The sequence below is a fragment of the Mycolicibacterium sp. SMGY-1XX genome (assembly GCF_059132455.1).
This window is the reverse complement of the sequence record NZ_CP101139.1, coordinates 6,817,330-6,932,672: the sequence shown is the minus strand read 5'-3', so window position 1 is coordinate 6,932,672 and position 115,343 is coordinate 6,817,330. Positions and strand designations below refer to the sequence as shown.

Genomic DNA, 115,343 nt, shown 5'->3' with positions numbered 1-115,343 from the left:
ACGCAGGCGTACGGGATGGGGGTGGAGCCGACGGATGCCTAGCGTCGAGAGCATGAGCAACGTCGCCGCGCTGACCGCGCAACCGCAGCGAGTCGGCATACTCCGCCAGCTCGGGATCGACACCGGTTACGTTCTGCTCGGATTTCCGCTGGCCACAATCAGTTTCAGTGTCCTGGTGACCGGGTTGGCGGCGGGTTTGGGCATGCTGGTGGTGGTCATCGGGCTGCCGGTGCTGGTCGCCACGTTGTTCGTCGCCCGGCTCTTCGCCGACATCGAACGGTTGCGCTTCCCGGCCGTCCTGCGCCGGCCGAGGACCCGTCCCGTCTACCAGCCGGCCCCACGAGGTGCCGGTTTCTGGAAACGGCTCGTCACCCCGCTGACCCAGGGCCAGTTCTGGCTGGACCTGACACACGGCATCCTGCACTTCCCGCTCGCGGTCGCCACCTTCTGCGTGGTCATCAGCTGGTGGGCGGTGGCGGTCGCGGGCACGCTGACCGTCGCGTGGGACTGGAGCATCCCGCGCGGCCCGGACAACACCTCGCTTGCGCAGCTGATCGGACTGGGGGACAGTGCGATCGCCCGGATCGGCTTCCAGACTGCCGTCGGCCTGCTCTGCCTGCTCACCCTGCCGCTCGTGGTGCGCGGTTGCGCCGTGCTGTCGGCGGCCTTCAGCCGTGTCCTGCTCACCGGAGTGGCCGAGATGCGCCAGACCATCACCGTGCTGGCCGAGCAGAAGGCGGCGGCGGCCTCCGCCGAAGCGACGGCGCTGCGCAGGCTGGAACGCGACATCCACGACGGACCCCAGCAGCGGCTGGTCCGATTGGCAATGGATCTGGGCCGGGCCCGTCAGCACCTGGACGGTACCCCCGGTGCACTGCGCGACACCCTGGACGAGGCGATCACCCAGACCCGGGAGACGTTGGACGAGCTGCGGGCACTGTCGCGCGGTATCGCCCCGCCGGTGCTCACCGATCGTGGCCTGCCGAGTGCGCTTGCGGCACTGGCTGTTCGATCCACCGTGCCGGTGGAGCTGGTGGTCGATCCCGAACTCGGCACGCCTTCCGGCCGGCTCGACGCCTCGGTGGAGGCCACCGTGTACTTCGCTGTCGCCGAGGCGCTGACCAACGTGGCCAAGCACAGCGGGGCGGCGAACTGCTGGGTCACCGTGGCGCACGGGCCCGGCCGCGTGGGCGTCGAGATCGTCGACGACGGCAACGGTGGCGCACATGTGGCCAAGGGTCACGGCCTGTCGGGCCTGACCGACCGCGTGTGGGCGGGCGGTGGCACGCTGACCGTGACGAGTCCGACCGGCGGACCGACGACCATCGGGGTGGAGCTGCCGTGCTGAAAGTGGTGGTCGCCGACGACGCCGTGCTGCTGAGGGAGGGCCTGATCCGGCTGTTGACCGAGAATGGCCACGACGTGGTGGCCGCCGTCGGTGACGGCCCGGCACTGGTGCAGGCCATCGAGGCGCACCGGCCCGACGTCTCGGTGGTGGACGTCCGGATGCCGCCGTCGCACACCGATGAGGGGCTGCGTGCCGCGGTCGAAGCGCGCCGCCGCGTTCCTCGTTCGCCGGTGCTGGTGCTTTCGCAGTACGTCGAAGTGTCCTACGCCGACGACTTACTGGCCGACGGTGCCGGTGCCGTGGGTTATCTGCTCAAGGATCGGGTGGCGGCGATCGCGGATTTTCTCGACGCCGTGCAGCGAGTGGCCTCGGGCGGCACGGTGCTCGACCCCGACGTGGTGGCCCAGCTGCTGGTGCGGCGGCGCCGCGACGACCCGCTGCGCCAGATGACCGCGCGCGAGCAGGAGGTACTCGCGCTGATGGCCGAGGGCCGGTCGAACACGAACATCGCCCGCACGCTGGTGGTGAGCGACGGTGCCGTGGAGAAACACATCAGCAGCATCTTCGCCAAACTCGGGCTGCCGCCCGACGGGGCACAACACCGCCGGGTACTGGCGGTACTGACGTATCTGCGGGCCTGAAGCTGCGGGGGCTCAGGGTCTCCTCGTGCGGCCGGTGCCGGATTCTGAGTTCTCGATGGTGAAGGCCAGGGCCACCGTCGCGAGATCGGTGGTCTCCGCCAGGTCGAAGCCTGTCAGCGAGGTGAACACGTGCAGCCGCTTGCGCACGGTGTTGCGGTGACGATATGTGCGCGCCGCGATGTCGGCGATGGTGCCCCCGTGGGCCACCAGGTCTCCGACGGTTTCCAGGATGCCGGTGCGTTCATGGTGGGTGAGCCGGTCGAGAGGACGAAAAGCGGCTTCGCGCAGTGCATCCGAGAGCTCCCGATTGGCGGCGGTGACAGCGTGCAGCCAATTGTCGCGAACCCGCCGCACTCCCGGATCGGTGCGACCTTCGACCGTCATCCTTGCCAGGCGAACGGCTCTGGGTACCGCGGCGAGGCCGTCGGCATCGATCACGGCACAGACGTGTTCGTCCAGTGGACCCAGGTCGGAACTGACGTCGGGGTGCCGATCAGTGACATGGATGATGCCGCGTAGCTCCTGGGCGAACCAGTTGAAGTAGAACTCGGTGCCGCCGGCTTCGAGTCGCTCGGAGCATTCGGCGACGAGTTCGGGGCGTGGTATCGAGAACGCCCCGACAAGGCAAACGTAGCGCCCTGCGGCGGGAACTCCGAGCAGGCGGGCGGCATCTTCGACCGCCGACTGGTGGAGGTCGCCGTCGAGAAGCAGTTGCTCGAATGCTGCCGAGCGGATCTCCTCGCGATTGCCCTGTGCCACTTGGTAGCCGCGCACGACCTCTTCGGTGTTGGCTTCGATGGCTTCCCAGACCATCAGTGATGAACGTTCCAGGAAGTCGGCCCGGGTATCCACGCCGAGGTCGCGTCCCTCGGCAATGAGGGCTTCCCACAGCATCTTCAGGTCGATGCGAAACGCGTGTAGGACGCTGGAAAGTGGCACATTCTGGTGCGCCCGGATGCGTCCCACCTCCAGAGCCGCCGACTGCAGCGGACCAGGTATGTCGTCACCGACCAGTCGGGTCAGCGCCAAACGCATGGTGCGGTCCATGTGGTATCCGAGATCGTCTCGGCTGACGGGTCCACCGGAATAGGTGGGCTCGTCGTGGATGGTCTGTTCCACTGCGCGTTCGACGATCGACGACAGCCGGATGTTCAACAGCCGTCGTGCAGTGGACCGAATCAACAGGGTGGTCTGATCCTCCGCGGTCACGCAGCTTCCTCTCCGAGATGTCGTCCTCACGCGCCTGTAACGAGCGAGAAACACGAAGCGGCTCGAATGCGCCAGATTGTGCAATATGCACTCAATCTTGCACTATCCAGCGCCGATCCGCGTATTGACGCCAGCATAGTGACACTTTTGAATTGTGGGACAGGACACGTTGCAGTGCCGCCCACCGTGAGTTCCGTAGGCGCAGCCACAAAGGAGATCGATGCCCAAGCCCAGCGTTCAGCCCGCCGACATCGACGTCGCGGCAGCGGAGATCGTCACAGCTGCGCTGTCCGATTCGTACGGCCTGCCGAACACGGACTTGGCCTTCCTCGGCGGTGAACTGGACCGGAATTACCGTGTGTCGAGCGCCGACGGCCGCGAGTTCCTGGCGAAGCTGCGCACCAAAGCCGACCGCGACGGTCAGCTGCAGTGGCAGAAGGACATCCTGCTCCATATCGCGGACCGCCAGATCGGAATCGCGGTACCGACATTGGTGCGAACCGTCGATGGCCATCTCGACGTCGGCATCGACGTCGGCACCGATCGGTGGTTGCTCACGGTGCTGAACTGGGTGGCGGGTACCGATATGGTGCGCGTGCAAGAGCACTCCGAGGAACTGCTGCGCGACATCGGCGCCACCGCGGCCCGAATCACGAAGGCACTGGACGGTTTCGAATCCCCGTCGATGCACGTCACCCACCATTGGGATGTCACGCGCTCCGCCGAGGTGATCGAGGAGTGCCTGAGCGTGGACCCCACGCTGGCCGGGGCACGCGATGCGCGGATCGCACTGAGCTGGTTCACGCGCGTGCAGCCACTGCTGCGCAGTCTGCCCGCGGCCACGGTCCACAACGATCTGAACGACAACAACGTACTGGTGGATCACGCCGACGGCGCGCAGCGCGTGGTGGGCATTCTCGACTTCAACGACGCGCTCTACACCGTGCGGGTGGCCGAACCCGCCATCGCCGGCGCGTACGCGATGCTCCGCAAGGACGATCCGTTGTGGGCGATGGGACTGGTGATCGCCGGTTACCACAGCGTGACACCGCTGACCGACGACGAGCTGACGGTCGCGTACCCGCTGGCCGCAGCCCGCCTTGCCGTGCAAGCCCTCACCTGGGGATTGCGCGGCCAGACAGATCCGACCGCCTACGGGGCGATGCGGATGCAACACACCCTGCCGGCCCTGCATCGTGTGGTCCAGATCGATCCGCACACCGCGTCGGAACATCTGCACGCGGTGTGCGGCCGACGTGACGATTCGCGACAAGAGACGAGAAACTGACATGGCGCATGTCGAAATTGAGGGCATCAGCAAGCGATTCGGCGCCACGGCCGCCCTGTCGGACGTCTCGCTGTCAGTGCAGGCGGGTGAGGTGCACGGGTTGCTGGGTGAGAACGGTGCCGGAAAGTCGACGCTGATGAAGGTCCTGTCGGGCATCGTCGAACCCGACCGGGGCCGGGTGATGGTCGCGGGCCGTCCGCTGCAGTTGGGCTCGCCGGCAGCATCGCGTGAGATCGGCCTGGCGATGGCCTACCAGGAACTGAGCGCACCGCCGAACATCACCGTTGCCACCAAATTGTGCCTGCCCAATCTGCCGACGCGGTTCGGGATGGTGTCCCAACGCGCGTTGATCGACACGGCAACCGAACGCCTCGAAGAGTGGGAGGCCTCGCACATCTCACCGCTGGCACTCATCAGTGAGTTGAGCCTCGCTGCCCGCCAGGAGGTGGAAATCATTGCTGCACTGTCGACTTCGCCGGCGCTGCTGGTGCTCGACGAACCCACCGCAGCCCTACCCGATCCGGCCTGGCTGTTCCGTCAGATCAGTCGAATCACCGGCCGGGGTGCGGCTGTCATCTACATCAGCCACAAACTCACCGAGATCACCGAGATCTGTGACACCGGGACCGTACTGCGCAACGGCCGAACCGTCGCCGTGTTCACCAAAGGTGAACTGTCCGAGGATCAACTCGTCGAGCAGATGATCGGCCGATCGTTCAACCATGCGTTCCCCGACAAGCCGTGCGAGCGCACCGGTGACGTCGTGCTGGACGTGTCCGATCTCAGTGCCGGAACCAGACTCGATGGTGTCTCGCTACAAGTGCGCGCCGGTGAGATCGTGGGCGTCGCAGGACTGGAAGGCCAGGGCCAGCGAGAGTTGTTCTACGCACTGGCCGGCGAGATGCAGGCGCGACGCGGATCTGTCTCCGTGACATCAGGTTCCGGGAATGTGGACTTCGCCCTGGTACCCGAGGAACGCAAGAGCGAGGCCTTGTTCTTGCAGATGCGGTCGGACTTCAATCTCACGTTACCGCTGACCTCGAAGTTCTCCCGGGCCGCGGTGTTGTCCCGACGACGCGAGCAGCAACTGGCCGGTCAGGTGGCGCGCGAGGTCAATTTGCCGCAGCCCATGCTGGCTCGGCGCATCGCCGACCTGTCCGGAGGCAACCAGCAGAAGGTGGTGTTCGGGCGAGCGATCGCGCAGGCACCGAAGTGCCTGCTGCTGTTCGATCCCACCCGCGGTGTCGACGCCGCGACGAAACTGGAGATCTACAAGATGACACGAGACTTCGCGGCCAAAGGACATGCCGTACTGGTTTATTCGACAGAGATCCCGGAGTTGGTCGGGCTGTGTGACCGGGTATGCGCGGTGTACGGCGGCCGGATCGTGGCCGAACACGCGGGTGACGACCTCACCGAGAGTTCCGTGATGCGCAGCATCCTCGGACGTGGTGCCGAGGTGGCACGATGAGCATCGTCGAGACCCTGACGCGGCGCAGTGTGGCCACCAACCGCGAAACGCTGATCGCGGCAATGGTTTTCGCGGTCTGCTACGGGGCGGTCCTGTTCGTCACACCCTTCGAACGAAACAGCTACGCCTTCAACAATTTTGTGGTGCTGATGGCACCACTGGCGATCGCCGCGGTGGGCACCACACTGGTCCTGATCACCGGTGGTTTCGATCTGTCGGTCGCGGGCACCATCAGCTTGGCCAATGTCATCGCTGCCACCACCATGGCCGACCATCCAGACGCCATCTGGCTGATCATCCTCGGCGTCATCGCGGTGGGCCTGCTCGTGGGGCTGATCAACGGACTGCTGGTGGTGCGGGCAGGGTTGCAATCGCTGGCCGTGACCCTGGGCACCTTCATCGTGCTGACCGGTATCGCTCTGGTGGTGTTACCGGCCCCCGGGGGTGAGGTGCCCGAGTCCTTCGCGCTCGCGCTCACCGATCCTCTCGGACCCGTGCCGGTGGCGTCGATTGTCCTGCTCGCACTCGCCGCGGCCTGGTGGGTCTTCAGCACATCGCCGGTCGGTGTCGCGGCGTTCGCCCTCGGAGCAGATCGTCAGGCCGCCCGGATGTCGGGCGTACCGACGGGGCGGGTGGAGATCGTGTGTTACACCCTGGCCGGCGGACTCTACGCGGGCGCCGGTCTCTACCTGACCGCGATCACCGCGTCCGGAGACCCCAACTCAGGGCGCCCGTTCCTGCTCACGTGCTTTGCGGCCATGGCCGTCGGCCTGGTCGGATTCCGAGGTGGATCGGGCAGCGCAGTGGCCGCGATGCTCGGGGCCGGCAGCCTGATCGCCTTGCCCAAGCTGCTCTTCGCCGCCGGGGTCGAAGACTTCTGGTCGGGGGCGTTGCAGGGCACCGTGATCCTGCTCGCACTGGCCATCCCCCTGGTCACCGTGCGGGTGGCCACCAAGCGCGCTTCCGCCGGCGTCCTGGAAGGACTGACACGATGACGTCTGGAATCACTGAATCCGCGGCGTCGTCCGCCGAACTCGGCACCGGCACGACGGCCCGTGCGCCGCGCCGGCAGTGGTGGCGCAGCCAGGTGGTGGTGGTGTGGGCCCTGCTTCTGCTGTGCCTGCCACTGTCGCGCCTGGCCAACGAGAATTTTCCATCGATGTCCTTGGTGGTCAACGTCGTCATCCTCGGTGTGTTTCTCGCCGTCGTTGCGTTCGGCCAGGGACTGGTGGTGCTCACCGGCGGTATCGACCTCTCAGTGGCCTCCGCGGTGGCCCTGGGCGCCTTTCTCACGGGTTCGTTGTGGGGGGCCGGCCTGCCGGTGCCGGCCGCGGTGCTGATCGCCGTCGTTGCGTGTGCAGCTGTGGGTGCCGTCAACGGGCTGATCATCAGCACATTCGGATTCCCGGCCTTCATCGTCACACTCGCGGTGGGCACCATTCTGGGGTCGGTGTTGCTCGGTGTGGCCCAGGGCGCCCCGGCGCAGCGTTCGCCAGAGATGCTGTCGGCGTTGTTCCGTCAGGACACGACGGTCATCGGAGTACCTGTCGCGGTGTGGCTGTTCATCGTGGTGGCCCTGGCCGGTCTGTTCATCCAGCACAAGACCACCCTGGGGTTGCGCGCCTACGCCCTGGGCAACAGCGTCGCGGCGGCCCGGAACGCCCGGGTCGACGTGGGGCGTACCACCGTGGCGGTGTACGCGGTCGCCGGTGGGGCGTACGGGCTGGCAGGCGTGATGTTGCTCGGCTACGCCTCGGGGGCCGACCTCAATGTGGGCGAACCGTGGCTGCTGCCCAGCATCGCGGCCGTCGTCGTGGGCGGTGCGTCCATCCGCGGTGGCTCGGGAAGTTACGGCGGCACTCTGGCCGGTGTGCTGCTGCTGACACTGCTCGGCATCGACATCAGTGCGACGGGTCTGGCCGAGGGATACAAGCAGATCGTGTACGGCGCCGTCATCGTTGTGGCTCTGTTGGGCTCCCGCCTGGCGGGTAGGCGGGACTGACGTGGCCACGCGAGTTCGAGATGATGGGGAAGGAACCAGCATGATCAAGCGCACATTCGTCAGATGCGCGGCCGCGACGATGGCGGCGGTGACGGCGCTGACGTTGGCCTCCTGCGCCGACCCCGACGCCGGCCGGGACAAGATCTTCCTCGATCTGTCCTACAGCGGTAACAATTGGCAGGACGAAGCCGCCAATCTGGCGCTGGCAGTGGTTGATTCGCCGGAGTACGCCGGCAAGTACGTGGTCAAGAAGCAGATTTCAGGCACTGATATCGCCAAGCAGATCTCCGACCTGCAGTCGATGATCGCCGCCCAGGCCAAACTGGTGGTGCTGTATCCGCTGTCGCCGACGGCATTGAATCCGACGATCAGGCAGGGTTGTGAGCGTGGCGTGACCTTCATCGCCTACGACGCGACCGTGCGTGAACCCTGCGCCTACAACGTCGCATTCATCACCGGAGCCAAGGCCGACGATCCGCGTGCGGCCTTCTTCGGAGCCCAGACGGCCGAAGCGCTGGTCGAGATGCTTGGCGGTGAGGGCAAGATCTTCATGAACCGGGGAGTTGCGGGGACGTCGACGGATCAGGTGCACTACGACACCGCCAAGGCGGTCTTCGATCGACACCCGGGTATCACCGTGGTCTCCGAGTATTACGGCAAGTGGGACTCGGCGGTGAGCCAGCAGGAGACCGCCAAGGCACTGGCCGCCCATCCCGACGTCGACGGGGTCTGGTCGCAGGATGGGGAAGTGGGTGTCATCAAGGCGTTGCAGGCCGTCGGCAAACAGGTGCCGGTGACCGGTGAGAACGGCAACTACTTCCGCAAGATGCTCAGCCAGGGCTGGCCGGGAGTGTCCTCGGGGTCACCGCCGGCCCAGGCCGGCGTGGCGATGCGCATCGGCTTGCGAATCCTGGAGGAGGGCCCGGACTCGGTGCCGCACAACATCGAGATGCCGCTGCCGTGGGTGACCACCGAGACCGCGAAGCCCTGTCCCGGAGTCGAATTCGTCGACGGCTGTAATTTCTTCCCGAACGAGTCCGACACGTTCGTCACCGAGATCTTCCAGAAGGATCTGCTTCCGCAGAGTTCACTCGAAGCGGCCAAGACCGGGCAACCGATGACGGGACTGACACCGTTGGGTGATGTCTCGGCCTTTGCCCAGCCCGAATGGAGGCGCAGCTACACCCGCGGCGATTGTGACAGCGGCTGGCGTGAAGGCGATGTCACTGAAGTGCAAGAGCCGTCCGGGCTGCCCGGGTGCGTTCAGGAACAGCAATGACGGCAGGAGAGGACACCACCGTGACCACCATCGACATCAACGCCGACATCGCCGAGAGCTTCGGCCGGTGGAGCCTCGGTGAGGATCGTGAACTGGTCCGGCTCGTCACCACCGTCAACGTCGCGTGCGGGTGGCATGCCGGTGATCCATCGACCATGAACCGTGCGGTGGAAATGGCGGTCGAGGCCGGAGTGAACATCGGCGCGCATCCCGGCTTCCCCGACTTGCTGGGCTTCGGGCGCAGGCCGATCGTCATCGACGACACCGACGCCGTCGACTATGTGCTCTACCAGGTCGGTGCGCTGATGGGGATCGCCAGTCGCTTCGGGGTGACGCTGAGCCACGTCAAACCGCACGGCGCGTTCTACGGTTCGATCGTCACCAGCGCAGAGCGGGCAGTGGCCATCGGCGAGGCGTTGCAGGGCTTGCAGAAGGGCATTCCGCTGTTGCTGGCGCCCGGCCCCGGCACCGACGCATTGCGTATCGCAGGGTTGCCGGTGATCGCCGACAACGCTGCCGACCTGGATTTCAGCGAGGAAGGCCGCAACATCATCGAGCCTCGACCGGGGCCAAGGGATCCGGAAGTCGTTGCGCAGCAAGCGCTTCGCATGGCACGCGGAACGGTGCTCACCGTGTCCGGACGCGAGATTCCGATGCCGGTTCAAACGGTGTGTGTACACGGCGACCGGCCGAACGTGGTGGCCGTTGCCACCGCGATCCGTCGGGTGTTGGCCGAGAACGACATTGACGTGCGCTCCGCATTCGAGGACCGGCAATGAGCGATCTGCCTGACGGATCACGGTTGAGCTTCGGTGGTGAAGAGTTCGTCTTCGTCGAACTCACCGAACACATGTCATTGTCGGGCGCGTTGCGGATTCAGGCGATCACCGATGCCCTGGCTGACCTCGCGATCGACGGTATCGTCGACATCTGCCCGTCGAATGCCAGTTACATGGTGCGGGTGGACCCCGACCTGTGCGACCCGCGATCGTTGCGCGAACCGATTCTCGAGCTACACCGCAGTCTGGGTGACACGACGGATGTCGTGCTCAACACCGAGATCCTCGAGGTTCCGATCTTCTACAACGATCCGTGGAGTACCGAGACGCTGATGCGTTTCCGTGACCGGCACCAATCCGCCACCGAAACGGATCTCGAATACATCAGTCGGATCAATGGTTTCGGCTCGACGGACGATTTCATCGCCGCGCACTCGGGAAATCCGTTCATCGTCACCTTCATGTGCTTCGTGCCGGGCAACGCGGAGTCCATGCAGTTGGTGCCGGATGACATGCAATTGCAGGCCCCCAAGTACGTCCGCCCACGTACCGACACCCCGGAACGCGCCCTCGGACATGGCGGTGCATTCGCCACCATCTACCCGGCCCGCGGTGCGGGCGGCTACCAGTTGCTGGGGCGCGCGGCTACACCGGTGTTCGACTTGTCGCAGAAGCTACCCGATTTCGTCGACGATCCGGTGCTCGCCAAAGCGGGAATGATCGTCAAGTATCGGCCCATCGGGCCGGAAGAGTACGACGCGATCCGCGCGGACGTGGAGGAAGGCACCTATCGCTACCGGCGGACACCGGTGGAATTCGCCCTCGCCCAGTTCTTCGACGATCCGCTGTCCTACAACGGCTCCCTGCTCGATGAGCTGGCACATGCTTGAGGTTGTCGCCCCCGGCCTGCAGACGCTGGTCCAAGACCAGGGCCGTAAGGGCTATTTCGCCATCGGCCTGCCTCCGTCAGGACCCATGGACTACTTCTCTCATCACGTGGCCAACGCTCTGGTGGGCAATGATCCGGGAGCGGCCACCCTGGAATCGGTGTTCACCGGTCCGGCACTGCATTTCCGCCGGGACACCGTTGTTGCGGTGACCGGTGCTGAAGTGGACCTGCGGGTCGATGACGCACCGATGCCCACGTGGACGACGCTTCCAGTGCGGGCGGGCCAGACACTCACCGTCGGTCCGACACTGAACGGCACCCGCAGTTACATCGCCGTGCGCGGTGGCATCGGCACGCCGAAGGTGATGGGGAGCAGGTCCACCTACCTGCCGTCCGGTATCGGTGGAGTGGACGGACGCGAGCTGCGCGCTGGTGACGTGCTCAGGTGTGCCGACGAGTACGGCCCTCACCCGCGCCTCGGGTATTCGGTGGACCCGGCCGCCCGCCCGGCACTGGCCGATCACCAGGAGATCCGTGTTGTCCTGGGGTTGTGCAGGTACCGGTTCACCGACATCAGTGTCGAGAAGATGTTGTCAACGGATTTCACCATCGGTACCGAGGCGAACCGCGTCGGATACCGGCTCAGCGGAACGCCTTTGGAGTTCGTCGAGCGCGAGGCGCCATTCGGGGCAGGCGATGATCCCAGCAATGTCGTCGATCTCGGTTATCCGGTGGGGTCGATCCAGGTCCCCAGCGGGCAGGAACTGATCTGCCTCTTACGAGACGGAGTCACCGGCGGTGGGTACGCCACCATAGGAACGGTCATCGGTGTCGATATCGACGTCCTGGCGCAGATGCAGGCACCCAACACCGTGCGCCTGGTCGAGGTCGACATCGACGCCGCAGTCGCTGCCCGCCGGCTCCGCGACTCCACCATCGCCTCTGTGTATCAGTCCGCACAGCTCACCTGACCCAGCGACACAACACCTAGGAGAAACGTGACCGCGAAGACCCAACACATGGCGAACGCCTTCGACGGGTCCGATTTCGACCACCTGGACCGCGCTGCCCAGCAGCTCATCCGCCGACGGGAGGCGGTACTGGCGCCCAGCTACCGGTTGTTCTACCGGCATCCGGTGGTGGCGGCCCGTGGCGCAGGGGTGTTCCTCTACGACGAAGACGGCAACGAATATCTGGACGCGTACAACAACGTGCCGGCTGTCGGACACAGCCACCCGCACGTGCGGCGCTTGGTCGATGCGCAACTCGGGGTCCTCAACACGCACACCCGCTACCTGACCGAACCCGTGATCGCCTACTCCGAACGGCTTCTCGCGCTCTTTCCCGACCCGCTGTCGAAAGTGGTCTACACCTGCACCGGCAGTGAGGCGGTGGATCTGGCCCTGCGGATCGCCCGTTACGAGACCGGGGCGCAGGGCATCATCTGCACATCACACGCATACCACGGCACCACGAGCGCGGCCGCGGAGATCTCTCCCAGTTTGGGCCCCAACAACCGCATCGGTGATCACGTTGCCCTGGTGGCCGCCCCCGACACACAGCGAGACGATCCCGCGACGGTGGCCCAGGCATTCGCTGACCGGGTGCGCACCGCGATCGTCCAATTGCACTCCCGCGGCGTCGGATTCGCTGGGATGATCGTGGACTCCATCCTGTCCAGCGATGGAGTGCAGTCCGACCCCGCCGGGCTTCTGGCGCCTGCGCAACGCGCGGTCCGGGAGGCGGGCGGATTGTGGATCGCCGATGAAGTGCAGCCGGGCTTCGGCCGCCTCGGCTCAGTGTGGTGGGGATTCGAGCGCCACGGTCTGGAACCCGACCTGGTGGTACTCGGTAAACCGATGGGCAACGGCGTCCCGATCGGCGCCGTGGTGGGCCGCGACGAGGTGATGAATCGATTCGGCCGCGACATCCGCTATTTCAACACTTTCGGCGGTAACCCGGTGAGTATCGCCGCAGCCACGGCGGTACTGGACGTCATCGACGATGAAGACCTGCTCGCCAACGTGCAGCGCTCGGGCCGGCGTCTGCTGGAGGGCCTCGGAGAACTCGCGGGCCGGTACCCGGGTATCGGCGGTGTTCGAGGCGCCGGTCTGTTCACCGCGGTGGAGTTCGTCGATGGCGGCGCACCCGATTCCGCGACAGCCGCATGGGTTGTCAACGAACTGCGTGAGCGTCGCATTCTGATCAGCGCGTCAGGTCCGCACGAGAACGTACTCAAGATCCGCCCGCCGCTGCCGTTCACCACCGCGCACGCCGACCGGCTGTTGGTCGAACTCGACGACGTGCTGTCACAGGCAGCGCGGTAGGCCGCCCGCGGGGCAACAGGTGTCAGGCCAGGGCCTGGGCGTGTCGTTCGGAGCGGCGGATCGCCCAGACCACGACCACCAGTGCCGCGGCTGTCAACGGGTAGCCCATGGCAATTCGGGCGAAGGCCAGCCATCCGGTGGCGTCCGCGTCGTAGAGCCAGTTCTGCACCACGAACCGGGACGCGAACACGGCCGCCAGGACCAGCGTGGCGATGTCGTAGCCCAGCCGGGACGGGCCGTGAGCGCGCCACCCCTGACCATGACCGCTCAGTCCGCCCCAGATGACACCGACCAGCGGCCGGCGCGCCACGATGGATACCAGGAACACCACCATGAGTGCGAAGCTCATCCAGATGCCCACCAGGAAATAGTCTTTCGCGGAACCTGTCTGGTAGGCGATGAAGGCAGCGAGCGCGACGCCGAGCAACCCTGACAGGGCAGGCTGTAACGGCTCCTTGCGCACCAGCCGCAGCAGCGCTGTGGCGGCGCCGGCGCCCACGGCCAACGCGACCGCAACGTGCAGTCCGGCCACCGCGTCCGCAGCGACGAAAACCAGGCTCGGGACACTGGCGTAGATCAGGCCGGACACGCCGCCCATCTGTTGCAGCAGTGTCGGTTTCGGCTGACGTTCCTCGGTGTTCATACGCGCCCTCCCAGCTGCTTGCCGAGGAATCGGGCCATGGCGCGCCACTCGTTCACGTTCTCCGGGTTGACATCTCGGGCACGCAACGCATTGACCAGGTTGTCGGATTCGGCGTGGACCACGTGCGCGTCATCGGCGCCCTGGATCACCAGCAGCGGTGTGCGGATCTGGTCCACTTTCGTGATGGGGGAGATCACCGCTCCGGTGCGGGTGGGCGGGTTGAAGAGATCTTCGTCGGGTATGTGCCGGGGCAGGTTCATGGAAGTCCTAACTGGTCGGGGGCAGGGTTAACCCCGCCGGCGAGGTCGTGCTCTCTCGCCGGATCGTGGTCAGTGTGTGATGGGCTTGTGCTGTCGGTTGTCTGGTCAGATTTCGACGGGTCCGCCGAGCCTGCCGTTGGTGGCGTCGCGGATGGCCCGGTCGACCAGGTCCAGTGCCTCTTGCTGGGACACCTTCTCCTTGTTGACGATGACCCGGCGGCCGACGTCTTCGTCCACGACGCGGAAGGCGCCCGTGACCGCGGCCGCGCACAGCCGGGCGGTGAGGTGGTCTTCGGGCAGCTTCAACCGCTGGGCGATCACGGGAACGAAGGCTCGCTCCATTTCGTCGTGCACCATCAGGTAGGCGGTACGCAGCGCGGGTTCCTCCGGGGACATCACCGCGATGCGCAACGCGCTGACTTCATCGGCCAGTTCCTGCGGTGTCAACGGGTGGTCGGCCATGTTGGCGGCCATGTGTTCGGCAAGCGACAACTGCGGGGGCCAAAGCTGTGCCAATGTGATGAAGCGTTGCGCCGACAGTGCCAGCACGGGCTCGACGCAGCTTTCTTTCGAACGGAAGTAGCGCCAGATGGTGCGGGTGGAAAGTCCCGCGGCGGCAGCGATGTCGTCGCCGCTCGTGGCCGAAACCCCACGTTCCCAGAACAGTGCGCAGGCATGCCGGGACACTTCCAGCCGTGCCTGCGCCTGCCGGTCGCTGGTAGAGATGACGATGCCTCCTCCCTGTCACTGGACGACAACCACACTGTGTCACTAAGTGACACCGAGGTCAAGGGAGATCCGACTGGGGTGTGCCGGCCGGGGGCGGTCGCCGACGACGCCGTACGGTTTTGTCCATGGGTGATTTCACGCGGGTCGTCAGCGTCGGCCGCGATGTCAACGCACCGGCCGCAGCCATATTCGACCTGATCGCCGATCCCGCGCGGCAACCGGAGTGGGACGCCAACGACAACCTCGACGAGGCCGCCCCGGGGCAACGGGTCACTGCCACCGGGGACGTCTTCGTCACGACCATCACCACGGGCGCCCAACGGCACAACCACGTGGTGGAGTTCGAGGAAGGCCGGCGGATCGCGTGGCAGCCGTCAGAGCCGGACAGCCCGCCGCCGGGGCATCTGTGGCGATGGGAGTTGGAACCGCTCAGCGACCAGAGCACCCGGGTCACCCACACCTATGACTGGTCGAGGCTGACCGACGAGGCGCGCATGGAACGAGCCCGCGCCACCACCGGCGACAAGCTCAAGGGGTCGCTCGATCGGCTCGCGGAGGTCGCCGAGCGGTTGTAGACGGCCTATTCGACGACGAAGACCGGGATCAACCGGTCGGTCTTGGTCTGGTATTCGGCGTAGGGCGGGAAGGCCTCGACGGCCAGCGCCCACCAGTGCTCACGCTCGGCGCCCTCGATCTCCCGCGCGGTTCCGCTGGTCACTTTGTCACCGTCCTGGACCGTGACCGACGGGTTGGCCTTGACGTTCCAGTACCAGGACGGGTGCGCGGGGTCGCCGCCCTTGGAAGCCACCATGGCGTAGCGGCCGTTCTCCTCGACACGCATCAGCGGCACGTAACGCTGCTTACCGGACTTTGCACCGGTGGTGGTGAAGAGCACGATGGGCCGGTCCAGCACCTCGACGCCGTCGGTGGTGCCCTGCTCCAGAATGCGTTTGGTCTGCTCGCGGACCCAGTCGGTGGGGCTCAGTTCAGCTTTGTCAGTCACGCGGTGCCCAACAACGGCGACGACGGTTTTATTCCCCGCGGCAGCGGTGGGCGTCACACCGCTGACCGCAGAACCCGAAGGTCGGACGGCGTACCGGAGCCGATCGCCAGGGCCGTTGCCGATCCGTGCTCAGACGGGAGGACGAGGGTGTCACCCGGTTCGCCGTACTCCCCCCGGCAGTCGGCGCCCAGGCACCGGCCGGTGGCGGGGTCGATGCCGCCGTCGAACATGTCGTTGATCCAGCCGGCCATGAGCAACTGCACTGCCGACGGGTTCTGGCGCTGCGGAATGCCCGCGACGAGGTAAGCGGCGGCCTGGATCAGCGGGTTGCCGCCGAGCATGCCGTCCATGTGGACGCCACCGTTGATGACGACGCCATTGAACTTCCCGGGCCGCGCCTCCGAGAGTTGATCGTTGACCGCGCTGAGCGCGTTCAGGAAGTTCTGCGGAGCACCGATCTCGTAGACCGGCACGTAGTCGGCGGGGTCGCCGTTGTGGCTGTATTCCAACCTCGCCAAGCGGTCCATCGCGTCCGGCAGGATCGGGACGAATGGGACGGCGTCGAGCAACACCACCCCGGCCAGGTGGTTGGCCGTGTCCTCGTCGTTCCGGCCGTCTGCCCTGCGAGCCGCCAGGGCTTCGGCGTAGTGGCCGGCGACGCCGGGGGCGAACCCGCCGCCCAGCGAATGACCCACGATCACAACGTCTTTCGGAACAGTCAGGATCGGCGCGCCGACCTCGAGCGCTGCGCTGGCCAGGCTCGCGGCCAGTGCTGCGCGGTCATCGTCGAGGAACAGCTGCGCCACCGCCTGGTGCATCGTGTCGCCGCCCAGCCACATACCGCCGTCGGCGAACGGGTTGGAGGTGACAGTGGTGGCCACGACGACGCTGTTGGTGCGCTCGGCGAGATAGGCCGCCGTGTAGCTGTACATCGGGGCGGTGGCCAGAATGCCGTGCTGCAGGTAGATGAGGCGCTCCGGCTGCGCGCCCTGGGTAGGGAAGTACCAGTCGGCATCCAGTTCGTCACCGGGTGTGAGCGCCAGGGTGGAGCTACTGACCCGGACCGAGTCCCGCAAAGACGGTGGCACCACCGGCGCACCGTCGGCCGCCTGCACCACCGCGCCCAGAACGTTGAAGACTGCCGACCCGACGGTGCGGACCAGCGGCGGGTAGTCGGGCTGAAAGGGGCCCAGGATGTCAGCGACGTCGGGGATGGTCGGCACCGACGCAGGGTCGCCGACGCCGGGGACGGGGGCAGTGGGCTGGTGGTTCCGTACCGGGTCGGCTTCCGCGGCCGGCCGACGGGAGGTCTTGGCTTTCACCTTGCCGTCGCGGGAAGCGGTTGCCTCCGAGTTCTTCTCGCGATGCGCGCGGGTCGGGTTCGGAGTATCCCGAGGCTCTCTTGTGTCATTGCGCTGTGTTGTGTCACTGCGCTGACCTGTGTCGCCGCGTCGGGCGGTGCGGCGTCCCGGATCCCTTCCTCGGTCCGCCTCCGGTGCGTCGGCAGCGCCGTCGCGGGTGTGTTCCGGTGCGGAGACGTTCGCGGTGCCGGCGTCTGCGCCGACCCCGGTGTCCGCGGTCGCCGCGCCCGCGCCGGTCAGGAGGGCCGCGGACACTCCCGCGGTCAGCACACCGGCACCCCACCACACCGAGGTCTGCGCCATGAGTCCCCCCTTTGACCGCCTCACCCGCGGGGATGATGCTAGCGGCCGAAGCGAATTGTGTTGGCGGATCGGCCAAATGCAAAGCCGCCAAAGTAAGGGGATGTATCCATACCGCAGCGCGGCTACCCGTACGCGCGGCTGTACTGCGGCGGGTAGCGCAGAGCTGCGCCGAGGTGGTCGGCGGTCTGACGGATCCACGCCGGGTTGCGCAGCAAAACTCGGGCCAGGAACACCGCGTCGGCCTGTTCTCCGGTAATGATGGCGTCGGCCTGGTCTGCTTCCGTGATCAGACCCACTGCGGTGGTGGGGATTTCGATCTCCTTGCGGATGCGCGCGGCAAACGGGACTTGGTAGCCAGGCGTCACCGGGATCCGTGCATCCGGCGCCGATCCACCCGAGGACACGTCGATCAGATCTACCCCCAGGTCCTTGAGCTGTCCGGCGAGTTCGATGGTGTCGGCGACAGTCCAGCCCGGCCGATGGTCATCGGTGTCGCCGCCCAGCCAGTCGGTGGCCGAGACACGGAAGAACAACGGTAGTTCCTCGGGCCAGTTGCGGCGCACCGCGGTGACGACCTCCAGCGCGAACCGGAGCCGGTTGGCCAGGACGCCGCCGTAGGCGTCGGTTCTGGTGTTGGAGTATGGCGAGAGAAATTGATGGATCAAATAGCCGTGGGCGCCGTGCAGTTCGAGCACTTTGAATCCCGCCCCGGCGGCACGGCGGGCTGCTGCGGCGAAACCGTCGACAATCTCGGCGATTTCGGTGACATCCAGTTCAGTGGGACTGGGCAAGCGCCCGAAGGGGACTGCGCTGGGTCCGACGGTGGGCCAACGGTGATCATCGGCGCCGTGCTCGTCCGGCCATGGTCGTCCGGTGGATCCTTTGCGCCCGGCGTGCACCAACTGGATGCCGGGCACCGACCCCGCCGCGGCCACGAAGTCGGTGATCCGGCGAAAAGCGTTCGCTTGAACGTCATTCCACAGCCCCAGGTCGTAGATGCTGCTGCGTCCCACGGGGTGGACCGCGGTGGCTTCCACCATCACCAGTGCCGCGCCCGCCACCGCCCGGGATCCCAGATGTTGCAGATGCCAGTCTGTCGGGCTGCCCTCTGCGGGTCCGGCGGACACGGCGGCGAACTGCATCATCGGCGACATCCAGGCCCGGTGGGCGAAGGTGATCTCCCGCAGGGTCAGCGGAGTGAACAGATGCGTCATGGTCACAGTCCTGGGCCGTAGAGGCCGAATCGCAGGTCGGGATCACCGGGGGTCCAGGTGTTGCTGACCTGGGACTGGTCGCCCATCGCGACGACCCGCCGCAGCAGCGAGTCGCTGAGCTGCAGCTGGGCGGGCTCCCACTTGGTCAGGGCCGCGGCGATGTCACCGCCGGATTCCTGCAGTGCCGCCGCCAGGGTCCAGCCGTCCGCGGCAGCCTTCGCGGTACCGGCGGCGGCGTGAGGCCGGGAGGCGCAGGCCGCGTCACCGATGAGCGCAACCCGTCCCAGCGCCATCCGGGACGAGCGCACGTCCGAGAGCACCTGCAGATAGGGCTGTTCGGTGGACTGCACCACTTCGGCGACCGCGGGGGCGAACAGGTCGGCCGCGTCCGCCTTCATCTGGGTGACGTAGCGGTCCTGCACCTGCCCCGGGTGCACGGACACCGATCCGGCGAACCCCCGTTTGTCGAGCAGCATCTCGGTCAGCTGGGCACCGGCGGGCACGTTGCGGTACCAGACGTAGTTCATCAGCCGGTCCTCCAGGGCCAGGCTGTCCTCGCCCGGGATGGGATACATCGTGATGTGGGAGTGCGGAACCACGTCGTAGGTGATCGCGTCGGAGAGCACATCCCGCGCCGACGGGGTGAGCTCCCGCAGCGGGACGGTGCCGCGCCATCCGATGTAACCGGCGTAACGCAGTCGCGCCTCGGGGTCGAACCGCTCCCGGGCCACAGAGGTCACGCCGTCGGCGAAGACCACGAGGTCTGCGGACGCCGTTGTGCCGCTGACGAATCGGACCGTCACAGTGGTGTCGTCCTGATCGAACCCGCACGCGTACTCACCGTAGTGGTAGCGCTCGGTGCCGAAATCGGCGAGCAGGGCCCGGTAGAAGGTGCCCCACGACGTGTAGGTCCAGGTGCACGGTTCGCGGAACACCACCTCACCGGAGCGATCCAGGTACTGAACGACATTCGTCGCTGTGCTCAGGTCATCGAGGCTCTGGGTGCTGCGTTCGGTGAACCACCGTACGGTGTCCGGCTGCAGGACGATGCCGCTGCCTCGACCGTCGAGCGCGGTGGGGGTGCGCTCGTAGACATCGACGGTGAATCCGAGATCCCGCAGCAGCAGCGCGGTGGTCAGGCCGCCGATCGACCCACCGATGACGATGGCGGAGGCTTTGGCGTAATGACTCACGATGAGCTCTTCTCGTTGTGCGAAGTGGTGGCCGACTCGGGATCGGTCGGAAGTGGTTGCCCCTGCGTCTCTCGGGCGAAGGCCAGCCCGATGACGGCGACCAGTCCCAGAGCTGCCACCGATGCGGTGGCCAGGCCGAGGTTGCCGCCGAACCACGAGGTGGCGATGGCGCCGGCGGTCAGCGGGCCCAGGGCCGTCACGAAGCGGCCGACGCTGTTGCACGTGGCTATGGCGGTGGCACGGACGCTGGGCGGAAACACCTCGGGTCCGTAGATGAAGGTTCCCGACAGCGCCCCGAACAGGCCGAAGCCGAGGAACGGCATGGCGATCAGCAATTCGGTGTAGCTGCGGTCGAACGGGAAGGCCCACGCGACGGAGACCGCGGCGACGGTGAAGCTCACCATGAAGCACTTGCGGCGCCCGATCGCGTCGGCGAGGAACCCCCACGAGGCGTAACCCAGGATGCCGCCGGCGTTGAACAGCATGGCCGCCATCGCCACGCGGTGATCGGCCACATCACGGGCCAGGTCCTCGGCTGCGGTGACACCGCGAATGACCTGTGGGTACCAGGTGCTGACACTCCAGAACGCGATCAACGCACCGGTGGCCAGCGTGGTGCACACCAGCATCGGGTGAAGCAGCGGCGGGGCGAACAGGCGGCGGAGGACAAAGCGATCGTGAGACGTGTTGGCACCGGCGCGTTTCCGGTTCTTGCGCGCCTGCATGCTCGCCGCCACCTCCGGTGGTTCCGGAACGTAGCGGCGGATGAACCACACCAGCAGCGCCGGCAGGCCGGCCAGCAGTAGCATCGGACGCCACCCGTAGTGCCCCAGCAGGGCGTAGGCGGCGGCCGCCGCGAAGAACCCACCGGCGTAGCCCGCCATCATGATGCCGCCGGCCCGGGCGCGGTAGCGGTTGCGCCAGGTCTCGGCGATCAGGGCGGCGCCCACGGGTGCCTCGACACCCGAGCCCACACCGGCGATGAACCGCAGAAGCCCGAGCTGCCACCATGTTTCGGAGAACGCGGCCAGGGCGCTGAAGACGGCGTAGGTCAAGATGCCGACGGAGAGCACCCGGGTACGGCCGAAGTAGTCGGCGAGTACGCCGAACATGATCCCGCCCACCGCCCAGCCGAACAGGAACAGTGCGACGGTCAGACCACCGTAGTAGCCGATGGCCGCCGGATCGACCTCGATGCCGCTGTTGGGCAACAGTTCTCCCATGGTGGGTCCGAGCACCAGGATGTAGAGGCTGGCGGCGAAACCGTCGAGGCCCCAGCCCAAGGTGGTGCCGGCCAGTACCAGCCACTGGATTCGGGTGATCTCGGTGCGCCACCCGGTGTTGGTTGTCGGGGAGTTCATCAGTTCAACCGTCCCTGCTCGCGGCCGCCGTACCAGTCGACGGGTTCGGCTGCGGTCCGCACCACGATGGTCTTGATCCACGAGAAGTCGTCGAAGGACTCCGATCCGGCATCTTTACCGGTGCCGGACTCTTTGACCCCACCCCAGGGCAGCGACGGTTCGAGTCGGTGGTGGTCGTTGATCCACACCATGCCTGCGACGATGCGTGCGGCGACCCGGTGCCCACGGCCGATGTCGCGGGTCCATACGCCCGCACCGAGGCCGAACCGGTTGTCGTTGGCCATCCGAACGGCGTCGTCCTCGTCGTCGAAGGGCATGACCACGGCCACCGGCCCGAAGATCTCGTCCAGCGCGACGGTCATGTCGATGGAGGCATCGGCCAGGACGGTCGGCTGCAGGAAGAAACCGTCCCGCAACGTATCCGGCAGCTCCGGAACGCCCCCGCCCGCGGCCAGCCGCGCGCCCTCCTCCACCCCGATGTTGATGAGATCCCGCACCTTGTCCCGCTGGCGAGCACTGATCAGCGGACCCATCTGGGTGTCCGGCAGGGTGGGGTCGCCCACCCGGATGGCGCGGGCCCGTTCGGTCAGGGCAGCGACGAAGGCATCGTAGATGCCCCGGTGCACCAGAAACCGGGAGCCTGCGACGCAGGACTGGCCGGCGGCGACGAAGGCGGCGAACGCGGCACCTTCGGCGGCTGCCACCGGATCCACGTCATCGAAGACCACCACGGGGGTCTTACCGCCGAGTTCGGCTGTCACACGGGCGAATCGGGCCGCGGTGGCCAGTGCTGCCGAGCGGCCGGCCTCGGTGCTTCCGGTCAGGGTGATCTTGGCGACGTCGGGATGCTCGGTGAGTCGGACACCGGCCTCCCGCGCGCCGGTGACCACGGTGAGCACCCCCTCGGGCAATCCCGCGCCGGTCATGATGTCGGCCAGCGCCAAGGTGGTCAGCGGTGTCAGCTCCGAAGGTTTGACCACCACGGTGTTGCCGTTGGCCAGCGCCGCGGACACGCTGCGCCCCAGTATCAGCAGGGGGTGATTGAAAGGGGTGATGATGCCGCAGACGCCGAGTGGCAGCCGCTGCTGGTAGGTCAGATAGGGTCCGTCGCCGGGCAACACGGCAGGACGTTGTGCTGCCAGCAGACCCGCGTTGTAGCGGAACCACTCCGGCACCCGGGACAGTTGTGCGCGAGTCTCGGTGATCGGCCGCCCGTTGTTGAGCGCCTCGAGGGTGTAGAGCCGTTCGGAATGGGCTTCGATGGCGTCGGCGATCTTCAACAGCAGACGGCCCCTGGCGCTACGGGTCATGGCCGGCCACGGCCCCGTCTCGAAGGCGGTCTTGGCAGTGGCCACCGCGGCATCGATGGCCTCGGCGCCGAGCTCTGGCACGGTGTCGATGACCGAACCGGTGGCCGGGTTGACGATGTCGCGGTGTGCCACCGGGGTGGTGGTGTCGACCTCGCTGGCGACTTGGGTCATGGGTCTGTCCTTCCTGGCGTGAGGCGCTCTGCTCGAGGACGCCTTTATGAGTGTCGACACACCGGGGTAGCGCATTCAATGTCTCGAAAGACACTTTGCGTGCGCTTCTTGTGTAGCTGTTGACACACCGCCAGCAGTGGCGACGAAGGACGGGGACCCTGCCGAGGGTCGCCCCTCAGCCGCGCCGGACAGCGAGCACGCGGTCCCGAAGGCCGTCGGTGGCGGTTTCCATCAGGCCTTTGGCGCCCTTCTTCACCAGAAAACCCGGCAGGGGAACGATCGGGTCGACGGTCAGGTCGAACCGCACCCGCGTCGCGTTCCCGTCGGCGGACAGCGTGTACCGGCCTTCCTGCGCCTTCTGCTGTTTCGAGCTGACCAGTGTCCAGCTCACGCCGTCGTCGTGCACGGAGTAGTCGAGCACCTGTTCGTCGGTGACCCCGACGATCTTGACCACTTGCCGCGACCGTTTGGGGCGGCCGTCGGCGTCGCGTTCGAGGATCTCGACCTGTTGGTGGGCCGACGACCACTCGGTCAACGACTCGAGGTCGAACAGCACGTCCAGGATCTCGTCGGGGGTCGCCTCGATGACAGTCTCGCGGGATTCGGTGATGGCCATGCGCAATGATTGCCATCCTGCCCGCCGGCGAAACTCAGCGCCGCAACGGTACGGCGGCGTCGAACGCCGTGGCCGTACCCGCGGATTGCCATTGCAACCACCGATCCCACACCGGCGACGCGTGTCGCCCGGTTGCCGGGGGAATCAGAATGCGGTCGGTGGGGCGCAGGGTTCCGGCATGCCCACTGCCATATCGCACCGGGCCCGTCGACAGCACCGTTTCCGGCCGCCCCTACATGGCGTAGCGACTCACCTTGTCCGGGTGGATGATCAGGCGCACCTGATCCTGTGCCAGGATCTCGGCGAGGTCCTCGGCCCGGCCCGGGTCGTCGAGGTCCCAGTAGCGCGCGGCAAGGCGGGCGGCCAGCTCGTGGGCGCCCGCGGGTTCCACTTCTGTGCGCCCGGCCACCGACACCCACCGTTCCCGCTCGCCGACGGGGGCGGCAACGACGAGCGAGGCCTGCGGATCTTCCTGTAGCCGACGGATTTTGACGGTCTCGGGACCGGTGAACAGCTGGACGGTGCCGGCCTCGGTGGCTTCGAACCACACCGGACGAGGCTGCGGTGGGCGTGGCCCCTGCGCCACGGTCAGGAAACCGTAGAGCGGGCGCCTCAGGAACTCGAGATCCTGGGTGGTCAGCGAAGTGTCGGTCACCGTGACCACGCTCCCGCCGCCGCGGCCCGCACGACGTAATCCTCGAAAGTCCGCGGCGGGCGGCCCAGCACGGTGGCCACGCCGTCCGTCGGCGCGGCGATCAGCCCCTGTTCCATCAACACGAACATCTCGGCGACGTGGTGGGCGTCCTCCTCACTTGCGCCGTCCTCGGCCAGGAGCTCGGTGTATTCGGCAGGGGAGACCTGCTTGTAGGTCATCGACAGCCCCGACGCCCGTGAGATCAGCTCGACGGCCTCGGCGAAGGTGAGCGCTCGCGGACCGCTCAGCTCGTAGACCTGGCCGCTGTGCCGGCCCGGCTCGGTCAGGACCGCGGCAGCGACATCGGCAACGTCCTCGATGTCGATGAACGGCTCCGGCACCTCGCCGGCCGGCAGGGCGAGTTCCCCGCGAAGCAGCGGGGCGTGAAAGTTCTCCTCGTCGAAGTTCTGGTTGAAGTTGTTGGGCCGCACAATGGTCCAGTCGAGTGCGGAGGCACGCACCGCCTCCTCGGCGCCACGCATGTCCAATCCGAACGAGGAATCGCCCCAGGTGTCGGCACCGCGCCCGGACAGCAGGACCAACTGCTGCACACCGGCGGCCTCGGCGCGTGCCACGAACTGGTGCGCCGGGCCGGGATCGCGCGGAGCCACCATGTACACCGCACGAACGCCCTGCAGTGCGGCGTCCCAGCCGCCCGGGTCCGACCAGTCGAAGGAGGTCTGGCTGGATCTGGAGGCGGCGCGCACGGCCGTGCCGCGCAGCCGTAACCGCGGTGCGAGCCGACGGCCGGTTTTGCCGGTGGCGCCGAGGACGAGGGTGGTGTTGTTGGTCATGACCCCCATTGAACCCACAGTTCTCGGACTCTTCCATAGGTGAAAGGCCGGATTGCCTGTCCATTCGTCTAACCTAGGTTGGTATGGACGTGTTCGATGACTTGTGCCGTGGGGTTCGCGCGCATGGCTCGCTGTTCGGCAGCACCACCCTGACGGCGCCGTGGGCGCTGCACTTCGTGGACGGTGCACCGCTGACGCTGTGCACCGTCCTGGGCGGCACGGGCTGGATCGTGCCCGAGCAGGGGCCGCCGGAACCCCTCGGCGAGCGCGAGACCGTGGTGGTGCGCGGGCCGACGACGTTCATGTTCGTCGACGAACTCGGTACCCCGGCGGAGCCCATCGCGTGCGGTGAGTTCTGCGCCACCCCCGAGCAGGGCGGGACCCGGCACCGCCTGGGCTGGGCCGATGACGCTCAAAAAATCAGCGGTGCAACCACACTCATCGTCGGCGCCTACCCGGTGCGCGGCGAGATCAGCCGGCCGCTCCTGGACGCCCTGCCTACCGTCCTCCGGGTCGGTGCCGGGGGCACCGGGGATGCGGTACTCGATCACCTGGCCGCGGAGGTGGCGCTGGACATCCCCGGTCAGCAGGTGGTGCTGGACCGACTGCTGGACTGGATGCTGGTGTGCACGCTGCGCGAATGGTTCGACCGGCCCGGCGGGCAACCACCGGCCTGGTGGGCGGCGCAGCGGGATCCGGTGGTCGGCGATGCGCTGCGCCTGTTGCATGCCGATCCGGCCGCGCAATGGACGGTCTCGTCGCTGGCCGATCGCACCGGGGTCTCCCGGTCCACCTTGGCGAAGAGATTCACCGAATTGGTGGGCGAACCCCCGCTGACCTACCTCACCCGCTGGCGGATGACGCTCGCCTCGGATCTCCTGCTCGAGCAGGGCACCGCCACCATCGCTGACGTGGCCGGCTCAGTCGGATACGCCGATCCGTTCGGGTTCAGCGCAGCGTTCAAACGGGTCCGGGGTGTCAACCCGAGCGAATTCCGCCGTGCTTTGGAGCGTTCAGGGGCGTAGCTCAGAAAGCCCGGACCGGCGGCTCGGTCTCGCTGAGTGGAAGTGACTGTCGGACAACGCGTTCGTACTGCGCTCACCCCCGAGTTTCGCCGAAGAACCCGGCGTCAGCGCGGTGTCGACTCCCCATCAGAGGCGCTGACGCACCGCTTGCCGGGAAAGGGTCCGGTCAAGCGGTCATGAGGTAGTTGGCCCCGCCCACGTAGACAACGCCGGGCGGGTTCGCGGTGGTGACGCAGTTGACGATCGCAGCGGCGAAGTCGTCGCCGTCGGCGATATCTCCGGACACCACGGTGAAGTGCACACCGGCTCGGGCAAAAACGGAACGTATTGCATACAGGGCTGTTTCGCCCGCGCGCATGCTCGCGGCCACCGGCGCGTAGCCCTTCGGCACGGCCTTGTTGGGGAAGAAGTGGGCCTGATGGCTGGTCGCGAAGACGATCCGTCCGCCGGCCGGCATCACCGACATGGCGCACAAGGCCAGGCGGCGCTGGGCATCACGGTCGAGCAAGGCGTAGCCCGGATTTGCCTCCAGTTCCAGGCCGCCCGAGGCGTTGAGAATCACCGCGTCCAGCCGCCCGAAGCGGGCCGCGATGTCGCCGATCATCGCGGTGGTGTCGGCTTCGTCGGAGATGTCGGCCGCCAGAGTCGAGGCACGGCCACCCGCATCGCGAATCATCGCCGCGATGGCTTCCGCGCGCCGGGCGTTTCGGCGGTAGTTGACGATGACGTGGGTGTCCGCGTCGGCCAGGCGCCGCGCCACCGAGCCGCCGATGCCCCGGGAGGCGCCGGTCACCAGAACGATCCGTGCGGGTTCGTTTCGCATGTCGAGTTCCTTCCGTCATTGCTGAGGCAATCGGCTCGGGAACCCCACCGTACATCAGAATCTAAGAAACATAAGGACAAAATAAGATCACATTAAGGCGAAAGGCGGGTCACGCCCACTTCGTGATGGCCCACTGTCAGTTCTCAATCTGCGTGACAACTCGTCATTTGGTTTGACAAGAGATGGCAATTTCTCACGGGTTTGGCAATTCGTTAGCGCATCTCACAATCTTGAGATGTCGTCACTGGGACATTTCGCAGGGGCACAGGCCAGCTCGTCATGGATGGATCGGGTCGATTCGAGGTCAGCCCCGGCCGACGCAACTGTGGCTAGCGTTTGGCGGTAGCGGCCAGTTGTCGGCAGCAACGTTTACGCTTTACGACCACAACTTCGTAGCGGCAAAGGTTGTGTCAACGTCTTGTAGGTCTGGCTTTGGATTGGAACTGGCATGCAACTGGCAGAAATCTCACTCAGCAGTTACCGATCTTGTCGCGACACATCAGTGCGGTTCGCTCCAGACCTCACGGTGATCGTGGGTGAAAATGCATCGGGCAAAACGGCGCTCATCGATGCTCTGCGCCTCGTTACATTTCCGGCCTCCGGCCGCCAAACGGCGTGGTTCGCGGCAGATAGGGACCTGTCGTACGGATTAGATGCCGGCACGCCAGTCGATATCTCGGCGCGGTACTCGCAGCTCACAGATGACGAAAAGGGTGTCTATCTTGCTCAACTCGTGGATGCCCACGAAGAGCTGGTTTACACAGCGAGCTTCGCGACGGACGCGGAGGTGCCTCGTCGGAGCATTCTGACTTGGGGAGTGGGTGACGCGAGGCTCGACGATCCGGAGCCCGCCCTGCGGCGAAGAATTGCGCATGTCTACCTGCCACCGCTGCGGGACGCGGTACGTGACCTCGATGGTGGAGATCAGGCATTGCTGTACGACGTACTGCGGATACTGGTGGGGACCGACGAAGATCTGAAGCGTGAGTTCGTCGAGACGGCGAATGGTGCGCTGAAACAGATCGCCGAGCATCGGTTGGCCGTGACCACCAAAGAAGCGATCCAGAGCTTTTTCGCGAGGACGACGCCACCGAACCGCGAACACGTCATCGAGCTCAACGAACGGACGCTAGAACTGCGACGAATTGCTCGACTTCTGCGTATTCAACTCGCGGAGCGACAGGTTCCCATCGGCGATATCGCTGCGACCGGGCTTGGCTACGCCAATCTCCTCTACATCGCGATGATCGTCCTCCAGCTGGTACGCGCGAAGGACAGCGACCTCACTCTACTTTTGGTCGAGGAGCCAGAAGCTCACCTACATCCGCAACTGCAACTGGTCCTGCTCGATTTCCTCCACAGCCACGCAAGGTCCAGTGGCAAATCCATGCCCGGCCCACATGCCGTCGGCAAAGTGCAGGTTGTCGTCACAACTCACTCGCCAGTTCTGGCCAGCACCGTGTCGGTCAACAACGTGGTCGTGATAGCCCGCTACGGCGAACATGCGAATTGGTGCACCAAGGCAACAGCCATCGGGGGCCTTGGGCTTAAAGTCGCCGACCGACGAAAGGTTGACCGATACCTGAACTCAACCCGCTCAGCGCTGCTATTCGCTCGCGACATCATCCTAGTCGAAGGCATCGCGGAGATGCTGGTACTGCCAGTTTGCGCCGAGCGTCACCTGACGACGGTGCCTCTAACAGGCCAGAAAAGCGGCGCAGCCGGTGCTTCGAGTAATGACCACGAAGACGTCGATGCGGAAGCCGCCGAGGCGGCACCTCAAGCAGGGAAGCCGACGTCCACAAGACCCGACCAAGACGACGCTGAGGTTCGAAAAGCGTTACGTCAGTTCAAAAGCGCCACGTTGATAAACATCGAGGGTGTCGACTTCGAACCGTACCTTCGGGTCCTTCTGGACGGTGATCACCCCCGTGTGGATCGGGTGGTCGTCGTAACCGACCGCGATCACACGCACGCAGGCGACACGCGGAAAAGCCACTATGAAGCCACTTTCGACGGCGACGTAGTCGCCGGGAGGTTGATAGTCGTGGTCGGCGGAACGACCCTCGAAGCCGAGATGTTCCGCCTAGCCGGGAATGAGAATGTACTTCGTACTGCCTTCCTAAAGCTTCATCCTAACTCGAAACACCACTGGGACAACGTTGCGGAGAAGGCGAAGGACCTAGATCACGATCAGCGGGCGGAATTGTTCGCGAGAGCAATTCGTGCGGAATCCGCTCAAGAAGAGGTGTACCTCGATGTCGCGAAAGGGGACTTTGCGCATGTCATTGCAGAAGCCCTCGAAGGCAGTAAGGACACCGAGGTAGTGGTTCCCGAATACCTGAGGCAAGCAATTGACGCTGTTGCACACCTGGATTCGCAGGGCTATGAGTGACAGCATCAATGCGCTTGGTCTGAATAGCGAGCAACTCAGAGCTTTAGAGCCAGAGGTGCGGCTGGTCGAAGCAGGACCCGGATCGGGCAAGACCCGTACCGTAGTGGCTCGGTTACGGCAGCATGCTGCTTCGGGCCGCGCAGCCGCCATGCTGTCTTTCACCAATGCGGCTGTTGATGTCGCTCGACTACGGTGCCGCGATGTTCCTTCTCTTCTTGAACCGCCGAATTTTGTAGGTACTTTCGACTCATTCTTCCGCCGATATGTGGTCACGCCAGCGACGGTGCGGTCGTTCGGCAGACCGCCGACTTATTTGATCTCCTGGGACGACCTGCGGGACAGCATGTCTCAGGTGAGGCCGAATTCCGGAGGTGCCGGTGTGCCCTTGTCGAAGTTTGTCTTCGATAGGGGTAGCTGGGGAAATGTTGACGTGGCCCGGCTCAGCAGGTCGGAGAAAACGATGTGGGACAAGCTATCAGATTGGTCGCGGAACGATATTGCGAAAAGAGGCGCCGAACGGGTTGTGGGCCTTCACGCGTCGCTTGTCTACGACACGGCTGAGGCGCGCCGCCGCGCGCTATCAGTGTTGAAACAAGATGCTTCACCTCTACCGCATCTGGCGAGGCGTTTCAGCGAGGTCATCATCGACGAATTTCAAGATTGCGACGAAGTTGAACACGCGATCGTCGAGTGTCTTTTGCAGGCGGGCATCCATGTCGTAACAGTGGCTGATCCGGATCAAGCGATCTACGAGTTTCGGCAAACCAACTCCGAGCTCTACGAGGGGTTCAGGGAGTCCATTCCCGAAGAAAAGCGGGTGTCACTCACAACTTGTTACCGGTCAACCCCTGCAATATGCGGGCTGATCAACAGCCTGAGAAATGTTGGCATGGAGGAGGTAATGCCCTTTCCCGATCATCCTGGGGGCCCCGACCGCATCTTCGTTGTAGTGGGCACCGGACTCAAAGCGGGCGCCGCGGCCTACAAGCTAGTCCAACAGCAAGGAATCTCCGTTCAATCGACGCGGGTGTTGGCGCACCGGAGGTCTGATGCCCGAAGCTTGCTGCGCTCAGGAAGGGAGGCGCCGCGTGGTGTTTCGCAGATGGAGAGCCTGCTAGTCGGCCTGATCGAATTACGCTCGGGGACCGATGTATTGGGTCGAGTTCGAGCAGTTCGTCGAGTGGAGTCGTTTATCCTTAACCAGTTTGACTGGCCGTCGGTCGCCGCGGTTGAAGGCCGAGCCGAGCAGCTAGATCACCTAGGCAGAACTAGCGAATCGCTCCGAGTCGCTGCTAGCTCCTTGCTTAGAGCGTCCCACACGTGGACAGACGCATCGGCATGCACAAAGTTTGTGCGGCAGTCAATCGAGAACTACGCGGTCGGAGCCTCTATTGGTCTCGTTGCCAACCTTGGACGCCGCCTAATTATCCCAGCGCCGGTATGGAAGTACTGGGAGAGCCGAACCGTGGGAGCCTTGACGGACTTTCCCGCCGACGAACTTCGATGGGGACATGTACACGGAGTCAAGGGCGACGAGTTCCAGGCGGTGATCATCGCGCTGTCGAAGGGCAGCGCCGGCCAGTCGCATGTCCTAGACGACTGGCAGAGTGGCTTGAATAGCGAGCAGCGACGAGTTCTCTACGTCGGAGTCAGTCGCGCGGAACGTCTGCTGGTGATCGTGGTTCCGCCGGGTAAGCGCGCGCAGTTAGAGCACATCCTGTCCGTCGAGGGGATTGATTACGAGGTGGTGGTCGCACGATGATCGTCTCTGGGTACTCTGCGGTGATCTCCCGCTGCCAGTTGTGGCCGGTCCGTCGCTGCCCCTAGGAGCGGCCGAGCAGCTAGAACAGTCAGACTGGGCAGCCACGGGACCGCAATAGCCATCGGTGAGTTCATGCCCGACATCGTTGGGCGCGACCGTACACAGCTGATACTTGTGGGACAGGCTCCCGACTTTGACGCCAGTGAGGCCCTGGGCATGCGCAAACCGAGTGGTTGCCGATCTTTCCATATCGAGGTACTACTCGAACTCTGATCAGAGTTGCGGAGTGAGGAGCTAGTGATTTTGACCCACTAGTAGGGCAGACATTTCTGGCCGGCGCATCCGTACTGGTAGGCGTGCCCACGCGACCTAGCCAGAATGACCCCAAACGGGTCGCCGCGTGGGAGAGACGTCGCCAGCGCCTGGGAAGACGGATACAGAAGTTGCGGCATGAGCGGGGTCTCACTCAGGAGCAGCTCGCTTTGAGCTCGGGGGTATCGCGCAACGTGTTGGTAGATGTCGAGCATGGCCGCCGGGGTCTCCTTCATGAGCGGGTCTTCGATATCGCAGCAGCGCTGGGGGTTTCTGCTTCGGAGTTGGTCGAGGGCATCAAGTAGGGAGCCGAAACGGCGGGCTTCTGTTGCTCAATCCGGGAGCGCTTACATCAGGGCCGGGCCTGCGCCTCTGTGGGATGTCCTATTTCGCCGGTTCGAAGCCTCCTGACGGCTTGGCGATGGGCGTCCATCCCTTCCTGTTGCCCGCCGACGCATCGTACCGACTGACTCTTCGCTACATCGGCGTTGTGTCATACGGGCGGTAGACCCTGCCGCCTCCTGCCGCCATGTTGGTGGCGCAGGCAGTGCAAATGGTCTTGTACCACGTGTAGGGCTCGTCTGACACATGCATCCGCGCGGGTTTGCCACACATCTCGCAGATTGTCATCGACCAACGTTCGGCGATGTCGAGCACCGCGGAGAATCGTTCTTGAACCAACGGATCGGTACTAGCTGAGCCTGCGTAATACCGCAGGACGCCGTACTTCTCCTTGACCTGAAGAACCACGTAGCTGGGGTCCAGGGCCAGCAAGTCCTCGTGCACCTCGGTGATGAGTGCAAACCAACCCGGTCCGCAGTCAATCCATCGCCCTCGCCGCGCGGGAATCCGGGAAAGGATCGCTCGCAACGCTGCGCCGTGAGGTTCCGTGGCCTCGGGGAGGTCGTCGTCTGAAACCATCGAATACTCCTGTTAGGCAACGACACTGCGTTGATAATTGGTCGTCATTGTTGGTCCTGGCTCTCCTGGTGGTAGTTAGCCATGTCGTCGGGGAGAAACGATCGGGGTGACACCCGAAACGCCTTGGCGATCTCGTACACCACCTCGATGTTCGGGTTCGCTGCTCCGTGTTCGAGTCTGTAGAGCTGGCTCTGGGAGAGGCCGCGTACACCCCGTCCGTGGTTCTGGTCCATCAAGATCTCGGATAGTGATTTCGGATTGACACGTCGTGAGCGGCCGGTTTCCAAATTGCGAGCCGCATGTGTGGCAAGCAAGTCACGCAGGCGCAAGGAAAAGTGCAGTATGGCCGGATGTCGGGCGTTCGCATTTTCACCGCCCCGCGCGTTCGGTCTCAACAAAATTCTCTTCATCAACTTTTGACTCGGTATTGAACTGAAACGGGCCGTGGTAGTAGCGACTGGCGTCGATTCAGGTTAGCTGTCATGCACTACTAGTAGCACATTAGATCGTGTGGCATGAGAGGTGCCGCGCGGTGGCGCCCGGCCGCAACAGGGGCGTTGCGCAGTTGGCGCGCAATACTTTCAGAGTCGATTACCTACCTAGGTGCGGTGTAGAAGGGGCGCCGTGGATCGTCAGATGTACGTGCTAGAAGTTACCGGTTGCGGTAATTGGTGTATGTGTAGTTTGCCGGAAGCGTCGCAATTCGGCATGCGTTGGGGTCCAAATTTCTAGCCGAGGCCGCGTTTTAGGCCGACGTATGTGACCTGAGGGAAATCAAGGTCGATTCGTTCGATAATGCGCTTCAGTCGCATACTCAGGTCAATATCCTAATCGTCAAACAGCGCCATTCATTGCCCTGCCTAAGGTGAGAGGTGGATCTCGCAGGTTGTTGTTATTATGGAAAACTGCTGATGAAACTCGGTGCGATGCAGCGAATCTGACGCAGGTGTTCGAGTGGCTAGAGGGCGATGCACAAGTGACCCGCTGTCGCGGGAGTTCGGACTGCTCGAGTAACGAGATGATCGGTCGGCGTTCTCAGGCCATGATCCAGACGCTGTATGGAGCGCACGGGCGCGGTGTGAAAACTGCCGGCACGGCGAGGTGTCCGCCCATATGTGATCTGGTTCGAGGGGCTTCATGCGTGCCGCGGCGGCCCGCGAGGTTGCTAGGGCTCACTGCAAACGGTCCGGCGCAGTTCAGATTACGATCCGCTCGGACAGGCTCATTGGAAGCCGACAGTCGTCATCTACGGAGCTGGGAAGGGCCCACTGTTTGGAGCTTCCGGTAGGCCGCAAATCTCAGCGACATGTGCGCTGAGAAGTGCCACGCTAATCCCGTCGATGAAGCCGAGCCGTCGACGGCCGCGGAGTGGCGTGGTCGCGGCGACCGCGCCCGTGCTCAGGCCCGGACGCGGTATGTAGACCACCTGAGCTCAGCTCTGCGCCAGGGGGGATCGACGATGCCGCGACGGCCGCGAAGCTGACGATCCAGGCATTGACGGTCTGCTTCCTAGTGGTTACCACCGCAGGCGACGTCGGGGGCTCATCGGTTCTGGCAGCCAGCGTTTCGTGAGGTAGCCAAGCTTGATGCAGTGGGAGGCGCACCGTCAATCCGGGTTGCAGGTTGCGCCCTTCGGCACCGTTGGTGGAAGCAGGGGCGTTCGTCGTGTTGGGGTTTGGCCCACTTAATGCGGCGTGCCGGGTGGTCTACGTTGTTGAACAGCCGACTCGGCGTGGGTTCGCTTACGGAACCCTCGAGGGCACCCAGAGTCGGAGGAGAAGTACTTCGGTGTAAGCGTCGATTCGGCAACGGAGATGGTGCATGCTGAGGTGATCACCTTCTCGCGACCAGGTACCTGGTGGACCAAAGTTGCACTCGCCGGTGGCAGCACTCGTACAGCGCCGCATTACCAACCCATACCTTCGCGCAGTGGCAAGAGGGCTTTACTAGTAGTGACGAACGCAGTGGGGAGAGCCTCGCCGCGGCCCGCTGGCGCCGAAGTCCGTCGGCCACCACGGGGACATTACTATGCGTGACCGCATACCTGATTCCGCTCAGCGCCGTAACCTAACTCCCTGTGAAGAAGGTGGTCGTTAGCGCGCAGGCGATCAAGCGGTCGGTACGGAAGTCAACGCGTGCGTCCTACCGATTGTCTGGACGCGAAGTGCCGACTCCTTACGTTCGTAGTGAGGCAATTTCACAGTTTCTCGAACAGCACGCCGCGAGAAGCCGTGGCTGAGTGCGGAGCCGCAAGAACCCTCAAATCCGGCCCGACCACACGTCGTCGTTCAGCTGGCTCAATTTCCGCGAGGATGACGCGTCTGCATAGCGAGGTCGCACCACGAGCCGCAGATCCCGTCGGTAATTGAGACTTCCTCGCCAACGGTGCGCGGAGCTAGCTATTCCGAGGAGCACTACTAGTAGGACATACTGGAGTTGCGCTGAACTGATGGGATTGCACCGGCTGAACTTGTATCAGAAGCCGACACGTTGTGGCGTCGCCAGTCTGCTGCGGTTCAGCAGACGGGAGTGCCTGGAGATGTCGCCTATGACAGTGCGGACCCTGCCGCTTCGGGTCACCCCGGTTGAGGGTGAAGCACTCGACTCCTGGCTCGAGTCCACCGCCTCGCGTCACGAAGTCGTCCTCGGCGACATCACGAATTGGTGTGACATGGCACCCCGGGGCTCGGCTTCATGGCTGTACTCGGTGACCAGGAGTGAGCGCGAGAAGATCGCCACCGCAACAGGTGCGAGCATCAGCATCGTTGACGGGATGACTCCGAAGCAACAGGGTCAAGGCAGCGCAACTGGCACGGCGAGTCTTGGTGAATTGCGAGCGTCACCGTGGGGGTGGCGTGCAGATTCCCGCTTCTGTCCACATTGTCTCCGCAACAACGGCGGCCGGTGGCTACTGTCCTGGCGACTGAATTGGTCGTTCGCCTGCATCAGACACCACGCCATGTTGATAGAACGATGTCCTCGCTGCGACGGCTATCAACGCCGTCGGGCGCACCCAGCGGCGTACATTCCGGCTCCTGGGCACTGCGCCTGTTGGGTCAAGGCGGCGCACCCGGTGGAGCCATGTGGATTTGATCTGACCCAGATCGCGCCGGTGGATCTCCCGCCGGCTCACAGGTTTCTCTCGGCCCAGGCCGCGATCAATGCGTTGCTGGCGGGCCAGCCCACAAACTTCGTGGTCTACGGGGGCCGCGAGCCAGATGCAGTGTCGGTGATCCGAGACCTCAAATGCCTCGTCCGCTGGATTGCTTCAGGCACGAGTGCTGACGCGAGAAAGGATCCCTATTTACTGGGGTTAGTCCTGCAGTACCACACGGACTGCAGAGACCTCTGCCTCAGTAGTCGCGACAACGCTCTCATCGGTACCGCACTCCCCGTCACGTTGGCGATCGAAGCTCTAGGCGCTCCAAGCGTATTCGAAGCCGTGGCGAGGTTGGAGTCAACGATGCTGGCCACCCGTCGAGGTGGTTTCCTGCGACTGCACGACCCGGTCCGTGACCTACTGACACCTGAAGTGTGTGCGGTCTACGACGATGCATTCCGCAGGGCGCGTGAACAGTGGACGTCGCGACGCAGACGGTGACGACGTCCCCGTCCGTCATGCTTATATTCACCGAGCGGGAGGGGTCTGGGGTGGGCGTGCCGTCGTCGGCGGTGCGGTGGCGCTAGGTGAGTCTCAATAGGTGGTAGTGGCTTTCTGCTTTGCATCACTGCTAACGAGCCTCTGTCGGGCAACGATGGCATTCACCGTTCGCATGTCGGGAAGCTGGACTACGCGCCTCGGCCTGCGTCTATACCTGGGCAGTTTACCGCCGGTGGAAAGTTTACCGCCTACGGTAATCTTCAGCCGGATCGCATGTTACGACACCGCCGTAAGTTGGAATTGGCATCATTCACAGGGCATTTCATTGCCTCGAGCGCCATTGTGTGGCGCCTATCCTGGTGACACACTGGATCGACATGCTTGTGCATGAGGTGTCACGATGGCTAGCGACATTGTTGTTGACGTCGACACTGCGGTCCTGACGTTTCGACCCGCGGTGGGTGACAACCGGTCCGTGGAAGCCGTGACGGCGGTTGCCGGCGACCTCTATGAGGGCCGGCCGATGCGGGTGTTCCGTTGGTACAAGGGGCAACGTCACTATTCCGGTGAGTACTGGTCGGCCACAGAGCGCGACCTGGTGCCGCATGAGTCGCGTCTGGAAAAGGCGGCACTCATGATCGCCGACTTTGACCCGACGGTGCATCACATTGTCGCTCAACCATTCCTGTTGCACGCGCACGTCGGCGACAAATGGGTAAACCACACACTCGACTACCTACTGGGCACCGACGAGGGCCCCGTAGTAGTCGACGTTGTACGGGCGGAACGACTCGAACACGAGAAGACGCAACGCTTGTGTGCGTGGACCCGAAAGGTTGTGCAGGCCATCGGCTGGTCGTACCTGATCTTCACCGAGCCATCCCACGATCTGCTGAACAACGTGCGGTTCCTCTCGGGGTATCGCCGCGATTGGCTGATCAACCAGGACATCGTTGCCGAGATGCGCCAACGTTGTCCTGAGATGGCCGCTCTGGCCTTCCACGATGCAGAACTGTTGTTCGCTCGTCACGATGCCCGGCTGGTGCGTAGCTCACTCCTGCATTTGTTGTGGTGTCACGACCTGACCTTCAATGTCGCCGAACGGCTCCGTCCCACCACAATTCTGGAGACTCCGTCATGACCACGCCACCTCCTGTCGACCACGGCGAAATCTTCATCAGCGCCACCTTCCGCAGCGCCTGCACAGCACTAGGGATTGCCCTGCTGCCCGCGTCGCCCACGATGGGTACTCACAGGGCGACGGCGGTCGAACCCTTCTTTGAAACACTTCGTTCCTCCGACGAAGCCGAACACATCTGATGGCTTCTGACCCAGTCCGTATCGGGAACGGCACCCGGTTCCGTTGGGACGGGGACTACTTCGAGATTGTCGCCCTGTACTGCGACGAATGGATCGCCGAGGTCGCCGCCAAAGACCTCCGCGCCGACAGTGTGCACCGGTTCGCCATGGTCGAAGTGCTGTACTCCAGCCGAGCCTGCATCCTCGGCGAGGACCTCATGCCCCTGGATCACGAGCAGCAGGATCCGGTCAGCGTGCGCTGGGAAGCTGCCCAGGAATCCGACCGCCGAACTGCGCGGGAGCAGGCTGCCCACCTCCGGGAACTGCAAACCGGCTATCGCTCGGGCAGTGCGGAGACGGCGGCCCCGGGGGAGCCGCGCGCTGCCTACCGGCCCGGTCTACCCATGAGACAACGTGTGTCGGCCAAGTGTGAAGAGATGCAGGTGAGCCCACGGACGCTGTACCGGTGGCGTGACCAGTATCAACGGTTCGGCGAGGCCGGGCTGATTCCCAAGCGGGCCGTCGCACCCGGGTTGGGCAGCCGCCAGGATCGACGCTGGCTGGAGACGGCCCGCGAGGTCAAGGCCGAGTACACCTACATGTCGAAACCGACCAAAACCTTGGTCATCGCACACACCAATGCCCGCGCGAACGCACGGTTCGGGCTCGAAGGCATTCAACTGCCTTCGGACGCCACAGCCAACCGAATACTGGTGCTGGAGGACAGGTCCGAGCCTTTGTTCACAGGATCCGCGAAGCACATCCGCGACGTCGCCGGCAGACCGCAAGGTGTGTACGGAATGTTGGTGCCGACACGCCCCGGCGAGTATGTCCTGATCGACACCACACGGCTGGACGTGTACGCCATGGACCGTGCCACCTTGCGCTGGGTGGGCCTGGACCTCACCGTGGTGATGGATTGGTACAGCCGATGCATCATCGGTCTGCGGTTGACCCCGACCACCCGGGCAATCGACGCCGCTGCCTGTATCTACGAATGCTTCCATCCCAAGCCAGCGGGACCAGGATGGCCGCAGGAGGCCCTGTGGCCGGCGCACGGCCAGCCGCGCAACATCCTCGTCGAGCACGGCCACCTCGACTCCGGCAGCGTGTTCGCGGCCACCCCCGCCATCTTCCCCGACAACCTCGTTGTCGATCACGCCAAGATCTTCGTCGGGGCGCATCTGCACAGCGTGTGCCGGGCCATAGGTACCTCGATCGCACCGGCGCGCCTAGGGGTGCCCTACGACAAAGGCCCAGTCGAACGGTTCTTCGAGACGCTACGTGCTGGGTGGTTGCAGGAGTTGCCGGGCTACAAGGGCTCAGACGTCTACTCGCGCGGCATCCACCCGGAGAAGGACGCCACCTTCTTCATCGACGAGATGGAAGCGCATCTGCGGCAGTGGATCGCCGTCTACTATCACCACAAACCCCACGACGGTATCGGCGAGACCGGCATCTGGAATTTAGGCATGTCACCCGCCCGGATGTACGCCCACGGTATCGCCCGCGCCGGGTTCATCGAGGCACCCCGCGACCCCTCGCTGGCATACCAATTTCTCGACGTGAAATGGCGACACCGGCAGGCTGCCGGGTTCCAGATCGCCAACCGCATCTACTCAGGTGACATCCTCGACGGCTACCGGACGGGGGAGCCCAGCCCTTATCCCGCCAAGGGGCACCGGTGGCCCATCCACGTCAACCCCGACGACGTCCGCACCGTCTACTTCTTCGACGACAAGTTCACCCATGACTGGCAACCGCTGCACTGGAACATGACCAAAGCCATGGAGCTACCGCTGGCCGAGGACGGGCTGAAGTTCGCCGAAGCCCTGGTGCGGCTCGGAACAGGTCCGGTCGACCAAAGGTTGGCGCTGGCCGCGCTCCTCAAGCGCCAACACCTCGACCCGGCCCTTGATGGTGATGCGCGCAAGGCTGCGCTGCGATTGGCCCGCGAAACCTCCGCGCTTGCAGCGGATTTAGAGAAGGCAACCGCGGAGCGGGAGCAGCTCAAGCGCCGCGCCGACAAGACGGCAGCCGCGCCGCCGATGACGTCGATCGAGGCGTTCGAAGACGAACTGGACGACGACGACGAGGACACCTTCGACGACGGACCCGTCGCCGACTACCGCGTGATGGAGGACCTCTGATGACTGACGACACCGCCATGGCCGGCTTGGACAACGTCACCCTCGCCGGCAAAGAAGGATGGAACCAGTATGTGAACGCCCCCAAACGCGAACGCCCCGAACAGCTCTCGATCAGAAGAATCCACAACCTCAGCGAGGACGCCGCCGACGAGTACCTCGTTCGGCGCTGCGACTGGCATAACAACATGCGCCTTTTCAAGACGCCGCAGAGCGAGGCCGTGCAGCGCAAACTCCAGATCATTCTGGAAGCCGACACCAAAGACGGGTGGCGTACCAAAGATGCGGTCGCGATTGACGGTAATCCCGGCCTCGGCAAGTCACAGACCCTATTCGCCGTCGGGCGTGCATTCCAGAAACTCCAGATCAAGCGCCACGGCGAACTCACCGCGGCCGGCGACCAACGCAATTCTGTACTACGCATTGGGATGCGCGGCAATACCGGCATGACCGCGTTCAACCGCGCGGCGTGTGACTTCTACGGCCATCCCGGACGGCGGCCCACCGACGTCGACGAGTACGGCCGGCGCGCACTGCAACTCATCCGGTTGTGCGAAACCCGACTGCTGATCGTCGACGACATCCACTTCCTGCAATGGCAGCGCGACGGCGGCATCGAGATCAACAATCACTTTAAGTTCATCGCGAACGAATTCCCGGTGACCATCGTGATGGCGGGCATCGGTATCGCCGAGCGGGGGATCTTGAAGGCAGGGACCATTCAAGAACCTCTCGCCCAGACGCTTCGCAATACGACAACGCTGCCGTTCTCCGCCTATGCGAAGGGCACCCACGATTGGGCGGAACTGATGGTGAACATCGAAGATGAAATCGTGCTGGCCCATTCAGCTAAAGGTGTTCTGCTGCAGAATGCAGACTATCTTCACGACCGCACCACCGGGCACATCGGATCAATGATGACTCTCATCCGGCGCGCCTGCGCCGCGGCCATCATCGATGGCACCGAGAGGCTCACCAAGAAACTCTTCGCCTCTATCGAGATCGACAGTGCCGCCGAGCTTGCTTACCAGGAGATACTGCGAGCTCACGGTTCTCGACCACGCTCAAAGCCGCTGCTTCAACACTATGAACGTGCCGCTTGCGCAGGGTAATCGGCGTTATGACCCGTACGCTGCCGCTGCGCGTCGCTCCGTTGCCTGGGGAGGCCATCGACTCCTGGTTGGAGTACACCGCCGCCCATCGGTACAACGTTCCGTTCGGGGATCTGGTCGAGGCGTGCGGCCTGCGGTGTCAGAACCCGCCAAAATGGCTGATCTCGCTGAGTCAGGACGAGCAGATCGCGCTTGCGACAGCGACCGGGGTTGATACCACGGTATCAACAAGATTGACTCTCCAACGGTTCGACGGGACCGCGCTACGGATCGTCCCGGGCACGTCAACGTTGGACAAGGCATTCCCCTTCGGCGTCAGGAGCTGGTCTCGGTACTGTCCAAGATGTCTCGGGGAGACAGCCGGCCGGTGGCAGCTGAGCTGGCGCCTCGGGTGGTCTTTCGCATGTGTGTCACACGAGATCCTTCTCGCCGACTCATGTACGGAATGTGGGCGCCGGCAACGAAAAGTCCTTGAGCCCTACAGCTCGGTTCCAATCCCAGGTAGGTGCTCGGGTGCCATCCCGAGGACCACCGCATGTGCGCACAACCTGTCTGCGGCTGCAGAGCTAACCTTCGCGGCTCGACCCGACGTCGTAACCGCGCAGGACCTAATTCTGCGAATTATCGACGACGATCGAGCCAACTTCCCGGTGTACGGGGACCGACCGATCTCAGCGCATCGGGCGCTCGCCGACCTGAAGGCTCTGATTGCACGATACTTCTCGTATGCGGCCGGAAAGGGCTTGGAGGACGTAACGGAGCAGACGGCTTCGCAAATTGCGTCCGCTCCGCTTCGTTCATGGCTAAAGGAGCACAATTTTCCGCGCAATCCCTGCTTTCTTTGGCCGCCTGATGCCTCCTTTCAGATGGCGGCGGCTGTAGCGTGGGCACTGTCCGTAGTGAACGAACCGACCATAGATGCGGCCGCCGAACGCGCGCGAATTGTGGTCACCGGGGATGGCAGAATCCGCCATGGGCTTGAGCGCGAGCTGAGCCGGGACAACGAGCTGATGGGTGCATTACTAATCAAGGCGCACGGAAAGTTCCTGAGTCCGCTTGCGTCGCTGCGATGCCGCGCAACGACGGTCAATCCTGGGCTGCCAAGCAAGGCACATACTCGTCTCGGTGATCTTGTGCCTCGCGTAGCCGCGACGTTATGGCCGCCGTGGACCGTCCGGCTGATGGGTCCTAGGCAGGTCGTTCGGCCCCGCCACCGCGAGATGATGGCTGCGGCACTGCTTCTCGTGGGAACCGCCGCGCCTGTACCTCAGGTTCTCCGGGCAATCGGGCTGAACGTTCCGCCGTATCGCATTCGCATGAGTCTCCAGGAGCTGCACGAGGCCCCCAGGGGAGATGTTGTCTATGCCGCAATCACACGCCTCAGCGACTTTCTTTGCTCGAACGGCTCGCCAATCGAGTATCAACGTCGCCGTGATCTCGACTATGGAAATCTCTTGAGCGATGACGCATGGGCTGAGATTTGTTGCGAAACAGGCCATGGTCAGACTCGGATGCGCCGCCAAGCAGTCGCGGCTCGCGCATACCTCTTCGAGCGGCTCAGCGCTCTAGCGATAGATGACCGCCGAGCTCCGTTGCGGATCGACCAGGTTCGATCGAATGTGGAGGCGATCAGAGCGTTTCCGTTCTGGCTGTCGACTAGTCTTGCAGAGCGATTGGAGCGCGAGGCCTGCGCGTTCCTGACTGAGCAAGGAATTCGGGAGCCCGTTAGTTGGTGTCCTCCTCTAGGCATCGTCAACGACCTCGACCTACCCGGCATAGACCTCGAATCTGTTGACGCTTCCGCGTTGCGACGAGCAGGTCTTCGACCGTCCGCCACAGTCAGCCGTCTGGCAGCGCAGTTCGACATCAGCAGTTTTGCCGTCCGTCACCTCCTTGCCATGCATCCCATCGATCTTGTGTCGGTACGAAACGCGAATTTTCCCGTTTCATCACGATGGGCTGACACGCCGGCTGCAGCTGTCTCTTAACGCGGTCATCGACAGCCGTGATTGCTCCCCGAGTCGCCGACATCGGGGCAGATCAATGGCTAGAATGACCTACTAGTAGAGCGTGTACGGAGTGGTACGCGAGAAGTCGCAAGTGGAGAAGACTAGAGGCTTGGCCAAGATGCGCAAGGGCGCCGCGGTAATCGCGATACGGCTGTTGCCTTCGGAACGGGACCAGTCATGAGTGGTGGTTTCCATTCATGTCATTCGAGTCAACCCGTCGTTGCGTCACGTCGGACGTGGCGGCGGTGGGCAGATGTGTCCGCGCTCTTCATTGGCGTCCCTGACAAGGACTGGGCCATGGACCGAAGCCTTATCGTCGACAGGGCTGGGGACCCGTGGACCCGAGACGTGGGCCGAGACACCGAGTTCCCATCTTCCGACGAGGCAGAATTGCACTGAACTCGTGGAGATCGCCATCGTCTACTTCCTCGCCGGGGCCGGCTTCGGGTCTGGATCTGTCGGCGGTGTCATGGGGTGAAACGGTACGAAGCGAAGGGAAGGTAATAGGCGATGACCGGATACGAGGAGGGGAAGCGCAGAGCCAAGGCAATATGCGCGGCGCGCCGAAGCAGCGGGCTAGCAGGTGCGAGCAGCACTGCTGTCACGCGTGCCGATCAACTCGCGTACGCCCGTGGAATGATCACTGCTGCGGAATTGGGTGAACGTGTCAGACGCCGGTACGCCGGCCGGCTAGCGCAGTGGGTCCCGCTCCGGCGTTGCGCACCGGTTTGTCTTCAGTTGCGCCTCGGCGTGACCATTCACGCGCCCCTTCCCGGCAGCCACCCGTTGCGCCTTCACCGGCTCGCCGTGAGACGCTGTTCCGACCAATTGGGCCCGGAACTACCTCGAACGAATGCCGCGCACGCCGATCCGAGAGAACACTGCTCGCTGATGCCTTGTCAGGAGCGCTGCGGGTCATCGGCCTCGCTCACGTTGTCCAGTTTGTGAGGAGCTGAGTGGCCAAGTCGGGCAAGGCCCGCTGCCAACTCATGAATCTGGAATTTGACTGCTAGTCCTAATCACCACAGGCCCTTGCGGGAGGTTGCGCGCGAAAGGAATCCGCTTCAACTAAGACGGCGCGCGGGCGTTCGGTGCGGCGTGCGCAGCCCGGCGGCGACCCGCGGTGCCGAAGTTCGACATCAGTTGCGCGGCGCGACGTTACACTCGGTCTGTCGCCAAGACACGTTCCTGCGGGAACCCGCCCGTTGGCAGTGCCAGCTGCCAACGGGCTTTTCCGTGGCAGCGACGCCCTCTCTGAACGCTTGCGGCGCGGAGAGAAGGTCGTCGCCAATCCAGGCGCCGTTAGCTACCCGCGCTAGAAATGCGACCGAGGAGGCGACTGCCCGGCCTGCAGCATGTCGGTCTGAATGTCCGCGACGAGGCTCTCGGTGCCGGCGACTGCCTCGGCGGCGCTGGGGCGCGAGCCACGACACGCTGGGGAACTCATCGACCAGGGCGACGTACTCGCCGTCCTCCGGCGACCAGGACGCATGAAATGTGTGATGCTGGCCATCCATCGAAACCCTTCCTCCAAACGAGCAACAGCATCGTCACTGCACATCTACGCCGATACGTCGTGCTCACCGCCGTTCGGTGAAGACGCCCTTCGCGCTCACGTGAGCACGACAACCGTCAGATACACGCACGCCAGCACGGGCAACGCCGGAGACCACCATAGTGCCCGTCGCACTGCTGCATTAGCGCTGCAACGAGCAAACCAGAAGGCCGTCACCGCAAGAAGAATTAACCCCGTGACGCCGGCGGCGGCCCAGGCTTCCACCGGAAACGCCGCCACCACCAGCATGACGGTGGCCAACCACACCAGATAACCCCCGACCATCCCCAGCCCGGACGCAACACCTTTGATGACTCGCGACGCCCTCACCCCACCACCGAGCCCCACCGTTCTTGCAGTCGCCGTCTTTTACCTCGAGCATCTCGGCACGTGACCCACCACAGGTGCAGCATCACGCCGCCACCGCGCACGCCAGGAAAAAGTACGAGCCACAACCTCCGCTCGCAAATGATCTATCTCTACTCACGCGGCGTCGAGCTGGGCATCATCACGCACTTCAGCAGCTGTCCGTTCCTATCTGAAGTCCTGAACGAGGCCATGTGGCATAACTTCGGAATCAAGGGCAAGGTGCTCGTGGTCGAGTCCAAGAAGAGCATCCGCAAGCGCCTGGGCGTGAGTCCTGACCACTTCACGCGGTGATCATGTGGCTCTACGTCGTGCTGCGGCCGATAGAGGCCTTTCCATCATCCGACGACGAGCCTGAGCCACCTGCTGCGCCACTCACTTCCGGGCTGATGGGGTCAAACTTCTGACGTTTTCAAATATCTCTGCGGCGACGTGTAACGGCGGGGAGAGCGCACCGCTATATTCCTGGCAACTAAGGAGTCGAGGTATCCACCGGGGGGAACAGATGACAAACCCGTCGTCGCAATACGAGCAATCCGTGGCATCGGCGAACGGTGGTGACGTCACGCCTCCACGACGCGGGTTACCCCTCATAATCGCGGGCGTCGTCGGGTTGATCTTGCTCCCAGTGGGTGCGCTTCTTGGTGGACTCGCGATGTATCTCGGGTTGTTGTTCGGGATCATTGGGGCAGCGCTACTGGTCTTCGGCATCGTCCAGTTCGCGAGCAAAGGAATCGACGCGATGACCACCGCCCACAGTGTCAGCGGTGATGTATTTCCCCAGTTTTGAGGGGTTGTCCGTCACGTATTCCTCACCCGCCGTCGCGTAATTCCCGACTTATACGGGTGTCACGGCATGGTGAGTGGAATTGCAGCCCGTAGCGTGTCGTAGCAGACCGGAGGAATGACTCACGTAATTCCTGTCGCCCACGGTGCGGGTTGACCCTGGCGGGGTGTGTCACCCCTCCGGTCTGCGTTCGCGGTGTGACTGAAGACAGGCGTGACCGCAGGCTGCTGTGAGAGGTACTTGAAGTCGGATTGTCCGCCGCGGATTCCCATCCATTCGGCGAAGGGAACCCAAGTTCATGATCGTCATCGGTATCGATCCGCACAAGTCCACACACACCGCAGCAGGTGACCAACCCCCCACCGACGGTGCGCGGTGCATCGATCATGTTCGCGCTGCAGAAACCTGACACACTGCGACGGTCAGCCCTCGTCGATCAGTGCCCGAATATGCGCCGCGGCATCCTTGGCCGCGATGGCAGTGCCCAAACCGACGACGTCGGCACCGGCGTTGAGGTAAGTCCGGCAGTCGGTCAGCATGATGCCCCCTGTCGCAACGAATTTTGCCTGCGGGTACGGCCCCCGCATCGCGCTGAACCAGCCGGGACCCAAGGGTGCGGCCGGAAACACCTTGACCCATGAGCATCCGGCCCGCAGCGCGGCATCGAGTTCAGATGGCGTCGCGATCCCCGGCAGGTGCGGGATCCCCACTTCGCTGTGGGCGTCGACCAGGTCGGCATTGAATGCAGGGCTGACGGTGAAGTCGGCGCCAGCGTCGAGCGCCGCGCGCATTGTTCCTACCGAGGTGACGGTGCCTGCCCCGACCACTCGGTCGCGCGCGCGACCCGCCTCGACCGTCGCGCGTAGCGCGTCGATCGCTTCGGCATCCTGCACGGTCACCTCGAGCACAGTGACGCCCGCATCCCAGGCTCGCTCGGCGAGGTCGAGCGTTTTGGCCACAGAAAGGCCGCGGAAGATGGCCATCACCCGGCTACCGGTGAAGATGTCATCGAACGTCATCGGTACTCCTCATGATCGGCGACGTCGGCAGTGGTGGTCAGTGCGCGCGCGGCGAACTGGTGCCCACGCTGCAGCCGTCCCAAGGCGTTTAGCCCGTCGAAGTCGGCTGTCAGGTAGCCGGCGGCGAACGCGTCGCCGGCGCCGACGGCTTCGACGACTTCAACGGCGGGTGACGGCGCGAAGACACAGCCGTCGTCGTTGTACTCGGTGGCGCCGACGTCGGCGTCCTTGACTATCACACGGGCGACGTCGGGAAAGAGATCCCGAACGTCATCAGGGGTTGTGCTGTGCCACAGCGTGTTCGCCTCGTCGAGGCCCACAAATACGATGTCGGCGCGCTGGGCGATCGGTCGCAGCACCGCGGCTGCGGTGGCGGCGGGCCATAGAGTCGGGCGGTAGTTGACGTCAAAGGCGAAGCGAGCGGGGGAGTGGGCGATTGCGTCGACCAGCCGATGGCATGATTCGGATAGGGCGACGGTGATGCCAGAAGACAACACCACGCCGATATCACTGAGGTTGACGCGGCTGAGCACTTCGGGGTCCAAGGTGGAGGCAGCTGAGCCGCGACGATAGTAGAAGACCTGCGTGCAACCGTCCTCGACGGATTTGAGGTAGAGCCCGGTTGGGTGGGTCGCGACGCGTTCCACATGCTCGACGAGCACCCCAGACGCGGAGATAGCGTCTAGTAGTCGGGATCCCATGGGATCGGCGCCGAGCCGACTCAGCCACGCTGCCGTCATGCCGGCGCGTGCGGCGTACATGGCGACGTTGGATTCGGCGCCCCCGGCGTGCATACGGAAATTGGTGGCGGTGCGTAACGATTGGGGATCGACCGGGGTGATCATCGCCATGGTCTCCCCGACGCACAACAGATCAATGCTCATCGCTGAACGGGGGGGATCAACCGGTACGGGGTGGCGGGGTCGCTGGCCACGGTCTTGACGGCTTCGGCATACGCGGCATCGACGTAGGGCTGTAGCCGGTGATTCTCGATGAGCGATGGCCGTGCCTCGGTCCAGAACTCATCGGCAGCGGCGACCACGCGCCGCTTGGTGTCGGCGACCGACGGGTCAGCGTGCCGGCCGTCTCGGAGCAGGAATCGTCCAGCCACCATGACGTCGGTGACATCTCTGCTGCGCGCCGAGTAGATGGTCTGGCTGATGACGTCGTTGTGTGGGACGAACGAGTAGCTCGCCGGGTCGAGAAATGTCAGGTCGGCGGCGCCGCCTGGTGTGATGGTGCCGTCATCTGGCCGGCCGATGGCCCTTGCGCCTGAACGGGTGGCCGCAGTCAGTACTTCGGAGGGCGTCAACCAGGCCTGTGGTTCGGTGGAGGCCAGACAACTCAGGGTTGCTGCGGCCTTGCTCACCTCGAACATATCCAGCGCGTCATTGCACGTCAGACCGTCAGTGCCGAGCGCGACGTTGACACCGGCATCCAGTAGGTCACGGACCCGAGCCACTCCGCTGCCGAGCTTGACGTTACTGACCGGATTGTGCACTACGGTGGCGCCGGCCTCGGCGATCGCGGCGATGTCGGCGTCGTCGATCCAGATGGCATGCGCGATCATGGTTTCCGGTCCCAGGAGGTCTTCGTCGAACATGAAGCGGATCATCGACCGTCCCCCGAAGAGCGCCGGGCCGTGCGCGCGTTGGGCCAGCGTTTCCTGGATATGTACGTGGAACCGAGCGTTGTACTCACGGGCCAGACCGACCAGCTGGTGCAGGAACTGTGGCGAACACCGTTGCGGGGCCGACGGGCTCACCATCAGTTGCACGCGCGTTGAGTGTGCCCACTGCTCGAACAGATCGCGGTAGAGCGCTACCGCGTGCTCGGGGGTGTGGGGGGGCCGGTCCAGCGTCGCGTCGAAATCCGCGGGCGCACCGCGCAGCGGAATGCTGCGCCGCCACGGGCTGTCCTCGACCATCAGGCTGACCGTCGCGCGCATGCCGCTGTCGTCGTAGGCGCGCAGTACGGCCGACACGGCCTCGGGTGTCATCCGAGGGTGTATCACGTCATCGGCGACAGAAGTGATGCCGTTGCGGATCATTTCGTGCGCGCTGGCCAGCGTCCGGTCGTACAGGGCGTCATCGTCGAGGCCGCTGCCCAGTGGGGCGTGTGGGGAGTTGGCCAGGATATAGGGCTCCAGTGGCAGTCCCCAGCCGGTGCCCTTGAGATAGAGCTCGTGGTTGTGGGCGTGGGCGTTGACATGACCTGGCAGCACCAGGGCGCCGTCCATGTCGATGACCTCGCCCTCATCAGGCAGCACCCCGGTGGGTTCCACCGCGGTGATGCACCCGTCGGATAGTGCTATGTCCTTCAAGACCGGCCATGCGCCGCCGTCGGTGATAAGCCGCAACCCGCGCAACAGCATGGTCATCGGCGGAGATCTTTGGCGTCGGGCAGGTAACGCTCAGCCGGGTGTTGTTCACGCCAATGGTCGGCGATGTCGAGGCGGCGCGCCACCCATACCTCCGAACGTTGTGCTGCCTCGGTTACTCGGTCCAGGAACCGCTCGAGATCGGCGGCGCGGCCAGGCCGGCCCGACAACCGCAGATGCAGACCCACGTTCATCATTCGCGGCTGGTGCTTTCCTTCGGCCAGCAGGAAGTCAAGAGCGCGGCCCAGGTAGGCCGAGAAGCTCTCCGACTGGAAGCCATAGGTGTTGACGTAGCGGCCGTCGTTGTTGTCCAACGTGTACGGAATGACCAGGTGGGCAGTGCCGTTGACGTTCACCCAGTAGGGCAGGTCGTCGCCGAAGGAGTCTGAGTCGTAGTCGAAGCCGCCTTCTTCGACCACCAGGCGGCGCGTATTGACGCTCATGCGGCCGGTGTACCAGCCGGTGGGGCGGGAGCCGGTGGCCTGCTCATGTAAGGCGATCGCTTGCCTCAGGTGCGCCCGCTCGTCGTCCTCGCTCATCTCCGCATAGTTGATCCAGCGCAGGGCGTGTGAGGCGATCTCCCAGTCCTGCTCCAGCACCGCCGCGACGATCTCCGGGTTGCGCTGCAGCGCGGCGGCGATGCCGAACACTGTCACGGGCAGCCCGCGCTCGGCGAACAGTCGCTGCAGACGCCAGAACCCGACACGGGTGCCGTACTCGTACTGCGATTCCACGTTGATGTTGCGGATGTTGGCCAGCGGCGACGTCGGTTCCTCGGTCAGGAATGCTTCGGACTGCCGGTCCCCGTGCAGCACCGAATTCTCGCCGCCCTCCTCCAGATTGATGACAAACTGCACTGCCAGCCGGGCGCCGCCGGGCCAGTTGGGGTTGGGTGGGGTGGCCCCGTAGCCGCGTAGGTCGCGGGGGTAGTCGGACAGCTGAGTCATCGGACTCCTTCGTCAGGCACGGATGCGCGGGTCAACAAGAATCTGGGCGATATCGACGCAGAGATTCACCAATACGAACCCGATGCCGAGCAGCAGGGTGATCGCCGCGATGGCGGGGAAATCATTGGCAGGAATGGCCTGCGCCAGATAGGAGCCCATGCCGGGCCAGCTGAACACCTGTTCCACCACGATATCGCTGGCGATCAGCACGCCGAACTGAAGTCCCAGCATCGACAAGGTGGGGTTGAGACTGTTGCGGAAGCTGTGTCTCACAATCACTTCGGAGCGGGTCAGGCCCTTGGCGAACGCGGTGCGGGTGTAGGGCACCGAGAAGCTGTCCAGGAGCCCGCCGCGCAGCACGCGGCCGACGGCGACAGCCGATGTCAGCGCGATACAGGTGGCAGGCAGCGCGAGGTGCAGCACTGCATCCCACCAGATGTCGAATCGGCCCATCAGCAAAGCGTCGAGGGTGACGAATCCGGTGTAGCCATTCGCTGCGGGCCCGAACGAGGTGCGGCCGTTACCGGGCAACACGCCGAGCTGATTGGAGAATAACAGGATGGCCAGCAGACCGAGCAGGAACGCCGGGGCGGACCCGAGCGCAGTCAGCGCACCGCGAACCAGTCCGCCGATCTTCCAGCGGGCCGCGCCGGTGTAGGCCATCACGACGGCCAGGACGATCATGATCAGCATCGAGGTGACCAGCAGCTCCACGGTGGCGGGCAGGCGCATCATCAGATCGGCGCCCACTGACGCGTTGGTCCGCGTGGAGGTGCCGAAGTCGCCTCGCGCCACGTTGGCCAGGTAGCTGACGTACTGCTCCCAGATGGGCCGGTCGAGACCGAGTCGCGCGGCCGTGGCCTGCTGCGCAGCTTCGGAGGCTTGCGGCCCGAGCAGCACCCGCACCGGGTTCACGGGGGAGAAGTTCTGAAGAACAAACAGCAGCGCGGTGAGCGCGAGTAGCACGAATACCAGTGCCAGCACACGATTGGCGATGAGTTTGACCATGGCTCATCGCCTCCCGAGGATGTCACGCAGGCCGTCGCCGGCAAGGTTGGCCGAATAGGCCAGAACGAACACCATCAGCGCCGGCATCACCGGAATCCACCACCTGTTCAGTAGATAGCTCATCCCCTGGGCGGCCATGGCGCCAAGCTCAGGACTTGGTTCCGGGGAGCCCAGGCCCAGGAACGACAGCCCGGCCAGCGTGGTGAACACCATGCCGATGTCCAGGCTGATCGCCACCACCACGGGCGGAATGGCGCCCGGCAGCACATGCCGCAGCACCACACCCACCCGGCCGGTGCCGCTGGCGGTGGCCGCTTCGACGTGCGGCCGGGCCAGCATTGCGCGCACCTCGCCGCGGACGATGCGCGCGTACAAGGGCCACCACACGACTGCGACGGCGAAGAGTGTGATCTCGAACGAGCGGCCGAATGCGCTGGCAACCGCGATCGCCAATACAGGCGCGGGCAACGAGAGGAACAGATCGGTGAAGCGCATCAGAATCGAGTCGATGATGCCACCCGCTGCTCCGGCCACTGCACCGATCACCGTCCCAACCAGCACACTGGCCACGATGACCACCACGGCCGCGATCAGACTGAGCTGAGCAGCGGCCATGATGCGCGCGAACACGTCGCGACCCACGGCGTCGGTGCCGGCGAAATGCTCGACGCTGGGTGCCAGGAACGCCGCGCCGACGGGTTCGGTGGGGTCGACGGGCCCCAGCAGGTTGTACCCCAGCACGAAGATCACCACTGCGGCGAACACACTCATCAGGAAGAGGTCGCGGGTGTTGTGTTTCTGGCGGACAAGCGAACTCACCCGGCTGCGCGGGACGGCAGCGGTGATGTCGGTCATCGGAGTTCCTCCTCCCGAGCCGGTGTGGCGCCCGGTATCGCCGCGAGCAGGGCTGCGGTGTAGGGATCGCTGGGGGAGTGCAGCACCTCCACTGTTGTTCCACGCTCTACCACCGCGCCGTTACGCAGGATCACGATGTCGTCGGCGATGAAGCGGGCGGCCGCCAGGTCGTGGGTGACGAAGACCAAACCGAGGTTGTACTCGCGGCGCAGATTACCCAGCAGGTTCAGCACATTGGCGGCCAGTGAGACGTCCAGTGCGCTGGTCGGCTCGTCGGCCAGCAGTACGCGGGGCGGCACCACCACCGCGCGGGCGAGCGCGGCGCGTTGGGCCTGCCCGCCGGACAGCGCCCGTGGCTTCTTCGCCGCCATCGACTCTTCCAGTCCGACCACGTTCAATGCGCGCCTGATCTCGGTGTCCCATTGAGCTCGTGGCACACGAGCGTTGCGTAGGCGTTCTCGTAGCAGGGTGCCCACCGACATCCACGGCGTCAACGAAGCTGCCGCGTCCTGGAAGACCACCTGGCTGGTCCCCTCGCGGGTGACCGTGCCCGAGGTCGGTGTCAGGGATCCGGCCATGATCCGCAGCAGGGTCGATTTCCCGGAGCCGCTCTCGCCGACGATGGCGACAGATTGGCCGGCGTCGACGCGCAGGGACACGGCGTCCAACGCGGCTTGAGCGCGCCCGCGGTAACGCAGAGTCACGTTGTCAGCGCTGATGTGTCCTGACGGCGTCGTCGACGACTGCTGCGGCCACTGCACGGCGGTCCCCCTGCCGGATGGAAGCGGACGGGTGCGGTTAGTCTGCAGCGTCAACCGGGAGCCCAGTAGAGATTTCGTGTAGTCGTGTTGTGGAGCAGTGAGAACATCACGGGCCGAGCCGGTTTCGACGATCTCACCGTGCCGCATCACGACAATTCGGTCGGCGATCTCAGCGGCGACCCCCAGATCGTGGGTGATGAACAGGAAGGAGCACCCTTGCGTCTCCCGCAGGCGCAGTAGCAGTTTCAGGATCTGGTCTTGCACCGTGACGTCGAGGGCGGTGGTGGGCTCGTCGGCAATCACCAGGGCCGGATCGCGGGCAATGGCCATCGCCATCATGGCCCGCTGGCGTTGCCCGCCGGAGAGCTCGTGCGGATAGGCGTCCGGGCGGGACACGATGGCCTCGAGCCCCACAGCTTCCAGCAACCGGCATACAGCCGACTTGTCGCCGGCAGCCTCGGCGATCTGGCGGTGCACCTTCATGGTCGGATTCAGCGACGACATCGGGTCTTGGAACACAACGCCGAGCGCGCCGGCACGGACCTGTCGGCGCTCGGCGTCGCGGGCAGCCACCATGTCCGTTCCCGCGACCGCGGCGCGGCCGGCGACGTGAGGGTCCGCTGATTCGGGAAGCAGGCCCATCAAAGTGGCGCCCAGGACCGACTTTCCGGACCCGGATTCCCCGACCAGCGCCACGATCTCGCGCGGGGCGATGTTCAGTGTGATGCCGTGCAGAACTTCGTTCCCGCTGAGGCTGACCCGAAGCCCATGCACCTCACACGCCGCATTGTCAAGTTCCATCACGATGCCTACCCGGTGGGTTGTAGCGACGCCAGCCGGATTGCTGAGACCGCGTTGTATTCGTGCTCGACGCCGGTGATGCCGGGTCGGGTGACGATCACTTCAGGACGGTCGGTGAATGGGATGTAGAGTCCGCTGGCTGCGTAGATGTCGGCGGCCTGCTGATAGAACGGCAAAGCGGCGTCGATGTCGCGCGCGTTGCGGCCTTGATCCAGCAGCGAGTCGGCCTTGCTGACCTCCTGCGGCTGGAAATAGCTCAGCCCGCCGTCGTGGGCATAGAACAGCCGGGGAAATGGATCCGGGTGCGCTGCATCAGATGAGATACCGCCCACCAAGAGCATGTCCGGCCGCTGCTCCGGCGAGGTGGGGTATTCAAAGCTCTCTGGCTGGGTGATTGCCCGTGAGGTGGCGTTTAGACCAGCGGCCTGCAACTGCGCCTGCAGCAATTGCCCTACCTGCTGGTTGTCGGCGTCGTCGGACAGGTAGGCGATGTCGATGGTCTTGTCCGCGTCGCTGAGGGTCGACACGAACGCCGAGGCGCGCTGGGGATCATGCTGCAGGCTGAAGCGACCGGTTCCCTCGGGCAGCATGCCGGGCATGAGGATCTCATCGGCCACCTCGGCGTACTCGCCGTAGACCTGCTCGACGATGACGTCCCGGTCGATTGCCGCGGCGATGGCCTTGCGGCCGTCGGAAGTTTTGAAGGCGGGGGTGTCGGGGTTGAGGAAGATGGTGGCCCGGTTGAAGGTGGGCTCGGTAGTGATGGCAAACCCTTTGTCCTGCAGCCGGGTCAGGTCAGCGGTAGGCACGCCGTGGGTGAGGACGTCGAGGTTGCCGTTCTCCAGCTGCAGCACCTGGGAGGTGAAGCTGGGGTCGATGGAAATGCGCACCTTGGGGAAACCGGGCTTGTCGCCCCAGTAGCCTTCGTAGGCGGTCAGGTCGTACCCACCGGAGGAGAAGCTGGAGATTTCGTAGGGGCCGGTGCCGGCGGAGTGCGTCGACAGCCATTCCTGTGCCATGTCGCCGTTGGTCTCGTGTTCTTTGACTGCGGTCGGGCTGAGGATCTTCTGGCCGTACGCGGAGGCAAGGAACGGGATGAATTCGCTGCTTGGTTGGGTGAGGTTGATCTTCACGGTGAGTGGATCCACCACGTCCACCGAGTCGAACGCGAACAGCGATTGGGCTGGTCCGGCGTTAATTGCTTTGCGTCGTTCGAAGCTGAACTTGACCGCTTCGGCGTCGAGTGGGGTGCCGTCATGGAAGGTCACGCCTTCGCGGAGCTCGAAGGTGTAGGACAGGCCGTCGTCGGATTCGGTGTAGCTCTCGGCGAGCCACGGTTCGATGTCGGGGCTTTCAGCGTTCGGGGTGTGCCGCAGCAGACCTTCGTAGGCGGCCATGGTGACGTTGAGTCCCTCGGCCTGGAAGAAGACATCCGGGTCGGGTACCTGCATGTCGAAACTGAACGGGACGCGCAGGGTGTCGCCGGGCGCGGCCGAGCCGCCCCCTTGGTTGCCTGCGCCGCAGCCGGCCAGAAGTAGGGCTCCTGCCGCCAGCAAACTGACAACGGGTTTGCCGATGCGCATGATTGTGTCCTTTCGGCTCGACGAGTTCGGTGCTTAGATGCCGCGGAGTTGTCCGCCGCTGACATTGAGGGTGGTGCCGCTGATCCAGTCGCCGCCGCTGCCGAGCAGATAGCAAACCGCCTCGGCTATCGGCTCCGCCCCGCCCGGACCCAGCGGGAAAGTGGCGCGTAGATGTTCTTCCTCGGCCGATGTCATGGGAGTGCCGGTGGTGCCCGTCGCGCCGGGAGTTATTGCGTTGCAGAGGATCCCGTCGGCCTCCAGCTGCGAAGCCAGCCCGACGGTCAGGCCCAACATTCCGGCTTTGGCCGCCGCGTAAGCCGGGGAATAGCGGTCACTGCCCAGCCGGGCGGCCAGCGAACTGATCATGACGATTCGCCCACGCTTCTGCGCCCGCATCGCCGGTAGCACTGCCTGAGTGCACCACCACGCGCCGCTCAGGTTGACGTCGATGAGGCGACGCCAATGGTCCTCGGTGATCTCCCACGCCAACCCGGGGGGAGCGTCGATACCCGCGTTGTTCACCAGCGCGTCGATACCGCCGAGCGTGTCCTGAGCGGTGGCGGCAAGCGTCTGCGCCGAGGCGGGGTCGGAGATGTCGACCCAGGTGGTGCTCAACAGATCCGAAGCGGGGAGACGCTTGACGCGATCCTCATCGATATCGGCTGCAAGGACCCGGCATCCCGATTCAATGAGGCGACTTGTGATAGCTCGACCGATGCCGCCGGCTGCCCCGGTTACCACCACTCGTTGCGTCATGCTGCCTTGGTCAAGCATCGTGCCGCTCACCTCTCGCCCGTTGATCGGTTTCGAGAACCCTCCACCACCAACCAGCGTTTGTCAAATGTGATTAACGTGCGCCTGACATGCTAGTTGTATTGCGTCGCTGGCAAGCCTCTGCCGATCTGGTGATGCTCGGGTAACGTTGTTCACAGTTGGCGGTGCAAGGGAGATGCGATGCGAAATCGAGAAGGCGCGCTGCTGGCGCTGCTCAACGAGATGTCGTCGCTTGAGGGGCCTATCGGCACCCGCTTCGCACGGCAAGCACTGGAGCGCGCGGGAATCGTCACCAGCGAGTCCTCGGTGTCACGCTTGTTACGCGAGCTCGATGAGCGTGGCTGGACGGTTCCCGTTGGCACCAAGGGTCGCGTGTTATCCGCCGCCGGGCGGGAACGCGCTCGGGAAGCCGCCTTTTCAGCGCGGGCGTCGGCCAGCCTGCAGCGCGCGGTGGACATCAAGGACATGCGCGACCTGCTCGATCTGCTCCATGCCCGCCAGGTGGTCGAGAGTGCGATTGCCGCATCAGCCGCTCAATCGGCCACTCCCGACCAAATCGATGCACTGCGAGTCCATCTCGCAGAACATCGGTCGGCGGTGGGGAGCGCGGCGATGTCGAGCCAGCCTGGCCTGATGTTTCACCGGTGCGTCGCCTCCATGACCACTAACCGGATGTTCAACACATTGGCCGGGGTGGTCCTGGCGCCACAGCTCAACGGCGTGGAAGCCGTGCTTGACATTATTTTGGGCTCCAAGCGCCAGAACGAGACAGTGATCGAGGAGCACCAAAAGATCCTGCTGGCAATCGAATCCGGTAATCCGATGCGGGCTGAGGCGGCGATGCGTGAGCACTTCGACACGATGATGCGCTCGGCGGAAAAATTCATCGACGGAAACGAGTTGGTGTTCGAACGGCTGCTCGTCTGGATGGACAACGGACAGCCGGGTCTACGTAATGGCGAGCGTCTGTCAGATTTGACGGACTAACGCCACGCTAACTAGCCTGGCGCGCATCAATACGCCGACACGCCAGCGAGGCCTCACAATGACTCACGGATCCATGACCCCCGCCGCCATCCTGGACCGACCATCCGAGCCGAAATACCAAGACGCCTATCGGTTCTGGCAGGGTATTCCGTCGGTGGAGCGCACTGCCGGTGGCCGGCTGTACGCCGACTGGTATTCCGGAATGACCACCGAGACAGGCGGCAACTTCGTCGTCGTCACCATTAGCGACGACGACGGAGCCACGTGGGAATCGCCACGCTTCATCGTCGCCCACCCCGATCCGGGAGTTCGCGTCTACTACCCTTGTCTGTGGCGTGACCCTCAGGACCGCCTGTGGCTGACCTGGAACCAGAGTTACGACTTCTACGACGGCCGAGTGGGCGCATGGTTCGCGATCTCGTCCAACCCGGACGACGAGCAGCCCACCTGGTCAGAACCGCGCCGCATCGGCAACGGCTTGATGGCCAACAAGCCGACCGTGCTGTCATCGGGGGAGTGGCTGTTCCCGACCGCACTGTGGTCGGTACATCCACCCACTGAAGATCACGGTCTGCAGAACGAGATGTTCTCCAATGTCTACGTCTCCACCGACTCGGGGCAGACGTTCACACTGCGCGGCGGCGCTGACGTGCCCAACCGGCAATTCGATGAGCACATGGTGGTCGAAAAGCAAGACGGGACAGTGTGGATGCTGGTCCGTTGCTACGACGGCATCGGCGAGAGTATCTCGACTGACGGCGGCCGCACCTGGGGGCCGGGCCGGCGTAGTCACATCGACGGGCCGTGCTCGCGATTCCACATCCGCCGGCTGCCGTCGGGTCGTCTGCTTATGCTCAATCACAATGGTTTTGCCGAACGCAGCGACCGCGACGACATCGATGGGCAGGGCAATGTGAAGGCGTGGAAAGGACGCAGCCACCTGACCGCCTTATTGAGTGACGACGACGGCGCAACCTGGCCTCACAAGCTGCTCCTCGATGAACGCGATGACGTATCCTACCCTGACGCCGCAATTGCTGACGGCGGCTCGATTTTCGCCGTCTACGACCACGATCGCTTTGGCGACCGGGCCATCTACGGTGCCAGGTTCACCGAGGAGGACATCCTTGCCGGGGAACTGGTCAACCCGTCGTCTGCTCTGCGATTGCTGGTCAACCGAGCCGGGGCGCTTCCCGAGCCCGCGTGAGAATCAACCTGTCCGGCAAAGTGGCCCTAGTCACCGGCGGAAACAGCGGGCTCGGTTCGGCCACCGTCCGAACCCTCGCCGAATGCGGTGCCGCGGTCGCCATCAACTATGTCGCCGCCGAAGCCTCGGCGCTCGAACTGGCCGAGGAGGTCGGCGGAGGGGCGTTTTTCGGTGATGTGTCAGTTCCGGCCGATGTTGACACCATGGTGCAAGCGGTGGTCGCGGCGCTGGGACCGATCGACATTCTGGTGAACAATGCCGGTATCGGTCTCGATGCTGAACTCGTCGGCACCAGCACCGAAGACTGGGACCGGGTTACCGACGTCAACCTCAAGGGGCAATTCTTGTGCGGACGGGCTGTGGCCGCGCACATGATGGAGTCTGTTGTTGCGGCCCCGCGGAAGATCATCAATGTCGCCTCCGAGCTGGGCCTCGGAGGGCGTGAGCGGGCCAGTGCGTACGTCGCATCCAAGGCGGGGGTGATCGGCCTCACCAAGTCATGGGCAAAAGAGTTGGCGCCATGTGACATTCATGTGAATGCCGTCGCGCCCGGGCCGTTCGACACGCCGATGCTGGGCGAGTATGACCGGAGTCCGGATTACCTCGCAACCGTTCCGGCCGGGCGGCTGGGCGATCCACGAGAGCTGGGTGCGGTGGTCGCCTTCCTGGCCTCGAAGTATGGGGATTTCTTCATCGGGCAAGTCCTGAGTCCCAATGGGGGTGTGCAGATCTAGGCTCGCTGTGTGCGCGCCGTCATGTCGACTCGGTGTGCCGATCATGCTCGCCGCGTCGCTTGTCGGCGGCAGCTGAATACTGACCAGAGCGCGGCAAGGTGGGTTCTAGTCAACGTCGCAACACCGACGGACCGCTTGACGCTAGCAGGGCGGCAAAAAGATCCGCGGGACAACGGTCTCGGAGGACCTGTCGGGGACGTTGGTTGAGTTCGTCCTCGATTGCCAGCAGGTCGTGACGCCCTTGGGGAAGTAGTCGCGCAGCCGGCCGCGGCACGGATGCTCCACCCCCGAGCCCGCACTGCATGATCCGCCGACGCTTGGCCGACAGCGGACGACGCCCCGGCTTCACCCGACGACGTGATGTCAACACAACCTCCAGAATGTAGGGAAGTGTTGCGACGACGCCTAGAAACCACCCCGTCGCTTCTGGCCTACTTTTCGACCGTCGTCAACAGGGGTTCCTGGGCGATGCTTTGGGTTTATCGTCTCAAGAGGACGACGGCGTCGGCGCGCGTCAGGAGAAGCGAGGACCGGCCGAGCTTGGCCGGTGATGCCCTTCTCGGCCCAACTCTGCGGGCTGAAGGGGACTACATGCCACGCCGTTGGTCGGCACTAAAGGATTGCGGTCCTTCTGCCGTGGTGTTCGTTTAGCTAACTGACCCAAGAAGTGAACAAACCGCACAAACGTGCGGTTTTGGGTTTTGCCACTTGGATGGAGGAATTCGCTACTGCCACGTCGGTGAGAGGGCGTGGGAAACGCGTCGCCCGGGCAACTGTCAGTTGTCACGCTGCTTAAGAGCTGACAACTGTCACCACCGACCGCCGTTTACCGCGGCGCCATGGCTGTACCGGATGAGGGACAGAAGCCGTTTCAGCGAATCAGTGTCCGGCGTCTGACTTCACACGCCGTCGAAACTCGCGGAAGTTGTGCAACATGAGCCAGAGCCCGATCGCCCAGAACCCAAGTTGAGCGGCGAGGCCCACACGCATCGGTTCCGTCAAACCCGCTCGTGTTCCAGCTGCGCTAACGAAGGCAACGCCGCAGATGGCGAGAAACGAGCCGGTGAAACCGCCGCTGTTCACCAAACCGGTTGCCAAGCTGGAGGTTCGGTTTGCATATGCCGGTCGGAGGAACTTGAACGCCACCACTCCGCACGGCGCGCAGGCACCGGTGATGAGGGCGGTTGCAACCACCAGCCAGTTCGGCGTTGTACGCGTAGACAGGGCTGACAACCAGAAGACAATGCATACGATGCTGACGGAGACGCATATGAGGAAACCTCGATTTGGCCATCTAAATATGGCTACTGCGATTGTCAGGCCCGCGGCGATTCCCGCGACCGATACGAAGCTGATGACAGTACCGGCGCCACTGGGAGTGAAGCCGCAAGAAAGAAGGAAAGGCATACCCCAATACAGCAGGAAACCCGTGGTGGGAAATGTCATGGTGAAATGAGTCCAGTATCCGAGTCGTACCCCCGGGTCTCGCCACAGAGCTCTCACGGGAAGCTGTGCTTCAACGTAGTCGCTTGGCGGTGCCTCACGGATGGCGATGAACGCAGCGAATGCTGCAAATACACCAACGCCTGACGCCATGAGGAAAGCCGGTGACCAGGTCCAGGTTTGAAGCAAGAGCAGAAAGGGGGCGGCTGCCGCCGCAGCACCGATCTGCCCAAGAGCGCCGGTCAGCTGGGCGAGCAACGTGGCTTTAGGCGCAGGGAGCCTCAGTATGACCAGTCGCAGCACGCTGACGAAGGCCACAGAATCGCCCACACTGACCAAGATGCGGGAGGCACAAGCGGTCACTAGGTCATTGCTCAACGCCAGTACAAGCTGACCCGAAGCGATGGCAAACGCTCCAATAGTGAGAGTTCGTCGAGCGCCGAACCGATCGAGCATCGACCCGGCCGGCAGTTGCAATACGGCGTAAACGAGGAGTTGTGTTACGGGTAGGAGGCTGAGTGCGGCAATTGATACGCCATAGCGATGCGCGGCGGCCTCGAGTGACACTCCAATGGTCGAGCGTTGGGCTACCGCTGCGGCGTAGATCATGCTGCCCACCAGCCAGATGACAAGTGGGGTGGGTAGTCCGCGGCGGGCGGGGAGTGGTTTCACGGCGCCCGGCCGCCCGCGGCGATTGGAGAACCGGCAGCTGGTGAAATCGGGTCCTCCATGTCTAATCGGGTGTCTCACGCCCAGGCGCCGAACCGGCAAATAGGGCGATGGGTAGGTGGCGTCGCGCCTGGTAGACGGCCTGTGCGGTTGCTCGTTCACTCCGTCTGGGCAAACTCCGGCCCGCAAAATAGTGGAAACCCTCGCGCAAACGAAAAATACGTCTATAAATGAATACTCTCGTACAGGTCGACCCCACCCGGCTGGGGTGTCTGGCCGAGGGTGAACGTCGTTGCTGGAAGCGCGCCGAATCTCATTCGCAGATAGACTAGTTGGACGTAAAACGCCCCTGCGCACTCGGTTTGCGCCATGGCAAAGGCGCCGCATATTCATACAGTAACATACATTGACGTACAGTGTCGTCCATGTCACGATGGCCTGTGTGCCTATGCCCGATGGCGTACTCGAGTACCCGTGGCCGCGCCCCAGCGCGTGTCCACGGTTGGGGGTCATATCAGCCACCGACGGCGCTGGTTTGCGCGATTCCGTTGCTCCCGAGCGGATCCGGTGCGGCCGGCGCTCTGCCTGACAATGCGAACAATGCGAGACGGGTGGCGGGTGGTGATGCGCCGAAGCGCTAACGTCTTCGCGTCGAACTTGGGAGTCCCGTTCGTACCAAAAGATCTGATCCTGCGAACCACAACAACTTCCGGGGAGTCGGAGCCAACCCAGCGCTGTGCCCACGGGCATCCGTTGGCCCACTACGCCCACCCACACCTATCACCGTTCGGCCTGACCGTCGCGATCTTGCGTACGAGTCACGGGGCCTGCCGCGACATGCACTTCGCAATACACAGGTGTTCGCCCATCGCCACTGCAACTCGAGAAGGAATCCACAATGGCCGCTGTCAGCTACCGCAACGCCCAACGCGTATATCCAAACTCTTCTGATCCCGCTGTCGAGGACCTGTGCCTTGAGGTGAATGATGGCGAGTTCATGGTTCTGGTAGGTCCGAGCGGATGCGGAAAGACGACATCTCTGCGGATGCTGGCGGGGTTGGAGCCAGTGACTTCGGGGGAGATCCACATCGGTGATCGAGAAGTGACGCACCTTGCGCCCCGTGATCGTGACATTGCGATGGTGTTCCAGAACTATGCGCTGTACCCCCATATGACCGTTGCGGAAAACATGGGTTTCGCGTTGAAGATGGCGAGGCAATCCAAAGAGGAGCGTCTGTCCCGGGTTCGTGAAGCCGCGGAGTTGCTCGGACTGTCCGACCTCCTGGAGCGCAAACCGCGCAACTTGTCCGGCGGCCAGCGTCAACGCGTGGCGATGGGCAGAGCGATCGTGCGTCAGCCTCAGGTCTTCTGCATGGACGAGCCACTGTCGAATCTCGACGCCAAGCTTCGAGTCTCGACCCGGAGTCAGATAGCCGAACTGCAGCAACGGTTGGGCGTCACAACTGTGTACGTGACTCACGATCAAGTTGAAGCAATGACGATGGGTAGTCGTGTCGCGGTGATGAAGGACGGCCGGCTTCAACAGGTCGACGATCCGCTCAGCATCTACAACCGACCTGCGAACCTGTTCGTGGCCGGTTTCATCGGCTCACCGGCGATAAATCTCATTGAAGCCCGCATCACAGAGTCGGTGGCGCACGTAGGGCCCCTACGGATCGGGCTTCCTCGTGCCGTCGCGGCCGCTGCCGGTGACAAGGCGGTCCTGGGAATCCGGCCGGAAGCCTGGCGCCCCGCCGGCGCCGACGAACCTCACCTCGAACTTCAAGTGTCGCTGGTGGAAGAGCTTGGCGCGGAGGCATTTGTCTACGGTCGCTGTCGCGACACCGGAAACGACAATCAACTGGTGGTCCGCGTGGACCATGGCCGCCATGCCTCGAAAGGCGGACGGGTGCGCATCACAGTCGATCCGGACAAAGTTCACGTTTTCGAGCGGGATTCCGGGGCGCGGCTAGGGGGATGAACCCCTGCCGAACACGACTGTGCCAATTCGTATATATACGTACCTAGTAGTCCACTTGACGTCTATAGTCGTCCTGCTTAGTGTGGTGAGGATAACTACTGGATCGGCGTTTGAGCTTAGAGGCCTTGGCTGAGGAGAATTGACATGCAACCACGCACCGCCGATTTGTCGCGTCGTAGGTTTCTACAGTGGTCGGCGCTGACCGGCGTTTCGTTGGCCGTTGCCCCGGCTGTCGCCGCCTGTGCGGGTCGGGGTGGAAACGCACCGCTGGGACAGTTGACGACGGCTAATGTCAGCAACCCGGTGACGCAAGACCTGCAGCAAATGACGCCGAAGTTGTTCACGGATGCAGAGGTGCGGTTCTCGGCGTTGCCGGAAACGCAGCTACGCGAGAAGGTCACCAAGGACATCGCTGCTGGAACGGGCGAATTCGACGTAATCGCCGTCGGCCCCTACGAGGCGTTGCAGTATGCGGAGGCCGGCTGGTTGGCCGATCTGAAGCCTCGGATGCAAGCCGATCCCGCCTACGACGCCGGCGATCTAATCCCCTCGGTGATGAGCACACTCTCCGATGATGCGGGCATTTACGCCGCACCGGTATACGCCGAGTCCGCTTTTCTGATGTACCGCACGGATGTCTTTGAGCGACAGGGGTTGCGCATGCCGGAGGAGCCGACTTGGCAGGAGGTTGCCTCCATGGCGCGACAACTGAACTCACCGGATATGGCCGGGATGTGTTTGCGGGGCCTAGCTGGCGAGAACCAGGTGCCGCTGATTGCAGTGATCTATGCCTTCGGCGGCAGAGTCTTCACTCCAGAGTGGGAGCCCACCTTCACTGAGCCCGAAACACGAGAAGCGATCAATTTCTACGTTGACCTGGCTCGGACGGTAGGGCAGCCCGGTATCACCAGCGCCGGATTTACGCAGTGCCTCGCGACGATGTCGCAAGGTAACGCGGCGATGTGGATGGACGCAACTGTTGCAGCGAATACCCTCGAAGACGCGGATCAGTCCAAGGTTGCCGGCAAGATAGGCTACGCCCCCGCGCCACATTTCCGGAGTCCCTTTGGTGGCTGGTATTGGTCGTGGGCTTTGGCTATTCCGAAAGCATCGAAAAATCAAGATGCTGCATGGGAATTCATCAAATGGGCGACGTCTCGCGAGTACATCCAACAGGTGGGCGACGAACTGGGGATGGAGCATACGCCGCCGGGAACCCGGCTGTCGACCTACGAGAACACCGCTTATCTTGACGCGGCGCCGTATGCAAGGACCACCTTGTCGCAGATCGAGCAGGTTGGTCCAGATGCGGTACTGAAGCCCAGCGCTCCGCCGGACCTGCCTGCGGCCTACTTCGCGTTCGCCCAGTGGGCAGACGTTTACACCCCATTCTCGCAGGAGATCGCGGCCGCCATTGCCGGCAGTCAGACAGCCGATGAGGCTGTCAACAAGATTCAGACGACGACTACCGACACGATGAGACGGATCGGCCTGTACAAGGGCTGACCGGAAACCAAAGGACGTCGCACACCATGACTTTAGACCTGAGTCCCCCGCCTGCGCCTCGCTTGGAACGGACATCGGCCTCTGCTAAGCGGCTGGCGGCGCGGGACGGAAGGTTTCCGCTCTCGCCGCTTGGCTGGATCGCACTGATCGCAATGGTCGTCACAACTCAAGTGCCCTTTGTGGTCACGCTCTGGTACAGCGTGCACGAATGGAACTTGATGACTCCAGGCGAGCGGAAGTTTGTGGGCCTGGACAACTTCCTCACCGTTCTGAAGCTGGACGGAGTAGGAACATCTCTGTGGAACACCGCACGCATGACAGTGGTGGCACTCCTTCTGTCCGTAACGGTCGGTTTGGTACTGGCGTTATTGCTCAACAGGAGATTTCGCGGTCGTGCCGTTGTGCGCACGATGATTTTCTCCGCCTTTTTGGTCCCTGCTTCTGCTGCGGCGTTGACCTGGAAGACAACCATGTTCGATCCGAGCTACGGCCTTGTCGGTTTCCTGCTCGGGACGAACATTGATTGGGTTGCTCAATACCCCATGGGGGTCATCGTCGTGGTGACCACATGGCAGTGGGCTCCCTTCGCGATGTTGATCATCTTTTCCGGACTCCAGAATCAAGATGAAAGTGCGAAGGAAGCCGCGATGACCGATGGCGCCGGCCCCTTCCGTGTGTTTTGGCACATCACACTGCCTCACCTACGGCCACACATCGAAGTGACTGCGTTGCTTGGAGCGCTTTTCATCTCGCAGTTGCTGGACCCGATCTTCCTCATCACCCAGGGTGGACCTGGAGATGCCACCACGACCGCCGCTTACAAACTGCACAGTCTCGCGTTCAAGTCGTTCGACATCGGCCTGGCGGCTGCGTTCGGCGTCATCGTGGTGATGATCACCATCGCCGTCACGCTCCTGCTGTTGCGGTTGGCGGTCAAGTCGATCCGAGAGGACCAGTGACCGTGGCCCTAAAAACCTCCAATGTCGAACGTGCAGGTGGAGCAGCGCTGACTGCGGTCACTTGGGTTCTCGGGATCCTGTTCTTCCTTCCTATCTTGTGGATAGGGATCACCAGTCTCAAGCCTGAGCGGCTCGCGGTCACAGATCCGCCAACCGTGATCTTCACGCCGACACTCGATAACTATCTGAATGTCGTTGAAGGGGTTCAGTTCTCGATTGCTTTTCAGAACTCCGTAATCGTCACAGTGAGCGCAACGGTCGTCTCCATGGTCCTGGCGTTTCCGATAGCCTACGCTCTGACCATTCGGCCGGTTCGTAAGTCCAAGGACATACTGTTCTTTGTAGTCTCAACCCGGATGCTGCCGGTTGCCGGCGTTATCGTCCCAATTTTCATGCTGGTGAAATCCCTGGACGCGCTCGATTCTCTGTGGACTCTGATCTGGCTGTACGGCGTCATGAATGTGCCTCTGGCGGTGTGGATGCTGCGGGCTTATCTCAACGACGTGCCCAAGGAGATCGTGGAGGCAGCGGCCGTGGATGGAGCTACCAATTTGCAAGTTGCCCTTCGCATTGTGCTTCCGATGGTCGTTCCGAGTTTGGCCGCTATTGGAACTTTGTGCGGTGTCTTCGCGTGGAGCGAGTTCTTCATCGGAGTGAGCCTCACAAGCTATGACGCCGCAACGCTGCCGGTGTATCTGACCAGTTTCTTGTCTGACCGAGGGCTCTACTGGGGACAACTCTCTGCGGTGGTGGTGATTGCGACACTTCCCATCCTGATTCCCGGCTTGTTCATTCAAAAGCCCTTGATGAAGGGCTTTTCCAAGAGTGACGCCAAGTAACGGCGCACATCTACTACGAAGGAGAGATGCCGTGCTGGCAGCGGTACTGCGTGCCCCCAATGATATGTCGGTGGAAGAGATCCCAACTCCCGAACCTGGACCTGGAGAGGTGCTTCTCAAGGTCGAGGCGGTCACACTATGCGGCTCGGATGTTCGCATCTATCTGGGGCAGAAGACCGGGGGCGTGCGATGGCCGGCTGTCATCGGCCACGAGTTCGCAGGATCCGTTGCACAGGCCGGCGAGGGCGTATTTCTGGCGGAAGATACGAAAGTCTCTGTCATCCCGTGGCTGCCCTGCGGCCGTTGTGCCGAATGCCTGCGTAGCCGCTTCAACCTATGTGCCAATCTGAAGGTCATGGGGTATGGAATAGCCGGGGGATTGGCCGAGTACGCACTGATTCCGGCTGCCGCGGTGCAGGCAGGCCGGCTAGTTCCGGCCCCTTCCGGAGTGAGTTCGGCAGAGTTGGCCATGGCAGAACCGCTGGCGTGCGCTGTTCACGGACATCGCCGGTCCGATATCCGGATCGGCCAGAGCGTTTTGGTGCTTGGGGGTGGTCCAATTGGTCTGTTTCACGTGCAGCTGGCGCGTCTGGCAGGCGCTACCACAATCATCATGAGCGAACCCTCCGCTGTCCGTCGTGACTTCGCTGCCAGGATAGGCGCCACCCGCGTTGTGGATCCGACCGCGGAGACTTTGAAAGATGTGGTATTCGAGGAAACCGACGGTAATGGGGCCGACCACACGATTGTGTGCATCGGCTACGGCGATTTGGTGAACGAGGCAATCCACTGCACACGCAAGGGCGGGGGTCGCCTGAATCTCTTTGCCGGCTTTGGTGGCGACGGCAAGGCCGGCGTTGATCTCAACGCGATTCACTACGGCGAGATAGATGTCCTCGGCAATGTGGGCGGCACAGTTGCTGACTATCGCTTGGCGTTGGAGTTGATCACGAGTAAGCGCGTCGCCGCTGCCGACATGATTACCGATCGGTTCCCATTGTCTGATACCGACCGCGCGTTTCAACGTGCGATTGGCGGTGAAGCGCTGAAGGTCGCGGTGCTGCCGAATGGCGGCATGTGACCTCGGCCGGCTGCCCCAGGCCGAGCTGCCGGATGCAGCGCAGCCATGGCGTGGTCCTGCTGCTTCAGCCCAAGCCTCATCGCGTCTTGACCGCTGGGGTGCTGGCAGGATACCGCGAAAGCAGCACCCTCGGGCGGTCGACACGCACAGACTCTGTGGTGCTGACCGTGGCCGCGACGCGCGGGTGCGGTTCACCCGCGTAAAGAAAGATGTTCCGTCGACAAAGCTTTCGCCCTCGCGGCTTGGGCAAGCGGTAAGTGCAGTTTGCCGATGAGAGGTTGACCTTAGTCGAATGTGCAGTGCGCCAGGCGAACCGCCGTTTCCGGACTCAACGCAGAGTTGTGAATACTTCCAGAATGTGTTGATGGCGGCGCTCACGCAAGGTCGCCGTCCGGAGAACGGCTGCAGGCTCAGCCCCCACATCATCGCGGCTGTGTGTGCTGTTGCCGATGACCACCCGGATGCATCGGTCGAGCAGATCGCTGCTGCCTACGACGCGTTTCGCAGAGAGCGCGGAGTCAGATGGGCAGAGCGAAGCGCACGTCAGGATGCCGACCAGCTCCCTCTTGAGGATAAAAGCCGATTAGACGCCAGTGGCCCTGACACCCCTGCGCAGTGCGCACGAAGCGGCCGGCGGAAGTCGCCCCCGTTGCGGTCTGTCTGGCCCCGACGCGGTTAGCGGGCTCTGCGGTTCCGGAAGCCAATTCACTACGGGCCGGACGAACTGCGCGGTTATAGCGTCTGAACTCGGAGGGCATTGCCCCTGACCGGAAGGCGCACGCCGTCGGAGCCCAGGGACTTACGGGTGCCCGGAGCGTGCCCGCGTAATTGAGGAAAGCTGGTCGCATGGCGAGAGCATCAAGTGATTCACGTCCTCATCGGGCCGAGCAGCGGCGGTCGTGGGTGTTACCGCCGTCGACTGATGGTTCTCACATGTGGCCTTGGCATCCGAATGCGCCGGCGACCGCGACCGCCGCGGCGGGGGCCTGCTTCACCGAACCCGTGGGTGTGTTGGCGCCAATGGCGTGTCCTGTGGGAGAGGTCGGCCACTTGATGCGGTGCACCTGGCCGATTGGGGATTCGGAGCTCCGACTAGACGTATGGGGTGTCAGCGGACGCGTCGGGCTCCGTTTCATCTTGCACTACTGGCGTTTCGTCGCGGCGTTGATGTCAACCGGCTCGCCGCTTCGGGTGAACCGGGTGCTCTAGCGGGAGGACTCGGTTGGTCAAGTCGAAGACACACGGCACCACGCAATTGGGCCGCCTGCCTACCCAGGGCTCCGCGTCCCTTGCGACGCGCGACGGACCCACCGCATCCGGTGGTCACGACCGGCTGTTGAGTTGATTCATGAGCCTGCTGGCACGGTTGGTCAGCACTCGAAGCTCCTCGTCACTCGGGTTCCCTTTGGGCGCCAAGTTACCGCCGATTCCCACCGCGGAGGCGCCTTCTGATAGCCACTGGTCTGCGTTCTCCACACTGATGCCGCCGGTGGCGAGGAATCGCATTGCGGGAAAAGGCCCCCGTAGCGCTTTGAGATACTCGATGCCGAAAGCCCCGGCCGGAAAGAGCTTCACCAGGTCACACCCGGATCTGGACGCGGCGTGTATCTCGGTGGGTGTGGAAACGCCAGGCACATAGAGAATTTCGTCGTTGTCAAACTGGGCCCAGAGATTGAGATCCAGGTGGGGACTGACGAGGAAGGATGCCCCGGCCGCAATCGCGCGGCGCCCTTGTTCCTCAGTGAGAATCGTGCCCGCGCCGACCTGGACGCTCGCAGGCTCAGCGTCCCTGATCGTCCGTATTGCATCGAAGGCTGTTTCGCTCTGTACGGTCACTTCGATGGCGGTGATACCGCCCGCGGAAAGGGCTTTGGCGATGGCGGGCGTCGAAGTGTGGTCGAGGGTGCGAAGGATAGCCATGACACGGCTGTTCAAGACGGCCTCTGTTGCAATCATTCGTGGGGTTCGCATGGAGGTCACCGGTTCACCAAGCGACTGTCGACCACGGGTGCACCGCTGAACGGAGTCGTCATCCACGTGTCACCAGGGAAAGTGAGTTTGTCTGCGCATGCCCAGGATGAACGTTCAGCCATCACGTCCCAGCTCTCGCCCTGGAGCGCTGCGGCCAGGAACGCGGCGGCCGCGGCGTCGCCACTGCCGATGGGATCGACAGGATTTGCTGAGTGGACGCCGCTGGTGACGAATTCACCGTCTGCGCACACGGTTGTCTGCACCGCGATACCTCCTGATGGACTGAGTGTGGACGTTCGTACGACGACGGCTCGCAATTCGAACTCGCGGCAGGCGTGGATCATCAGATCCCTGCCTTCCTTCCGAGTCTTGGTGAGGTGCTGTAGATCCTGGGGCGAAGCGAATAGCACGTCCGTCGCCGAGAGCACATTCAGGTAGTGCGTGTGTGCTTCTGTCCAGGACCATAACTGCTCCCGGTGGTTGAGATCGAAGCTTGTGGGAATCGACTTCTCATGCGCGTACTTGAACGCGGTTACTGTTTCCTGCCTGGCAGAAGAGCCAAGAGCCAAAGTGATACCAGTGGAGTGGAACCATTTAGCGCCACTGAGCAACGCCGGCCAGTCGAACACAAGACGGGACGATGAGGCGAGGGCGCTGTTGGCACGGTCGTAGGTGATCGTGGCCGATCGAGGGGGAGAACCCAGCTCTGCGAAGTACAGAGGAGTCCGGGTGTCGCGCAGTGACTTCGAGGCGACTTGTACCCCGAAACGCTGGGCGTGTTCGATAATCCGCAGAGCCATGGGGTCGGCGCCGACATACGTAACCCAACGAGCGCGGTGGCCGAGCTGGCTGAGCGCCGTCAGGACGTTCAATTCGCTGCCGCCGACGTCGACTTGCAATTCCTGCGTATCTCGAAGAGTACGGCGACCGCTGGTCAATCGAATCAGCGCCTCGCCGAGTGCAACGACGCATTGCTCGGCCTTTGGGTCATCGGAAACGGCAACCAGCCTACGGATCACGAAGCCTCCCCACTAGATTCCGGAATAGGCGCAGCGCACTTCTGGTAGTAGCGAGGTGAGCGTAGCCGTCGTCAGGATAAGACGTCTATGAATGATTGTTGACGTTACTGTACATATGTGAAAGGGTCTTTGCATGTCGCAGGAGGAACTCCAGATCGATCGCAACGCGATTGAACCCATCTACGTTCAAATCGCCACGCAGTTCCGCGCCCGTATTAAGTCCCGCCTGTGGCCGGCCGGCTATCGCCTTCGCGCCGAGGATGAACTGGCATCGGACCTCGGGGTCGCTCGCGGCACATTGCGGCGCGCGGTCCAGGATCTGGTCGACGAGGGACTTCTCGTCCAAGTTCAGGGCCGCGGAACCTTCGTCACTGGAGAGTCGGGAGCGCGGCCATCCGTGCCGGTCACCAAGGCTGGGTCGTCGAGCGGCGCTCAGCTCTTGCAAGAGGGGGTTGATCTCACCACCACGCTGCTGGCCAAACGGGTGGACATTGCTCCGCCCAAAGGCTCATTCCCGGGAGGCGAGGTCCTCAGCTTGCGGCGCCTACGTTCGCTGGCTGAAGGGCCGGACGCAGTTCTGGAATCTCAGCTTCTTCTTGCTGCCGCCCCTGGGATCAACGACCTTTCAGTGGACGAACTGGAATCGGGCCCCTTCTACGAGCTGCTGGAGAGCAAGTTCAATCTCACCTTCACGTCAGCGGAGCGCTTCTACGTGGCTGCAGCAGCCGAGGCCGAGATTGCTCAACTGCTCGCCGTGCCGGTCGGTTTCCCCATACTCGAGTTCAAGCAGTACAACTTCGCCGAGGGACATGGCTGCGTCGAGTACTCGCATATCTGGCTGCGGACGGACCGTCATCCTCACGCCATCACCCTCTAAGAATAAGGAAGGAAGACTATGTTCGGGTCCAGTCTTCGGGCAGCTCAACTTCTCAATCCACGTACCTCCAAGAGTGTGATCGTGGCATTCGATCACGGCTCCAATGGATTGGTTCCGGGCGGTGAGGATCCGAAAGCTATGCTCTCCGCGCTCGCCGGCTCGGGTGCTGACGGTGTACTCCTCGGCCCGGGCCTGGCCCGGCACGCCGCGAAAGCCCTGTCATTCCCGGGGGCTCCGCGCATGGTGGTCGCGCTCGATGCACCCTTTTTCGGCGCGGGCCCGGCCACGACCGAGACTCTCAGTGGGCAACGTCGTGTACTGAGTGCAGATGCCGCGGTACGGCTCGGCGCTACAGCCGGCAAAGTGCTCCTTCCCATCGGTATCGGTGACCGTTCCGGGTATGCCGACTCGCTTGCGGTCATCGCTGTCGCGGCAGAGGAGTGCCAAGAAGTGGGATTGCCCCTGATGGTGGAGCCTGCGTTCTGGGGCGCTCACGCGGATATGACTGACGAGATGATCGCACACAGTGCCCGGGTCGCAGTGGAATTTGGAGCATCGCTGCTGAAGATCCCCGCCCCGAAGGATCCAGTCGTGCTACGCCAGATCGTCTCACGCAGCCCTGTGCCGGTATTCGTCTTGGGAGGCGATCCTGCAGACGCAGAGAAGCTCGCAGACGACCTCATTTCTTGGATGGAGACTGGTGTCGCCGGTGTAGTGGTCGGCCGAAACGTCTGGAATCGCCCCGACCCGTCCGCTGCAGTTCGCGGACTCGCCGCCGCTGTCCACGACAGTGATCGCGACAAGTGCACCCGCCTACTGTCAACGGCCGCCGCATAGCTTGATTCAGGCTCGGTGTCACACAGAATGGATGTCCGATGACACAACGAGCAACTCTCGGTGTGGACATCGGCAGCTCCAGTACCAAAGCCGCGCTGGTCTCTGTCACCGGACACGTCCTCGCTGTCGCTGAACGACGGCATCAGCTCTTGCCTACTGCACCGGGTTTCGTCGACCACGACTGGCGGCAGTGGTGGAGTGAGTTCAAGGCCGTTACACAGGAGCTACTTCACGCTGAAAGCGTGTCCTTGCAAGGGGTTTGCGTCAGCGGTCTCGGGCCCTGCCTGCTTCCAGCTGATCATGCCGGTGTCCCACTGAGAAAGGCTATCTCCTACGGAATTGACACGCGCGCAACACAGCAGATCAACGGTTTGTATGGCAAGTATGACCGCGCCCGCATCGAAGGTCCGTCAGGTCACCCCCTCACCTCACAGTCAGTGGGGCCCAAGATGCTCTGGCTACGCGATCACGAGCCCGAGTGTTGGGAGCAGACTCGGACCTTCTTCACATCGGGTGGATTTGTTGTGCACCGACTCACGGGCGCCTACGTCATGGACCATACAACCGCGAGCATGTACGACCCGTTCTATGACCTAGAACGTCACAGCTGGGATACTGACTGGGCGCGAGAACTGGTCCCCGCGTTGACGTTTCCCACGCTGGCGTGGCCCGACGACGTTGTGGGCACGGTCAGCCCTCAGGCCAGTGATGACACGGGTATTCCTGTTGGAACGCCTGTTGCTGCCGGAACCATGGATTTCTGGGCCGAGAACATCGGCTGTGGTGCAGAGCAGCCGGGCGACTGCATGCTCGCCTATGGCACCACGATGTCGATCAGTGCCGTGACATCAACATCAGTGAGCAGCCCGAGCCTCTGGTCGGCGCCGGGCTCCGCCCCAGACCGCAACCATGTCGGTGGCGCTACGTCCACCGCCGGTGCGCTGACAGACTGGGTTCGTGACCTCACAGGAGCATCCGACTACGCCACCTTGCTCAGTGAGGCTGAACGGGTTCCCCCTGGCTCCCGTGGGCTCATCGTCTTGCCCTACTTCTCTGGTGAGCGGTCGCCCATCCACGATCCCGACGCCCGGGGGGTGATGTGCGGGTTGACGCTTGCACACGGTCGGGCTGACATCTATCGAGCCGTGCTCGAGTCGATCGCCATGTCGACACGTCACGTCTTGGAAGTGCTGGCGCACAGTGGGGTTCGAGTGGAACGATTGGTCGCCGTGGGCGGCGGCACGAGGGGCCGGCTGTGGACCCAGATCGTTTCAGATGTACTCGGCGCCCCACAGCAGATGCCTGTTGTCACGCTTGGCGCAGCGTACGGGGACGCTCTGGTCGCGGCTCGCGCAGTGGGGCTGGCACGTGACGGAGAGTGGGGCCGAACGGGACACGTCGTGGAGCCGGTCCCTGCGCACGCTGAGATCTACGACCCGATGTATGCACTCTATCGTCGCCTCGATACATCGACCCGCGACATCTCCCATGAACTGCACGCCACGTTCTAGGAGATGGGCGGCATCTCGCGAGAGCGGCTCCCAGCCAGTGTTTACGTAAAACAGCTCATTTCGTTCAACAATTGTCTCGAGGAGATCCCCTTGTCCCGAACCTTCAGCCAGATCTTCGTCGATGGTGCATGGTGCTTGCCATCACGGACGGAGGTAATCGAGGTTGTCAATCCGACCACCGAAGAGGTGGTTGCGACTGTGCCGTCCTGCGTCAGCGCAGATGCGAACAGGGCAGTACGTGCGGCGCGCAGTGCTTTCGACTCGTGGGCAGCCACCGCGCCCAAGGAACGAGCTGAATTACTGCAGAGGGTTGCCGATCACCTCCTCGGTCGGAAGCGCGAGATCGCCAACCTCGTCACAGAAGAGCTGGGGATGCCGCTGCAGCAAAGCCTCGACATCCAAGCGTCAATGCCAATCGCCAATGCACAGTTCTATGCGGAACTAGCGGGCTCGTATTCGTTCGAGCAAGAGACGGTGGCGAATTCGCGCATCTTCCGTGAGCCCATCGGTGTGGTTGCCTGCATCACGCCCTGGAACTATCCGCTTCACCAGGTAGTCATCAAGGTGGCGGCGGCGCTAGCCGCCGGCTGCACCGTGGTGCTCAAACCCAGCGAATTGGCGCCATCGACTGCCTTTGTGCTTGCGGAGACGATCAGCGATGCGGGCCTTCCGCCGGGTGTGTTCAATCTGATCTCGGGTTACGGTCCTACCGCGGGAGAACCTCTGGTGACCCACCCGGACGTCGACATGGTCTCGTTCACGGGGTCCACCAGAGCAGGTAAGCGCATCGCTGAACTGGCTGTGAAGCAGATCAAGAAGGTATCGCTCGAGCTCGGCGGAAAGTCGCCCAACCTGATTCTGCGCGGTGCTGATCTGGAACGTGCTGTGCGCGACGGTCTTGCCAAGTGCTTCTCGAATTCGGGCCAAGGGTGTACGGCACTGGCGCGGATGATTGTGCCACGCGAGTCGTTGGCCGAGGTGGAGCAGGTCGTTGCGCGCGTTCTGCCAGAGTTCACAGTGGGAGATCCAATGGCGCCCGAGACTGCTCTCGGGCCGCTGGTGAGTGCGAATCAGAAGGAACGCGTTCTAGGGTACATCGACGGTGCTCTGAAAGAAGGTGCCCGGCTGGTAGCCACGGCACCCGAGCCGCCACAACGCGGGTTCTTTGTCGCTCCTACGGTGCTCAGTGATGTCACTTCTGACATGACGGTCGCCCGTGAAGAGGTATTCGGGCCAGTCCTGGCGATTCTGACCTACGAAGACGAGGCGGAAGGTGTCCGAATGGCCAATGACACCGATTACGGTCTGGCAGCGGGCGTTTGGGCTGCCACCTCTGAGGCAGCCATCGATGTGGCGCGCCGGATACGAGCAGGGCAGGTTGAGGTCAACGGTGGTGCCTGGAACGGTCGGGCACCGTTCGGTGGCTTCAAACAGTCGGGACTCGGTCGCGAGGGCGGTCAATGGGGATTCGAGGAGTTCCTCGAACTGAAGGCGATTCAGCAGTGAGCTCTGAAACGACGCTTCCCGGTCCAGGCCTGTCTACCCACGCCGTCGACATGCCGCGCTCTGGGATCAGACAGATCATGGATCTGGCGTGGGCGACGGGGCCCGACGTCATCGGACTTCATGTCGGTGAACCCAGCTTCGACACGCCGTCCCATGTCATCGACGCCACCCGCAAGGCGTTGGCTGACGGAGCTACTCGTTATGTACCCAACGCAGGACTTCCTGAGCTGCGTTCGGCGATCACGAGGAAGCTGAACAGTCTCAACGGCATACCCGCGTCCTTCGACGATGTCGTGGTGACCGCCGGGGGTATGGAGGCGCTGCTGAACGCCTTCATTGCGGTTCTGTCTCCAGGCGACGAAGTCCTGCTCCCGGACCCTGGCTGGCCGAACTACGCCATGTTGACCCAATTGCTGGGTGTCAAGCCCAGTTTCTACCAATTGTCCCCAGAGAACGGCTTTCTGCCCGACGTTGACCAGATTGCTGCACGGATCGGTCCGCGCACGAGAGCGATCGTCATCAACACGCCCTCGAACCCGCTTGGCACCGTGCTCGATTCCGAGACTCTACGACAGTTACTCGGGTTGGCTCGTGATCATGATCTGTGGATCATATCTGACGAGTGCTACGACGCCATCACGTTCGAGCCGGACCACATATCACCCGCGTCGCTCGACCCCGGAGCACGGGTTCTGTCTTGCTTCACATTCTCGAAGACCTACTCGATGACCGGATTCCGAGTCGGGTACGTCGCGTCGCCTCCAGGTGATGGTTCGACACTGGCCAAACTGCAGGAGCCGCTTGTAGCGTGTGTCAACGCAGCGGCGCAATGGGGAGCGCTGGCGGCCCTCGAAGGGCCGCAAGAGCAACTGACAGCCAACGCGCGGGTTTATCAACGGCGTCGTGACCATGTATGCAATTTCCTCGACGAACTCGGCGTTGCCTACGTGCGCCCACAGGGCGCGTTCTATCTCTGGATTGACGTATCCCACCTGTGTAGCGATGTGGCGAGCTTCTGCGCCGACGCTGTGACCAATCGCAAGGTTGCGGTGGCTCCTGGAAGTACTTTCGGCCGCTGCGGTGAGGGTTATGTGCGGATCTCGCTGTCCGCCTCCGACGCCGACTTGCTCGAAGGTCTGCGCCGCCTTCTAACCGTCTAGACATACATAAGCGTACATTGACGTACAGGAAGGTCTATGTGATCATGGTGATATGAGCCAAGGCGCGCGGCGGATGGAGTTCAGCTGTTGTCTCTTGCCCCCCTACGACCCGATGGCCTTGGTCGAGATGACAAGGGCTGCAGCGGGAGCCGGGTACGACCGAGTGTGGATCCCCGACCAGTCGTTACGCTGTGACCCCTTCGCCACCTTGGTTCAGCTCGCAAACGAAGTCGATGTGCCACTTGGGCTGGCAGTGACCAACCCGTTTGCCCGGCACCCAGTGCAAGTTGCGCGGTCGCTCGCCACCGTGTGGCATCTCACCGGTCGAACTGACTGGCGTTTCGCGCTCGGAGCCTCCAACCCGCACCACGTGCTCAAGCCGTTGGGTTTGAGCATGCGGAACTCGTCGCGACAGATCGGCGCTGCTGTGGCTGTCATCAAGAAATTGCTTGCGGGGGAGACAGTTTCGTATCGTGATCCTCGAAGTGACTTCGTCCTGGACGACGTGAGGATCGAGCTGGAGCCTGTTCCGGACGCCAAGATCCTGGTGGGCACGAGGGGACCGCAGACGATGGCAGAAGCGGGCCGGCATGCCGACGGGATCCTCGTCGAAGGCTTGTTCACCGCCGAGGGTATCCAGTGGGCCCGCGACGTCATCTCCGAAGGCGCCGGCGAGCGCAACCTGGATAGTTTTGAGTACACCGCCTGGCAGGTCGCCGAGGTGCTCGATGGAGGCGCCGAGGTGCCCGCTCACGCGGCGAAGTTCGCGCGCGTGCTCATGTCGACCACACATCCGAAAGTATTGGCAAGACTTGGATTTGACGACGAACTCATCATGCGTGCACACGATGAGGCCGCAGCGGAGCCGATGCCGGCCTGGGCGGTTCAGAGCTTGATCGCCGTAGGCACTGCGGATCAACTCCTCGATCGGGTCACGGCCGCGGCTCAAGCCGGTGCCGGTGGTTGGGCATGCTCGTTCACCGGCAACCCCGCTGAAACGGTTCACAGTTTGAAGCGTTTTGCGGCTGAAGTAATCGACGTGTACCGAACCACCGAAATGAAAGCAGCGCAGGCTGAATGACTATCAACGACGACATCACCGTCACGTTGGCCCCCAAACTCGGCGAAAGTGGCATCGACGGCCTTATCGCGATCTCCCCGGAGAACTTCGCCTACCTTGCAGGATTTGTTGTCCCGTCACATGAGCCTCTGCGGTGGCGTCACGCCGCGGTGTTGCTACGGGCGGATGGTCAGTATTCGGTTCTCTGCGTGGACATGGAGGAGACGACTGTTCGTGCCGCGTTGCCCGACAGCCGTATCCATGTCTGGGAGGAGTTCGCGGACAACGCCATGGAGGAGTTGGCCGTCGCGGTGCGCGAAGCCGGGATGGCCGGAAGGCGGATCGGGATCGAAACCGATTACCTGCCGGCGCGGGACTTTGCACGGCTACAAGAGCTGCTGCCAGGAACCAGATTCGTGCCGGTGCAGCACATCCTCGCCGCAAGTCGACGCATCAAGACCGATCGGGAGGTCGATTTACTGCGTCGACTCAGCCGGGCCACCGATGCCGCGATCTCGGCCGGTTTTGAGCGGGTCAAGGTAGGGCATACCGAGTTGGACCTGGCGGGCCATGTGATAGCTGCGCTGTACGAGAACGGCGTTCAGAAACAGCGAGGTATGGTGTGCGCCACGGGGGAGCGGAGCTTCTTTCCGAATGTCGGTCCCACCGACCGTCGCCTCGAGGCCGGCGACCTGATTCGCTTCGAGGTCTTCGGCGTGATCGACGGGTATCACGCCGGGATTTGTCGAACCGCTGTCGTCGGAGAGCCCACTATGGAGCAGCAACGGGTATGGGACGTGCTGGTGGATTGTCGGCGCCAGGCGTTGGCGGAGATCAGGCCAGGTGCCAGCTCCGCCAGTATCTACCGCAACTATCTGGAACGCTTCTCAACTCTCGGTTATGACCCGATCAGCTTTGTGGGACACGGTATTGGCGTCTACCTCCATGAGAATCCGTATCTTGGGCGTTACACGGATGAAGTGATCGAACAAGGCATGGTTCTCGGCATCGAACCGTTGCTCTACCTTCCTGGGCAATTCGGTATGCAGATCAAAGACATGGTTCACGTGGGTCACGACGGCGCAGAGGTGCTCTCTGACGTCATGGACGCTGAGCGCCTGCATCGGGTGGGCTGACATGACCGACCATGCCATCAAGATCGTCGAAATCAACTGTCACCTCATCCGTCTTCCCATGCGTCGTCCCCAGCGCTGGGCCTCCCTGACTGCCAATCTCGGTAGCTGGCTTCTCTTGGAGCTGACCGACGATACCGGCGTGAGCGGTTGGGGCGAAGCGACGGCACTGGCCCAGTGGGGCGGCGACTACAACCGGTATTACGGCGAGACGCCAGGCACGGTCGCTGAGCTCGTCGAGCACATCTACACACCTCTGGTGTTGGGCCAATCTCTCACGGACATCCCTGTTTTGATGGGCTCTGTCGACAGTGCAGTCCGCGGCCACCACTATGCACGCACCGCACTCGAGCAAGCTCTGCTGGATCTTTCTGCTCGGCGCCGTGGTGTTCCGGTCTATGAGCTGTTGGGTGGCCGTTGCCGAACCGGTATCCCGGTTGCTCACAGCATCGGGTTGATGGATGAGGACAAGGCGCTCGCAGAGATCGAACAGGTGCTTGCCGAAGGGGTCGTCAGCGTCAAGTTGAAGACGGGTGAGGATGCCGACCGGGACGTCCGGTTCGTGCGTAATGTCCGCAAGGCCTTCGGCCCGGCCCTACGTATCGGCGTCGACGCCAACGGCGGTTGGAAATCAGCGGCGGAGGCGCTTCGCGTAATACGCAAGATCGAGGATTGCGATCTCGCATACGTCGAGCAGCCGGTTCGCGGAATCATGGAGATGGAGAAGCTGGCGCCGAAACTCGACGTGCCGTTGATGGCAGACGAGACGACCTGGACAGCACGCGATGTGATGGACGTCAGCCGGCGGGCCGCCGCCGATCTGGTTTCGATCTATACCTCGAAGGCGGGTGGGTTGCTCGCCGCGCGTCAGATGGATTCGGTCGCCTTCGCGGCGGGACTGGGGTCCAACGTCAATGGGTCAGGGGAAAGCGGGGTCGGTAATCTGGCCAACCTTCACTTGGCAGCATCGTCATACAGCCTTGCTGAAAGCTGCGTCATCCCCATCACCGGCTTGCAAGGCAACCGGCCGACCGAATTCGCCCAGGCTGTCTATACCGATGACGTGCTCGTCGCACCCTTCACGCTGCGTGACGGGAACGTGGACGTGCCCTCCGCTGCGGGATGGGGCATCGACGTCGACACCGACAAAGTGACGGCATACACCCTGGAGCGGAGAACATTCCATGCGTGAGTCCATCTGCATCATCGGTGCGGGAAGCGGCGGCTCGGTAGCCGCTGCACGGCTTTCTCTGGCCGGACACAAGGTCACGTTGTTCAACCGTAGTCCGGGCCGCCTGAGAAGGTATGAAGAGCAGGGCGGAATCTCCTTCACCGCTGAAGGTGTCGAGCACGGCATTGTGCCCATTCATGCGCTGACCACCGATATCGGGGCTGCTGTCACGTCCGCCGAAACTCTGCTCATCATGCTGCCGACGTCGGGGTTGGAGTTCTACGCCGAAGCGCTGGCTCCCGTCATCGAGGCGAGACACTCGATCTTGCTGGCTCCAGGGCACACCGGAGGCGCCCTTCTCGTCGATCGAGTGCTGCGGTCACGCCGCCCAGGGCTCGAAGTCGCTGTGGGGGAGACACACACGCTGCCCTATATCTGCCGCATCACCAGCCCCGGGCACGTCACCTTGTGGCGCCGGGCGGAGCGTCTGCTCGCGAGCGTACTTCCGACTCAATCGCTGGGCGTCGCCGAGTTCTTCGGTCGGTATGCCTCGCTGATCGACAATCTCAACATCGTTGATTCAGTGTTGACGACCAGCCTCAGCAACCACAACGCGGTAATGCACTCGCCGGGGATGCTCCTCAATGCCGGCTGGATCGAGTCCAAGCCCGAAGCATTCCGTTACTATGCAGAGGGGCACAGTCCGGCGGTAGGCCGAGTGATCGACGCGATCGATGCGGAGCGGTTGCAGATCGGTGCCGCCTTCGGTGTGGAACTGGACTCCTTCATCGACTTCTTCTACTCCGCGGGATATACCAGCACGGAAGCCTGGAGAACCGGCCGCTCGGACGTTGCAATCACTCTCAGCGCGCCCAACGCCGGAATCATGGCGCCGCCGAGTCTGGACCACCGCTACATCCACGAAGACATCGGATTCGGACTCGTTCCCATGATTGCATTGGCAGATCTGGCCAAGGTGGAAGTACCAGCCATGCGTGCGCTGGTTTCGTTGGCCGAAATCGCTACTGGATTTCCACTGCGAGAGAACGGCCTCAACGCGCAGCGGCTCGGGGTGGCCGGGATCGGCCTCGGAGACTTCCTCGCCCGAGTTTCAGGTGTCGGATCGGATCGTCAATCCGTATGACTGGAACTACGCCCATCATCGGCGACGGGCCTATCGGTGCCCATGTGTTGCGGACTGAGGACGCAGCGCTGCTCACCGGGCATGCTCGATTTGTCGACGACCTTGCACCGCCCGGCTGCCTGCACCTGAAGTTGGTTCGGTCATCTCTCGCTCACGCCAGAATCCGTTCGATCGATACCTCCGCCGCCTGCGCTATGGAGGGTGTGATCGGCGTTCTGACGGCCGCCGACTTGCCAGTGAAACCGCAAGTGCCGCCGGTAGAGAACGCCGATGTCATCAACGTTCCGCGTTATGCGCTCGCTGGAGACAAGGTGCGGTTCGCGGGAGAGGCGGTCGTTGCCGTGGTCGCCACTTCGCCCTACCTCGCGGAAGACGCCTGCGAGGCAGTGATCGTCGAAATGGAGCCCCTTCCGGTTGTGCTGGACGCGGAGCAGGCCGCCGCTGATGGGTCCACTCTGCTTCACGACGTTCCTTCCAACGTGTTGCTCAGCCGGAACTACAGCCACGGTGATGTAGACGGCGCTTTCACCTCAGCTGATGTGGTCATCGAGCGAACATTCCGACATGCACGGGTATCTGCGGTCCCAATGGAACCGCGCGGTGTGCTGGCGGTACCCGAGGGGCCGGGTATACGCGTGACGTCATCGCTGCAGGTGCCCCATCGCCTCGCAGACGTGCTCGTCCAGGTGCTCGACATCGAACCCGCATTCGTCCGCGTTACGTCGCCGGACATCGGTGGAGCGTTCGGACAGAAGGGGCACGTCTACCCAGAAGACATACTTGTCAGTTACCTTGCTCTCCGGCTCGGCCGCCCTGTGGCCTGGACCGAGGACCGAACAGAGAACCTTTCTGCGTCAAGCCATGCGCGAGATCAATCGGTCACAGTAAGACTGGCCGCAACCATGGATGGCCAGATTTTGGGCATGGCAGCTGACGTGCTCAGCGATATCGGTGCGTACCCCACTGAATCTCATGGGCCACTGCTCGAGGCCGGTGGAACGCCCTCGATGATTCCCGGTCCGTATCGTGTGCCTGCCTACAGCTATCGCACGCGCGCGGTGTGCACCAACAAGTGTCCATTGGGAGCGTATCGAGGCGTGGGCCTCCCCATGGCAGTTCTGAGCCATGAACGCTTGATCGACATCCTCGCCACCGAACTGCAACTGGACCGGGCTGAAGTTCGGCGCCGCAACATGATCGGGTCGGACGAGATGCCGTATAGAGCCTCCACAGGCAGGCTCTACGACAACGGTGACTATCCACGAGCACTCGAGTCCGTGCTCAGTCTCATCGGCTATGAGAACTTCGGGCGTCGGCGGCACGAAGCAAGCGCTCGAGGCAAGCTGGCCGGCATCGGTCTGGCGTCATTCGTCGAGTTCACCGGCGTCAACCGCAAAGAATATCTAGCGCGCGGGATGATGGGAACCCGCGGTGATGATTCGGCCCATGTGACCTTCGATGGCGCAGGGACATTGCGACTGTGGACCACGTTGCCAGGTGTAGGAAATGGCTCCGCCACGAGTTTCGGGCAGATAGCCGCCCACGCATTCGGTTGCTCGCCAAGCCAAGTCATTGTCGAGCGCAGCGATACGGCCGTGGCAGGGCTGGTGGGTAACGGAACCGGTGCCAGCAGGAGCATGGTGTCCGGCGGCGGCGCAGTATGGAAGGCGGCCGCGGCGCTGCGTGACCAGATCAACGAAGCACTGCGGTCCGCCCTGGGCATAGGCGTCGATGAGGCGCACCTCGTAGACGGCTCGTGGACTGCGAAGCGGCCGCAACAAAACGATTCCGTTCCTTGCATCTCTCATGAAGAGCTCGCCCTGCGCTTCGGCGCTTTCGAAGCGAGCGCGCTCTTCGAACCTCCCCAGGTCGTGTACTCCTACGCCACGCATGCCGCCGTGGTGGAAGTCGATCCCTCCAGCGGACACGTTGAGGTGGTTGACTACGCAGTGGTGGACGACTGCGGTCGGGTCATCAATCACATGATCGTCGAGGGACAAATCCGTGGCGCCGTGGTGCAGGGCATCGGTGCCGCGCTCTACGAGAAACACGCCTACGACCCGGCCGGGCAGTTACAGACCGCCTCATTCATGGACTACCTGGTGCCGACCGCGACTGATGTGCCGCAGATACGAATCAGCTCTTTCGAGATGCCGACCACTGGCTCACACCTCGGAGTCAAGGGGGTAGGCGAAAGCGGCACGCTGGGCGCTCCTGCGGCCATCGCCAACGCGGTCAGTGATGCCGTCGGCGCCGAGTTCAATGAACTGCCGATCCAAACTCACGCTGTGCTTGATGCCATCGATACCGTGAGTGCTGCAGTGGTTGAATCAGCGAGTCACCGGGCTGCCGACGGAGTTCAGCCTGTCCGATGACTACCACCAGCAACTCCCAAGTGGCCGGCAGTGTGGCCGCTCCGAAAGAACTCGTCTGGCAACGAACAGCACAGTTACCGGCTCTCCTCTGCAGAACCGGATTCACGGTGGAGCGGTCGAGAGGCGCCGCCGATGAAGTCAGCTTTGCCACTGACCAGGCCCGAGTTTGGCATGGGCTCCTTCGACTTCTGGACGAAGATGAAGTCGACTATCAGCGGACATACAGCTTGTCGGCAGCATCGCTGGGTGAACGCCTTTCTGCATCGATCGTCACTCATTTGAGCACTGATTCGACCGGGGCCACCTCGATCAGCGTTGGGTGCGACATCATCAGCACAGCCCGCGAAGGCGTGTTTCCCGAACATCTGACGTCGGCCTGGCTCACCGCCATCGAGACCGCTGCTGATTCCTGGGGCGAAGAGACCTGGGCAGCGCCAGGCCCGCGTTTGCGCCAACTCGACCCTGACCACGCCAGTGGTCTTCGATCGACATGGACGAAAGCGGGTGTCGCTTTCGTTGCCGGAATCGCCGTCGGCGCGTGCACCAGGCTCTGCCCCCGTCCGTCCAGGAGACATCCGTGAAACCTGCTGCGTTTGAACTGAAAAGTCCTGGCGATCTGGAGGAAGCCTTGGCATTGCTAGCCGAAATCGGCGACGATGCCAAAGTCATCGCTGGGGGACAGTCTCTGGTTCCGATGCTGAATCTTCGTTTGGCGCGCCCTGAGACACTGATCGACATTCGTCGGCTTACAGAACTTTCCTACATCCGGCGCACCTACGACGGCGGACGTATCGGTGCGCTCACCCGACACGTGATGGTCGAGAAATCGCCTGTGATCAACAAGTTCTGGCCGCTGCTCACCGAGGGTATTGCGCATGTCGCGCACCCTCAGGTCCGCAACCGTGGGACGATCGGCGGCTCACTGAGCCACGCCGACCCGTCGGCCGAACTGCCCACCCTGATGGCCGCGCTCGACGCACGGTTCATCGCAGCGAATTCTTCACGGCGGCGCGAGATTACATGGTCAGACTTCTTCCTGGGTCCCTTCGAGACCGCTCTGGAGCCAGACGAACTTCTCGTGGAAGTGCAGGTGCCGCCGCTGCCGGAGAAATCTGGATCGGCGTTTACTGAATACGCCCGTCGCGGAGGTGATTACGCGATCGGCGGCGCTGCTGTAGTCCTCACCATGGGTGACGATCACCGGGTAACCGGTGCGGCTATTTCTCTCCTAGGGGCCCCAGGATCGCCCGTTCGGGCAGAAGAGGCGGAGGCTCTGCTGATCGACGCGCTGTGGAGTGAGGAGCTTGGTACACAAGCTGCATCTGCCGCCGTCGCGGACATGTCACCACCTGACACCGTGCACGGAACCGGCAGCTACAAGCTCCACGTCATCAAGAAACAAATAGAAACAGCCTTGCGAATCGCTGCCGGACGAGTGAAAGACACACCGTGAGTAAGCATAAGGTCCGACATACCGTCAACGGCAACTCCATCGAGCGCGAAGTCGAGGCCAGACTGCTGCTCTCCGATTACCTCCGACACGAACTCGGCCTCGTCGGTACGCGGGTCGGGTGCGAGCAGGGAGCCTGCGGCGCCTGCACTGTCATTGTCGATGGCGATGCAGTGCGCTCGTGTCTGATACTCGCCGCCCAGACAGACGGCCACTCGATCGAGACAGTGGAATCGATGACCGATGACCCCGAGAAACTCCACCCGATCCAAGAGGCATTTCACCAGAAGCACGCCCTTCAATGCGGATTCTGCACCAGTGGCTTCCTCATGACGTTGCTGTCCCAATGGGAGACACTGGCAGACCTGGACGACGGTGATATACGGGAGGTTTTGTCCGGGAACATATGTCGGTGCACCGGCTATCAGAACATCGTCGACGCAGTGAAGGCCCTCCGAGTCCAGGAAGGACACTCCCAATGATGCATTTTGAGCAATCCTTCGACCTGGGCGTCTCCATCGCGGACGCGTGGAGCGTCATCAGCGATCTCGAACAGGTGGTGCCATGTTTACCTGGGGCCCACCTCGACAGCGTTGACGGCGGTGACTTCACCGGCAAGGTCGCCGTCAAGGTGGGTCCTATCCAGGTAAAGTACCGGGGCCGGGGAACGGTGACCGTCTGTGACGAGTCCTCGTGGACGATGACCATCGATGCCAAAGGCGCGGAATCATCCGGCACCGGCACTGCCTCGGCTACGGTGTCAGCTCGACTGGAGGCTGTGAACGAAACAGCGTGTCGCATGTACGTTTCTGCCTCCTACGAGGTCACCGGAAGTCCGGCGCGGTTCGGCAACGGTGTCATGGTCGAGGTAGCCGGACGAATCCTCCAGAGGTTCACCGACAACGTGTCCAAAGTGGTCGCCGGACGTGGCGCCGCCACGGCCGGCTCAGCCGCGGGGTCTTCGGCACAAGAAGTGGCGGTAGGCGGCGACTTGACGGTGCTCGACTTGGTCCCGCCGTCGTGGCTGCGCGGTGGCGGAATGGCCGCGGCCTTCGCTTTAGGTGTGCTGGTCGCGATCGTCGGCGCACGCGTGCTAACGACCTCTGAGCGCCTTTAGGCATTACCCGCCGATGTGATCGGTACAGAGTGGGTCCGGCGAAGGCCACGACTGCCCCCGATGGAGACGGCGCGCCGGTACACCACCGGTCGGCATGGGCCGCGCCCCCCGCCCTCGGACAGATCAGGGGTGCGGTCAATTCCGGCGTCGAGGGGCACCGGGCTGCGCGGTTGGGGTGTGGCGGTGCTTCCGGGCCCCCTGTCACGGTTCGCAGTGTTGTGGCTGTCGGGGCCGCCATGCGCCTCTTTCCAACTCTCAGAAGACAGTCACCGGCTCACCTACGCAGAGGCGCCGCCCAGTATTTGCACGCTGGTTCGGCGATTGCTGGTGACCGCCGGCGACATGCGCTATCCGCGCGGACCGACACGGCATCGGGAGCTACTAAACTCCGCAATTCCTGGAATCTGCGGTGTCGTCTGCCCCTTGTAGTGCTAGCCCTCAAGCGGCGCTTGGATACCAGCGGAACGTGTGACAGGACAGCTCGGCGACATTCGCCTCGCCAAAGTCATGTTCGACCGTAGTGACGTAATTTAACAAGAGCGCAGCAAAGTTCACATACGTTCATAAACGTCTGTGCGTACATTCATGAATGACCCTTGACGTCTATGGCGCCGCGATGGCATGCTCCTCTGAATTGAGTGAGCAACAACACACAAAGGACGTGTCCTATCTTGACCGCAACCGAAGGCAATCGGCCTCGCTTCAGAGGACATGGATGCCGCGCCGGCGCGAAAACACTTGCAGGTCAGCACAATCACGCCCGTCACGGGCGGGCAACTGTCGTCTGCGCCTGTTACGAACCAGCTGAGAACCGACAGTCACGGCTGGCTTGGCCGGAGCATTGTGTCAATACCGAAGGCTGCACCACCGTGCCGGAGGGGCGGAGGGCGGCGGGGCGGACTTTGCACGCCGTCGCCGCACTGCGTCCCGGCCTCAGCGGAAGGGCGGCGCGGTGACCGTACCGCTCTCCGCCGATGTCGCGTCCGTGTCGAGCAAGCCCCGCGTACCCCCGTCTGTCCGCTACGTGGGGGCTCGCCTGGTGTGGGGTGTCTTCTGTCTGCTCCTCCTATCGATAGTGGTCTTCGGCGCGACACACCTACTGCCTGGGGATCCGGTGCGAGCCGCACTTGGGCCGCAAGCAACTCCGGAACGAGTTGAGTTCCTTCAGCAAGAGCTGAATCTCAACCGACCGCTGGTTGACCAGTACACCACGTGGTTGTCAGGGGCTATGAAGGGGGATTTCGGACGGTCGACGGCGATGTTGGCCCGTGGCTCCGCCCCGGAAGACTCTGCGGTGGCGACGCTAATGGGTCCTCGATTGGCGAACTCGATAGCGCTCTTGGTGCTTGCTGCCGCAATCTGCGCGCCGGGCGCGATCGCGTTGGGCTGCATATCAGCGCTGAGTCGAGGGGGAGCCGTCGACAAGGCGATGACGCCAGCAGTCATCGTCCTGTCGGCAATCCCCGAGTTCGTGCTCGGTGTCCTGCTCATCGTCATCTTCGCCACCGGCATTTTTCAGTGGTTGCCCGCCGTGTCGACTCTGACACCAGGGGTTGCGCCTCTGCAGCAGTGGCAGTCGTTCGCGCTACCGGCATTGACGTTGGCGCTCATGGTCACGCCGTACATCTATCGCATGACCAGAGTGATGATGAAGGAAGTGCTGGAAAGCGATTACGTTGTTGCTGCGCGCCTCCGGGGCGTATCGCCGGTCAGATTGGTGGTGCGGCACGCCGTTCCGAACGCCCTGGGCCCCACTGTTCAGACCCTCGCGCTGACTGCTACCTACCTCGCTGGAGGAGCGGTCGTCGTCGAGAGCGTGTTCAACTTTCCTGGCATCGGACTCGCACTTGTCGATGCGGTCGGAACCCGAGACTTTCCGGTTATCCAGGCGGTCTGTATGGGGCTGGCCGCTCTCTACGTACTGCTTTTCATTGCTGCAGATGTGGTGTCGACAGCTCTCAATCCCAAAGGTGAATGGCAATGACCATTGCGAATACCTCTTCGCCGAACGACGCGCTCGCTGCGCGTTCAAAGAAGCCGAGGCAACGACTGTTCGGCGCGGTTGGTGCGATCACTGGTCGTGCGGTGCGGCGTCGCTCCACCCAAGCCGGCCTGGTCTTAGTCGCTGCAGTCGTCCTCCTTGCGGTACTGGGCCCTGCGATGCCCCTCGACGATCCCAACGCCATCTCGGGTGCGCCATTCGCCAAGCCCGGCGGTGAGCATCTCTTGGGAACCGATACTCTGGGCCGCGACATCCTGAGCCGGACCTTGCATGGCGGAGCGCTGCTCTTGCTTCTTGCTCTGGTCGCGACGGTACTGGGTGTAGGGCTCGGATCTGCACTCGGGTTCTACATCGGTACATCCGATAGCGTCATCTCCAAATCAGTTGCCCGGCTCTCCGATTGCATCCTGATGTTGCCCAATATCGTATTCGCGCTTCTCATGGTCTCGGTTCTGGGCCCGCATCTGTGGCTGTTGCCATTACTGGTGGCGGTGGGCCATCTTCCTGAGGTGGCACGAGTGATGGCCACAGTCGCCAGACGCATCAATGCCAGTGACTTCGTGGTTGCAGCAAGGGGAATGGGCGTCTCACGGCACAGGATCCTGGTCAATGAGATTCTTCCCAACGCAGCTGGTCCCATCCTCGTAGAGTGGGGACTCAGGTTCACCTGGTCGATCGCCACGTTGTCAGCCCTGGCTTTTCTCGGATTCGGAGTGCAACCCCCGCGATCCGACTGGGGGCTCATGATCAACGAGAACATGGCAGGTCTGACTTTCCAGCCATGGGGCGTGATTGCGCCGGTTTTCCTCATTGCGGTGCTCACCCTTGGCATGAACATGGTTGCCGACGGCTTGGCACGGGCCGCGGCGGCGACCACTGATGATCTCACCGTTGAGAAGCTCGAGTTGGGGGTTGCGTGAGTACGCGGACCAGCGTAGGTGCGACGCGTGACCGAGCGGACGGTGTATACATCGAAGGGTTGACGGTACGCACACTGGCCGGGCAGCCGATTATCGATGGTGTCAGCTTTGAAGTCTCAGCTGGCCAGATCGCCGGTCTCGTCGGTGAATCAGGTTCAGGCAAGACCACGGTGGCGCATGCACTGGTGGGCTACACACGGCCCGGGCTTGCCATCACAGAGGGCGTGATCCGGGTTGCCGGCCGCGATATTGTCGGCTTGTCGACGCGTGAGCTCACTCGACTTCGAGGCTCTCGAATAACCTATGTGCCACAAGACCCGGGCAGTGCGCTCAATCCGCTGATGACAATCGGAGCGCAGCTCCGAGAGGTTGAACGTAAACTCGGCCTGGATGGTAAACAGGGTGTTCTCGGCGAGACGCTCGAACTCGTTGGACTGTCGTCTTCACGAGAGTTTCTACGCCGCCGTCCCCATCAGCTCTCCGGTGGGCAACAACAGCGCCTCCTGCTGGCGATGGCATTCGCGGGCAAACCCGCACTGGCGGTGCTCGACGAGCCCACCACCGCACTCGATGTGATGACACAGCACCTTGTTCTCGAAACATTGCGTAATCTCGCGGAAAAAACCAAGGCGGCAGTGCTTTACGTCTCTCATGATCTTGCGGTGGTCAACCAGATCGCAGAATCTATAACGGTGATGTACGCGGGCCGTGTTGTCGAGCACGGGCCCCGATGCGAGGTGATCAGCCATCCACAGCACCCCTACAGTCGAGGACTGATCGCGGCCGTTCCCCGAGTGGAGTCTCCGGCTCTGCCCCTGGGAATACGCGGCCGTGCGACAACGGCCAATGACCGCGACCCCGGATGCAATTTCGCACCACGCTGTGACGCAGTCATCGAGGTATGTCTGGAGCAGCGACCGAAACTCGTTGGTCACGGTGACCGCGCGACATCCAAGTCGGCCTGCCATCTGGCGGGCCCTAGTGGAGCCAACGCGCCGAAACGCCGTCGCTCTGGGGACGCTGGCGATGGCGTGACGGACACGGGCGGGAACGCCTCACGGCGGCCCGAAGTTGCCTCCGGCGCAGAGGTGTTCGTCGAGGGTCTCTCCATTCGTTACGGCAACGGAAGTCCGATCTTTCACCAGCTGTCCCTGAAGCTACCGCGACAAGGATGCACCGCCATTGTTGGCGAGTCCGGAAGCGGAAAATCGTCTCTCGCACGGACGATTGCGGGGCTTCAGCCGGCGGCCGCGGGATCGTTGTTGATCGACGATGAGGTGGTTGATCTGACCAGGAGTCGTAGGGACCGTCGACTTCTGCGCAAGATCCAGTACGTGTTCCAGAACCCTGCTGCCGCTCTGAACCCACGCAAGACTGTCGAGCAAACACTCAGTGACAGCATCCGTGCGTTCGATCGAACTGCATCGCGAGCTGAGATTGATCACCGGGTTACCACTGTGCTGGAACAGGTTTCGCTCTCGCCGATCAGCCGGCGGAAGTACCCGGGACAGATGAGTGGGGGCGAGCGGCAGAGAGTGGGAATCGCGCGGGCGCTGGTCGTGCGGCCCGAGATAATGGTGTGTGACGAAGTCACCTCCGCGCTGGATGTATCCGTACAGGCTTCGGTGGCGCGTCTGCTACGCGATTTGTGTGTAAGTGGTGAGATCACGATGCTCTTCGTAACCCACAACATGGCGCTGGTCCGGTCGCTGGCAGACGAAGTCCTTGTGCTCCAAAACGGACGAGTGGCCGAGTCCGGTCAAGTCGATCGTGTCTTCGCCGCTCCGAGTCACGCTTACACCCGCACTCTGATCGAGCGCACCCCCTCGATCCCCACAACACAATCAAGCCTCGACGTTCTTCACTGAGGACATCCAACACTCACCGCGACCTCTCGACCGACCTTGTTATACGACGTAGACAGGATTTCAGATGAATTTCAGACTTCACAATGCACCGTTGAGTCGCCGAAACGTCCTGGTGGGCATGATGGCCGGTTTTGGAGCAGTGGCCCTGGGCCCGACGCTGGCCGCTTGTGGCAATACCCCACAGGCCGGGACGACTGACGTCTCCGGTCCTCCGAAGGCCGGAGGTGTTTTCCGCGTGGGCTTTTCAGGTGCGGCGACCAATGAATCACTGTCTCCACTGCAAGCCCAAGGGCTCGTCGACTATGCACGTGCGATGGCCCTCTACGACCCTCTGCTGGCTCGCGACGCCGACTTCAAGCCGGAACTACTGCTCGCCGAACAGATGGACGTCGAGGATGGCGGAAACTCCTTGCTCATCCGCCTCCGTGACGGGGTGACCTTTCACCACGGTAAAGACCTCGGGGCCGACGACCTCCTCTATTCACTGCGCCAATGGGCAGATCCGCAGATATCGTTTCTTGCAAGAGGGCTTGCCGGTCTCGATCTGGCGCAGGCCAAGCAACTCGACAACCGCACCGTGCGCATTCCACAGCGTGAGCCCAACTATTTCATCACCGAGACGCTGAGCGGTGACAATGGCATCTTCATTTTCCCGGCCGACTTTGATATCAGAAACCCCCAAGGCACAGGTCCTTTCAAGTACAAGAGTTTCACACCCGGTATGGAGAGCGTGTTCGACAAGAACCCGAACTACTGGATCGAGGGCCAACCGTATTTCGACGGGTTGGTGTGCCGCGGCTTTGCCGACGAGACTGCGCGGATGAACGCGCTGCTCTCCGATCAGATCGACGCCATGCCGTTGATCTCGTCTTCACAAACGGCAGCGCTGAGCTCCAATCCCTCGTTGGGGCTTCTTGTCGGGAAGGGTTACTCGACGGATCCGATCATTATGCGCGTCGATCGTGCTCCGTTCGACGACGTTCGCGTGCGGCAGGCATTCAAGTACATCGTGGACAGGCCACAGATGGTGGAAACGGTGCTGTCCGGATATGGCCAAGTGGGCAACGATCTGTACTGCCCGGCCGATGAGTTGTATGCCTCGGACATCCCGCAACGGGTGCAAGACCTCGATCGCGCACGCTCACTTCTTAAATCAGCCGGGCATGAGAACCTTGTTGTCGAGCTGGCGACGGGCCCCTATGACGGCCAGTACATCCCCATGGCGCAGGCCTTTGCCGAACAAGCCAAAGGTGCCGGCGTCACGGTCAACATCAAGCAGCTCAGTGTCACCGACCTCAATGCGGGATACGGCAAGTTCACCTTCTCCCAGGATGCTGATGCCGGAGGGCCGATCATGCAGCTCTTCTCGAGCAAGTATGTGACCGGGGCGGCGTACAACTCAACGGCCTGGTCGGATCCCCGTTGGCAAGCAATCTACAAAGAGGCACAGGGAACTCCGGACAAGGCGAAATGTCGCGAGCTCGTACATGAGCTCCAGCAGATCCTCTATGACGACAGCGGAACCATCATCTGGGGATTCCCGTACACCGTCGACGGGCACAGCAAGAAGCTCGGCGGGCTGAAGGCGGCCAACACCGGGTTTTCGTTGAACGGCTTCAAGGCTTTCCGTGAGGCATGGTTCGCGTGAGTCGACAACTGCGGGAAGCATCCGGTGTCGGTGTGACTCAGAAACTTTCGTACATCGCCGATTTGTGAGTTAAGGAGTCTGCGCAGTGACAACGCCAAGTGCATCGGCAGCCTGCCCCGGCGCTTCACGTCGGGGTGTGCCGAACCGGACCGCAGAAACTGGCGTGATTATGGGTGCATCGGATCGATCTGGCGAAGAGCTCGATCCGAGTCAACCTGCCGAATTCCGACGGGCGCTCGGGACCTTCGCTTCCGGGGTGGTCGTCGTGGCCGCGAAGGGGCTCGCCGGTGATCCAGTAGGCATGACCTGTCAATCGTTCGCTAGCCTGTCGCTTGACCCGCCCCTGGTGATGTTTTGTCCTAGCGGAACGTCCACGACATTTCCGCGCATACAGAGGGCGGGCGAGCTGTGCATCAGCATCCTGGCAACGGACCAGCACCATCTGTCGGGACAGTTCGCACGCAGTGGTACGGACAAGTGGCGCGGTGTGGGGTGGACGCCGGGACGTAACGGGGCCCCCCGGATCAACGAGGCAGTGCTGTGGTGCGAGGGGACCATCGAGGCACAGTATCCGGGCGGCGACCACCACATCGTAGTCGTGAGGGCAACGACGCTCGAGTTGTCGGGAAATGGTCGCGCGCCCCTGATCTTCCACGACGGCAGGTACGCCGCAGCCGAGTACCTGGCGGATGCAACGTGACCGCCGAATTGATGTATCACTCCGCATCGATTGCATCTGCACCTCGGGCGCCCGAGACCATCAGTCAGGCTGTTCAGCGAGCTGTGGCTGCGATGTCCAGCGGGCGAGCCATCGTACTGGCGGACGACGGGGAACGGCGCGACGAGGGATACCTCGTGGTGGCGGCAGCGGAGATGACTGGCGAGCAGATGGCATTCATGCTGCGAAATGGCAGCGGAATCATCTGTGTCTCTGTGCCGCCGAAAACTGCCGACCGCCTGGACCTACCGCCGATGGTGACACGTCCGACGAGCGCCTGCGCGCCAGCTTTCACGATATCGGTCGATCACGTGACAACCCTTGGCGGGATCTCGGCAACTGAACGTGCTGCCACAGTGCGTGCAATCGCGGAGACCACCTCCGCTAGAGGAGACTTTCGTCGTCCAGGCCACGTCTTTCCGTTACGCAGTGAGCCCGGCGGCGTTCTGGCACGCGCTTCTCCCGCTGAGGCTGCCATGGATTTGGCGCGCGCCGCTAGATGCGGAGCTGCCGGCGCCGTCACCGAGCTGGTGGGCGAAGACGGTGCACCTATGGTGAGCAGGGCATCGAGGCAGTTCGCGGCCGATCACGGACTCCCGTTCCTGAGAATTGCCGATCTCGTCTGGTACCGGCGTCGTACCGAGAAGTTTGTAGCGGGTAGTGGGAAAGCCCTCTTGCCCACCAAGTTCGGAGATTTCACGGCAGTGGCGTATCGGTCGGTCGACGACAGCACCGAACACCTGGCCGTCACCTGTGGTGATCTCGCTACCGCCGAGGCCATCTCCGGTGGGGTACTCGTCCACATACAGAACGAGTGCATCGCCGGAGACGTGCTGGGCTCATTGCTCTGCGAGTGCAACGCGCGATTGGATAAAGCCCTCGAGATGATTGCCGCCGACGGCACCGGGGTTATCGTGTATCTTCGGCGTCGGGACAGACCGGCAACTGGTATGGCCTCAGTTGTGCAATGCCATTCGCAGCACGCGGCGGTTCGACGGCCCACAGCTCAAGAATCGTCACCCGGCTGCGAACCGGAGTGCCGTGAAAGTAGCATCGTTGCAGCAATCTTGGCGGATCTTGGCGTCCGGGGCATGCGACTGATGACCAAGGATGCGGTAGTGCCGGACAGCATGCGGGGATTCGGACTGAAGATCGCTGGGCGGTTTGCGATACCCGCAGGGTGAGACGCCCGCCCGTCGCTGAGAGTAGCGAACCCCAGCAGTGGCGAGATCAAACGGTTGCGTCACCGTGACGAGCAATGCTCATAGGACCCCTTTTTCGACATGGAGCGCGTGGGTAGCGCGGACCACAGCAGTGAACAACGACGACGACGGATCGGAGATCAGCAGAGTGAGCAAACGCCAAATGCACCTGATGACAGTCATGACGACTGGGCCTGAGGTCAGCAGTTGGGTTCATCCTTGGGCTGAGAATGACTACCTCAACGGTGAATGGTGGGCCCGGATGGCCCAGACCCTCGAACGCGCGAAGTTCGATGCCATCTTCTTCGCGGATGCGCAGACGCTGTACGGGACCGTGACGCCGCGTAAGGGCGGAGACATCTATCTGCTCGATCCGGTCCCGCTCGCAGCGATGATCGCCGCTGCGACAGAGAAAGTCGGAATCGGAATCACTGTCTCGACCAGCTTTTTCCACCCGTACGGTATCGCTCGTGCGCTGGGGACACTGGACGTGCTGAGCCGCGGCCGGATGGCGTGGAACGTCGTGACAAGCGCCTTCGATGCTGAGGCACAGCGCCACGGAATGCCGGCGCTGCTCCCGAAGGAAGACAGATACGACCGAGCCGAAGAGGTCGTCGAGGCGTGCCTGAAGCTGTGGGACAGCTTCCCTCCTGAAGCCTATGTGGCGGATGCATCCGCCGGGAAGTTCATCGATCCCTTCTTACTGCGGAGTTTCGAGTATGAAGGAAAATACGTCAGCACCCGGGGGCCGATCTCGACGCCGCCCAGCCCTCAAGGGCATCCGGTCATCATGCAAGCCGGCTCGTCCCCCCGTGGCCGTGATTTCGCGGCGAAGTGCGCAGAGATTGTGTTCACCTACCAGCGAACCGAAGAGTCGATGCGAGCCTTCAGGGATGACATCAATCAGAGGCTCGTGAAGGCGGGACGGCAGCCCGGCGATGTTCTCCTTCTGCCGTCGGTGCAGGTCGTTGTTGGCGAGACCGAAAAGATCGCGCACGAGAAGCGGGAGTACATCTTTTCGCTTGTCGACGACGAGGCAGCGTTGTACCGGACCGGACTGGCGACGCGTATCGACCTCGACCGTCTGCCGCCCAATGCCAAGGTCGGCGACTTACCTCTCGACGGCGTTCCCAAAGGCGGCGCCACAGACGTGTTCTTGACCGCTATGGAAAAGGACGGGCTCACTGTGATCGAGGCGGCGCGACGGTTCGCGATCAATGATCTGGGTCCGGAGCTCATCGGCACGCCCGAACAGGTCGCCGATCAGATGCAGACGATGTTTGAGAGGTGGGGCGCGGATGGGTTCATCTTGAGCACCAACGTGTTGCCCAGAACGCTCGAGGATTTCGCGCGCGCGGTGGTTCCGGTCCTGCAGGAGCGCGGGCTTTTCCGCGCAGACTATGCAGGCACCACACTGCGTGAGCATCTGCGGCAGAGGCGTGATTGACGGGGTGCCCTGGCATCCTGCCCGTTACCGGGGCCCGGGCTGCAGGAGTTCCCTGCAGCCCGGGCTCCGCGGGTTCTGCTGACGAAGTGCGCGGCTGTCGCACATGGCGGGGGAGAATACGTGCTTGAAGTGCTGAGTGAGTCGAGACTGGCGCCATCCGCTGTCGCCTGGTGATCTGCGTGCCGACTCACGACCCGAAACCTCCCGAACCGTTGCTCGAGGTGGCGCTACGGCCGCCGACGATCGGACAGCCCGACTGGGGACAGCGGGCAGACCGAGGCGCGGCTGTGCAACCCGATTGACTTTCACCTCGATGGTCGCTCACCCGAGCGAACCGCGGTGACGATCGCCGTAGAGAGGTTTCCCGTCAGTGGGGCGGCAGTGAGCAGTCTTTGGCGCGCCCCCCAGGCACGGTCCATCGCTAGGCCCACACAAAATCGTCCTTGCAAGCTGTCGACGGTTGCTGATGGCAAGCGTCTAATGACGGCCGGTATCTGAAGTGCTGGCGAAACACCGCCCTGCACTACATAAGTCGCTTGCCCCCTAGTTGCCGTCTCCCATGGCGGCGACCACGATCATTTCCACAAGACAGTTCTCGTGGCTGAGCTTTGATTCGCCGGTCGCTCGCGCAGGCAACGCCGCGGGATCTGCCCATTCCGACCAGGCCACATTCATTGCCTCGAAATCAGCCAGTACGTCTTTGAGCCAGATCTGCACGCTCAGCACATGGCTCTTGTCCGTTCCCGCGAGGTTCAGGTAGTGATCCACCTTGGCGAGAACGCTACGTGTCTGGTCGGCAACATCGACGGAATAGTCGTCTGCGGTGAGACCGCTGAGGTAAACCGTATTTCCGTGCCGTACAACACGACTCAGCCTCGGCCCGGAATCAAGCCGCACGATCGTGGACATGTGCTTCCTTTCTGCGGTGTTATATCCAAGTGAATATACCTTGGCACACAGGGGTTTTGATCCGTTGGGTCAGCCCAGCAGAAAGGTTGCTGCGATGCGGTAGAGCTCCGTGGCTTGTAGCCCTGTCAGATGATCGTGGCCGCGGTGCACGATCACATCCCTTTCGGCGCAATGGCCTACGTTGTCGAGACGGGCAACGAAGGTTTCCGCCAAGGTCGCCGTGATGTGCTCGTCACGTCCGCCATATTGCAGCTGGAGGCCCATGTCTCGCCCGTACCTCTTGATATTGGTCAGTAAACCGAGCCTGTCGAAGAACCAGCGGGCGTAGTGGTCGGCGTCGCCCTGGTCGATCGGTTCACCGCGCCCACCCGGGCGGCGCATCCCCGGCCGGCGCCAGTCGGGTGTGGAAAGGATGCCGGCGACCCGCGTAACACGCGTATCTATACCGGCGAACGCCAACGCCGCGTCCCCACCCATGGACACACACCGCCCGCAACGAGAGGTATGTCGCCGAAGGTTCGCACAGACCAGTCAGCCACGCGTTGGCATTCCAGGACCGTGTGGCCGAGCAGCGGCCACATCCGTTGGCGGAAGTCTGACATCACCTCGGCCACGAGTTGACCGGGCGAACAGTCTGCACGGCGACCGTGCCGTGGCGGTTCAAAAGAAACTGCCACGGCTCCATTTCTCGCGAGCGTCGACAGCATCAAGTCAGCCTGCCCTTGGGAGGCCGACAGATGCGACAGCCACAACGCGATGTAGCCGGGATTGCCTTCTGGCCTCGCGTAGCTGACGGGAATGCCCAACACTGTGGTGCGGTGTACACCGATAAAAGTGTGCCCGCCGCTCGTGTCCACTCTGGCTGCCTGCTCAGTGTTCGTCGAGCAAGGCGAAGCCTTGGATGATTCGGCGCTGGGCAAGCCAGCCCCCGATCAGGACAGGGATCGTCATGAGGACGGCAACGGTGCTCAACTCGGCGATATAGAGGCCGCGTCCGCTGACGAAGGTTGGAAGGTAAACCGGCAGCGTCGCAGCGCTGTAGGTGGTCAGACTGACGCCGATCATGAATTCGTGCCAACAGAAGATCGTGCACAGCATGCCGGTCGCGGCGAGGCCAGGCAGCGTCATCGGTAAAAGGATCCGGGTGAGTTCACGTAGAGGGGAAGCGCCGTCGAGCTGTGCGGCCTCGAGGATGCTGACCGGAATCTGGCGGATGTAGGCACGAAGTAACCACACCGCGATCGGCAGGTTCATCGTGGTGTACAGAATGATCAGAGTCACCCGACTGTCGAGAAGATCAAGGTTCTTTGCGAGAATGTACAGCAGCACGATGGCCCCGACGACTGGCATCAGGCGTGTTGACATCAGAAAGAAAAGCACGTCGCGCCAACGCTTCACGGGCCGGATCGCCAGTGCGTAAGCCACAGGGTATGCCACGACCAGGCAGACCAGCGTCGCCGTCACCGTGATAATCACCGAATTGATGAAGAAGTGCGAGAACTCGCCCGACAGTACGTTCTCGTAATTCTCGACGGTAGGGGCGAAAAAGAAGGTGGGAGGGTCCGTCTGAGCGTCGGCGTTGGTCTTGAAGCTCGACAGAAGCGCCCAGATGAGCGGGGTGAAGAACGCCAAAGCGACGACCCAGCCCAACCAGGTGATGAGGAGGTGACGGATCCGACCGACCGCTCCGTTGGGATTCATCAGACACTCTCCTTGAAGATGCTGATCAGCGCGCACAGGAGGAGCAAGCAGACGCTGAGCGTGAGAATGACGATCACCACTCCGTATGCGGAGGCCAAACCAATGTCAAAACCTCGAAAAGCTAGGTTGTAGAGCTTGAATGGTGCTGTTTCAGTATTGCCTGCGCCCAAAGTGACAAGCATGATCGGATCAAGACTCTGCGAAATGAAGATTCCACCCAGAAGCGCACTGATCTCCAGGAACGGTCGCAAGTGCGGCAGAGTCAAGGTGCAGAATATCCGCGATTCTGTTGCGCCGTCGATCGGTGCGGCTTCCTTGGCGGACTGATCCTCGGTCTGCAGACCGGCGAGCACGATGATCATCGTGAAGGGGAGCCACTGCCAAGCGCCGATGGTGATGATGCTGGACATCGGGAACCGGGCGACCCAATCGATTGGCCCCAAGCCAAGAAGCCCGACCGTCCAATTGGCTAGCCCGAAGCTGCCATCCAATATCGTCGTCTTCTAGATCAGCGAAGCCGCCGTGGGAGGCACCAAGAGTCCCGCGAACACCATGTTCTTGCGACACCGCGGCCCCTGAAAGGATAGCTCATGAGCAACGCCACCGCAGTGCCTCCCACGAGTGCGACCAGCAGCGTGCCGCCGGTCATCCGGACGCTGTTGAGCAGTGAAATCCAAAAGCCGGGCTCGTCCCGCGTCGTCACCGCTGCCGGCGCCGCCACCGGCGGGACCCCAGAGCGTGCAGCGGCGAGTTCCGAAGGATGGTGTGGTGATGGTCGCGGGGCAGCGACTTCGAGTGGGGCGAACACACGCCGGCGCCATTGTCACCGTCGTGGTCGAGGATCATCGACATCGACCAAACCCATCCGCAACTTCAACGCTCACCGCCCGCACAAACGGTAACCATGTCCCGGTAACGATGCGTCAGCTATGTCCTGGGACCACACAGATCAACGACCGCCAGTGCCCCAAAAGCGCCCAACTTCAACACTGTTCGCCGACTTGGCATGGCGATGTCCTGCGGATATCCGTTCGACATTATTGCGTCCTAATCCTCTGGTTGGTTGCGTCTTCGCGTGCTACGACGCCCTTCGAGTAGGAAGATCAAGCGACTTCAACGGCCTCTGCCATCGATGATCGGATGGGAGTCGGCTCAGGTCGACGCCAGCGCTGCCCAACGCTCGGCGATGGCGATGACGGGGGCATTTGTGTTGCCTCGGGGGAGGCTGGGCATGACGCTGGCGTCCACCACCCATAAGTTGTCGATTCCCCAAACCCTCAGCGTCGGGTCGCAGACGCTGTGCTCTGGATCGTCGCCGAACGCGCACGTACCCACCGGATGGTAAAGAGTCACAGCATTGCGCCGAACCCAGTCCGTCGCGTCGGCGATGCTTGGTAGTCCGAGCAGTGCACGGGTGTGGTGAACACCGGCGAGCAAAACGTTCATGTCTGCCGGATCGCTCAAGTAGCCGGGGTTGATCTGTGGCACGACGTCTGACGGGCCATTGCGTCGCAGACTTAGCGCCCCCCGGGATTTCACATCCACCAGGGTTACGATGACGTCCGGTGCGTCCTGATCCAGTCCTGGCACTGCCAGCCATTGAATATCTGGAGCGGTGCTTCCTCTCGTACTGTAGAACCCGCCGCTTTCCGGGATCCCGCTCGTCAGCGGCCCTTGGTCGGTCGGCCCGGCCATGGCAGCGGGCCCGGCGGTGACCGTCACTGCGAGGTGATCGGCCAGATTCCGGCCGACGCGCGGAAGGTCGTGGAGTACCTCGATCCCATTTTCCTGCAGCTCTACTCGGGGGCCGATACCCGACTGCATCAGGAGCAGCGGAGAGCCCACGGCCCCGGCGGCGAGAACAACTTGTGCCCCCTCGACGCGACGCCTCTCGTCCCTCTTCGAGGTGACGTGAACGCGGGTGATTCGACTGCCAGCGAGTTCGAGACGCTCCGCTTCCCAGCCAGTCATGATGTGGAGGTTGTCTCGGTGTCGGACGGGGTCGATGAACGCCGTCGCTGTTGACTCTCTGCAGCCATTGCGTCTCGTGTACTGGTAGTACCCCACCCCGAGTTGGTCTGCACCGTTGAAGTCATCGTTGTACATGTGCCCGGCGCGCACCGCCGCCTCGACGAAACGTGCGCTTGCAGGGTGGGTCTGGGGCAGACATTCGACGCGCATCGGTCCGCCGGCTCCGTGGTAGTCGGAGGCACCCCGCGAATTGTCCTCACTCTTTTTGAAGAACGGAAGCAAAGTATGGTAGTTCCAGGGGGTTTCGGCGCTGCCCCAAGCCTCGTAGTCGGCTCTGTTGCCTCGGCTGTAGATCATCGAGTTGATGGAGGACGAACCGCCCAGGACTCTCCCGCGGGGCCAGCGAAGGGCGCGTCCTGCGACGCTGCGCTGCTTCGTCGTTGAGTGGTCCCAATCAAATTCTGTGCCGAAAAGTGATCGCAGTGATGTCGGCCGTAGCACCTCCGGGTGCTGGTTGTCCGGACCCGCCTCTACTAAGAGGACGCGGTGGTCAGGGTCCTCGGTGAGACGTGCAGCGACAACACACCCGGCACTGCCGGCGCCGACAATTACGGTGTCGTAAGCGTGCTCTCTTGGCACTGGGCTCCCTTCCGGTTCGGGGACAGCGTGTGAACTCAGGACCGCAGGGCCCGTGCCGGATGCCGCATATCTGGATACGATGTAGTACCCCACGCGCCATCCACCTGCAGGTTGATCCCGGAGATGTATCCAGCGCAGCGAGAAGCCAGAAACAGTGCTGCATCGGCCATTTCGCGGGGCTCGGCCACTCGATTCATGGGGATACGCTCCAAGTAGGCCTCGCGCAGACCCGGGACCCGGTCGATCCCCTTGTTCATGGGCGTCATGGTCACGCCCGGAGATACGGTGTTGACGCGTATACCGTGAGGTCCCCACTCAAGAGCACCTGACTGGGTGAGCATCACGACACCTGCCTTCGCTGCCCCATAGGCAACGCCTCCGAACATCGGCATGACTGCGTTCACCGAAGCAAAGTTCACTATGCTGCCTGCGACTCCGGAGTCGATCATCGACCGGGCTTCGTGCTTCATGGACAAGAACACGCCTTTGAGGCAGATGTCGACAACAAAATCCCAATCCGCTTCGGTGTGCTGCTCGAAGGGGACCATCGGAGCCCCGACGCCGGCAACGTTGAAAGCCATTGTCAGGTCCCCGAAGGTCGATGCAACCTCCACGAGACTCTCAATCTGACTCTCATCGCGCACGTCGCACGATACGCACCGCACCAGGTCGCCGTACCTGTCCCCGAGCGTCGCGAGGTTCGACTCATTGGTATCGCCGATCACCACGGGCACTCCGTCACTCGCGAGCGCAGCCACGACAGCCTCGCCGATACCCGAGGCCCCGCCGGTGACGATGGCCACGGGCTGGCTGTGGCCGTAGTCGGATCGTCCCATGGTCACTCCTTGCAAAAATGGCTCCGGTGGATCCTCGCCGTCCCCAACATGCAGGCGAGATCCTCTGGCGCGGGGCTGAATACGCTGAGTCGCACAGCGGCGAACCCGTACGTATGACTCTTGTAGTGGTTTCAGTGGCCGTTGAACAGGTGCTCGGCCAGAGCGCGGCGGTAGGAGACGGCATGCTCTCGCACGGCCTTCTCGGCGAGGTCGGGGTCGCGGCCAGCTATCGCGTCGACAATGGCTCGGTGCTCGCGAACCGAACGCTCCATCTGACCTTCGATGCCACCGATCCGGATGAACCAGGGGTCGAGGACTGCCGCATCGAACATGCTAGCCAGCATCCCGGCAATACGAGCGTTGTTGCCGGCTTCCGCCAAGGCGGTATGGAAGCGCTGATCGTGCCGACGGTACTCGGCCCAGGACACGCCGTGGGACGCGACTTGAGCGCCTTCGTCCAGTGCCAGGCCCAGTGGTGAACCGCGGTCGAAGTCGGTACGTTCGGCGGCCCGACGTGCACAGAAGACTTCCAGCGTTTCGCGGGCTTCATACAGTTCCCGCACCGCCACGGGGCCCAGCAGATTGACCGATAGCCCTCGCTCGGGACCGCGCACCAGCAGACCCTCGTGGACCAGCCGCAGAATCGCTTCGCGCACTGGTGTCCTGCCCAAGCCCAGTCGCTTGATGAGTGTGGACTCACTCAAGAGCTGCCCCGGCTCGAATTCGCCGAATCGCACCAGCGAGCGCAATTGCTCATACGCCTGCTCCGCGTGGATCGCAGAGCCTGTCTGCGCGGTTTCGGTGTTGGACCGGTGGTGACCGGGCGATGACGCACACATGACAAGATCTTTGCCCCATATATGGCTTTACGCAAGTAATGAACAAAAAATACACAACCTGTATATAGCCCCTTGACAGGCGGTTGCCTGTTGGGCAGATAATGGGCGCGCACCGTTGGGACGAAGCGATATTTGTTGCAGCCCAAGGGGACTGCTGTGCAGGAGCATCCGGGTGGGCGAAGCCGGCAAATCCTGGGTGCTGAGACCTTCTGGCTCATGCGCGGTCGCGCCCAAGACGGCGCGGCGCTATCTGAGAGGCTGATTATGCGCGTCGGTATTTCGTGGCTAGTGCAGAATTTTCCCGACTGGGGGCGGTATCTCCAGATGGAGCGGGGTGAGACGGCGCTGCCACTCGATCCAGCTGACGATGCCCGTATCTGGGCGGAGGAGATCGACATTGTCCTGAAACTGGAGGATCAAGGCTTCGACTCCCTCTGGGCAGTCGAACACCATGTAACGCCCTACACGATGATTCCCAATCCGCTCCAGGCGCTCAGTTTCATCGCCGGGGCCACATCTCGGATTGATGTGGGCACGCAAGTGATCGTCGTCCCGTGGCACAACCCTCTGCGCGTGGCTGAGGAAATCACTGTGTTGCAGCATCTGTTGCGGGGCCGGCGGGCATTCATCGGGCTCGGGCGTGGGCTTGGGCGCCGTGAGTTCGCGGCTCTCTCGGTTGATCAGAACGAATCGCGGGGGCGCTTCATCGAAGGTGTTCAGGTCATCCGCAAGGCGATCGAGGAGGAGTGTTTCTCCTACGAGGGCACGTACTTCCGCTTCGAAAGGACGACGATGAGGCCCCGCCCGCGCGACGCTGCGCAGCTCCTCGACGACATGTGTTTCTCCTGGGGAAGCCCCACATCTGCCACAGTGGGCGCATCACTGGGTCTGCGCCCACTACTCATTCCGCAGAAGGACTTCAAGGAGTACACCGGCGAGCTGGCTGCGTTCGCCCAAGCGCGGACCGACGCCGGGTTCGAGCCGGCTCGGCCCAAGATCCACCTTCACATGTACTGCCACGAGGACCCGGAGGAAGCAGAGCGGGGAGCCCGGCGATTCATCCCGGAGTACGTAACCTCTGCCGAGCTCAACTACGAGCTCTCCGGCACCCACTTCGCCGACCTCAAGGGCTACGAGCACTACGCGGCCGAAGCTGGTAAGTCAGACTTTCGCGCGAACGCGTGGATGAAGAACTCGATCTGGGGCACCCCACAGGAATGTCTGAAACGAATCCAGGCTCTGTGCGACGCGTTTCATCCCGAGGAGTTCCTCCTCTCCGGTCGATTCGGATCAATGCCGGTTGACGTCTCCGCCCGCAGTATCGATCTGTTCGCCCGCGAGGTCCTTCCTGCAGTGCATGAGATTCCGACCCTCGAGCCGATTCAATTCCACGCCAGCAGTCCGCGCGCTTGAGTTGGCGAACCAAGCAGCTGCGGTGCGGGATTCTCTGCGCAGCAAGTTGACTGGTCTGGTCGGTCTTGCTGAATCACACCTCTTGTGCGATTTGGCGGTGACGTCGACAGTAGGCGATCGGCACTGCCCCAATGGAAGGGAAGCTCTGCAATGATTTGGTCTGCTGAGGCCTCAGCCTTTCGCTCGAACCTTTTCGCTGATCGACACATCGCGGTCACAGGCGGCACATCGGGAATTGGCCTCGAGATCGCGGTACGGTTCGCCGAGCTCGGCGCCGATGTCGTGGCTCTCGGCTCACGTGAGCAGCCCGGAGCGCCACCGCATCCGCGGATTGAGTTCGTCCGTGCCGATGTACGCGTACGTGAGTCACTTGACGCGGCCCTCGCCGAGTACGCCGAACTTGATGTGCTGGTGACCGCCGCGGGTATCTCGCATCCGGATCAGGAGTGGAACGAGGAGCAGTTCACAGATGTGGTCGACGTCAATCTCATCGGGACGCTGCGCGCCGTCGAAGCCACGGTCGACCGGTTACGCCGGTCACGGGGGTGCGTCGTCACTGTCGGGTCAATGCTGAGCTATAACGGATCGCGCTCGCTTCCGGCGTACACGGCGAGCAAGACTGCCGTGTTGGGCCTGACACGCGCGTTGGCAGACCGGCTCGGCCGTGAGGGGGTGCGGGCCAACTGCGTAGCACCCGGCTACATCATCACACCCATGACTGTGACGCTCCAAGACGATGCCGACAGGTCGCGGATCATGGTTGACAAGACCGCACTACGGCGCTGGGGCACCCCCGCCGAGATCGCAGATGCGGCGGCTTTTCTGGCCTCTCCGGCAGCTAGCTACATCACGGGAGTGACCTTGCCGGTTGATGGTGGGTTTCTGGTGACGAGCCTGGTCTAGCGCAGGTGCGGCTGTGTTTTCGGTATGGCGCTGGCCTCGCGTGGACGTGGGGCGGTCTGTCGATGCTGGAGCCGGACCCTGAGCGGGAGAATCGTCGTTGTTCGAGAGGCGATCTTGACTCGACGCAGTAAGCGGTGGAACACCCCAGGCGGGAGGGTGCGGCGGCTGAGCAGAGCGTCGCGCAGGCGGCCGCCAAGCGATTTGATCCATGCGTTCTGTCGCAAGAATCCGACTTTGTCGATGTTGAGAGCTCAGTTGGCAATCAGCTTCCGGATCCGCCAACGCTCGGCTTCGAGTCCTTCGAGTCCTTTGACCTCGCTGGCCGTCATACGACGTACTGGGCGACCCAGCGGCATCAGATCGACTCGGTGACTTCCAGGTGCCGGCACACTTCGGCTGTTTCCTGAGCGCTCCCTAGTGGCATGTTCCCCGGCCAGTCTGTGCGGTCCCGTACCGGGGTGTGCCACCGGCGCTCATTCGTGTCAATGGCCAGGTTGAAGTATCCGCTGGTGGCCAGATGAAAGTACCCACCCCGTGCGGTAGTTCCTAGGTTGGTGGGGGCTGCTCCTTCCGGTGTCGGGCGTCTTTCATGCGGTAGGAGTCGCCGTCGGTGATGACGACGGTGGCGTGGTGCAGGAGCCGGTCGAGGATGCTGACCGCGGTGGTCTGCTCGGGCAAGAATCGGCCCCACTGTTCGAAAGGCCAGTGCGATCCGATGGCCAACGATCGGCGTTCGTAGGCGCCGGCGACAAGCCGAAACAACAACTGGGTGCCGGTGTCGTCCAAGGGGGCGAAGCCGAGTTCGTCGAGGATGATCAGATCGACCCGCAGCAGGGATTCAATGATCTTGCCGACGGTGTTGTCGGCCAGGCCTCGGTAGAGAGTCTCCACCAGGTCGGCGGCGGTGAAGTAGCGGACCTTGTGCCCGGCGTGGATCGCCGCGGTCCCCAACCCGATCAGGGTGTGGGATTTGCCGGTCCCGGCGGGTCCGATGATCGCCAGATTCTGTTGCGCCCGGATCCATTCCAGACTCGACAGGTACTCGAAGGTCTTCGCCTGGATCGAGGACGCGGCCACATCGAAGGACTCCAGCGTCTTGGGCACGGGGAAGGCGGCGGCCTTGAGGCGGTTGACGATGTTGGAGGCGTCCCGTGCCGCCAACTCCGTCTCGACCAGCGTGCGCAGGACTTCCTCGGGGGTCCAGCGTTGAGTCTTGGCGGTGATCAACACCTCCGGTGCGGTGCGTCGCACCGCGGCGAGTTTCAGCCGCCGCAATCCGGCGTCCAGGTCGGCGGCCAGCGGTGGAACTGACGGTGGTGCAACAGGTTCCGTGTCGGTGATAGGTGGGGTCTTGGTCACGGGATCACCTCGCCGTCGGCGACGGCCGGGGTGATCCGGTAGGCGTCCAGGGATCGGGTCGGTGCGACCGGTAGGTCCAGGATCAGGGCGTCCCCGGCCGGGCGGGGCTGCGGGGTGCCGGTGCCGGCGGCCAGGATGGAACGCACGTCGGCGGCTCTGAACCGGCGGAACGCCACTGCCCGGTGCAACGCCGCAATCAGCGCGTCGGTCCCATGGGCCGCGCCCAGGGCGAGCAGAATCTCCAACTCCGACCCGAGTCGGGTGTTGCCGATCGCCGCAGCACCGACGAGGAACGCCTGCGCATCATCACCGAGGTCGCAGAACTGCTTCTCCACCGTGGTCTTCGGGCGCGGCCCGCGACTCGGTGCCGGGCGCGGTCCGTCGTAGTGCTCGTCGAGGATCGAGGTCCCGCCTGGGGCGACGAGTTGGTGTTCGGCCACGACCACCCCCGTCGCGGGCTCCAGCAGGACGATCGCACCGTGGTCGACGACCACGGCCACCGTGGACCCGATCAGACGAGTCGGCACCGAGTAGCGGGCCGACCCGTATCGGATGCAGGACAGGCGGTCGACCTTGCGCAGCACCGTCGGTGCCCCGATCTGCATTCTCAGAGATGGGAGTGGTTGCAGCAGTTCGCGTTCGATGATCAGACGCTCATCGGGAACTGCGCAGATCTCAGAATGGATGGCGGCGTTGACCTCGGCGCACCACGCGATCGCGGCGACGTTCGCATCACGCAATGTAAACGGCGTGCCGGTGACGGCGGCCTCGGTCAACAAGGGCACGGCCAAATCGTCCTGGGCGTACCCACAGAGGCGTTCCACGATGCCCTTGGACTGCGGGTCGCTGGCGTGACAGAAATCGGGCGCGAACCCGTAATGGGACGCCAGGCGGATGTAGTCCGGGGTGGGAACGACGACGTTGGCGACCACGCCGCCTTTGAGGCATGCCATCCGATCGGCCAGCACCTTCGCGGGCACGCCGCCGGCAGCGGCCAAGGCCTCGGCGATCAACCCCAGCGTCGTGGACGCCCGCTCGTTGGTGGCGAAGCGCACGAAGCGCCACCTCGAGAACGCGAGGACCGCGCAGAACAGGAACAGTCCCGGTGCGGCCTGGGCCCAGTCGATGACCAGGTATTCACCCGGTTCCCACACCGCTGGGCGCCGTCCGCGGTGATTGGTGCTGCGCCACAACACTTTCGTCTCAGCAACCAGGCGGCGAAAGTTGCGGTCGGAACCGGTGTATCCGGCCGCGCGGGCTTTCGGGAGTAGCCGCTTGGCCGAGATGCGACCATTCGACTTGTCCACCCGTTCGGCGACCAGACCGGCCACGGCATCGTAGTTGTGCGCCCGTTCGACCCGCGGTGGCGGCGGCATGCCGGCCTGGTCGGCCTCAAACTTCTCAACGACCTTCTTGACAGTGCGGTGGGTGGTGCCGCACTCCGCGGCGGCGGCTCGGTACGACCCGAGCTGGTGATAGGCAGAAATGATGTCCATACGGTCCCTCGCAGACTTCAATGGAACTCCCCGGTGGTGATGGCGATTGGTTGGCGCCTTCACCGTCACCATCGGGGCCCGCAGTTCCTGATCGACACGACGAACACGGGGTGGATACTTTTACTTGGCCAAAAACGGATACCTCGACCTGGCCACCAGTGGGTACTTTTTCATGGCCATGGACACTCATTCGTCGCCATGTCGTTGCTGGTTCTTCCGCTCGAGCCCTCGGGCAACAGAGTCCCACAACGACTGACCGCTACAACCGGCTCACCTCAGGGCGATCCGGTCACAGGTGTCTCATCCAACCCCACAGCTGTCATCCGGCGTCGGTGCGAGGGTGTTGCAGCACAGATTCTTCGACGTCGGTGTCCATGCCGTGTCAGCCGCCGTGGTCAAATCCACCGACGCTGGGTCCAACTTTGTGGGAAGGACATTTCGTGACCATCGAGTTGCTCGAGGAGTTCCATTGTCGCTGCGCCGACTTCGAAGCCACCGCTGAGGATCTAGGACCGGTCAAGGAAGAAAATGCGAATCGTACGCGTCGCCTTCTAGCCCGATCTCCTGTTTCAAAAGGCCTTCGGACTCATAGAGATCGTAAAGTGCCTGCCAGTTCTCCGTGTTGAAGGCACCGAAGTCGTCTCCGAGATAGTCCAAGAATATGGGCAGGCGGGCCGTGTTGGACTCGACGTCGGCTTCCGGCGCAACCCCGAAGAACAACGCCAACGCATCGTCTGGATGATCTCGCGTGTACTGCCAGCCACGCTCGGCTGCGGCAATAAAGCGCTTGACGACCTCCGGATTCTGTTCCAGGAAACCCACATTCGCAACCAGAGCGGAGTTGGGGATTGTCAAGCCGAAGTCACTCAGCAGGAGGTATTGGACGTTGACGTCTTGTGTTCGTGCGACCACAGCATCCAGGAAGGTCCAGCCCAGGGCCGCATCAACACTTCCGTTGATGAAGGCCTGTAGAACCGCTTGCCCGCCGGCGACTTCATTGATCTCCGACAGGTAAAGGTGATTCAAGGATGCGACAGCGCGCCACTCCTTGTACTGAGAGCTCTCGGTTACGACGCCGAGGTCGAGTCCATATAGGTCTTGCAGGGAATGTAGCTGCCGGGCATCTGCGTTGTAGAGTACCGCGGTGGGACTGGATTGGACCACTGTTGCGACCGCGCGTAGATCCAATCCACTGGAGATAGCGGCGAGCACTTCCCCCGCCGATATGACGCCGACGTCAGCCTGTCCGCTCGAGACCAACTGGGCGGTGACGGCGGATCCTTCCCCCTCTTTGATAGTGACGTCGAGGCCCGCCTCTTCGTAGTATCCCAGCTCAGCGGCGACGATATAGCCGGTGTGCTGGGCCCCCGAATGTCCAATCAAGGCGCAGCGACACCGGAATGAGTTCCGCGGACCCGCCAGATGGTTCCCCCGCTGGGGAGTTACAGGCGGTGAGTGCTGTGAGCACCACTGCTGCCAAGAGCGCGAGCAGTTGTTTTGTACGCGAACGACCCGAGTTCCACAAGATGGTCGCTCATCTCAGGCAGCTTCTGCACCCGCAGGCGCACCACTCGCGAGGAGACAACTGATGGGCTGGAAGCCTTTCGCGCTGATCATCGCACTCCTCGCGGTCACTGCCCACGTTCCCGCAACGGCTTTCGAGGTTTGGGGCGGCTTCGCCCTCGCCGTTGTCGCCGGGATCGGCTTGTCCGTCCCGGTCGCCATGACGAAGTTCGGTGAAGAAGCTCTCATGCCACTGCTCGTGGCCACCCAGTCGATCCCCAAGACCGCGCTGGCGCCAATCTTTGAGTAACGAGAATGATCGTGGTTTTCGTTGCTTGCCAGATTCGCAGGAGTTCCTCCTGGAGGACCTCGCGCGTTATCTCGTCTACGGCGCCGAAGGGTTCATCCATACAGCAGGATGGCCGGCTGTGTTACCAGTGCCCTAGCCAGAGCTAAAGTACGGCAGCGAGCTGAGGACGCGCAATTTCCTGAAAACGTCCCAGTTACTCGCCCCGACTGTCCGCAGATACTGGACGATCTCGGGATTGACCGATCGCAGACCGAGGACCATGTTGACGACAATCGGAAAGAAGGCGATCACCGCGGCCATCACCACCTTCGGCGTCAATCCAAATCCGAACCAAATCACAACAGAAGTTGCTGTTCGCGTATTTCGTGTGCCGACCTATCTCATCCCCGCTCCGACCGCAGTCTTCGCGGAAATCGGGTCAAGGTGGGAGTATTTCCTTGCTAGCCGGAATGAAAGTGTCGATCTCCCTAGCGACTGTTGGCGCCATTGTCGGAGAGTTCGTGGGTGCGGACGAGGGCCTGGGATTCGTGATCCTCCGGGCTATCAACAACTTCGACACCGTCACGATGTTCGCTGCACTACTGATCGTCAGTTGCCTCGGGGTACTTTCCTAGAGGCTTGTTGCCCTGCTCGAACGCCGTGCACTCTCCTGGGCGCCGGACGTTCAGCTCTCCGGCGGAATGCGCCAGCGCGTCCGGTTGCGGCTCTGGGCCGGCGGTTCAAGCGCCTGAGGCGGCTGAGGAAAAATCTGCATCACGGGGGCGGGGTAACTCCCACTGGCAGCACCTTCAGTACGCGCCCTGGGCGGCCGGTCATCACCACCACTTCGTCGGAAAGCAGGACGGCCTCCTCGATGTGATGGAAGGATCAAAGGCATGCACAGAACAATTTCGCCGGCCGATTGAGCTTCATGTTCCAACAACCGTTACTGATGCCGTGGCGAAATGTCAGCAGAAACGTCCGGCTACCCCTTGAGGTCCAACACAAGCACCTCTCTCCTGCGCACGAAGAACGAGTGGCAGCCCTGATCGAGAAAGTCGGACTTCACGAGGCCGCGAATCTCCTTCCCCATCGACATCGGATACCGGCACGCCATCGATTTGGACGGATCCACGGCTTGCGGAGACGACCCGCGAGATGATCTTGAGAAGGGTGCTCTTGCCGCATCCCGAGGGCCCGATGATGCTGACGAACCGGTTCGCTTCAACCTCGAGATCTACGCCGTCGACAGCAAGAACAGACTGCGCTCTTGAGGGCCGATATTCGAGGCTGACGCCGGAAAGGCGGATCTGTGGCGGTGATTCAAGAGCCGAAGACTCAAACATCCCGTCCCTTTCCGGTTTGGTCACCGAACAGGCGCGCGACGAGTTCGCGGGTGTAGGACTCACCGTGCATAGTCATGGCAGCCACCGCAGCGTCGGGGTCACCTGAGGCCAGAGCGTCCAGGATTCGCCGATGCTCGTCGATCGAACGCAGCTGCTGTCCTGGCATGTCGGCGAAGCGCTCGAACAGAGGATCCAGGATGACCGTATCGTGTGTCGATTGGAGTAGCTCGCGGGCTCGCGCGTTGCCTGACGCGGTCCAGATGGAGTTGTGGAAGCGAAGGTCGTGCTCCCGGTAGTCCCGCCACGAGATGCCCGCTGCGACAGCGCGTTCCGCCTCGCCGAGCAACTCGCCCAGATGTTCCAGAGTCTGCGGCGGCAAACGGGCGGCCGCCTTCCGGATACAAATGCTCTCCAGCGCCCGCCGAACCTCATACAAATCTCGAACGTCGTTGACGTCGAGCGACTTCACCAAGACACCACGCTTGGGCAAGCGCCCAAGGAGCCCTTCTTGCGCAAGTCGTGTCACCGCCTCTCTCACGGGCGTTCGGCCTACACCGAGCGAGGCCGCGACGGCACCTTCGGTGAATACTTTGCCGGGACGCAACTGTCCTTGGCGAACCAGGTCGCGAAGCCCTCGGTAGGCGACGCCCGACTGGCCGAACTCATCGGCGGGGTCGGCAACGTTCTGCGGTGGCTCGTGGTGGAAAAGCTCGCGATCTGCCATCACCTACGTACCTGATGTATCCGTCATATATATAAGCGAGGACGCGCTTCGTGATCAGACTGTGACCTGATGGGAACGTCACGTTGCCAAAGAGGTAGCGCTGGGAAGGTCGACGTCGACTACACCGCAGCAGGCATCGTGCGTAGATGCTTACGGTCCGAATGGGAGAGTTCGGTTTCGATGAGTCGTAGGCCTCACCCGTTCGTCGCTACGAGCGCAGAACGTGAACAACCGTGTGGTTTCCGGATTTGCCGCGTAGATGAGAAATCTACTCGTGCCACGTCGGTGAGAACAGTTCGAAACCTGCAGCTCAATCAGGCGTTAGTGGTCACGGAGCGTGAGATCCGACACCCACTTCTCGAAGAGACCGAGAATCGAGTCCGTCAGCTTTCCCAGCAGAGCCAGCGAGATGATCGCCAGGAAGATGCGGTCGATCCGCCCGTTCTGGCCGGAGTCCAGCAACAGGAAACCCAGGCCCATCGAACTGGCGATCAGTTCGGCGGCCACCAGGAACAGCCAGGACTGTGCCAACGCCAGGCGCAGCGCGGAGACGGTCGAGGGCACCACCGCGGGCAGCTGCACGGTGGCGAACAGGCGCAGGCCGTGCAGGCCGAACGCCCGGCCGGCTTCGAGGAGGTGGTTGTCGACGTGCCGCAGCGCCGACCCGACGATCGTGTACACCGGGAAGAACGCGCCGATGGCGATCAGGATGATCTTGGATTCCTCGCCGATACCGAACCACAGGATCAGCAACGGCACCCAGGCCAGTGACGGCACGGCACGGATCCCGCCGAACGACGGTGCCAGCAGGATATTGGCCAGCCGAGACAGCCCCACCAGCGCGCCTGCAGCCAGCCCGACCGCGGCCCCGATGGCAAATCCCAGCAGAACGCGTTGCGTGGAGATGGCGATGTAGTGCCCGTAGAGGCCGCGCTCACTGAGGTCCACGGCGGCCAGCCACACCATCGACGGGGAGGGCAGCATCGACAGCGGCACCAGCCCACTCGTCGAAACAACCTGCCAGACAACCAGAATGACCACCGGCAGCAGAGAGCCGCCCACAACGCGGAGCCACCGGGACAACACCGCCGAACCCTGCGCCCTGCCGGCCGGCTCGACTGAAGCGGAGGTGGCCTGGGTCACGAGGCGTGCTGGACGCGGGCCGGGTCGGCCTGCTTCACGAAGCTGTCATTGACGATCGAACCCAGTGCGTCGTCGACCTGCTGCTGATTCGGAACGTCACCGAGGTCCACGAAGATCGGGCCGATCTTCTCGAGCACGGCCAGCTGCGTCTCACCGGGTACGGGATCGACGTCCAGGTTCGAGCGTTCGTTGATCACCTTCTGCGCAACCGGCAGGTCGAGGCCGGCGACGTCGGCGAGAATCTGTGCCGTCTGCTCGGGGTTGGCCGCCGCCCAATCAGCCGCGGCGGCATAAGCGTCGACCACCAGCTGGGCCAATTCGGGCTTGTTCTCGAGGAAGTCCTCCCGGGCGTTCAAGAAGCCGTAGCTGTTGAAGTCGATATCGCGGTAGAACAACGTGGCGCCGGTTTCCTCGGCGCCGGCCATGATGGGGTCGAGCCCGGCCCACGCGTCCACCGAACCGTTCTGCAGCGCTGCCCAACCGTCTGCGTGCTGCAAGTTCTGCACCGTCACGTCGTCGGCGCTCAATCCGTGTGCCTCCAGGGACTGCAGGAGAAAGAAATACGGGTCCGTGCCCTTGGTGGCGGCGACGTTCTTGCCCGCCAACTGCTCGACGCTGGTGATGTCGCTGCCCGGGGGAGCGACAAGTGCGGCCCATTCGGGCTGCGAGTAGATGGCGATCACCTGGATGGGCGAGCCGTTCGAACGCGCCAGCAGTGCTGCTGAGCCGGCGGTGGAGCCCACGTCGATCGCGCCGGCCCGCAGGGCTTCGTTGGCCTTGTTGGAACCGGCCGACTGTACCCAGTTGACGTCGACGCCCTGTGCCTCCAGCCAGCCTTGGTCTTTGATGATGAGGCTGAGCGGGTTGTAGGTGGCGAAGTCGATGTTGAGTTCCTGACCCTCGAGAGAGGCTGCGTCGTCCCCGGTTTCGGGGGTGTTCTGGTTCTCGCCGGAGACGCACCCGCTGACAAGCAGGGCCAGGGTCGCGAGTGTCGAGGCGAATGCTGAGATCTTCATGCGCTGCTTTCGTCAGTGGGCGGTGTGTCGGTCGATGCCGAGGCCGTCGAGAAGCCGGCCGCGGAGTTCGGCGAGTTCGGCCGACCCGCGGTCTCGTGGACGATCGCCGGGAACGACGATCGTCTGGCGGATCGACGCCCCGGCCGTGCCGTCCTGATGGCCGATCAGCAGAACCCTGTCGGCGAGCTGCAGTGCCTCGTCGACATCGTGGGTGACCAGCAGCACCGTCGCGGGGGCGGCCGCGTGGACATCAAGGAGAAGGTCCTGCATCTTCAGCCGGGTCAGCGCGTCGAGCGCACCGAACGGTTCGTCGAGCAGCAGCACCCCCGGGTTGCGGGCCAGCGCGCGGGCGAGTGAGGTGCGTTGCGCCATACCGCCTGAGATCTCGCGCGGGCGATGGCCGGCGAACTCGGCGAGGCCGACCAGCTCGAGCAGGGTGGCCACCGTCTGCCGGCCGGCCGCCGCGGGGGTGTTCCTGGGCAGTCCCAGCGCGACATTGGCCGCGATGGTGCGCCACGGCAGCAGTCGTGGTTCCTGGAAACCGACGGCGCACCGCGGGTCGTAGGACGTGACCGGTGTCCCGTTGATGCGCACTGCACCCGCCGTCGGGGTGTCCAACCCGGCGACGATCCGCAGCAGGGTCGACTTACCGCAGCCGCTCGTTCCGAGGATGGCGACGATTTCGCGTGGCTCGATCTCCAGGGTCACGTCGCGCAGAACCGGACGCGACGCACCTTTGCCTTGGGTGAACGCCCGCCCGAGACCGTCGAGGGAGACCGAGAACGCCTGATGGGCGACCCGCGCATCCAGGACCGGGGTACTCGCGGGCATACGGGAACTCCAGCCAGATGGTCATGTGCCAGGTGCACCTCGATGCTGGGTCAGGAGAGCGAAACCGTCACGACTTTTCACCATGGCGGTTTGAACTGTTCCCGAGTCGTACGGAACGCGTGACGGCCCTGCTTCGGCGTCGGACTACGGTCGGAGAGTGTCCGCTGACCACCCCCTGATCGACGCCCTGCGGCGAAGTGTCCCGGCCGACCGGCTGTTGCTCGACCCGGACGTCATGGCCACCTATCAACACGACGAAGCCGAATGGGCCCCACACGGGACGCCGGTCGCGGTGGTGCGCCCGACGTGCACCCAAGAGGTCCAAGCCGTGGTGCGCGCCTGCATCGATCACCGCACCGCGGTGGTGACCCGAGGTGCGGGAACCGGCCTGTCGGGCGGCGCCAACTCGACCGACGGGTGCGTGGTCGTCTCCCTGGAGGCAATGACCGCGATCAAGGAGATCGACGAACTCGAGCGGTACGCGGTGGTGGAACCCGGCGTCGTCAACGACCTCCTGCGCGCTGCCAGCGCGACACACGGTCTGTGGTACCCACCCGATCCAGCGAGCTCGCCGTGGTCGACGATCGGCGGAAACGTGGCCACCAACGCCGGCGGGCTGTGCTGTGTGAAATACGGGGTGACCCGCGATTACGTGCTGGGGATGCAGGTGGTGACCGGTACCGGCGAGATCGTGCGCCTGGGACGCAAGACCGCCAAAGGGGTGGCCGGCTACGACTTCGCCGGACTGATGGTGGGTTCTGAGGGGACGCTCGGGATCATCACGGAGGTGACCGTGAGACTGCGGCCGCTGCAGGGGCCGCAGCGCACCATCGCCGGTTACTACGACTCCATCGTCGATGCGGGACGGGCGGTCAGCGCTGTTGCCGCGGCGGGACTGACGCCCTCAGCGTTGGAACTGGTCGACCGGCAGTGTCTTCTCGCGGTCGACGCGTGGAAGAACATGGGTTTGTCCGTCGAGGCGAATGCGGTGCTGCTCGGACGCGTGGACAGTCCGGACCCGGCGGGCGAGCAGGAGGCGAACACCATGCTGGCGTGTTTCGACGCGGCCGGTGCCACCTGGTCGGCGGTGTCCACCGATCAGCAGGAGGCCGACGACCTGTTCGCGGCCCGACGGCTGGCGTATCCGGCGATGGAGCGGCTGGGTCCTGTCCTCACCGAGGATGTCTGTGTGCCGAAGCGCCACGTCGCCGAGATGTTGGCGCGGATCGAGGGAATCGGGCAGCGCTTCGGTGTGACCATCGCCAACATCGCGCACGCCGGCGACGGCAACCTGCATCCGCTGCTCATCACCCCGCGTGGCGACGACGAGGCTCGCGTCCGCGCCCAGGAGGCTTTCACCGAGATCATCGACGCTGCGCTGGAATTCGGTGGAACGGTCACCGGCGAGCATGGCGTGGGCTTGCTGAAGATGGGCGGCTTGAGCAGGGAACTGGACCCCGTGGTGCTGGGCATGCACCGTGCCGTCAAGCACGCCCTCGACCCGCACGGGATCCTGAACCCCGGGAAGGTCTTCGTCTGAAGATTCAGGCGGGGTGGCGGCTGTCCATGTAGAGAGGGAAGGCCATCTCCCACAGCAGCAGGCAGGCGACGAACCAGGCCACCGGCTTCTTGAGGTGGAACGAGCCCACCCTCGACGTCACCGGCCGGCCCCGCTTGGCGGAGGCGTGGGCGTCGCGATACACCCACACGGCAGTGGCGAACGCGATGGCCACTACGAGGAAAACTGTCATGAGCA

General features: G+C 63.2%; 102 protein-coding genes and 5 pseudogenes (1 of these 107 running past the window's edge). 61 read left to right on the top strand and 46 right to left on the bottom strand.

The window, feature by feature from the left end; all coding sequences use genetic code 11:
* The first annotated feature begins 52 nt into the window (after positions 1–52).
* Together NL241_RS33085 and NL241_RS33080 are read left to right on the top strand one after the other, a co-directional pair.
* Positions 53–1,348 (top strand): sensor histidine kinase, encoded by a 1,296-nt coding sequence (locus tag NL241_RS33085; protein ID WP_494396231.1) that lies wholly within the window; start codon positions 53–55, stop codon positions 1,346–1,348.
* Positions 1,345–1,989, top strand: coding sequence for a response regulator (locus NL241_RS33080; RefSeq protein WP_487690594.1), 645 nt, complete (start codon positions 1,345–1,347; stop codon positions 1,987–1,989). The genes NL241_RS33085 and NL241_RS33080 overlap by 4 nt, the downstream gene beginning before the upstream one ends.
* A gap of 12 nt (positions 1,990–2,001) precedes the next feature.
* Here the strand turns inward: NL241_RS33080 and NL241_RS33075 are convergent, their stop codons facing one another.
* Positions 2,002–3,198: an RsbRD N-terminal domain-containing protein gene (locus tag NL241_RS33075; RefSeq protein WP_487690044.1), complete on the bottom strand. Its 1,197-nt coding sequence runs from the start codon at positions 3,196–3,198 to the stop codon at positions 2,002–2,004.
* 220 nt (positions 3,199–3,418) lie between these two features.
* On the opposite strand from NL241_RS33075, the gene NL241_RS33070 reads away from it, so the two are divergent.
* The 9 genes from NL241_RS33070 to NL241_RS33030 are packed head-to-tail and all read left to right on the top strand — an operon-like array spanning position 3,419 to position 13,233.
* On the top strand, positions 3,419–4,486 hold the full coding sequence (locus tag NL241_RS33070) for a phosphotransferase (RefSeq protein ID WP_487690046.1): 1,068 nt from the start codon (positions 3,419–3,421) through the stop codon (positions 4,484–4,486).
* A 1-nt stretch (position 4,487) separates the two neighbouring features.
* Positions 4,488–5,957: a sugar ABC transporter ATP-binding protein gene (locus NL241_RS33065; RefSeq protein WP_494396230.1), complete on the top strand. Its 1,470-nt coding sequence runs from the start codon at positions 4,488–4,490 to the stop codon at positions 5,955–5,957.
* Entirely contained in the window at positions 5,954–6,952 is a 999-nt protein-coding gene (locus tag NL241_RS33060; protein WP_494396229.1) for an ABC transporter permease, read from the top strand. The genes NL241_RS33065 and NL241_RS33060 overlap by 4 nt, the downstream gene beginning before the upstream one ends.
* Positions 6,949–7,959 (top strand): ABC transporter permease, encoded by a 1,011-nt coding sequence (locus NL241_RS33055; RefSeq protein ID WP_487690053.1) that lies wholly within the window; start codon positions 6,949–6,951, stop codon positions 7,957–7,959. The genes NL241_RS33060 and NL241_RS33055 overlap by 4 nt, the downstream gene beginning before the upstream one ends.
* Positions 7,960–7,999: 40 nt before the next feature.
* On the top strand, positions 8,000–9,238 hold the full coding sequence (locus NL241_RS33050) for a sugar ABC transporter substrate-binding protein (RefSeq protein ID WP_494396228.1): 1,239 nt from the start codon (positions 8,000–8,002) through the stop codon (positions 9,236–9,238).
* A complete protein-coding gene (locus NL241_RS33045; protein ID WP_487690058.1) occupies positions 9,235–10,017 on the top strand; it encodes a 5-oxoprolinase subunit PxpA in 783 nt (260 codons plus the stop codon). Before NL241_RS33050 ends, NL241_RS33045 begins: the two co-directional genes overlap by 4 nt.
* On the top strand, positions 10,014–10,907 hold the full coding sequence (locus tag NL241_RS33040) for a 5-oxoprolinase subunit B family protein (RefSeq protein WP_494396227.1): 894 nt from the start codon (positions 10,014–10,016) through the stop codon (positions 10,905–10,907). The genes NL241_RS33045 and NL241_RS33040 overlap by 4 nt, the downstream gene beginning before the upstream one ends.
* Entirely contained in the window at positions 10,900–11,877 is a 978-nt protein-coding gene (locus tag NL241_RS33035) for a 5-oxoprolinase subunit C family protein (protein ID WP_487690064.1), read from the top strand. Before NL241_RS33040 ends, NL241_RS33035 begins: the two co-directional genes overlap by 8 nt.
* 48 nt (positions 11,878–11,925) lie before the next feature.
* Positions 11,926–13,233, top strand: a complete 1,308-nt coding sequence (locus tag NL241_RS33030) for an aspartate aminotransferase family protein (protein ID WP_494398439.1) — start codon at positions 11,926–11,928, stop codon at positions 13,231–13,233.
* Positions 13,234–13,255: 22 nt separating this feature from the next.
* Here NL241_RS33030 and NL241_RS33025 read toward each other — a convergent pair whose 3' ends face one another.
* From NL241_RS33025 to NL241_RS33015, 3 genes and pseudogenes are all read right to left on the bottom strand, one after another.
* Positions 13,256–13,876, bottom strand: a complete 621-nt coding sequence (locus NL241_RS33025) for a DUF3159 domain-containing protein (protein WP_494396226.1) — start codon at positions 13,874–13,876, stop codon at positions 13,256–13,258.
* Positions 13,873–14,067 (bottom strand): annotated as a pseudogene (locus tag NL241_RS33020) (alpha/beta hydrolase family protein); the annotation flags it as partial. The gene NL241_RS33025 and the pseudogene NL241_RS33020, both read right to left, overlap by 4 nt.
* A 174-nt stretch (positions 14,068–14,241) precedes the next feature.
* Positions 14,242–14,823 carry a TetR/AcrR family transcriptional regulator gene (locus tag NL241_RS33015; RefSeq protein ID WP_487690069.1) on the bottom strand — a complete coding sequence of 194 codons (582 nt, stop codon included), beginning with the start codon at positions 14,821–14,823 and terminating at the stop codon, positions 14,242–14,244.
* A gap of 167 nt (positions 14,824–14,990) precedes the next feature.
* Between NL241_RS33015 and NL241_RS33010 the strand changes: the two genes are divergently transcribed.
* The gene (locus tag NL241_RS33010) at positions 14,991–15,440 is read left to right on the top strand and encodes an SRPBCC family protein (protein WP_487690072.1); all 450 of its coding nucleotides are present in this window, start codon (positions 14,991–14,993) and stop codon (positions 15,438–15,440) included.
* Between the two features lie 5 nt (positions 15,441–15,445).
* Here NL241_RS33010 and NL241_RS33005 read toward each other — a convergent pair whose 3' ends face one another.
* The 9 genes from NL241_RS33005 to NL241_RS32965 form a co-directional block, all read right to left on the bottom strand.
* The gene (locus NL241_RS33005; RefSeq protein WP_494396225.1) at positions 15,446–15,868 is read right to left on the bottom strand and encodes a nitroreductase family deazaflavin-dependent oxidoreductase; all 423 of its coding nucleotides are present in this window, start codon (positions 15,866–15,868) and stop codon (positions 15,446–15,448) included.
* A gap of 53 nt (positions 15,869–15,921) precedes the next feature.
* The gene (locus tag NL241_RS33000) at positions 15,922–17,532 is read right to left on the bottom strand and encodes an alpha/beta hydrolase (protein ID WP_494396224.1); all 1,611 of its coding nucleotides are present in this window, start codon (positions 17,530–17,532) and stop codon (positions 15,922–15,924) included.
* A 122-nt stretch (positions 17,533–17,654) separates the two neighbouring features.
* The gene (locus NL241_RS32995; RefSeq protein ID WP_494396223.1) at positions 17,655–18,746 is read right to left on the bottom strand and encodes an NADH:flavin oxidoreductase/NADH oxidase; all 1,092 of its coding nucleotides are present in this window, start codon (positions 18,744–18,746) and stop codon (positions 17,655–17,657) included.
* A gap of 2 nt (positions 18,747–18,748) precedes the next feature.
* A complete protein-coding gene (locus tag NL241_RS32990; protein WP_494396222.1) occupies positions 18,749–19,939 on the bottom strand; it encodes an FAD binding domain-containing protein in 1,191 nt (396 codons plus the stop codon).
* On the bottom strand, positions 19,936–21,300 hold the full coding sequence (locus NL241_RS32985; protein WP_494396221.1) for an MFS transporter: 1,365 nt from the start codon (positions 21,298–21,300) through the stop codon (positions 19,936–19,938). Before NL241_RS32985 ends, NL241_RS32990 begins: the two co-directional genes overlap by 4 nt.
* Positions 21,300–22,781: an aldehyde dehydrogenase family protein gene (locus NL241_RS32980; RefSeq protein WP_494396220.1), complete on the bottom strand. Its 1,482-nt coding sequence runs from the start codon at positions 22,779–22,781 to the stop codon at positions 21,300–21,302. Before NL241_RS32980 ends, NL241_RS32985 begins: the two co-directional genes overlap by 1 nt.
* Positions 22,782–22,956: 175 nt before the next feature.
* Complete coding sequence (locus tag NL241_RS32975; protein ID WP_487690092.1) at positions 22,957–23,397, bottom strand: SRPBCC family protein; 441 nt, start codon at positions 23,395–23,397, stop codon at positions 22,957–22,959.
* A gap of 232 nt (positions 23,398–23,629) precedes the next feature.
* Positions 23,630–24,052, bottom strand: a complete 423-nt coding sequence (locus NL241_RS32970) for a pyridoxamine 5'-phosphate oxidase family protein (RefSeq protein WP_494396219.1) — start codon at positions 24,050–24,052, stop codon at positions 23,630–23,632.
* On the bottom strand, positions 24,049–24,885 hold the full coding sequence (locus tag NL241_RS32965) for an NAD(P)H-binding protein (RefSeq protein WP_494396218.1): 837 nt from the start codon (positions 24,883–24,885) through the stop codon (positions 24,049–24,051). Before NL241_RS32965 ends, NL241_RS32970 begins: the two co-directional genes overlap by 4 nt.
* Before the next feature lie 83 nt (positions 24,886–24,968).
* On the opposite strand from NL241_RS32965, the gene NL241_RS32960 reads away from it, so the two are divergent.
* Positions 24,969–25,910: a cupin domain-containing protein gene (locus NL241_RS32960; protein WP_487690100.1), complete on the top strand. Its 942-nt coding sequence runs from the start codon at positions 24,969–24,971 to the stop codon at positions 25,908–25,910.
* Between the two features lie 166 nt (positions 25,911–26,076).
* Here NL241_RS32960 and NL241_RS32955 read toward each other — a convergent pair whose 3' ends face one another.
* Positions 26,077–26,733: an SDR family oxidoreductase gene (locus NL241_RS32955; protein ID WP_487690102.1), complete on the bottom strand. Its 657-nt coding sequence runs from the start codon at positions 26,731–26,733 to the stop codon at positions 26,077–26,079.
* A gap of 448 nt (positions 26,734–27,181) precedes the next feature.
* Here NL241_RS32955 and NL241_RS32950 point away from each other — a divergent pair, with 448 nt between their 5' ends.
* The 3 genes from NL241_RS32950 (at position 27,182) to NL241_RS32940 (ending at position 31,507) form a co-directional block, all read left to right on the top strand.
* Positions 27,182–29,128 carry an ATP-dependent nuclease gene (locus NL241_RS32950; RefSeq protein WP_494396217.1) on the top strand — a complete coding sequence of 649 codons (1,947 nt, stop codon included), beginning with the start codon at positions 27,182–27,184 and terminating at the stop codon, positions 29,126–29,128.
* Positions 29,121–30,890, top strand: coding sequence for a UvrD-helicase domain-containing protein (locus NL241_RS32945; protein ID WP_494396216.1), 1,770 nt, complete (start codon positions 29,121–29,123; stop codon positions 30,888–30,890). The genes NL241_RS32950 and NL241_RS32945 overlap by 8 nt, the downstream gene beginning before the upstream one ends.
* Positions 30,891–31,246: 356 nt before the next feature.
* Complete coding sequence (locus NL241_RS32940; RefSeq protein WP_494396215.1) at positions 31,247–31,507, top strand: helix-turn-helix domain-containing protein; 261 nt, start codon at positions 31,247–31,249, stop codon at positions 31,505–31,507.
* Between the two features lie 172 nt (positions 31,508–31,679).
* Here NL241_RS32940 and NL241_RS32935 read toward each other — a convergent pair whose 3' ends face one another.
* The gene (locus NL241_RS32935) at positions 31,680–32,123 is read right to left on the bottom strand and encodes a hypothetical protein (protein ID WP_494396214.1); all 444 of its coding nucleotides are present in this window, start codon (positions 32,121–32,123) and stop codon (positions 31,680–31,682) included.
* A gap of 44 nt (positions 32,124–32,167) precedes the next feature.
* Positions 32,168–32,533, bottom strand: coding sequence for a helix-turn-helix domain-containing protein (locus NL241_RS32930; RefSeq protein ID WP_494396213.1), 366 nt, complete (start codon positions 32,531–32,533; stop codon positions 32,168–32,170).
* A gap of 1,234 nt (positions 32,534–33,767) precedes the next feature.
* Here NL241_RS32930 and NL241_RS32925 point away from each other — a divergent pair.
* The 9 genes and pseudogenes from NL241_RS32925 to NL241_RS32885 form a co-directional block, all read left to right on the top strand.
* Positions 33,768–34,159, top strand: a pseudogene (locus NL241_RS32925) (DUF1990 family protein).
* Positions 34,160–34,572: 413 nt separating this feature from the next.
* Positions 34,573–35,724 (top strand): TniQ family protein, encoded by a 1,152-nt coding sequence (locus NL241_RS32920; RefSeq protein ID WP_494396212.1) that lies wholly within the window; start codon positions 34,573–34,575, stop codon positions 35,722–35,724.
* Between the two features lie 475 nt (positions 35,725–36,199).
* A complete protein-coding gene (locus NL241_RS32915) occupies positions 36,200–36,865 on the top strand; it encodes a TnsA-like heteromeric transposase endonuclease subunit (protein ID WP_494396211.1) in 666 nt (221 codons plus the stop codon).
* On the top strand, positions 36,862–37,044 hold the full coding sequence (locus NL241_RS32910) for a hypothetical protein (RefSeq protein ID WP_494396210.1): 183 nt from the start codon (positions 36,862–36,864) through the stop codon (positions 37,042–37,044). Before NL241_RS32915 ends, NL241_RS32910 begins: the two co-directional genes overlap by 4 nt.
* Positions 37,044–39,173 (top strand): TnsB C-terminal domain-containing protein, encoded by a 2,130-nt coding sequence (locus NL241_RS32905; RefSeq protein WP_494396209.1) that lies wholly within the window; start codon positions 37,044–37,046, stop codon positions 39,171–39,173. The genes NL241_RS32910 and NL241_RS32905 overlap by 1 nt, the downstream gene beginning before the upstream one ends.
* On the top strand, positions 39,173–40,282 hold the full coding sequence (locus NL241_RS32900) for an AAA family ATPase (RefSeq protein WP_494396208.1): 1,110 nt from the start codon (positions 39,173–39,175) through the stop codon (positions 40,280–40,282). Before NL241_RS32905 ends, NL241_RS32900 begins: the two co-directional genes overlap by 1 nt.
* Before the next feature lie 8 nt (positions 40,283–40,290).
* Positions 40,291–40,698: pseudogene (locus tag NL241_RS32895) on the top strand (TniQ family protein); the annotation flags it as partial.
* A 483-nt stretch (positions 40,699–41,181) separates the two neighbouring features.
* Complete coding sequence (locus tag NL241_RS32890; protein WP_494398459.1) at positions 41,182–42,270, top strand: hypothetical protein; 1,089 nt, start codon at positions 41,182–41,184, stop codon at positions 42,268–42,270.
* 531 nt (positions 42,271–42,801) lie between these two features.
* A pseudogene (locus tag NL241_RS32885) lies at positions 42,802–42,972 on the top strand (antitoxin VbhA family protein); the annotation flags it as partial.
* Between the two features lie 931 nt (positions 42,973–43,903).
* Here NL241_RS32885 and NL241_RS32880 read toward each other — a convergent pair.
* Complete coding sequence (locus NL241_RS32880; protein WP_494396207.1) at positions 43,904–44,113, bottom strand: hypothetical protein; 210 nt, start codon at positions 44,111–44,113, stop codon at positions 43,904–43,906.
* Positions 44,114–44,314: 201 nt separating this feature from the next.
* Between NL241_RS32880 and NL241_RS32875 the strand changes: the two genes are divergently transcribed.
* Both NL241_RS32875 and NL241_RS32870 read left to right on the top strand, forming a co-directional pair.
* A complete protein-coding gene (locus NL241_RS32875) occupies positions 44,315–44,506 on the top strand; it encodes a hypothetical protein (RefSeq protein WP_494396206.1) in 192 nt (63 codons plus the stop codon).
* 211 nt (positions 44,507–44,717) lie between these two features.
* Positions 44,718–45,002, top strand: coding sequence for a hypothetical protein (locus NL241_RS32870; protein ID WP_494396205.1), 285 nt, complete (start codon positions 44,718–44,720; stop codon positions 45,000–45,002).
* A 419-nt stretch (positions 45,003–45,421) separates the two neighbouring features.
* Here the strand turns inward: NL241_RS32870 and NL241_RS32865 are convergent, their stop codons facing one another.
* The 9 genes from NL241_RS32865 to NL241_RS32825 are packed head-to-tail and all read right to left on the bottom strand — an operon-like array spanning position 45,422 to position 55,109.
* Positions 45,422–46,018 carry a bifunctional 4-hydroxy-2-oxoglutarate aldolase/2-dehydro-3-deoxy-phosphogluconate aldolase gene (locus NL241_RS32865; RefSeq protein ID WP_494396204.1) on the bottom strand — a complete coding sequence of 199 codons (597 nt, stop codon included), beginning with the start codon at positions 46,016–46,018 and terminating at the stop codon, positions 45,422–45,424.
* A complete protein-coding gene (locus NL241_RS32860; RefSeq protein WP_494396203.1) occupies positions 46,015–46,902 on the bottom strand; it encodes a sugar kinase in 888 nt (295 codons plus the stop codon). Before NL241_RS32860 ends, NL241_RS32865 begins: the two co-directional genes overlap by 4 nt.
* Complete coding sequence (locus NL241_RS32855) at positions 46,899–48,398, bottom strand: amidohydrolase family protein (RefSeq protein ID WP_494396202.1); 1,500 nt, start codon at positions 48,396–48,398, stop codon at positions 46,899–46,901. The genes NL241_RS32860 and NL241_RS32855 overlap by 4 nt, the downstream gene beginning before the upstream one ends.
* Positions 48,395–49,345, bottom strand: a complete 951-nt coding sequence (gene puuE / locus NL241_RS32850) for an allantoinase PuuE (RefSeq protein WP_494396201.1) — start codon at positions 49,343–49,345, stop codon at positions 48,395–48,397. The genes NL241_RS32855 and puuE overlap by 4 nt, the downstream gene beginning before the upstream one ends.
* A 12-nt stretch (positions 49,346–49,357) precedes the next feature.
* On the bottom strand, positions 49,358–50,353 hold the full coding sequence (locus NL241_RS32845) for an ABC transporter permease (RefSeq protein WP_494396200.1): 996 nt from the start codon (positions 50,351–50,353) through the stop codon (positions 49,358–49,360).
* Between the two features lie 3 nt (positions 50,354–50,356).
* The gene (locus NL241_RS32840) at positions 50,357–51,208 is read right to left on the bottom strand and encodes an ABC transporter permease (RefSeq protein ID WP_494396199.1); all 852 of its coding nucleotides are present in this window, start codon (positions 51,206–51,208) and stop codon (positions 50,357–50,359) included.
* Entirely contained in the window at positions 51,205–52,770 is a 1,566-nt protein-coding gene (locus NL241_RS32835) for an ATP-binding cassette domain-containing protein (protein WP_494396198.1), read from the bottom strand. Before NL241_RS32835 ends, NL241_RS32840 begins: the two co-directional genes overlap by 4 nt.
* An 8-nt stretch (positions 52,771–52,778) precedes the next feature.
* Complete coding sequence (locus NL241_RS32830) at positions 52,779–54,353, bottom strand: ABC transporter substrate-binding protein (protein WP_494396197.1); 1,575 nt, start codon at positions 54,351–54,353, stop codon at positions 52,779–52,781.
* A 33-nt stretch (positions 54,354–54,386) separates the two neighbouring features.
* Complete coding sequence (locus NL241_RS32825) at positions 54,387–55,109, bottom strand: SDR family NAD(P)-dependent oxidoreductase (RefSeq protein ID WP_494396196.1); 723 nt, start codon at positions 55,107–55,109, stop codon at positions 54,387–54,389.
* A gap of 198 nt (positions 55,110–55,307) precedes the next feature.
* Between NL241_RS32825 and NL241_RS32820 the strand changes: the two genes are divergently transcribed.
* The 3 genes from NL241_RS32820 to NL241_RS32810 all read left to right on the top strand — a co-directional run bounded on the left by NL241_RS32820 (position 55,308) and on the right by NL241_RS32810 (position 58,055).
* Entirely contained in the window at positions 55,308–56,114 is an 807-nt protein-coding gene (locus NL241_RS32820; RefSeq protein ID WP_494396195.1) for a FadR/GntR family transcriptional regulator, read from the top strand.
* Positions 56,115–56,187: 73 nt separating this feature from the next.
* Positions 56,188–57,321: a sialidase family protein gene (locus tag NL241_RS32815; protein WP_494396194.1), complete on the top strand. Its 1,134-nt coding sequence runs from the start codon at positions 56,188–56,190 to the stop codon at positions 57,319–57,321.
* The gene (locus NL241_RS32810; RefSeq protein WP_494396193.1) at positions 57,318–58,055 is read left to right on the top strand and encodes an SDR family NAD(P)-dependent oxidoreductase; all 738 of its coding nucleotides are present in this window, start codon (positions 57,318–57,320) and stop codon (positions 58,053–58,055) included. The genes NL241_RS32815 and NL241_RS32810 overlap by 4 nt, the downstream gene beginning before the upstream one ends.
* A gap of 879 nt (positions 58,056–58,934) precedes the next feature.
* On the opposite strand, the gene NL241_RS32805 is transcribed toward NL241_RS32810, so the two are convergent.
* On the bottom strand, positions 58,935–60,107 hold the full coding sequence (locus NL241_RS32805) for an MFS transporter (protein WP_494398438.1): 1,173 nt from the start codon (positions 60,105–60,107) through the stop codon (positions 58,935–58,937).
* Positions 60,108–61,065: 958 nt separating this feature from the next.
* Between NL241_RS32805 and NL241_RS32800 the strand changes: the two genes are divergently transcribed.
* From NL241_RS32800 to NL241_RS32780, 5 genes are all read left to right on the top strand, one after another.
* On the top strand, positions 61,066–62,148 hold the full coding sequence (locus NL241_RS32800; RefSeq protein WP_494396192.1) for an ABC transporter ATP-binding protein: 1,083 nt from the start codon (positions 61,066–61,068) through the stop codon (positions 62,146–62,148).
* Between the two features lie 144 nt (positions 62,149–62,292).
* The gene (locus NL241_RS32795) at positions 62,293–63,654 is read left to right on the top strand and encodes an ABC transporter substrate-binding protein (RefSeq protein ID WP_494396191.1); all 1,362 of its coding nucleotides are present in this window, start codon (positions 62,293–62,295) and stop codon (positions 63,652–63,654) included.
* A 26-nt stretch (positions 63,655–63,680) separates the two neighbouring features.
* Positions 63,681–64,613 (top strand): carbohydrate ABC transporter permease, encoded by a 933-nt coding sequence (locus NL241_RS32790; RefSeq protein ID WP_494396190.1) that lies wholly within the window; start codon positions 63,681–63,683, stop codon positions 64,611–64,613.
* On the top strand, positions 64,610–65,452 hold the full coding sequence (locus NL241_RS32785; protein WP_494396189.1) for a carbohydrate ABC transporter permease: 843 nt from the start codon (positions 64,610–64,612) through the stop codon (positions 65,450–65,452). The genes NL241_RS32790 and NL241_RS32785 overlap by 4 nt, the downstream gene beginning before the upstream one ends.
* Positions 65,453–65,483: 31 nt before the next feature.
* A complete protein-coding gene (locus tag NL241_RS32780; protein ID WP_494396188.1) occupies positions 65,484–66,533 on the top strand; it encodes a zinc-binding dehydrogenase in 1,050 nt (349 codons plus the stop codon).
* A gap of 1,323 nt (positions 66,534–67,856) precedes the next feature.
* Here the strand turns inward: NL241_RS32780 and NL241_RS32775 are convergent.
* Both NL241_RS32775 and NL241_RS32770 read right to left on the bottom strand, forming a co-directional pair.
* Entirely contained in the window at positions 67,857–68,489 is a 633-nt protein-coding gene (locus NL241_RS32775) for a bifunctional 4-hydroxy-2-oxoglutarate aldolase/2-dehydro-3-deoxy-phosphogluconate aldolase (RefSeq protein ID WP_494398437.1), read from the bottom strand.
* A 20-nt stretch (positions 68,490–68,509) separates the two neighbouring features.
* Positions 68,510–69,523, bottom strand: a complete 1,014-nt coding sequence (locus NL241_RS32770) for a sugar kinase (RefSeq protein WP_494396187.1) — start codon at positions 69,521–69,523, stop codon at positions 68,510–68,512.
* A gap of 133 nt (positions 69,524–69,656) precedes the next feature.
* Here NL241_RS32770 and NL241_RS32765 point away from each other — a divergent pair, with 133 nt between their 5' ends.
* The 22 genes and pseudogenes from NL241_RS32765 (at position 69,657) to NL241_RS32660 (ending at position 94,669) form a co-directional block, all read left to right on the top strand.
* Positions 69,657–70,400 (top strand): GntR family transcriptional regulator, encoded by a 744-nt coding sequence (locus tag NL241_RS32765; protein WP_494396186.1) that lies wholly within the window; start codon positions 69,657–69,659, stop codon positions 70,398–70,400.
* A 75-nt stretch (positions 70,401–70,475) separates the two neighbouring features.
* Positions 70,476–71,237: a class I fructose-bisphosphate aldolase gene (locus NL241_RS32760; protein ID WP_494396185.1), complete on the top strand. Its 762-nt coding sequence runs from the start codon at positions 70,476–70,478 to the stop codon at positions 71,235–71,237.
* Positions 71,238–71,275: 38 nt separating this feature from the next.
* Positions 71,276–72,748 carry an FGGY-family carbohydrate kinase gene (locus tag NL241_RS32755; protein WP_494396184.1) on the top strand — a complete coding sequence of 491 codons (1,473 nt, stop codon included), beginning with the start codon at positions 71,276–71,278 and terminating at the stop codon, positions 72,746–72,748.
* A gap of 3 nt (positions 72,749–72,751) precedes the next feature.
* Complete coding sequence (locus NL241_RS32750; protein ID WP_494396183.1) at positions 72,752–74,254, top strand: aldehyde dehydrogenase family protein; 1,503 nt, start codon at positions 72,752–72,754, stop codon at positions 74,252–74,254.
* Positions 74,255–74,331: 77 nt separating this feature from the next.
* Positions 74,332–75,414 (top strand): pyridoxal phosphate-dependent aminotransferase, encoded by a 1,083-nt coding sequence (locus NL241_RS32745; RefSeq protein WP_494396182.1) that lies wholly within the window; start codon positions 74,332–74,334, stop codon positions 75,412–75,414.
* A 52-nt stretch (positions 75,415–75,466) separates the two neighbouring features.
* Positions 75,467–76,495, top strand: a complete 1,029-nt coding sequence (locus NL241_RS32740; RefSeq protein WP_494396181.1) for an LLM class flavin-dependent oxidoreductase — start codon at positions 75,467–75,469, stop codon at positions 76,493–76,495.
* A complete protein-coding gene (locus tag NL241_RS32735; protein ID WP_494396180.1) occupies positions 76,492–77,610 on the top strand; it encodes a M24 family metallopeptidase in 1,119 nt (372 codons plus the stop codon). The genes NL241_RS32740 and NL241_RS32735 overlap by 4 nt, the downstream gene beginning before the upstream one ends.
* Before the next feature lies 1 nt (position 77,611).
* Positions 77,612–78,799, top strand: a complete 1,188-nt coding sequence (locus NL241_RS32730; RefSeq protein ID WP_494396179.1) for a mandelate racemase/muconate lactonizing enzyme family protein — start codon at positions 77,612–77,614, stop codon at positions 78,797–78,799.
* The gene (locus tag NL241_RS32725) at positions 78,792–79,922 is read left to right on the top strand and encodes an NAD/NADP octopine/nopaline dehydrogenase family protein (RefSeq protein ID WP_494396178.1); all 1,131 of its coding nucleotides are present in this window, start codon (positions 78,792–78,794) and stop codon (positions 79,920–79,922) included. Before NL241_RS32730 ends, NL241_RS32725 begins: the two co-directional genes overlap by 8 nt.
* Complete coding sequence (locus tag NL241_RS32720) at positions 79,919–82,297, top strand: xanthine dehydrogenase family protein molybdopterin-binding subunit (RefSeq protein ID WP_494396177.1); 2,379 nt, start codon at positions 79,919–79,921, stop codon at positions 82,295–82,297. The genes NL241_RS32725 and NL241_RS32720 overlap by 4 nt, the downstream gene beginning before the upstream one ends.
* Complete coding sequence (locus tag NL241_RS32715; RefSeq protein ID WP_494396176.1) at positions 82,294–82,878, top strand: hypothetical protein; 585 nt, start codon at positions 82,294–82,296, stop codon at positions 82,876–82,878. The genes NL241_RS32720 and NL241_RS32715 overlap by 4 nt, the downstream gene beginning before the upstream one ends.
* Complete coding sequence (locus NL241_RS32710) at positions 82,875–83,750, top strand: FAD binding domain-containing protein (protein ID WP_494396175.1); 876 nt, start codon at positions 82,875–82,877, stop codon at positions 83,748–83,750. The genes NL241_RS32715 and NL241_RS32710 overlap by 4 nt, the downstream gene beginning before the upstream one ends.
* The gene (locus NL241_RS32705) at positions 83,747–84,229 is read left to right on the top strand and encodes a (2Fe-2S)-binding protein (RefSeq protein ID WP_494396174.1); all 483 of its coding nucleotides are present in this window, start codon (positions 83,747–83,749) and stop codon (positions 84,227–84,229) included. The genes NL241_RS32710 and NL241_RS32705 overlap by 4 nt, the downstream gene beginning before the upstream one ends.
* Complete coding sequence (locus NL241_RS32700) at positions 84,226–84,864, top strand: SRPBCC family protein (protein ID WP_494396173.1); 639 nt, start codon at positions 84,226–84,228, stop codon at positions 84,862–84,864. Before NL241_RS32705 ends, NL241_RS32700 begins: the two co-directional genes overlap by 4 nt.
* 952 nt (positions 84,865–85,816) lie before the next feature.
* A pseudogene (locus tag NL241_RS32695) lies at positions 85,817–86,092 on the top strand (hypothetical protein); the annotation flags it as partial.
* Positions 86,093–86,206: 114 nt separating this feature from the next.
* The gene (locus tag NL241_RS32690; protein WP_494398436.1) at positions 86,207–86,848 is read left to right on the top strand and encodes an ABC transporter permease; all 642 of its coding nucleotides are present in this window, start codon (positions 86,207–86,209) and stop codon (positions 86,846–86,848) included.
* On the top strand, positions 86,845–87,786 hold the full coding sequence (locus NL241_RS32685) for an ABC transporter permease (protein ID WP_494396172.1): 942 nt from the start codon (positions 86,845–86,847) through the stop codon (positions 87,784–87,786). The genes NL241_RS32690 and NL241_RS32685 overlap by 4 nt, the downstream gene beginning before the upstream one ends.
* Before the next feature lie 59 nt (positions 87,787–87,845).
* Positions 87,846–89,654 (top strand): dipeptide ABC transporter ATP-binding protein, encoded by a 1,809-nt coding sequence (locus NL241_RS32680; protein ID WP_494396171.1) that lies wholly within the window; start codon positions 87,846–87,848, stop codon positions 89,652–89,654.
* A 64-nt stretch (positions 89,655–89,718) separates the two neighbouring features.
* Positions 89,719–91,302, top strand: a complete 1,584-nt coding sequence (locus tag NL241_RS32675) for an ABC transporter substrate-binding protein (protein WP_494396170.1) — start codon at positions 89,719–89,721, stop codon at positions 91,300–91,302.
* Positions 91,303–91,471: 169 nt separating this feature from the next.
* Positions 91,472–92,002 carry a flavin reductase family protein gene (locus tag NL241_RS32670; RefSeq protein ID WP_494398435.1) on the top strand — a complete coding sequence of 177 codons (531 nt, stop codon included), beginning with the start codon at positions 91,472–91,474 and terminating at the stop codon, positions 92,000–92,002.
* A complete protein-coding gene (locus tag NL241_RS32665) occupies positions 91,999–93,204 on the top strand; it encodes a 3,4-dihydroxy-2-butanone-4-phosphate synthase (RefSeq protein WP_494396169.1) in 1,206 nt (401 codons plus the stop codon). Before NL241_RS32670 ends, NL241_RS32665 begins: the two co-directional genes overlap by 4 nt.
* A 130-nt stretch (positions 93,205–93,334) precedes the next feature.
* On the top strand, positions 93,335–94,669 hold the full coding sequence (locus tag NL241_RS32660) for an NtaA/DmoA family FMN-dependent monooxygenase (RefSeq protein ID WP_494396168.1): 1,335 nt from the start codon (positions 93,335–93,337) through the stop codon (positions 94,667–94,669).
* A 543-nt stretch (positions 94,670–95,212) separates the two neighbouring features.
* Here NL241_RS32660 and NL241_RS32655 read toward each other — a convergent pair.
* The 7 genes from NL241_RS32655 to NL241_RS32625 form a co-directional block, all read right to left on the bottom strand.
* Positions 95,213–95,578 (bottom strand): RidA family protein, encoded by a 366-nt coding sequence (locus tag NL241_RS32655; protein WP_494396167.1) that lies wholly within the window; start codon positions 95,576–95,578, stop codon positions 95,213–95,215.
* Between the two features lie 69 nt (positions 95,579–95,647).
* Positions 95,648–96,055, bottom strand: a complete 408-nt coding sequence (locus NL241_RS32650; protein WP_494396166.1) for a hypothetical protein — start codon at positions 96,053–96,055, stop codon at positions 95,648–95,650.
* Between the two features lie 393 nt (positions 96,056–96,448).
* Positions 96,449–97,279 (bottom strand): carbohydrate ABC transporter permease, encoded by an 831-nt coding sequence (locus tag NL241_RS32645; protein WP_494396165.1) that lies wholly within the window; start codon positions 97,277–97,279, stop codon positions 96,449–96,451.
* On the bottom strand, positions 97,279–97,722 hold the full coding sequence (locus NL241_RS32640) for a carbohydrate ABC transporter permease (RefSeq protein WP_494398434.1): 444 nt from the start codon (positions 97,720–97,722) through the stop codon (positions 97,279–97,281). Before NL241_RS32640 ends, NL241_RS32645 begins: the two co-directional genes overlap by 1 nt.
* Positions 97,723–98,431: 709 nt before the next feature.
* Entirely contained in the window at positions 98,432–99,889 is a 1,458-nt protein-coding gene (locus tag NL241_RS32635; RefSeq protein ID WP_494396164.1) for a GMC family oxidoreductase, read from the bottom strand.
* A gap of 35 nt (positions 99,890–99,924) precedes the next feature.
* Entirely contained in the window at positions 99,925–100,725 is an 801-nt protein-coding gene (locus NL241_RS32630; protein WP_494396163.1) for an SDR family NAD(P)-dependent oxidoreductase, read from the bottom strand.
* A 131-nt stretch (positions 100,726–100,856) separates the two neighbouring features.
* Complete coding sequence (locus NL241_RS32625) at positions 100,857–101,564, bottom strand: GntR family transcriptional regulator (protein WP_494396162.1); 708 nt, start codon at positions 101,562–101,564, stop codon at positions 100,857–100,859.
* Between the two features lie 156 nt (positions 101,565–101,720).
* On the opposite strand from NL241_RS32625, the gene NL241_RS32620 reads away from it, so the two are divergent.
* Both NL241_RS32620 and NL241_RS32615 read left to right on the top strand, forming a co-directional pair.
* The gene (locus NL241_RS32620) at positions 101,721–102,977 is read left to right on the top strand and encodes an LLM class flavin-dependent oxidoreductase (RefSeq protein ID WP_494396161.1); all 1,257 of its coding nucleotides are present in this window, start codon (positions 101,721–101,723) and stop codon (positions 102,975–102,977) included.
* Positions 102,978–103,127: 150 nt separating this feature from the next.
* Entirely contained in the window at positions 103,128–103,880 is a 753-nt protein-coding gene (locus NL241_RS32615) for an SDR family NAD(P)-dependent oxidoreductase (protein WP_494398433.1), read from the top strand.
* Between the two features lie 546 nt (positions 103,881–104,426).
* On the opposite strand, the gene istB is transcribed toward NL241_RS32615, so the two are convergent.
* The 3 genes from istB to NL241_RS32600 form a co-directional block, all read right to left on the bottom strand.
* Positions 104,427–105,239 (bottom strand): IS21-like element helper ATPase IstB, encoded by an 813-nt coding sequence (gene istB / locus NL241_RS32610; RefSeq protein ID WP_494396160.1) that lies wholly within the window; start codon positions 105,237–105,239, stop codon positions 104,427–104,429.
* Positions 105,236–106,756 carry an IS21 family transposase gene (gene istA / locus NL241_RS32605; RefSeq protein WP_494396159.1) on the bottom strand — a complete coding sequence of 507 codons (1,521 nt, stop codon included), beginning with the start codon at positions 106,754–106,756 and terminating at the stop codon, positions 105,236–105,238. Before istA ends, istB begins: the two co-directional genes overlap by 4 nt.
* Positions 106,757–107,251: 495 nt before the next feature.
* Positions 107,252–108,118: an ABC transporter substrate-binding protein gene (locus tag NL241_RS32600; RefSeq protein ID WP_494396158.1), complete on the bottom strand. Its 867-nt coding sequence runs from the start codon at positions 108,116–108,118 to the stop codon at positions 107,252–107,254.
* Between the two features lie 205 nt (positions 108,119–108,323).
* Here NL241_RS32600 and NL241_RS32595 point away from each other — a divergent pair, with 205 nt between their 5' ends.
* On the top strand, positions 108,324–108,548 hold the full coding sequence (locus tag NL241_RS32595; RefSeq protein WP_494396157.1) for an ABC transporter permease family protein: 225 nt from the start codon (positions 108,324–108,326) through the stop codon (positions 108,546–108,548).
* A gap of 132 nt (positions 108,549–108,680) precedes the next feature.
* On the opposite strand, the gene NL241_RS32590 is transcribed toward NL241_RS32595, so the two are convergent.
* The 6 genes from NL241_RS32590 to NL241_RS32565 all read right to left on the bottom strand — a co-directional run bounded on the left by NL241_RS32590 (position 108,681) and on the right by NL241_RS32565 (position 113,587).
* On the bottom strand, positions 108,681–108,848 hold the full coding sequence (locus NL241_RS32590; RefSeq protein WP_494396156.1) for an ABC transporter permease subunit: 168 nt from the start codon (positions 108,846–108,848) through the stop codon (positions 108,681–108,683).
* Positions 108,849–109,495: 647 nt separating this feature from the next.
* On the bottom strand, positions 109,496–109,873 hold the full coding sequence (locus NL241_RS32585) for an ATP-binding cassette domain-containing protein (protein ID WP_494396155.1): 378 nt from the start codon (positions 109,871–109,873) through the stop codon (positions 109,496–109,498).
* Positions 109,866–110,597, bottom strand: a complete 732-nt coding sequence (locus tag NL241_RS32580; RefSeq protein ID WP_494396154.1) for a GntR family transcriptional regulator — start codon at positions 110,595–110,597, stop codon at positions 109,866–109,868. The genes NL241_RS32585 and NL241_RS32580 overlap by 8 nt, the downstream gene beginning before the upstream one ends.
* Positions 110,598–110,918: 321 nt before the next feature.
* Positions 110,919–111,581: an ABC transporter permease gene (locus tag NL241_RS32575; protein ID WP_494398432.1), complete on the bottom strand. Its 663-nt coding sequence runs from the start codon at positions 111,579–111,581 to the stop codon at positions 110,919–110,921.
* 155 nt (positions 111,582–111,736) lie between these two features.
* Entirely contained in the window at positions 111,737–112,756 is a 1,020-nt protein-coding gene (locus tag NL241_RS32570; RefSeq protein ID WP_487690105.1) for an aliphatic sulfonate ABC transporter substrate-binding protein, read from the bottom strand.
* A 12-nt stretch (positions 112,757–112,768) separates the two neighbouring features.
* Positions 112,769–113,587, bottom strand: coding sequence for an ABC transporter ATP-binding protein (locus NL241_RS32565; protein WP_494396153.1), 819 nt, complete (start codon positions 113,585–113,587; stop codon positions 112,769–112,771).
* A 157-nt stretch (positions 113,588–113,744) separates the two neighbouring features.
* On the opposite strand from NL241_RS32565, the gene NL241_RS32560 reads away from it, so the two are divergent.
* Positions 113,745–115,127, top strand: coding sequence for an FAD-binding oxidoreductase (locus NL241_RS32560; protein WP_494396152.1), 1,383 nt, complete (start codon positions 113,745–113,747; stop codon positions 115,125–115,127).
* A gap of 4 nt (positions 115,128–115,131) precedes the next feature.
* Here NL241_RS32560 and NL241_RS32555 read toward each other — a convergent pair whose 3' ends face one another.
* Positions 115,132–115,343, bottom strand: the 3' portion of a protein-coding gene (locus tag NL241_RS32555; protein ID WP_487690114.1) for a hypothetical protein. 40 nt of this gene lie beyond the right edge of the window; only the last 212 of its 252 coding nucleotides appear in the window; its start codon lies beyond the right edge, outside the window; it ends in the stop codon at positions 115,132–115,134.

What these genes read in the sequence shown, in the direction of transcription:
- NL241_RS33040 (WP_494396227.1), top strand. Translation starts at nt 10,014, where the DNA reads ATGAGCGATCTGCCTGACGGATCACGGTTGAGCTTCGGTGGTGAAGAG.
- NL241_RS32805 (WP_494398438.1), bottom strand. Translation starts at nt 60,107, where the DNA reads ATGATCTACGCCGCAGCGGTAGCCCAACGCTCGACCATTGGAGTGTCA.
- NL241_RS32615 (WP_494398433.1), top strand. Translation starts at nt 103,128, where the DNA reads ATGATTTGGTCTGCTGAGGCCTCAGCCTTTCGCTCGAACCTTTTCGCT.
- NL241_RS32750 (WP_494396183.1), top strand. Translation starts at nt 72,752, where the DNA reads ATGGGCGGCATCTCGCGAGAGCGGCTCCCAGCCAGTGTTTACGTAAAA.
- NL241_RS32935 (WP_494396214.1), bottom strand. Translation starts at nt 32,123, where the DNA reads ATGGTTTCAGACGACGACCTCCCCGAGGCCACGGAACCTCACGGCGCA.
- NL241_RS32570 (WP_487690105.1), bottom strand. Translation starts at nt 112,756, where the DNA reads ATGAAGATCTCAGCATTCGCCTCGACACTCGCGACCCTGGCCCTGCTT.
- NL241_RS32905 (WP_494396209.1), top strand. Translation starts at nt 37,044, where the DNA reads ATGGCTTCTGACCCAGTCCGTATCGGGAACGGCACCCGGTTCCGTTGG.
- NL241_RS33085 (WP_494396231.1), top strand. Translation starts at nt 53, where the DNA reads ATGAGCAACGTCGCCGCGCTGACCGCGCAACCGCAGCGAGTCGGCATA.
- NL241_RS32765 (WP_494396186.1), top strand. Translation starts at nt 69,657, where the DNA reads ATGTCGCAGGAGGAACTCCAGATCGATCGCAACGCGATTGAACCCATC.
- NL241_RS32595 (WP_494396157.1), top strand. Translation starts at nt 108,324, where the DNA reads ATGGGCTGGAAGCCTTTCGCGCTGATCATCGCACTCCTCGCGGTCACT.
- NL241_RS32700 (WP_494396173.1), top strand. Translation starts at nt 84,226, where the DNA reads ATGATGCATTTTGAGCAATCCTTCGACCTGGGCGTCTCCATCGCGGAC.
- NL241_RS32820 (WP_494396195.1), top strand. Translation starts at nt 55,308, where the DNA reads ATGCGAAATCGAGAAGGCGCGCTGCTGGCGCTGCTCAACGAGATGTCG.
- NL241_RS32900 (WP_494396208.1), top strand. Translation starts at nt 39,173, where the DNA reads ATGACTGACGACACCGCCATGGCCGGCTTGGACAACGTCACCCTCGCC.
- NL241_RS32950 (WP_494396217.1), top strand. Translation starts at nt 27,182, where the DNA reads ATGCAACTGGCAGAAATCTCACTCAGCAGTTACCGATCTTGTCGCGAC.
- NL241_RS32910 (WP_494396210.1), top strand. Translation starts at nt 36,862, where the DNA reads ATGACCACGCCACCTCCTGTCGACCACGGCGAAATCTTCATCAGCGCC.
- NL241_RS32720 (WP_494396177.1), top strand. Translation starts at nt 79,919, where the DNA reads ATGACTGGAACTACGCCCATCATCGGCGACGGGCCTATCGGTGCCCAT.
- NL241_RS32730 (WP_494396179.1), top strand. Translation starts at nt 77,612, where the DNA reads ATGACCGACCATGCCATCAAGATCGTCGAAATCAACTGTCACCTCATC.
- NL241_RS33055 (WP_487690053.1), top strand. Translation starts at nt 6,949, where the DNA reads ATGACGTCTGGAATCACTGAATCCGCGGCGTCGTCCGCCGAACTCGGC.
- NL241_RS32830 (WP_494396197.1), bottom strand. Translation starts at nt 54,353, where the DNA reads ATGCGCATCGGCAAACCCGTTGTCAGTTTGCTGGCGGCAGGAGCCCTA.
- NL241_RS32645 (WP_494396165.1), bottom strand. Translation starts at nt 97,279, where the DNA reads ATGAATCCCAACGGAGCGGTCGGTCGGATCCGTCACCTCCTCATCACC.
- NL241_RS32575 (WP_494398432.1), bottom strand. Translation starts at nt 111,581, where the DNA reads ATGCTGCCCTCCCCGTCGATGGTGTGGCTGGCCGCCGTGGACCTCAGT.
- NL241_RS32855 (WP_494396202.1), bottom strand. Translation starts at nt 48,398, where the DNA reads ATGACCATGCTGTTGCGCGGGTTGCGGCTTATCACCGACGGCGGCGCA.
- NL241_RS32630 (WP_494396163.1), bottom strand. Translation starts at nt 100,725, where the DNA reads ATGGGACGATCCGACTACGGCCACAGCCAGCCCGTGGCCATCGTCACC.
- NL241_RS32565 (WP_494396153.1), bottom strand. Translation starts at nt 113,587, where the DNA reads ATGCCCGCGAGTACCCCGGTCCTGGATGCGCGGGTCGCCCATCAGGCG.
- NL241_RS32835 (WP_494396198.1), bottom strand. Translation starts at nt 52,770, where the DNA reads ATGGAACTTGACAATGCGGCGTGTGAGGTGCATGGGCTTCGGGTCAGC.
- NL241_RS32815 (WP_494396194.1), top strand. Translation starts at nt 56,188, where the DNA reads ATGACCCCCGCCGCCATCCTGGACCGACCATCCGAGCCGAAATACCAA.
- NL241_RS32715 (WP_494396176.1), top strand. Translation starts at nt 82,294, where the DNA reads ATGACTACCACCAGCAACTCCCAAGTGGCCGGCAGTGTGGCCGCTCCG.
- NL241_RS32795 (WP_494396191.1), top strand. Translation starts at nt 62,293, where the DNA reads ATGCAACCACGCACCGCCGATTTGTCGCGTCGTAGGTTTCTACAGTGG.
- NL241_RS32790 (WP_494396190.1), top strand. Translation starts at nt 63,681, where the DNA reads ATGACTTTAGACCTGAGTCCCCCGCCTGCGCCTCGCTTGGAACGGACA.
- NL241_RS32985 (WP_494396221.1), bottom strand. Translation starts at nt 21,300, where the DNA reads ATGAACTCCCCGACAACCAACACCGGGTGGCGCACCGAGATCACCCGA.
- NL241_RS33035 (WP_487690064.1), top strand. Translation starts at nt 10,900, where the DNA reads ATGCTTGAGGTTGTCGCCCCCGGCCTGCAGACGCTGGTCCAAGACCAG.
- NL241_RS32735 (WP_494396180.1), top strand. Translation starts at nt 76,492, where the DNA reads ATGACTATCAACGACGACATCACCGTCACGTTGGCCCCCAAACTCGGC.
- NL241_RS32625 (WP_494396162.1), bottom strand. Translation starts at nt 101,564, where the DNA reads ATGTGTGCGTCATCGCCCGGTCACCACCGGTCCAACACCGAAACCGCG.
- NL241_RS33025 (WP_494396226.1), bottom strand. Translation starts at nt 13,876, where the DNA reads ATGAACACCGAGGAACGTCAGCCGAAACCGACACTGCTGCAACAGATG.
- NL241_RS32670 (WP_494398435.1), top strand. Translation starts at nt 91,472, where the DNA reads ATGGGTGCATCGGATCGATCTGGCGAAGAGCTCGATCCGAGTCAACCT.
- NL241_RS32865 (WP_494396204.1), bottom strand. Translation starts at nt 46,018, where the DNA reads ATGACGTTCGATGACATCTTCACCGGTAGCCGGGTGATGGCCATCTTC.
- NL241_RS33000 (WP_494396224.1), bottom strand. Translation starts at nt 17,532, where the DNA reads ATGGCGCAGACCTCGGTGTGGTGGGGTGCCGGTGTGCTGACCGCGGGA.
- NL241_RS32685 (WP_494396172.1), top strand. Translation starts at nt 86,845, where the DNA reads ATGACCATTGCGAATACCTCTTCGCCGAACGACGCGCTCGCTGCGCGT.
- NL241_RS32755 (WP_494396184.1), top strand. Translation starts at nt 71,276, where the DNA reads ATGACACAACGAGCAACTCTCGGTGTGGACATCGGCAGCTCCAGTACC.
- NL241_RS33065 (WP_494396230.1), top strand. Translation starts at nt 4,488, where the DNA reads ATGGCGCATGTCGAAATTGAGGGCATCAGCAAGCGATTCGGCGCCACG.
- NL241_RS32725 (WP_494396178.1), top strand. Translation starts at nt 78,792, where the DNA reads ATGCGTGAGTCCATCTGCATCATCGGTGCGGGAAGCGGCGGCTCGGTA.
- NL241_RS32845 (WP_494396200.1), bottom strand. Translation starts at nt 50,353, where the DNA reads ATGGTCAAACTCATCGCCAATCGTGTGCTGGCACTGGTATTCGTGCTA.
- puuE (WP_494396201.1), bottom strand. Translation starts at nt 49,345, where the DNA reads ATGACTCAGCTGTCCGACTACCCCCGCGACCTACGCGGCTACGGGGCC.
- NL241_RS32585 (WP_494396155.1), bottom strand. Translation starts at nt 109,873, where the DNA reads ATGTTTGAGTCTTCGGCTCTTGAATCACCGCCACAGATCCGCCTTTCC.
- NL241_RS33050 (WP_494396228.1), top strand. Translation starts at nt 8,000, where the DNA reads ATGATCAAGCGCACATTCGTCAGATGCGCGGCCGCGACGATGGCGGCG.
- NL241_RS32650 (WP_494396166.1), bottom strand. Translation starts at nt 96,055, where the DNA reads ATGGGTGGGGACGCGGCGTTGGCGTTCGCCGGTATAGATACGCGTGTT.
- NL241_RS32775 (WP_494398437.1), bottom strand. Translation starts at nt 68,489, where the DNA reads ATGATTGCAACAGAGGCCGTCTTGAACAGCCGTGTCATGGCTATCCTT.
- NL241_RS33060 (WP_494396229.1), top strand. Translation starts at nt 5,954, where the DNA reads ATGAGCATCGTCGAGACCCTGACGCGGCGCAGTGTGGCCACCAACCGC.
- NL241_RS32870 (WP_494396205.1), top strand. Translation starts at nt 44,718, where the DNA reads ATGACAAACCCGTCGTCGCAATACGAGCAATCCGTGGCATCGGCGAAC.
- NL241_RS32875 (WP_494396206.1), top strand. Translation starts at nt 44,315, where the DNA reads ATGATCTATCTCTACTCACGCGGCGTCGAGCTGGGCATCATCACGCAC.
- NL241_RS33010 (WP_487690072.1), top strand. Translation starts at nt 14,991, where the DNA reads ATGGGTGATTTCACGCGGGTCGTCAGCGTCGGCCGCGATGTCAACGCA.
- NL241_RS33030 (WP_494398439.1), top strand. Translation starts at nt 11,926, where the DNA reads ATGGCGAACGCCTTCGACGGGTCCGATTTCGACCACCTGGACCGCGCT.
- NL241_RS32965 (WP_494396218.1), bottom strand. Translation starts at nt 24,885, where the DNA reads ATGACCAACAACACCACCCTCGTCCTCGGCGCCACCGGCAAAACCGGC.
- NL241_RS32955 (WP_487690102.1), bottom strand. Translation starts at nt 26,733, where the DNA reads ATGCGAAACGAACCCGCACGGATCGTTCTGGTGACCGGCGCCTCCCGG.
- NL241_RS32745 (WP_494396182.1), top strand. Translation starts at nt 74,332, where the DNA reads ATGGATCTGGCGTGGGCGACGGGGCCCGACGTCATCGGACTTCATGTC.
- NL241_RS33070 (WP_487690046.1), top strand. Translation starts at nt 3,419, where the DNA reads ATGCCCAAGCCCAGCGTTCAGCCCGCCGACATCGACGTCGCGGCAGCG.
- NL241_RS32980 (WP_494396220.1), bottom strand. Translation starts at nt 22,781, where the DNA reads ATGACCCAAGTCGCCAGCGAGGTCGACACCACCACCCCGGTGGCACAC.
- NL241_RS32590 (WP_494396156.1), bottom strand. Translation starts at nt 108,848, where the DNA reads ATGGCCGCGGTGATCGCCTTCTTTCCGATTGTCGTCAACATGGTCCTC.
- NL241_RS33045 (WP_487690058.1), top strand. Translation starts at nt 9,235, where the DNA reads ATGACGGCAGGAGAGGACACCACCGTGACCACCATCGACATCAACGCC.
- NL241_RS32740 (WP_494396181.1), top strand. Translation starts at nt 75,467, where the DNA reads ATGAGCCAAGGCGCGCGGCGGATGGAGTTCAGCTGTTGTCTCTTGCCC.
- NL241_RS32840 (WP_494396199.1), bottom strand. Translation starts at nt 51,208, where the DNA reads ATGACCGACATCACCGCTGCCGTCCCGCGCAGCCGGGTGAGTTCGCTT.
- NL241_RS32655 (WP_494396167.1), bottom strand. Translation starts at nt 95,578, where the DNA reads ATGTCCACGATCGTGCGGCTTGATTCCGGGCCGAGGCTGAGTCGTGTT.
- NL241_RS32945 (WP_494396216.1), top strand. Translation starts at nt 29,121, where the DNA reads ATGAGTGACAGCATCAATGCGCTTGGTCTGAATAGCGAGCAACTCAGA.
- NL241_RS32580 (WP_494396154.1), bottom strand. Translation starts at nt 110,597, where the DNA reads ATGGCAGATCGCGAGCTTTTCCACCACGAGCCACCGCAGAACGTTGCC.
- NL241_RS32975 (WP_487690092.1), bottom strand. Translation starts at nt 23,397, where the DNA reads ATGGCCATCACCGAATCCCGCGAGACTGTCATCGAGGCGACCCCCGAC.
- NL241_RS32675 (WP_494396170.1), top strand. Translation starts at nt 89,719, where the DNA reads ATGAATTTCAGACTTCACAATGCACCGTTGAGTCGCCGAAACGTCCTG.
- NL241_RS32825 (WP_494396196.1), bottom strand. Translation starts at nt 55,109, where the DNA reads ATGACGCAACGAGTGGTGGTAACCGGGGCAGCCGGCGGCATCGGTCGA.
- NL241_RS32960 (WP_487690100.1), top strand. Translation starts at nt 24,969, where the DNA reads ATGGACGTGTTCGATGACTTGTGCCGTGGGGTTCGCGCGCATGGCTCG.
- NL241_RS32995 (WP_494396223.1), bottom strand. Translation starts at nt 18,746, where the DNA reads ATGACGCATCTGTTCACTCCGCTGACCCTGCGGGAGATCACCTTCGCC.
- NL241_RS32800 (WP_494396192.1), top strand. Translation starts at nt 61,066, where the DNA reads ATGGCCGCTGTCAGCTACCGCAACGCCCAACGCGTATATCCAAACTCT.
- NL241_RS32860 (WP_494396203.1), bottom strand. Translation starts at nt 46,902, where the DNA reads ATGAGCATTGATCTGTTGTGCGTCGGGGAGACCATGGCGATGATCACC.
- NL241_RS32930 (WP_494396213.1), bottom strand. Translation starts at nt 32,533, where the DNA reads ATGAAGAGAATTTTGTTGAGACCGAACGCGCGGGGCGGTGAAAATGCG.
- NL241_RS32920 (WP_494396212.1), top strand. Translation starts at nt 34,573, where the DNA reads ATGGGATTGCACCGGCTGAACTTGTATCAGAAGCCGACACGTTGTGGC.